This is a genomic window from Myxococcus guangdongensis (assembly GCF_024198255.1).
Lineage (GTDB): Bacteria > Myxococcota > Myxococcia > Myxococcales > Myxococcaceae > Myxococcus > Myxococcus guangdongensis.
In genome coordinates, this window is record NZ_JAJVKW010000018.1 from 1 (window position 1) to 112,107 (window position 112,107).

Genomic DNA, 112,107 nt, shown 5'->3' on the forward strand with positions numbered 1-112,107 from the left:
CGCCCAGCTTTCCTTCCGTACCCACTTCACGCGCGACGCGCGTCACCTCGGACGCGAACGAGTTGAGCTGGTCCACCATCGTGTTGATGGTGTTCTTCAGCTCCAGAATCTCGCCGCGCACGTCCACCGTGATTTTCTTCGACAGGTCACCGCGCGCCACCGCCATCGTCACCTCGGCGATGTTGCGCACCTGGGACGTGAGGTTGGAGGCCATGGAGTTCACGTTGTCCGTGAGGTCCTTCCACGTGCCACCCACGCCCTTCACCACCGCCTGACCGCCCAGCTTTCCTTCCGTACCGACTTCCTTCGCGACGCGCGTCACCTCGGACGCGAAGGACGACAGCTGGTCCACCATCGTATTGATGGTGTTCTTCAGCTCCAGCACTTCGCCGCGCGCATCGACGGTGATCTTCTTGGACAGGTCACCCTTGGCGACGGCCGTGGTCACCTCAGCGATGTTGCGCACCTGGGACGTCAGGTTCGACGCCATCGAGTTCACGTTGTCCGTGAGGTCCTTCCACGTGCCGGCCACACCCTTCACGACGGCCTGACCGCCCAGCTTTCCTTCCGTACCGACTTCGCGCGCGACGCGCGTCACCTCGGACGCGAACGAGTTGAGCTGGTCCACCATCGTGTTGATGGTGTTCTTCAGCTCCAGAATCTCGCCGCGCACGTCCACGGTGATCTTCTTCGACAGGTCACCGTTCGCGACCGCCGTCGTCACCTCGGCGATGTTGCGCACCTGGGACGTGAGGTTGGACGCCATGGAGTTCACGTTGTCCGTGAGGTCCTTCCACGTGCCGCCCACGCCCTTCACCACGGCCTGACCGCCCAGCTTTCCTTCCGTACCCACTTCACGCGCGACGCGCGTCACCTCGGACGCGAACGAGTTGAGCTGGTCCACCATCGTGTTGATGGTGTTCTTCAGCTCCAGAATCTCGCCGCGCACATCCACCGTGATTTTCTTGGACAGGTCACCGTTGGCGACGGCCGTGGTCACCTCGGCGATGTTTCGCACCTGGGACGTGAGGTTGGACGCCATGGAGTTCACGTTGTCCGTGAGGTCCTTCCACGTACCGCCCACGCCCTTCACCACGGCCTGACCGCCCAGCTTTCCTTCCGTACCCACCTCGCGCGCCACGCGCGTCACTTCCGAGGCGAAGGACGACAGCTGGTCCACCATCGTGTTGATGGTGTTCTTCAGCTCCAGAATCTCACCGCGCACGTCCACGGTGATCTTCTTCGACAGGTCGCCCTTGGCGACGGCCGTGGTCACCTCGGCGATGTTTCGCACCTGCGACGTCAGGTTCGACGCCATCGAGTTCACGTTGTCCGTGAGGTCCTTCCAAGTGCCGGCGACGCCCTTCACGCGGGCCTGTCCGCCCAGCTTTCCCTCGGTACCCACCTCGCGCGCCACGCGCGTCACCTCCGAGGCGAAGGCGCCGAGCTGCTCCACCATGCCGTTCACCAGCCGGGCGGTGCGGAAGAACTCGCCCTTCAGCGGCCGGCCATCCACCTCCACCGCCACCGTCTGGGACAAATCGCCCTTGGCCACCGCGCCGATGACGCGGCCCATCTCCGTCGTGGGCTGCACCAGGTCCGCCACCAGCGTGTTCACCGACTCCACGCAGTCGGCCCAGGACCCCACCGCGCTCACCACGTGGGCGCGCTGGGTGATGCGGCCCTCCTTGCCCACCACGTTGCCGATGCGCTCGAACTCGTGCGCCATGCGCTCGTTGAGCTCGATGATTTCGTTCAGCGAGTCGGCGACCTTGCCCGCGTTGCCCACCTTGTCCACGGGCATGCGCACGGAGAAGTCACCCTTGCGCACCGCCGTCAGCACCCGCAGCAACTGCCGCGAGTCCAACGCATCCGAGTCGTCCTCCACGGGGCGCTGCGGTGGCACCACCGCGCGAGCGCGACGCGAGACAACCTTCTTCACAGTCATGGAGAGCCCCTGCACGTCCCTGGGATGGGCGCGGCCACTGCGTTGTCCCGCGCTTCCCCGGGCCCCGACAGCCCCCTCGGGAGGCCCTGGTGCCCACCACAGGACACTCGCCCGCGACTTCGTGCGCCAGCCAACATTGACCCAGGGGGCCTTCACCACAGGGGGTGAAATCCGGAGCGCTCTCCGCGCCTGCTCGCCCGCCCGGGAGGAAGGCGGTTCGGCTCAGTGCCGCACGCGCGGCTTCGGGGCGCGCACGTGGACCTCCATGCGCGCGTCCCCCGCCACCACGCTGCTGAGCACCTCCTGCTGCTCGGGCCCCAGCCGCGCCACCGCGCGCAGCGTGGCCACCAGCAACAGCGCCTCCACCGTGGAGGGCACCCCCACGCCGCCCGCGCCCGTCTTCAGCGGCATGGGCAGCCGGGGCACCCGCCCGGCCGAGGACAGCGCCTCCACCGCGTACGCCGGCGACGTGTCCAGCGTCACCGCGATGGCGGGCAGCTCCTGCGCCGACTCCGCCTGTCCCTGCGCCTGCATGTGCATCAGCTGCTGGAGCGCGCCCGGCTGGAAGTACAGCGCCAGCCCCGCCCGGCCGTCACCGGTGTGGAACACGCAGCCCTCGAAGGTGTGCGTCAGGGGACCGGACACCGCCACCTCGAAGGGCTGGCTGTCATCCCAATGCGTCCACGGACGCGCCTCCCAGTACTCGGTGGCCGCCTGCACGAACAACAGCGCCTTGTCCGAGCCGAGCCCGGACAACCCCCGCTGTCCCCAGGCCAGGAACGTGGCGATGGCCGCGCGCGACGACAACGCCGCCTCCGTCGGCTCCTCCGCCCGCACGCCCAGGGCGGCGCCAGCCTCCGCGAGGGCCGGCTCGCACCGCGCCGACTCGCGCTCCTCCAGCCCCTCCAGGAGCACCGTCAGGCCCGCCACGTCGTCGCGCTCGAACACGGGCGCGGACGGCTCCCCGGTGTCGGAGATGCGCAGGTACACGTCCGTCGCGCCCTGGGAGAGCGGCACCGGGCCCAGCTTCAGCAGGTAGAACATGGGGAGGGCTCTTCTAGAGAGCGCGCTTGCCGTCCAGGGCCTTGCGGACCTGCTTCATCAGCGCGGGGATGTCGAAGGGCTTCTGGAGGAAGGGGACGCCCGGGTACTCCGCGCGCAGGGCGGCCACGTCCACCGCGCTCATGCCCAGCAGCGACACGCCCTTCCACTCCGGCTCCGTGCGGATGTGCTTGATGAGCGCGGGGCCGTCCATCACCGGCATCATCCAGTCGGTGAGGACCAGGTCCGGGCGCAGCTCGCTCATGCGCGCCAGCGCCTCTCGCCCATGAGAGGCGGTCAGGACCCGGTAGCCCTCCTCGCGCAAAAGGTCCGCGAGGGCCTCCAGGATGCCCTGCTCGTCATCCACCACCAGGACCGTCTCCATACGGGCGGGCTTCGCTCCTCGTGAATCAGGGATGGCCACCGCTCCGGTGGCGGGCAAGCCCCGTCAACAGGGTGTCCAGGGCGACTTCGAAGGGGGGCTGTACCTCGATTCCTTGGCGGGAGATGACGAACTCCCGGATGGAGGGGTCGTAGTCGGTGTCCCGCAGCTTGAAGATGGTCAGGAGCCGGCGCAGACGCCCCTCCAGCTCCACGTGACGCAGGAAGAAGAGGTTCTCCGCGACGGCGGAGGGCCCCGGCTCCAGCGGGACGTCGAGCACCGGCCCGAACAGGCGCGGTGTCTCCAGACTGAAGATGGTGGTCGCGCTCGAGGAGCGCAGCTCCTGCGTGAGCGCCGCGAAGAACGACGGCATGCGCGAGGGGTCCGGCGCCGCCTGGCTCATGGCGGGCAGCCCGTCCACGAAGACGCGGGACACCTTGTGCTTGCGCACCGTGCTCAGGAGCTGGTCCGCGAGCACGTCCAGGATGCACTCCGCGGGAGGCTGCCAGAGCAGGTGCATCCGGCCCTCCTTCACCGCGCCGGACATGTCCATGCCGGCGGCCGCCACCTTGTGAAGCAGCCGCTCGGGCGACTCGTAGAAGCCCATGTACAGACAGCTCTCGCCCTGCCTCAGTCCCTCGGCGAGCAGGCTGCTGCCCATCAGCGTCTTGCCGCTGCCCGGAGGCCCCAGAATCAACGACGTGGAGCCCGCCGCCAGCCCGCCGGGGAAGAGCACGTCCATGGACGGGATGCCGAAGTGGACCCGCTGCGTGCTGGGCTCGGGCGGCGGGCCACGCCGCATCCGGGCCTCCAGCCGGGGGAAGACCTCCAGCCCCGCGTTGGAGATGCGGAAGGTGTGCACCCCTCCCATCGTCGCGCCCCCGCGGAACTTGCGGACCTGCAGCTCGCGCCAGGAGCGCACGCCCAGGGTCCGCTCGCGCAGCTCCAGGATGCCATCCACCATGGTGTACTCGGGGTGGACGGTGGGGCCGTTGGAGCTGGTGAGCATCAGCGCGGTGAAGCGGGACAGGCCCGCGGACACCTGCAGCTCGTGGATGAACTTCTTGAAGTCGCGGCTGCTGCCGGCCGCCTCCTGGGCCTGCACCAGGCCGTCCAGCACCAGGATGTTGGCGTTGTGGTTGCGCACCTCGCGGCGCAGGAGCTCCAGCAGCCCTGGCAGGCCCTGCTCCTCCAGCGTGCGGAAGCCGCTGACGTAGTACACGCCATCCGGCAGCAGCGCGGGGTCGAAGAAGGCCATGTCGCGCATGTTGGCCAGCATGCGGGCGTGCGACTCGGCCAGGAGCGTCACGTAGAGGCAGCGCACCCCGGTGCGGCCCTGGTGGTAGCAGAGCTGGTTGGCGAAGAGTGTCTTGCCCGCCCCGGGCTCGCCCACGACGATGTAGACACCCGAGGTGATGAGGCCGCCGCCCAGCACGGCGTCCAGCCCGGGCACGCCCGTGGACACCCGCGCGTCCTGCCGCGGCGCTTGCTCGGAAGGAGACATGAGGCGCTCATACCGCAAAACGGAGCCCTGGCGCGCCTGGATTGCTTACAGGGATGCGATAAGGCGGCGGGTCAGTGCGCGGCGACGACCACGAAGTGCTCCTGGACGTGCCGCAGGTCCGAGGCGTGCGACACCCGGAACTCATAGCGGCCCGGCCTGTCGATGCGCACGCGCAGGGGGGTGGCGGCGGCGCCCGTCCGGGCGATGAACTCGTGGACGCAGCGCGCCTCGTCGCAGCCCACCCTCGCGAGCGCCGGGGGATGGAGCAGGAAGTCCAGGGGCGGCGAGGTCTCGAGCTGGACGGTGGCCGGCGCGCCCGAGTGGACGTCGTGGGTCCACGGCAGCTCCAGCCACCCCGCCCCATTCCCGGGCAGACGGAAGGCGACCTCCCTCGCCGGCAATCGCACGGGGCCTGGGTCGCCCCCTCGCTCCCCCGTCGCGCGCAGCACCAGCGCCCCCAGCAGCACCGCGCCCATCAACACGCCCGCGGCGAGGCCAGGGCCCCGCAGCACGGGGGCCGCGCGCGCCGGTGCGGCGATGGGGGCCCGCTCCGAGCGCTCGAGCGCGGCCTGGAGGCGCGAGCGCAGCGCGGGTGAGGGCTTCTGGGCGCGCAGCGCGCCGAGCGCCGCGCGGAGCTCCGCGGGGAGGGGCGGCGGTGTGTCCTCGTCCTCGGCGCTCATGGAGGGCCTCCTTCTCCGAGCGGCTGAGCCTGCCGGCCCGACGCCTCGGCGAACAACACCCCCAGCCGCGCGCGGCCGCGCGAGTGTCGACTCTTCACCGTGCCCATCGGCAGCCCGAGCACCCGCGCCACCTCGTCGTAGGCCAGCTCCTCCACGTCGCACAGCAGCACCACCAGGCGGAACTTCTCCGGCAGCGCGCGCAGGCAGGACATGAGCAGCTCCGCCTCCTCGCAGCCGCACAGCCGCGCCTCCGGGTCTGGCTGCTCCACGCCGCCGACGAAGAGCGAGCCCAGCACCGACGACGCGCCCTCCAGCACCGACTCCAGCAGCGAGCGTCGGCGCGCCGACGAGCGGCGGTGCTCCAGGAACTGGTTGCGCGCGATGCCGCACAGCCAGGCCAGCGAGGGTGGGCCCTCCAGCGCCCGGTGGACGTAGGCCCGCACCAGGGTGTCCTGCAGCACGTCCTCGGCCTCCTGACGGTCGCGGCACAAGGCGAGACAGAAGCGATGGAGCCTGGGCAACAGCGGCTCCACCTCGGCCTCGAAGCGCTCCCGCTGCCGCTCGACGGGGCTGGCCTGTTCCATTCTCAATCCAGACACGACACCGCCCACCGTCCCATGCCATGAGAATCCAAGACACCCAGGGCACATGCGAGCCCATTCATGGGGGACACCTCCCGCATCTGTCTTGAAGAAACAGGATGAATCAAGCGCGGGAACCCGCGCGTGTCTCGTTCCATCTCCCCGCTCGAAAGATGGGCGTGACGGAGCCGGCTGGCGCTGTCCGCCCGTGTACACGGGGGATGTGAGTCATGTCCGGGACGCAGTCCGATGTCAGTCATTCGCCTGGAACCGGGGGGCCATCCGCCTGGAGACACGATGTCGTCTCGGGCTTCCTCGTCTTCCTGCTCGCGCTGCCGTTGTGTCTGGGTATCGCCATGGCGAGCGGCTTTCCGCCGGTGGCCGGAATCCTCACGGCGGTGGTGGGCGGGCTGCTCTCCACCTGGCTGGGCAGCGCGAGGCTGACCATCAAGGGGCCCGCGGCGGGGCTCATCGCCATCGCGGTGGGCGCGGTGACGGAGCTGGGGGGCGGTGACGGGGCGCTCGGCTATCGCAGGGCGTTGGCGACGCTGGTGGTGGCGGCGCTGCTCCAGGTGCTCTTCGCGCTCTTGCGAGCGGGGCGGCTGGGGGACTTGTTCCCCTCCTCGGTGGTGCACGGGATGCTCGCGGCCATCGGCATCACCATCTGCGCCCGGCAGGCCCATGTCCTGCTCGGCGTGACACCCTCGACCCGGGGCGTGTTGGCGTTGTTGGCGGAGGTGCCGCGCAGCGTGGCGCGGCTGAATCCGGAGATTGCGCTCATCGGGGTGTTGAGCCTGGGGGTGTTGTTCGGCCACGCGGCGCTGGCCCGGCGCGGAGGGTGGGCGAAGCGTGTCCCGGCGCCACTGGTGGTGCTCGCGATGGCGGTGCCGCTGGCGTGGGTGTTCGACCTGGAGCACGCGCACACCTTCACGTTCTCCCACACCGTGTTCTCGGTGGGGCCCGAGCAGCTCGTGAACCTGCCGGGCAACCTGCTCGGCGCGGTGACGTTCCCGGACTTCGCCGGCGCGTGGTCGCTGGTGGGGCTCAAGTACGTGGTGATGTTCGCGCTGGTGGGCAGCGTGGAGTCGCTGCTCACCGTCAAGGCGGTGGACCTGCTGGCGCCACAGCAGCCGCGCTCGGACCTGGACCGGGACTTGTTGGCCACGGGCGTGGGCAACCTGGTGGCGGGGCTCATCGGTGGGTTGCCGATGATTTCAGAGGTGGTCCGCAGCTCCGCCAACCTGGCGTACGGGGCGCGCAGCCGCCTGTCGAACTTCTTCCACGGCCTGTTCCTGTTGTTGTTCGTGGCCTTCGCGCCCGGGCTCATCCATCGGATTCCGCTGGCCGCGCTCGCGGGGATGCTCATCTTCACGGGCGTCCGACTGGCCTCGCCTGGAGAGCTGGTGAAGGCGTGGCGCATCGGCGCGGAGCAGGTGCTCATCTTCTGCTTCACGGTGGGGGTGACGCTGGCCACGGACCTGTTGGTGGGCGTGGCCTCCGGCATCGTGTTGAAGGTGGGGCTGCACCTGCTCCACGGCGTCTCCGTGAGGGAGCTGTGGCGCGCCGACATCCAGGAGCACTCGGGCCCGGACGGCGTGGTGCTGCGCGTGCGTGGCGCGGCGGTGTTCACCAACTTCCTGGGGCTCAAGCGGCGACTGGAGCGCCACGCCGGGGCGGGCCGCGTCGAGGTGGACCTGACCGAGGTCCGGCTGGTGGACCACACGGTGATGCAGCGGTTGCATGAGCTGACGCAGGAGTGGTCGCGGGAAGGGCGGCGACTCCGGGTGCTCGGACTGGAGCAGCACCGGAGCGTGTCGTCGCATCCGTTGTCGGCGCGGAGGAAGCCGGCGGGTGGCGACCTGGGGCTGACGCCATGAGCCACGCGCCCGCGTCTGTCGCGACGGAGGAGGACCGAGGGCTGCGCGCCGCGCTGGCCCGCGCCAGTCAGGTCCTCCCGGTCCAGGGTCCGTTGAGCGTGTTCGTGCACCACAACCCGCTGCACACGCTCCAGCACCTCCCCTTCCATGAGGCGCTGGCCGCCGCCAGGGCGACGCTCGGCGCGGAGGGTTATCTGTCCGAGGCCCGGTTCCTCGAGCTGTATCGCCAGGGCCGCATCACCGACGAGGACCTGCGCGCGGTCCTCGCGGAGTGGGAGCACACGCTCCACGAGGCGCCCTCGGGGTCTCGGCTGGAGGTGGCCCGGCTGGCGCTGCTGCACCCGGTGGAGCACGAGACGGACGCCTCGCTTCGCTGGAAGCTGGAGGAGTGCTGCGCCTCGCGCCGGCTGCGCGCGGACCTGCCCTCCACCGCGCGCCAGGTGCTGCTGGAGCGCGCCCTGCCGGAGCTGCGCGCCGACCTGGACCGCGTGGGACGGGGCTGGACGATGACGCAGCTGGCGTGCGCGCTCCTGGGCATCGACCTGGACCCGGTCGTCCGCGCCACCTCGAGCACCCTGCCCTACCTGCTCCCTCGGAGCATCGCGCTGAGGCGCCTGGGCATTCCCGCCGCGCTCGCGAGCGCGTACGTCGACGGTGTCTCGACACGGCTGGCTGGGAGCCCGGGCGTCACGGTGGATGCATGGCTGAGCGCGGAGGCCCTCCGGGTCACCGAGGCGCTGGCCTCGGCCCTGGGAGGCGATGGGAGTCTCGGCTCGCTCCGCGCGCGTCTGGAGAAGTCCCCCGAGCCCTTCGTCGCGAGCGCGCTCTGGTCCGCGAGCCACACGCCCACGCCGCCGCGCGCCCTCCCGTCGTCGGGAGTGCTCAGTCATCGAGAGTGGCTGCGCGCGGCCACGGGCGAGGACGTGAACGACCTGCTCCATCCGCACCTCATCCGGGTCTGCGCGGCCTTCCTGGATGAAGGGCTCTCCGCCTGGCCGCTGCCGGCGCGTGAGCAGGGGCTCCACGCGGCCTGGCGCGCGCAGCTGCGCGAGGGGCTCGGCGTGGCCCCTGACTGGCTGGAGGTGGAGTGGATGGCTTCGTCACCGGGCTGTGCGCAGGACACGGTGCTCGCGGCCCTGGAGGGGCTCGGGGTCGCCGAGCCCGACTGGGAGGCCTATCTCGCCCGCGTCCTGCTCGCGCTGCCGGGCTGGGCGGGCATGGTGCATCGACTGGAGCAGCACCCCGAGGACCGGCCCGAGGGTGCGCCCCCCGCGCGGCTGATGGACTTCCTCGCCGTGCGGCTCACCCTGGAGCGGTCCGCGCTTCGGGACGTGGCGCGACGACGACTCGGCTACACGGGGCCGTTGTCGGGGCTCGAAGCGGTGGCGCGCGCGGCCATCGACCCCCTCTCGCCTCCGGAGCAGGAGGGCCGCTGGCGTCTCTTCCATCAGGCGCAGCTCCTGGGCTGGTCTCCCATGGAGGTGCGAGCGCTCCCGGTCTCCACGCGGCAGGAGTGGCTGCGCTGGTTGGACGGCTTCGACGTCACCGCGCGCCAACGGGTGTGGCAGGAGGCCTACGAGCACCACTATCGGATGGAGGTCTCACGGGCCCTGGCGCGCAACCACCTGCGCCCTTCGAGCGCGCGCACGGTGACGGCGCCGCGCTTCCAGGTGTTGCTCTGCATGGACGACCGGGAGGAGTCCCTGCGTCGCCACTTCGAGGAGCAGGACGCGCGACACGAGACCTTCGGCATCGCGGGGTTCTTCGGGGTGGCCTTCGACTACCGAGGGCTCGACGACGCGAGCCATGTCGCGCAGTGCCCGGTGGCCGTCACGCCGGCGCATGTCATCGAGGAGCACGCGAGCCCGGAGCACCACTCCCTCGCCGAGACGCGCTCACGGCGACGGACGCTGTGGGCGCGCCTCGGGCACGTCGTGCACCAGGGGACGCATGCGATGGAGACCTCGTGGTTCCTCGTGCCCTGGCTGGGGCTGCTGTCCTTGCCGAGGCTCTCCTGGAACCTCCTGTTCCCGCGCGTGCGCGCTCGACTGCGACAGGTGTTCGCGCGACGCGCCCTGCCGCATCCCCGGACCCACCTCGCGAGCCTGCGCGCCTCCGAGCCGGTCGAGGCACGGCATGCGCTGAAGCCCCGAGGCTTCACGCTCGACGAGAAGGCGGCGCGAGTCGCTGCGTCGCTGGAGAGCATGGGATTGGTGGAGTCCTTCGCGCCGTGGGTGGTGCTGCTCGGCCATGGCTCGGTGAGCGTCAACAATCCGCATCAGGCGGCCTACGACTGCGGCGCCTGTGGTGGACGACATGGAGGTCCGAACGCGCGCCTCTTCGCGGAGATGGCCAACCGTCCCGAGGTCCGGGCGAGGCTCCGTGAGCGCGGCATCCGCATCCCCGACTCCACGTGGTTCGTCGGAGGGATGCACGACACCACCACGGACCAGGTGCACCTCTACGACACGGAGGTTCTTCCCGCCACGCACCGCACGGAGCTCACCGCGCTGCGCGAGGCGCTGGACCGGGCGCGGGCCCTGTCCGCACAGGAGCGCTGTCGTCGCTTCGAGTCCGCGCCGCTCGGGCTGTCCGCCTCGGCCGCGCTGAGGCATGTCGAGGCCCGCGCGGAGGATTTGGGACAGCCGAGGCCGGAGCTGGGCCACGCCACCATCGCGGGGTGCATCGTGGGGAGGCGCGCGCTCACGCGAGGACTGTTCCTGGACCGAAGGGTCTTCCTCATCTCCTACGACCCGACGCGGGACGAGGACGGCGCCATCATCGAGCGCATCCTCCTGGCGGCGGGTCCTGTGGGCGCGGGCATCAGCCTGGAGTACTACTTCTCCCACGTCGACAACGAGCGCCACGGCTGTGGCACCAAGCTGCCGCACAACATCACGGGGCTGCTCGGCGTGATGGACGGCGCGGGGGGAGACCTCCGCACGGGACTGCCCCGGCAGATGATTGAAATCCACGAGCCGCTGCGACTGCTCCTCTTCGTGGAGGCGAGCACCGTGACGCTCTCGCGCATCCTCGCGAGACAGCCCGCCCTGCACGAGCTCATCCACCATCAATGGGTCCAGTTGGTGAGCGTGGACCCGGTGACGGGGGAGCAACGCAGATACACCCCGCGCGGCTTCGAGCCTCTCCTCTCGAAGGACGTGACGCTGCCCGAAGTGGCGTCCTCCATCGACTGGTATCGCGGCCACCGCGACCCGCTGGGCCCCGCGCTCGTCCACGGGCCAGCGCACAGGACACACGGCGCCTCCCGAGGAGCAGCCCATGTCTCCCGTTGAGCCCCTTCACAGTGGGCTCGCGACGCTCGTCCCGCTGAGTCCACTGCTGGGCTTCCTCGTCCTCGGCCTCGTGATGCTCCTGCATCGCGTGCCCGCGGAGCGGACGGTGGCGCGCTGGGTGCTGGGCTCGTTGGGGGTGTCCCTCGGCTGCGCGTCGGCGACCACGCTCCTGTGGCTGTCACGGCCCGACAAGGTCCTGAGGGTGGAGTGCTTCTCCGTCATGGGAGGGCTCGACGTCTTCCTCCGAATCGACGCCCTGTCCGCGACGATGATGCTCCTGACGAGCCTGCTCGCGTTGCTCATCGCGCGCTTCTCGGTGACGTATCTCCACCGTGAGCCGGGCTTCGGAAGGTTCTTCCTGCTGCTCACGTTGGCCACGTCGGGGATGCAGTGGATGACGCTGGGAGGCAGCCTGGAGCTGCTCTTCGTGGGCTGGGAGTGGGTGGGCCTCACGTCCGCGCTGCTCATCGGGTTCTTCCACGAGCGGACCACGCCCGTGAGCGCGGGGCTCCGCGCCTTTGGGACCTACAGGCTCTGTGACCTGGGGCTCCTGGGTGGCCTCGTGCTGATGCATCACGTCCTCGGCACCACGGCGTGGAGCGGCTCCATCCAACACCTGGGTGCTTGGCCCGCGACGGCCGTGAGCCTGTGTCTGTTGCTCGCGGCGATGGGCAAGTCCGCGCAGCTCCCCTTCAGTGGGTGGCTGCCTCGCGCCATGGAGGGACCGACTCCGTCGAGTGCACTGTTCTACGGCGCCCTCTCCATTCACGCGGGCCCGTATCTACTGCTGCGCGCGGCACCGTTGCTGGAGCGTGCACCGTGGGCCCGAGGGCTCGTGGTGGTCGTGGGATTGCTCACGGCGGTTCAAGCCACGCTGGTGTGGCGCGTCCAGACGGATGTGAAGGGCGCGCTGGCCCAGAGTGTCCTCACGCAGGTGGGGCTGATGTTCGCGGAGGTGGGGCTCGGCCTCCACACGCTGGCACTGGTTCATCTGGTGGCCCATGCCGGCCTGCGCTGCCATCAGTTCCTCAAAGCGCCCTCCGCGCTGAGGGATGCGAAGGCGCGACACGCGGCGCTGCGAGATGCACCGGTGCCCTCTGTCGCATGGGTGCAACGAGGGCTGTCGACACGAGTACATCGACTGGCGATGGAGCGCTTCGCGCTGGACGAACTGTGTGAGCGCTGGGCCATCAAACCGGTGTTGCGCCTGGGCCACTGGCTCGACGCTGGAGAGCGACGCTGGGAAGCCACTCTCGACGCGGATCCAGCACGAGCTCCCACCCGTTCCGCCGAGCCAGCACCCGACACCTCGTCCACGGGGGCGACATGACCCCCACGCTCGCCCATCCGCCAGACCGCCACGACCGGCGGATGGGCCTCCCGCCCTTCGCCAACGGGCATCGACTCGATGCGCGCCGCTCGAGCAGCCACGGCCGCTACATCCGCCCCTCGCCCTTCACCTGCGGCCATCACCTCAACACGCACCGTTCGCGCATCCACGACCGCCGCATTTGCTCCTCGCCCTTCACCTGCGGCCATCACCTCAACACGCACCGTTCGCGCATCCACGACCGCCGCATTTGCTCCTCGCCCTTCGCCTGCAGCCGTCACCTCGACGCGCACCGTTCGCGCATCCACGACCGCCGCGTGCGCTCCTCGCGCGTCACCTGCGGCCATGGCCTCGACACGCGCCGTTCGCGCATCCACGACCGCCGCGTGCGCTCCTCGCGCGTCACCTGCGGCCATGGCCTCGACGCGCACCGTTCGCGCATCCACGACCGCCGCGTGCGCTCCTCGCGCTTCACCTGCGGCCATGGCCTCGACACGCGCCGTTCGAGCCGCTGCGGCCGTAGCACCTGCCCCGCGCGCCGCCGCGCTCACGAGCCCCTGCGGAACACGTACGGGAGTTCCACACCATGAACCTCGCAATCCACTGGCCGCTCTGGATGGCTCCGCCCGCCCTCGGCGCGCTGCTCGTGTGGCTCGGTCCTCATGCTCGCGCCCGAGCCCTCGCGACGGGCACGACGACGCTCACCCTCGGCCTCGCCCTGCTCGCTCCCATGACAGGGCCCCGAGTGGACGTGTCGACCACGTCGGCGCTCACCCTCACCTCCCTGCTCGCGCTCTCCACAGTCGTCGCGAGCCCACGTCAGTCCACGCGCCGGAGCCACCTCGTCGCGCTGCTGCTCACCCAGGGCGCGACCCTGGGCCTCTTCCTCGCGACGGACCTGCGCTGGAAGCTCGGCCTCTTCATCGCCATGGGGCTCCCCTGGAGCCTCCCCTTCCTGCGCGAGGAACCCACCCCCACGAGCCCCCGCCCCTGGCGAGCCGCGCGCCTCTACTGGCTCCTCGCCACCGTGCCGCCCCTGGTCGCGATGGCCGCGGCCCTGCTCGGCGGACCCGCGGCCATGACCCCGAGCGCGCTCGCGTCCCCCCACTCGTGGCGCGCGGGGCTCTGCGCGCTCGTGCTCCTGGGCGTGTGCACACGCCTGGCCATGGTCCCCCTGCACGGCTGGCTCCCCCTGCTGATGGCCCGAGGCCCTCTCGTCATGGCGGCGCTGTGGATGAACGTGCTCGTCAGCCTCCAGCTCCTCACCCGCTTCCTGCCCTCCCTGACCACCACGCACTGGGCCTTCATCGCGCCAACGCTCGAGTGCCTGGGCGCGGGCACGGCGATGTACGGCGCGCTGCTCGCGCTCGTTCAGGTCGACCTGCGCCGCATGCTCGCCTTCCTCGTCGTGAGCCAGTCCGGGATGCTGCTCGCGGGCGCGGCGACGGGAACGCAGGCCGGCCTCGACGCAACCTGGTTGCAGGGGCTCGCGGCGAGCATCGCCTTCTGCGGTCTGGAGCTGGTGACACGCGCCCTCGAGGCACGCACCGGCACCACGGACATGCGGCGCCTCGGCGGACTCACCTCTCGCGCCCCACGGATGGCCGCGCTCTTCCTGCTGCTGTGCCTCGCCGGTCTGGGCCTGCCCGGCACCCTCGCCTTCACCAGCGAGGACCTGCTGCTGCGCGGCACACTCGGCCTCCACCCCTGGCGCACCCTGCCCCTGCTGCCCGCGCTCGCGCTCAACGCCATCACCCTCCTGCGAGCCTTCCATCGCACCTTCCTCGGCCCCCTCCCCGAGGCGCGCGGCGCCGCTCCCCTCCCCCTCCAGGACCTCCTCCCCCGCGAGCGCTGGACGCTGACCGCCCTGGTGCTCGTCCTCGCGCTGACGGGCCTGGGCCCCTCCCTGCCACGCCGACGCCCACTGCCCTCGCGAGCGGTAAGTCCGAGCACGCAGGCCACCGGATGCCATAGAACGGACCTGGAACCTTCCAGGAGCCCCCTGCCCGCGTGGACACCCTCGTCCGCATCGCCGAAGCCCTTGGCCGCTTCTCCGCGCGCTTCGTCCCCAGCGCCTTCTCCATCGCCGTCCTCCTGAGCCTGCTCACCATGGGCCTCGCCATGGGATGGGTGGGGACCAGTCCCCCCAAGGTGCTCGACGCGTGGGGTGGCGGCTTCTGGGAGCTGCTCACCTTCTCCATGCAGATGGCGCTGGTGATGTTCACCGGCTACCTGCTCGCGCTCACCACGCCCGTGCGAGCGCTGCTGGAGAGAGCCTCCGGACTCGCGCGCACGCCGCGCGGCGCGGTGGCGCTGATGGCCTTCGTGTCCATGGCCCTGGCGTACATCAACTGGGGCCTGTCCCTGGTGGCCAGCGCCATGCTGGTGCGCTTCGTCGCGCGGCGCCGGCCGGACGTGGACTACCGGCTGCTCGTCGCCTGCGCGTACTTCGGCCTGGGCGCCACGTGGCACGCGGGCCTGTCCGCCTCCGCGCCGCTGCTCGTCGCCACGCCGGGCCACTTCCTCGAGAAGAGCATCGGCCTCATCCCCATCGACCGGACGCTCTTCTCACCCTTCAACGTGTCGCTCACCGTGGGCGTCGTCGCGGGCCTCACCCTGCTCGCCTGGGCGCTGCACCCCAAGCCCCAGAACGTGGTGCGCGTGGACCCCGCGGTGCTGGAGAAGCTGGGGGACTTCGTTCCCCCCGAGCGCCCCGCCGAGAAGAGCTTCGCCATCTGGCTGGACCACGCGCGGCTGCTCAACGTCATCTTCGGCGTGCTCGGGCTGCTCTGGCTGGGCCAGTACCTGTGGCTCAACGGGGGCTGGCGGGCGCTCAACCTCAACGTGGTGAACTTCACCTTCCTGGTGCTCGCGGTGCTGCTGCACGGCACGCCCGCGCGGCTCATCAAGGCGGCGGAGGAGGCCGGCACGGTGCTGCACGGCATCGTCCTCCAGTTCCCCCTGTATGCGGGCATCTACGGCATCTTCAAGGCCACGGGGCTGACGGACCGCATCGGCCAGCTCTTCGTGTCCCTGTCCACCCCGCAGACCTTCCCGGCCATCGTCTACCTCTACAGCGGCGTGGTGAACTACTTCGTCCCCTCGGGTGGTTCCAAGTGGGCCATCGAGGCGCCCTACCTGCTCGACGCGGCCAGTCGTCTGGGGGTGGCGCCGGAGAAGGTGGTGCTCGCGTACGCCTGGGGTGACATGGCCACCGACCTCATCCAGCCCTTCTGGGCGCTCCCCCTCCTGGCCGTGGCTCGTTTGGAGTTCAAGGACATCCTGGGATTCTTGCTGGTGGCGTTCCTGGTGTACCTGCCCCTGGTGACCCTGGCGTTCCTGCTGCTCGGATGAGACGTGACGGGGTTCCGTGGTAGACCTCCGGCAGGACCCGCCGGGGAAGGCGGGTCCCAACTCATCAAACGAGGGGACCCCGAGTATGAAGAAGCTGATGACGCGGACCATGGTGTGTGCGGTGTTGGGGATGTCGTCGCTGGCGTTGGCGCAGGACGCGGCCGAGGCACCGGACAAGGAGCCCGCGAAGGTTCCGAGCGCGGACTCGGTCCGTGACACCTGGAACTTCTTCTACAACGGCAAGGGCCAGGGTCCCGTGCTGGTGGAGGCCAAGCTCTGTACGGAGGTGGCCAAGGACGGCCCCAACAAGTACGAGTGCACCGCCGAGGTCGCCGCCGAGGGCATCAAGGCGAACACCACCGTGATGCTGTGGCAGGCCTACCTGGTGCCCCAGGGCGACTCGGTCGAGGACGTCATGGTCCAGACCAAGCAGGGCAACGTGGTGCGCGAGACCAAGGACGTGAAGCTCAAGGGCGACGGCTGGCGCGCGCGTCAGTGGACGGGCGTGCGGCTCAACAAGCCGGGCACCTGGACGGTCTCCGTGATGCGCGGTGACCAGGTCCTCAAGGAGCTGCAGGTCAAGGTGAACTGATTCACCGGGCGCGCGCTCTTCGAGCGTGAGCCTGAAGCACGAGACGCCCACCACGAGGCCCTTGGCGGCCTTGGGTGGGCGTTGGTGTCAGAGGTCGGGCCGACTGGCGAACAGCTCCGTCACCCACTCGATGAAGACGCGCAGGCCGGCGGCCTGCTGGCGCGCGGGCGGGTAGACCAGGAACAGGGGCCGGGGTTCTGGCCGCCATCCCTCCAGCACCCGCACCAACTCACCCTTGGCGATGTAGGGCTCCAGCACGAAGCGGGGCGCGAACATCACGCCCAGACCCGAGAGCCCCGCGGCCAGGTACGCGTTCGTCTCGTTGAGCGTCAGCAGGCTGCGACCGTGGACCTCCAGTCGCTCGCCGTCGCGGAGCAGGACGAAGGGGCTCTCCTTGCCGCTCGGCGACGAGAAGTAGCTCACCACCGCGTGCGTGGGGCCCGCCAGCTCCTGCGGATGACGGGGCCAGCCGTGGCGCTCCACGTACGCGGGTGACGCGCACAACCCATAGGTGAGGTCCACCAGGTGCCGCGCCACCAGGGACTCGTCCTTGATGCCACCTCCGCGAATCGCGCAGTCGACGTTGTCCGAGAGCAGGTCCACGACGCGGTCGCTCACCCCCAGCTCGATGTGAATCTGCGGGTAGCGCGCGTAGAACGACGGCAGCGAGGGGACCAGGAGCAGTCGGGACAGGGTTCCGCTCGACTCGACACGCAGACGACCCCTGGGGCCGCGCTTCGACTGGGACAGCGTGGATTCGAGCTCCCGCACCTCCCCCAACAGGCGCAGGGCCTGGGGGTAGTAGCTCATGCCCTCGGGAGTGACGGTCACCCGGCGCGTGGTGCGGTGCAGGAGCTTCACCCGCAGGTGTGACTCCAGCTGCTGGATGAGCCGGGTGACAGCGGTCTTCGGGAGGCCCAGCGCGTCCGCCGCCTTGGTGAAGGTGCCGCTCTCCACCACGCGGACGAAGGCCTCCATCGCCATGAACTTGTCCAAGCGCCACCTCTCCCTATGGCATATCGCGTTCGTGCGGAGAGAGGGCGGCGGATTGTTTCTGGGGTGAAACAGAGTGTGAGAGGTGCGCCCGTTTATCCCAGACAGGTCCGGGCGCTATCTCATCGCCCATGACCAGACCTCTTCCCCGCGGTGCTTTTCACGCAGTCTCACGCGCCCTCACGATGCTGGTGATGGCCACGGCCCCCATGATTCCGGCCACCGTCCACGCGGCGGCGCCCCAGGTGCGGACACAGGCGCCTGGCTTCCACCGGATGCTGCTCGGTGACTTCGAAATCACGGCGTTGTCCGACGGCACCGTTCCCCAGACGGTCCGAGACGTGGCGACCCACACGACGCCCGAGCGGGTCAAGGAGCTGCTCTCGCGCGACCACCTGGAGGACCCCGTCGAGCTGTCCATCAACGCATTCCTCATCAACACCGGCAGGGCGCTGGTGCTGGTGGACACGGGCGTGGGGAGCCTGTTCGGTCCCGACGTGGGAGGCCGGCTCGTGCAGAGCCTCCAGGCGGCGGGTTACCAGCCCGAGCAGATTGACGTGGTGCTGCTCACGCACATCCACTCCGACCACTCCGGCGGACTGATGTCTGGGACGCGTCGGATGTTCCCCAACGCCATCCTCCAGGTCCACGGGCGCGAGGCGGACTTCTGGCTCGGGCAGGACAAGGGCAGGGGAACGGTGGACCCGAAGTACTTCGAGGAGGCGCGGGCGATGGTGGAGCCCTACCGCGCGGCCGGGAAGCTGAGGACGTTCGGCGGCGGAGACACCATCGTCCCCGGCGTCCGGGTCATGCCGACGACGGGACATACGCCGGGGCACAGCAGCTTCATCATCGAGAGCCGGCGTCAGCGACTGGTGCTGTTCGGCGACCTGATGCACTTCGGCTCGGTGCAGCTGCGCGAGCCCTCCGTGACGGTGGCCTACGACGTGGATGACCGGTCCGCCGCCGCGCAACGGGCTCGCGTGTTCGCTGATGCCGCGGGGCGTGGAGATTTGCTGGGCCTCTCGCACATGCCGTTCCCTGGGCTGGGGCGACTGAGCGCGGAGGGGCGGAGCTACCGGTGGATTCCCCTCAACTACAGCTCGGGCCAGCGGTGGCCGGAGGCGAAGCTCAGCGCGGAGTGAGACAGGCGCGGCCCACCGCGAGCCCGGATTGCGAGGGCTCGGGTGGGGCCGCGTGACTCAACGGGGCTTGCGACGCTGCTCGGTCAGCTTGGCGTTGAAGTCGCGCTCGGCGGCATCCGCGTAGGGCTTGCAGGTCATCGCCTTGGCGCCGGCGGCGTATTCCCAGCCACTGGAGCCGGGGTGCGGTGACGGGTGGGAAGACGATGTCATCGCCGAAGTGCAGGTCATCACTGCCTCCGCGCGCCAGCAGGACCGCTGATTCAGCGCTGGCGACGACTCGCGCGCCGGTGCGGCGCTTCAATGCGGCGAAGGGGCCCGCATGGTCGGCGTGTCCGTGGCTGCTCAGTATCAGGCGCAGATCTCGCGGCGCGAAGCCGCGGCGCCGCAGGTTCTACAGCAGAGGGTCGGCCATCTGGGGCATACCCCCATCAAGCAGCACGACGCCGTCCTGGGTTTCCACCAACAGGGCGGTCAGCTCCTCGGTGCCAATCTGCCAGGAGTGGTCAGCGATGCGCAGCGGCAGGATGGGCTGCAACCAGGGCGCATCCACGGTGTACGCCTGCAGCCGCGGAAGCAGCGGGAGCTTCGGCGAAGGAGGGCCAGTCCTGGCACCCAAGACTGGCTTGATGCGGTTCCACTGGGCATCGCCCAGCTCATGTCGGCGCATGGCCCGAGAACATCGACTCAAGGAAGCTCTCCAGTTCCCCCTCCAGCCGCTTCAGCTGCGTGGGTGTCATGCCTGGGGAACAGCCCACTCTCCCTCACACATTCTTGAAGTGACCAAGTCGTACCAGACGGTTACTTCCAACCGTTGCCCTCGCATGGTATCGCGTGCACGCGCAATAAGAGAGCCGCGCTCTGCGGTTTGCCATGGGCGAAGGACCTACCACCGTGCACGTGACGTCGATTGCCAGCCTGATGTTCGCGTACCGATCCGAGCGGCTCGTAGCGGCTGGTCGTGGGCACGCGGGTGTAGGTCGTCATGGGAAAGGCGTTCGCGAACGAGGACAGAGGTATCGGGACACGGCTCACCGCGGTGACGAAAGGGCCTGGCGCGTCGTAGGCGATAATCCCAGGCGGTCCAGGCCCGTCTCCGGTATGCCTCCCCAAACTCGGTCGCTGCGTCAGAATGCGCGCCATTCCGGACGCCGTAACTGCCGCATCCCTGGTGTCCACTGAAGCAGGGCATGCCCGCCCCTCTTGGCGCGGAGCCGAAGAGAGCAGCATCAACCACGAGACGACCACAGCGGGAGCAAGCCATCATGGCCTCTGATGTCTTCATGAGCGAGAAAGCACTAAGGGAGCGTCTTGGAGATTTCGAGAGCGCTCCATCGGGCACCTTCGCGGACGGAACGATCGGCCATGCCCTTCAGAATGAGGGATTCAAGGGATTGATATTCAAATCCCACGGCATTTCATTCGAAGTCTTGGGAACCAACGTCTATCGAAGACCCGGAAAGCTCTTCAGCTCTCCGCAAATTGATTGGGCGATCTTGGTCGACTACAAGTGCGACGCCCCCCTCGAGATCCCCCCCCACGACAAGGTCTATTGGGACTATTTTGAGCCGTGCCTGTTGCTTCCCCTGGCGCCAATTGAAACGGTTCAGAAGAATTTCGAAGCGGATGATATCCACTCGGATCCCAGCGCGTTCCGGTTGAGGTTTTTGCGCGCCCTGACGCCAGATGTCCGGCCCGATACTCTGCCCCATTGGCTTGAACACGATTTCCTGAAAACTGCTAAATCGCATATGGCCGTCTGGGCATCGGCAGAGGCAAACGGCTGGAAGGCGCATCTCTACTGCGACCAGATATCCCCTCGCGCGGAAAAGTTGTTTTCTTTCAGCATCAAGAGCATCCAGCGACTTGAACTTCAATTCGAGGACTCAGAGCCCGTCGTCAGAGAGCAGGAACTGTTTCTCGGAAGGTTGTATCCAGAGGCATTCCTTGCGCCTCCGCCCACCTCGAAAGAAGTAGAGAAGTTCCTGGCGGAACTCTCTCAAAAGCAATCCAAGAAGCTCCTTTCCATCGTCAAGAAGCTTGGAAAAACCGAGCCGTCTGAATGGATGCCGCATGATGTTTCGATCAAGCCCAACCCGATTGCATTATTGCAGAAGCATCTGAAGATTGAATCCGTCATGCGAAGTCAGGCCGGTCGTTGAATACTGCGCCTCTGCACGGGCTCGACGCGGTCACCAGGGGCTGTCCCTGATTAACGCAGCCAGAGAAGCATGGATGCAACGTGCAGGACGGCGAGGTAGCTGGTCGCCGTCTTGTCGTAGCGGGTGGCGACAGCCCGGAAGCGCTCGAGGTCGTGGAAGAAGCACTCCACCCGGTAGCGCAGTCGGAACAGCGTGCGGTCCAACGGCAGCGCTCGCTTGCGGCTCGGGTTCGAATGGATGACGGGCTTCATCCCGAGTTTCCGGACGTTGGCGCGGATGCGGTCGGCGTCATAGCCCGGATGCGCCTGATGACCGGCCCGCCGGCTCGATTTCCGTTCACGAGCTCAGGAACAGCCCCTGGCACGGCACTTCGCGGATGCAGGGCGCGCAAGTCGTGGTGTCTCCGGACCACGGCTCACGTCACGGGTCGTCGGACATCTCGTCGAGTTGCCCTTGGGCCACTTCGAGATGGTGCGGGACCCGCTCAACCGCGAGCACGTCCCGCAGCACACGGCCCCGGCGCTCGGGGCCTATCTGGCGGCGGTCCTGGTGCGGCGGTTGGGTGGCACGTGGGTGCCACGGCAGACGCGGGAGGAGTCCCAGGTTCGAGTGGGCAAGCGCGTCTGGCGCCCCTTCCTCCGCGCCCGTCGGTACATGCAGTCCCGCCAGTCCCTGCTGAACTACTCGCTCACCCAGTTCTTCCGTGAGGCGGAGCGACACCAGTCCTGAGTCGATATCTCCATCTCGCGACAACCATTCCCGGGCCAATGGCGCCTGCTTCAACGGGATGTGCCTCTGCTACATCGATGACTGACACCCCGTGTCGCTGGAACGACCGCGCCCACCGCGGGCCCTCTGCGCGAGGACCCGGGTGGGCGTCGGTGACATCAGCGTCCGGCGTCTCGGTTCACGGCGCCGGCAGCGGACTGAAGCTGGCATCGTTCGGAGAAGAGACGCTCCAGGTGTTCACGCGGGTGTTGATGACTCGGTACGAAAGGGAACTCTCCCACTCTCCAATGAGGATGAGGAAGGAGGGCGTGGTGAGCACCCGGCCCCGGATGGTGCGCTCGAGAGGCGTCGTCTCCTGGGTCTTCAAGCCGAGCCAGGTGTAAGCAGGCATCGTCGTGGACACAGGCGGCGTGAACGACACCCCCGTGACGGGGAGCGTGGGCGTGGCGAGCGTCGCGCCCGTGAACAGCGGCGTGAAGACGTCCCGGCTGGAGCCATCCGCCTGGAACGAATAGGCACCGAAGTCGAGCGGGCTGGGCGAGTTGGCGGAGCACGGGATGAAGCGCAGGAAGGGAGACTGCGCGCTCTCCGTGGCGAACTCGTCCTTCACGAGGGTGAGCGTGGGCGCGCCGGCAATCCGGCCACACAGCACTCCCAGATAGCGACGCCCCGCCTCCAGCGGACCGGTGGTCGCGCCCTCCAGCACCGCCTGCCCGGGCTGCCCGTTCACCGTGACCCGAAGCGGGAACCCCGTGTCGGACACCGGCAGGTCCGCCACCTTCGGCGCGGTGCCATACGCCAGGGAGGCCGCGATGTTCGACGAACCGCGGATGACCTGGAGCGACTGCTGCGTCCCACCGCCGGCCGCCGGCAGCAAGCCATGGAAGAAGTACACGAGCGGGCCACGCTGGAAGCGCGCGAACGCATCCTGCTTCGCGGTGACGATGAGCAACGCGGGAGAGGCCTCGTCCGAGAGCGTGCGACGGTCCTCACCCGTGTTGATGGCGTAGTACGCCTTGCCGTCCTCGAACGTCCCTTCCGGCAGCGAGTAGAACAACCAACCACTCTGCGCGGGCGCGAAGGTGGGCGAGGTTCCGATGATGGCCACGCGCGGCGTCTTGGAGGGGACCAGGAAGCCTTGCTCGACGGGGTCCGCCGAATACGGGTCCACGCTGTTGTCGTCATAGGGCCTGCCCGTCTCGTCCGCGAAGCGGCGCTTCGCCGTGGCGGAGACGACCCGGTCCGCGGACATGAAGCGCACTCGCACCTCTCCCTCCGGTGCGGCGGCGGCCAGGGCGTTGTCCCTCAACACCACGAGCCTCGGATGGTCCGGGCGCGCTTGCCCGACCTGGAGCAGCGAGCCAGCCCCCACCACGGTCACCCAGTCGCCATCCGCCAGGGAGATGTCCACCGGCACCACGAGGTCCGGAGCCTCCGACGTGCCCTCCGCGTCCCGAGCAACCATCCGCATGCTCTGGGTGGGCCCCGTCAGGAGGACCTCCCGGAACTCCGACACCGCCGCCGCGCCCGCCCTCATCGACCGGAAGAACTCCACGTCATCCACGCGCAAGGTGACGCGGAATGGATCCCACAGCTTGTCCACCGTGTCCGCCGGATTCCCCTTGAACCCCACGAAGGCGTTGATGAAACGCACGTGCGCTCGATAGGTGGGGGGCGGCTCACCACAACCTCCATCCGGCGAGGCAGGGCCACCGTCACACGTGTTCGTCGGAGGCCCGCCGCAGCCACCGTCCGGCAGCACGGGGCCGCCATCGCACGTGTTCGTCGGGGGCTCACCGCAACCCCCATCCGGTAGCACGGGACCGCCATCACACGTGTTCGTCGGCGGCATGCCGCAACCCCCATCCGGCAGCACGGGCCCCCCGTCGCACGGATTCGTCGGAGGCAGGCCACAGCCACCATCCGGCAGGACAGGGCCACCGTCGCACGGCTTCGGCGGAAGCGGCTCTCCACAGCCTCCATCCGCCAGGACACGCCCGCCATCGCAGCGCGCGACCGACCCAGCGTCCGACGGCCCTTCGTCATCTCCACAACCGGTGACCCCCGCCGCGAGGGCGAGCCCCACCATCAACAGCCACGAACCCAGGACGTTTCTCTTCACGTTGACGCTCCGGAGGAATCGACTCGCTGAAGGACTCACAGGGACGCCCTGCTTCATGGCTTCACCTGTCGCTCGCACTCGGTCCGCAGGGGATAGATGCCAGCTGTGCCCTTGGACAGCTCGTCGCGCAGGTAGAAGTACGCCATCACGCCCACGTTGAATTGCGCGTGCTGGAGCCACTCCCCCAGGGCCGGCTCCTGCCCCGCCCGGACCGCCGCCGTCAGCGGGTTGTCGAGCGAGCAGACCTCTTCCCACATGCGCACGCCGCCAATGGCGTTGCGGTTTCCGCTCGGAGGCTCGGCGGACGCCGTGCCGAAGTTGCCCGTGCGGATGAGGTCACAGGCCCCGCGCCCGGCCCCCAGCATGTTCGCACCCCACTTGCCCCAGTCCGACGTGCGCGGGGAGAAGTCGATGTCCACCTCTCCGTATTTGATCCACGCGCTCATGAAGTCCGGCGTGAACTGCACGGGCGTTCCACCCGAGGCCATGTACGCCAGGTAGCGCGCGCCACCATGCGGATTGATGCTGTCGAAACGGCTCAGGTGGGAGACCCCCTCCGTGACGCCGAACAGCCCCGTGATGAGGTTCGCCACCCGGCCGCCATTGAGCGACACCAACACCTTCGCCGCGCCCGTCTGCCCATCTCCCGTACGGCCGTGACAGTTGGAGCAGATGCCCTGGAAGGCCGTCGCTCCCGGCGTCGTGTAATAGAGCTCGCCCCAGGGCGCCTTGGGATTGCCCAGCGCGTTCACCATCCACTTGTCGCGCGAATCATTCCAGGGGTCGTGCCCCGCCGGAGGACTGTCGCGCGACGGGAAGCGGCAGGTGCGCTTGGGCAACCACCAGTTGGTGGGGAAGAGCTTCTTGGCGAGCTGCTCGTGCTGCTCGGTGATGGCGTACCGGGTGAGGTACTCGAACTCCCCTCGGCCGATGGCGTCCTTCCAGGCGGGATTGCGCGGCTCGTAGGGGACCTTGTCGGTGAAGTCCTCGGCAATCCATTGCACGTCCGCGGGGTCCGTACACGCGCCCGCCACGACGTTGTCCGCCTCGCGCAGACGTGCCTTCCGGGCCGCGGCCTGCTCGGCGGGGGCCAGGAGCTTGTCAGCGGGCCACTCGAGCGCCGCGATGTAGCGCGCCACCAACAGCGAGGCCCGGCAATCCTTGCCCGGCACGTTGGTGGGCATGTGGATGACGCGTGCGTCCGTGTCCCGGGCCACGCGCTGGTAGAGCGTGCTGGAGGGCGTTCGCAGCAGCAGGTCCTGCGAGAAGTTCTTCACCTCGCAGTCCACGTAGACACGCTGGCCGTTGCTCTCCTTCACGCCGCAGGGCTTCCAGCCGAAGAGGATTCCCGTGGCGGAGAAGTCCAGCGAGGCGATGGCGGGGTTGCTCTGCACCGCGAAGCCGTTGGGGTTGTGGCACTGGGCGCAATTGCCGATGAAGTAGCCCTGGAGCTCCAACGTGGCCTTGTGGGCCTCCGGTGAGGGAGCCTCCCCCTGCACGGACTCGGCGATGCGCTCGAGCCGGGGCAGGTAGTCCTCCGTCTCGCTCAACTGCCGGAAGCCAGGCACGCCGGTGATGACGCCGTAGCGCACCAGCCGGTCCATCTGGTTCAGCTCGTCCTCGTCGATGAGGGCCTTCGGGTCCACCCCGGCCTCGCCAGGGGACCGGCGATTGAGCTGCAGCGGGGTGAAGCCCAGGATGAAGTTCTGCGCCTCGGAGCCGGTGTGGCACTGGATGCACCGGTGGGCCCCGGGAATCGCGTAGTTGCGCGTGGCGCCGCTGATTTCATGCGCCTTGTAGACGAGCACGCGGTCGGAGAAGGGCTCGTTGTCGCGGTAGCGCAGGTCATGCAGCTCCGCCACCGTCTCGTCCTCGTTCCAGAGGTAGGTCCCGAAGAGGGATTGGTTCCAGGGTTCGCGGACGATGATGAGCCGCGTCTCCATCTTCCGGTAGAAGCGCTTGCCCTGTCGGTCCGACACGGACTTGAAGAACGTCTTGTAGAAGCGCGTGTTGGGCGGGATGTGGAACTTCTGCGTCGCCTCGTCGTACCGGATGGACTGTCCCTGCGGGACGTGGACCAGCCGCAGCTTCTTGGCGTTGTCGGAGAAGAGCGGGTAGGCGGGTGAGAAGGCCACGGTGCCGTGGTCGGCCAGCTTGTCCGCGTCGAACGTCATGATGTCCGTGTCGGTCTCCGACAGGAAGCGAGGCAGCTTCGTGAGCCCCGCGAAGAAGGTGTCCTTCTCCGGGTCGCTCCCCAACGGATAGCCCTTGGCGACCTGGGGGACGCAGTGGCCCAGGTCGCTCATCGAATCCCCCACCTCCCGCGCCACCGTGACGCCGCCCTCTGAGGTGGCCTCGCACACGACGGGGAACGTGCCGGTCGGCGCGCCCCGGGCGAGCCAGGCATTGAGCGCACAGGACAGCTCCACCGCATCCTTGAGCTGCAGGGGCGTGGGTCTGGGTGGCATCTCTCCTTGAGAGGCTTTCAGGGCCATCCGTGCGCCGTCGCGCTTGAGCCCCTCCAGGTCCGCCGTGTACTGGAAACCACCCTGGACGTTGGGTGGGAGGTGGCAGGAGCCACACTGCGTCCCCACCCGCGCCAGCAGGTTGTCGAAGCTCTCCGTCACCGGCTCCCGCGTGGCGGCCCGCCGCAGGGGTATCTTCTCGCCGGAGCGCACCGGATCGCAGGCCCGCTTGAAGGCAGGCACCTCCACGGGCACCTCCACCACGTCGCCCCGTTCGGACGTACATGCCAGCAGTGCCGGGAAGAACAACAGACACACCCGTAGCACGCGGTCTGGGGCAGGCCCCATCCGAGTCATCCCCATGTCGATGTCCCTCCCGCATCCACTTGGGATGCACCGTGGTCGCCCCCGGCCTCCCGAGTCATGTCAGACACGGGTGACCTGCCAGGATGGGGCGCACCCTAGCCGTGCGTTCCGACAGGGAATGACAAGTCCTTGCAACAAAATCAGACACCACCCCGCACACCCAGGACAGACTCCTCCATGCCAATGAAAAACAACGGACCATGACGCGTCGCGACTGTCTTTCCAGTCTCACGAACGCGTCACGGTCCGGCTCCCCCCATGCAACAGGTCCCGGAATCGTCACGCCCCCAGGGCGAAGGCGTGACGAGGACTTCAGGGAACGGCGATGGCCCGCAGCTTCCCGAGCTTGTGGCTGCCGCGCTCGGTGAACCAGACATGCGCATCCAGGCACCAGTTGCCGGGGGGCGCGATGACGATGCCAGACGGGCGGCTGTTGGCCGTGGGCAGGGCGAACTCGGTGATGGCGCCCGAATGGGTGATGCGGCCGATGCGATTGCCGGCGAGCTGGGTGAACCAGAGCTGGCCATCCGGCCCCAGGGCGATGGCGTTCGGCTGGCTCGCGGCGGTGGGCAGCGGGAACTCCGTCACCACGCCGTCCGGGGTGATGCGGCCAATCTGGTTGGCGGCCTGCTGGGTGAACCAGAGGTTCCCATCCAGCCCCGCGACGATGGAGGACGGTGAGGAGCGCTCGGTGGGCAGGGCGAACTCGCGGATGACGCCCTCGAAGGAGATGGAGCCGACCTTGTTCGCCGCCTGCTCGACGAACCACAGGTTCCCGTCGAAACCCTGGGTGATGGCGCGGGGCTGCGCGGCGGCCGTGGGGAGGGCGAACTCGGTGATTTCACCCGAGGGGGTGATGCGTCCGATGCGGTTGCCAGTGAGCTGGGTGAACCAGACATTGCCATCCAGGCCCGCCGCGATGCCCGCGGGGCTGGAGCCCCGGTTGGGCAGCGCGAACTCCGTCACCACGCCGGCCGGCGTGATGCGGCCCATCTGGTTGGCGGCCAGCTCCGTGAACCAGAGGTTCCCATCGAAGCTGGAGGCAATCTGCTGCACGCCCGCGCTCGCCGTGGGCAGCGCGAACTCGGAGAGGGCGCCAGCACGGGTGGCGCGGCCAATCTTCCCGGAGCCGGCCTGCGTGTACCAGAGCGCCAGGTCGGGCCCCAGGGTGATGCTGAGCGGACCCGAGCCGGCGGGCAGGGAAATCTCCCCAACGTCTCCCACGGCGCCGCGGGAATCGCGGCACACCCAGGGGGCGGCGTGCAGGTCGGACGCCAGGGCGGGAGCGCCGATGGAGAGCAGCAACAACGAGGAGCGGAACAGGACACGGAGATGGGTGCGCATGCTGGGTGGGGCTTTCGTCTGACGCAGGTGGGCGCGGAGGGTTCTCCTCCACGAGGGACGGGCCGGAGGAGCTGACGGCGCCCCTCCGGCCCAAGACATTCATTGATGACGGCTGAAGCGTGACGTCACATCACAGGCCGGAGCAGAGCCCCGCGCCGCGGCCCAGACCGTCGCCACCGCAGTCCAGCGGCGCGGCGTCGCTGCAGGCGATGAAGCCCTGCTGCTTGAGGATCTCCTCGAAGTCGCCCGTGTTGGAGACGTAGATCCACTCGTAGAGGGTGGCCTCGTCGAAGGACTGCGCGCGGTTGACGTTCTCGTTCAGGAAGATGCGGCGGGAGAGCGGATAGGCATCCGTCGAGCCGGCCTGGATGAGCTTGCGCACGTTCGCGGCGGTGGGCGCGATGAAGGTGCTGGTCGTGGGGGTGATGGGGGACACGGCCATCAGCGGAACCGCGGCATTGCCCGGCCGCTTGGCCGAGTCGCCCGCGTAGCCGATGGCGTTGTTGTCGCTCTCCGTCAGCTTGCCGATGCAGGTGGTCGCGCTGTCGGAGGCCGTGCACGGGCTGGGGTTGGTGGCCGCGCCGTCGACGATGACCGTGATGCCAGGGCAGAAGGTGCCGCCCTTGAGCAGCGACTTGAACGTGTCGGTGGTGCCGGACAGGTCATCGCGGCGGTACTTGACGATGGGGGCGGACGGCTGACCGAACGCGCTCCAGTCCGTGGGGCACGCGCCAGGGATGGCGACGTTCGAGCTGTCGGTGGCGAAGTAGATGCGACGCAGCTCCTGCGTCGTCAGGCCCTTCACGAACGCGGGGGGCGGCGTGGGGTTGGGAACGAGCGGGAACAGGCCGAACCGCGCCGTCGACACGAACGCGCTCACCGCGTCCAGGGCGATGGTGTTGCTGCGCTCGCCAGGGCAGCAGGCGCCCACCGCCGTGCCGCTCGCACAGGCCGAACCCGACGCCGTCTTCGGCGCCGCGAAGTCACGCGACATGGGCGCCAGCGTCTGCGCCGCGGAGGAGCAGAAGCCGCTGGAGCCCACGCCGTTGCGCAGGCAGGCCTCGCCCACGCCAGAGCCCTTGCCCTCGATGCTCAGGCCGGACCCCGACTGCAGGGTGGCCGCGACGAGCGCCTCCTTCAGCGTGTCCGAACCGTAGAAGTTCGGAATCGCCAGCGCCGCCTCCCGCGCCGACATCTCGGAGGCCTGCGCTCCCACTCCGGACTGACCACCGCAACCGACGACAGACATCGCCACCACCGTGGCGGACATCACCCACTTCATGCTGTTCATGGACGACTCCTCTGGTATCGCGGGGGATTGACGGCAAGACGCGGCCCTCTTCCGCGGACGCGGGAGCGGTGAGGCCTCAAGTGCCTGGAGAGGACCGTCGAACCCGGATGCCCGGGATTCGACGAGGAGCAAGGTGCCTGAATGGCCAGACAAGCGCTGACTCAACTCTGTCAAATCTTGGCCAGCGCCACGTCACACCCACCGTGCGACAGCCTTCACAATCATCCGTGGCGCGTTCGTGGCACTCCGCGGTGCAATGTCAGACTCCGGACACCTGCCGACCCCACACCACGCCACCTCGTCTGCCCCACCCTCCCCCACGCCTGCTACAGGCCTGTCTGCCTTCCTGCCGGCCGCGTCGTTTTTCCTCCCGCGTTGGCTGGTGGACAGGGATTTTTTCAGGAGACAGGACATCCACCCCGCCCTCCGGGCCCATGTTCCCGGGCCCCTCAGAGGGGAAACCCTTGCGGGGACGTCGCTGGCAACCTGCTTGCAGAAGCGTCCTCACGGTTGAAGGGCAGAGGGTCGTCGGGGGGTTGGGCGGCGGGAGAGGCTGGGGCGGGCGATGGCGGGTTGGCGGTGGTTGAGCGTGGTGTGTCTGCTGGCGCCTGCACTCGTGGCGTGCGGGGAGCAGGCGATTGCAGCACCACGTGCTCCAGGCCCGGTGGTGGGGGTGGGGACGGCTGAGCGGGGTGGCGAGGGCGAGGGGGTCATGGCGTGGTCGCGTCCGCTGGCGCACGGGGACAGCGAGGCGCCACACGCGGTGATTGCTCCCGACGGGGACGTTCTCGTCGCGGCGACATACCGGGAGCCGATGGACGTGGGGGGCGGCCCCCTGCCTTTCAACCGGAGTGCTTCAAAGCCTCATCTGTTGGTGGCGCGCTTCTCCCCGGACGGGGCCCTGCGCTGGGCCCACGGTGTCGTTCCGGAGGAGGGCACCTCGCGCGTGCGCGTGGGCGGGCTCGTCATCGACACCCAAGGACGGCCGTGGCTGGGCGGCGCCATCTCGGGCGCCACGCTCTCAGGCACGCGCCTGCCGGATGGTCCCTTCCTCGCGCGCCTGTCGCCCACCGGCACCCTCGAGGCCGTGAAGGGCTTCGACGGTGAGGGCGCGCTCACCATCCAGGCCGTCACCTCCGACGCGGGCGGCGTCGTGGTGGTGGGAGACTTCAGCGGCGAGCACGACTTCGGCGACGCCGTGCGCGCACCTCCCGACGGCGAGCGCGGCGCCTTCGTCCTGCGCCTGGACGCCCAGGGCCGCACGCGCTGGAGCCGCGTCTGGTCCGCGGGAGCGGACGGCTTCGTCACCGCGCGCGCCGCGGGCGTGGATGCGTTCGGCGGCATCTACGTGGGCGGGGCCTACGCGGGCGCGGTGTGCTTCGGCGGCGGCCAGTTCCTCACGGTCCGCCAGCGCACGCCCTTCGTCCTCAAGCTGACACCCGAGGGCGCCCACGCCTGGAGCCGCGACTTCCGAGGCTCCACCGGCGCGGTGAACGCGCTCGCGGTGGGCCCCGACCGCGTCTACGTGGCGGGCGCCTTCTCCAGCCGCTTCTACTTCCAGGGCCAGCCCCACGACGCGGGCAACCACCACGGCTTCGTCGCGGCCTTCAGCGCCGACGGCCACGAGCGCTGGGCGCGCTCCTTCGCCGCCACCGCCACCGCGCTCGCCACGGATGACGCCGGGCAGCTCACCGTCTCCGGCACCCACGACGGCGCGCTGGACCTGGCCCGCACACCCGCCCCCGCGGGCCTCTACGTCGCCCGGCTCCAGCCCGAGAAGGGAGACGCGCTCTGGGTCCGGACGCTCGAGAGCCCCCAGCAGCCCTCGGCCCGCACCGTGGCCGTGGATGTCACTGGGCATACCTTGGTGGCTGGCGCGCTGCGGCGAAAGCTCCCAGCGGGGACACCCTACCCGCAGCCGCAGGATGGTTTTCTTTTCCGCCTGAAACCCTGACACAGAAAATGGTGGGAAACACTTAGACGCGGCATCCCAATCATTTGTCTTGCGGGCAATCGAAGCCTGTCTCGGATTCGACTTCCCACGGGCGGCCATGGTATTCGCCGTCTCGCCTTCGGACGCGTGGCATTCGCGCGCCTTGAAGGGCGAGGCTGTGCTGAAGCGTCGGCGCGCGGCAACTTCGTTCGCAGACGGCCAACCCCTCGACACCACTCCCTGTCATCCCGGGGCGCGGCGTTGTGGGTCGCGCTTCCGGCCGAGTCTCTGTGAGGAGTTGCACCCCCATGACAAGCACCGTTTCACGCAAGGACGCTCCGTCCCGGAGCGTCACCGGCGTGGTCGCCAGGGCCCTGGGGCTCCTGTCGGTCCTCGCCGCCACGTCCGCTCACGCCAGTGAGGCGGACCTGGTCCTCCCCGACTTCGCCACCAAGACGTTCCTGGGCGGCGGACTCAATGGCCATCAACTGCTGCTCTCGGGCATCGCCGTCTGTGTGCTGGGGCTCGTCTTCGGCTTCCTCCAGTACGCGAGCCTCAAGAAGCTGCCCGTGCACCGGGCGATGCTGGAGATTTCCGAGCTCATCTACGAGACGTGCAAGACGTACCTGATGACGCAGGTGAAGTTCATCTGCGTGCTGTGGGCGCTCATCGCGGTGGTGATGGTGGGCTACTTCGGCTTTTTGCGTCACATGGACGCGGGCCGGGTGGGCATCATCCTCATCGCGAGCCTGGTGGGCATCGCCGGCTCGTGCGGCGTCGCCTGGTTCGGCATCCGCGTCAACACGTTCGCCAACAGCCGCACCGCCTTCGCGAGCCTGCGCGGCAAGCCCTACCCCACCTACGCCATCCCCCTGCAGGCGGGCATGTCCATCGGCATGGTGCTCATCAGCACGGAGCTGTTGCTGATGCTGGCCATCCTGCTGTTCATCCCGGCGGACTTCGCGGGCCCGTGCTTCATCGGCTTCGCCATCGGCGAGTCGCTGGGCGCCTCCGCGCTGCGCATCGCGGGCGGCATCTTCACCAAGATCGCCGACATCGGCTCGGACCTGATGAAGATTGTCTTCCGCATCAAGGAGGACGACGCGCGCAACCCGGGCGTCATCGCGGACTGCACGGGTGACAACGCGGGTGACAGCGTGGGCCCGTCCGCGGACGGCTTCGAGACCTACGGCGTGACGGGCGTGGCGCTCATCACGTTCATCCTGCTGGCGGTGGGCGAGGGCTTCCGGGTGGAGCTGCTCGTGTGGATTTTCATGATGCGCATCGTGATGGTGCTCGCGTCGCTGGCCGCCTACGCGCTCAACAACGTGTACCAGTCCGCCAAGTACAAGAACGCGGACCACATGAACTTCGAGCACCCGCTCACCGCGCTGGTGTGGGTGACGTCCATCATCTCCGTGGCGCTGACGTTCCTGGTCAGCTACCTGCTCATCCCCAACCTCAACGGCGACCCGTCGCTGTGGTGGAAGCTGTCCGCCATCATCACCTGCGGCACGCTGGCGGGCGCCATCATCCCGGAGGTCATCAAGGTCTTCACCTCCACGGAGAGCCGCCACGTGCGCGAGGTGGTGACGGCCAGCCGCGAGGGCGGCGCGTCGCTCAACGTCATCTCGGGCCTGGTCGCCGGCAACTTCTCCGCGTACTGGATGGGGCTCGTCATCGCCCTGCTGATGGGCCTGGCCTTCTGGTTCAGCGGCGCGGGCGTCGCGGGCGAGGGCGTGGGCCAGCTGATGATCGCCGCGCCGGTGTTCGCCTTCGGCCTGGTGGCCTTCGGCTTCCTGGGCATGGGCCCGGTCACCATCGCGGTGGACTCGTACGGCCCGGTGACGGACAACGCGCAGAGCGTCTACGAGCTGTCGCTCATCGAGAACGTCCCCAACGTGAAGGACGAGGTGAAGCGCGACTTCGGCTTCACGCCCGACTTCGACAAGGGCAAGGAGTACCTGGAGGAGAACGACGGCGCGGGCAACACCTTCAAGGCCACCGCCAAGCCCGTGCTCATCGGCACCGCCGTGGTGGGCGCCACCACGATGATCTTCTCCATCATCGTGCTGCTCGTCGGCATCAAGAACGGCGTGCTCGACCCGGAGAAGGCCCAGTACCTGTCATTGCTGCACGCCCCGTTCCTGTTGGGCCTCATCACCGGCGGCGCCATCATCTACTGGTTCTCCGGCGCGTCCATGCAGGCGGTGTCCACGGGCGCCTACCGCGCGGTGGAGTTCATCAAGGCCAACATCAAGCTGGAGGGCGTGGAGAAGGCCAGCGTGTCGGACTCCAAGAAGGTCGTCGAAATCTGCACGCAGTACGCGCAGAAGGGGATGATCAACATCTTCCTGGCGGTCTTCTTCAGCACGCTCGCGTTCGCCTGCCTGGAGCCGTACTTCTTCGTGGGCTACCTCATCTCCATCGCCATCTTCGGCCTGTATCAGGCCGTCTTCATGGCCAACGCGGGCGGCGCCTGGGACAACGCCAAGAAGCTGGTGGAGGTGGAGCTGAAGGCCAAGGGCACTGACTTGCACGCGGCCACCGTCGTCGGTGACACGGTGGGAGACCCGTTCAAGGACACGTCCTCCGTGGCGCTCAACCCGGTCATCAAGTTCACCACCCTCTTCGGCCTGCTCGCGGTGGAGCTGGCGGTGGAGCTGGAGGCGGCGGGCCAGGGCCAGCTCATGCGCATCCTGTCGGTGGTGTTCTTCGTGCTCTCGACGGTGTTCGTCTACCGCAGCTTCTACGGCATGCGCATCCAGAGCGTCGGCGGCGCTGCCGCGGCGGAGTCCAAGCCCCAGGCCGCGGTGAAGACGGCCTGAGCGCCGCCTTGCCTTCGTGAGTCATGCGCGGCGGGGTCCTCTGTCCCGGGGCCCCGCCGCTTCTCGTTTCAGGCGCCGATGCCCTCGGGGTCCGTCAGGTGCTCGCCGCCCAGGTGCATGCCCGTCTGGCAGCGGTAGTCCGTCACCAGCGCCACCGCCAGCGACGACAGGCCCAGCAGCACGTGCACCGCGGCGGTGAGGGGGTGTCTTCGCGCATAGCCCAGCGCGAAGGGCGCCAGCACCGCCGCCGCGCCGTGGACGTAGTCGAAGAGCTCATGCACCTCGATGGGGATGAGCTTCGAGACGCTCAGGCGCGAGTCGGTGAGCAGCGTGATGCCAACAAGCGACGCGCCCAGGGCCCAGCCCGCCCGACGCGCTGTCCCATCCTCGGACAGGTGCCCCGCCACCACCGCGGCCACCCCGGCGCGGTAGTCCAACAGCGTGTGGACCTCCGAGGGCACCCAGCGGCGCAGCGGGAAGCGCTCCAGGAGCGGCCGGGAGAGGATGCCCGCACGGGCGCTGGTATCCACCAGGTGGCGCGCCACCCGGCGGGGGGCGCTCTCCGCCCGAGGGGAGGTGGGAGGGGGAGGCAGGCTGGACAGGCTCATCGCGGAGCTCCTTTCCAGGACGGTAGGCACGCCCGCCGCCCGCGCCCCTCCCCGGGCCCGCGAGAAGTAGGAATCCCGGCCACCACTCCTCACCCCTCCCGCACGGCAAGCGGCCAAGGGGGCTTCCACTCAGCCGGCTGCCCCAGGCAGACTATGCCCGACTTACGGCCTCTACATTCTCAGAGGCCGATAACCGCGGCGCGCCGCACCACCCGAGAGAACGCGATTCATGGCAACTGGTACCGTGAAGTGGTTCAACGATGCGAAGGGCTTTGGTTTCATCGTGCAGGACGGTGGCGGTGAGGACGTGTTCGTCCACCACACGGCCATCAACATGGATGGCTTCCGGACGCTGCAGGAAGGCCAGAAGGTGGAGTTCGAGGTCGGCCGCGGCCCCAAGGGCCTCCAGGCGCAGAACGTTCGCGCGGGCTGAGCCTTCTGGAGTCCGGACGTCCCTGAAGCCCGTCTCCGCCGCGCGCGGGGTCGGGCTTCTTCCTTTCCGTCGGGGCGCCTGCTTTGCGAGGCTGGGCCACCCATGCGCCTGCCCCGCTTCCCCCGAGTCATCGGCTTCGACGATGGGCCCTTTCCCCGCCGCGCGGGCGTCTCCGTGTCCCTGGCGGGCGTGGTGTGCGCGGGCACGCGCTTCGAGGGGCTCGTCTGGGGGCGCGTGCGGCGCGATGGCTGGAACGGCACGCGCGAGGTGTGCCGGCTGCTGGAGGGCGGCAAGTTCCTGCCTCAAGTGCATCTGGTGTTGCTGGACGGCATCGCGTTCGGCGGCTTCAACGTGGTGGACCTGCCCGCGCTCGCATCCCGGCTGGGCAAGCCGTGCGTGGCGGTGATGCGCAGGCCGCCGGACCTGGACGCGGTGGAGCGCGCGCTCAGGCGGCTGCCGCGCGCGGACGAGCGCTGGGCCACGCTCCGCCGTGCGGGGCCCATCCATCAGCTTGCGGGCTTCACCTTCCAGGTGCAGGGCGCCGGACCGGATGACGTCGCGGAGGCGCTCCGGCGCGTGACGGACAAGGGCCACGTGCCGGAGGCGCTGCGGCTGGCGCACCTCATCGGCTCGGCGGTCGTCACCGGTGAGAGCAGTCAACGCGCCTGAGTCGGATGTGACTCGACTTCACGTTGGGCGCGGAGGATTGCGTTGGCGTGAGATGGGGTGCGCGCTGGTGGCAATGTTCCATCGTCCCGGGTCTGTCTCGACACAATTCCTGTCGACTATTCCAGGGCGGACAGACCGTCCGGGGGTGGTTTCGAAACAGCCGGGATGTTTGTTATTCTTTATCCTCCCCAGGAGGGAGGGCTCCATGTTCGAGGTCTCCAACGATACGAACCGCCGCACCGTCACGGTGCGGTTGAAGGGCTTTGTCCGACCCAATGAGATGAAGGATTTCGCCGCGGCCTACCGGACCGCGACGGATACGTATGCAAGAGGCCGGCACCTGGTGCTGGCGGATATGCGGGGCTTGAAGGCGCTGGAACCGGAGTCGGCCACGCTCTTCGGAGAGGTCGTCCAGTACGGGCGCGAGCGGGGGTGTCTGGTGTGCGTGCATGTGTCGGACTCGGTCATCGCCCGGCTCCAGACGGCGCGCGTGGCATCCGAGACGGTGACGGAGAACGGCGACATCACCGTGAATTGTGTCTCCATCGAGGAAGCGGACAAGCAGCTCGCCAAGGCCCGCACCCAGCACTTCCTGATGAACGAGCCCGCGGTCGCCCACGCGCGCTGACGCAAGTCTCGGCTGTCTCATCCACGCGCGGGCCCCCTCCTCGACGTCACTGTCGCGCCCGCACGTGGAGGTCTCATCCTGGCAATCCCTGTCTCGAGGACACCGGCTCACCCCGGTATGGCGGTGCCTTGTTTCGAGACACGGCCCGCGCGTGACGCGGTGGACGCGGGCGGGGCCCCGTGGGCCCGTCGTCTGCCCGCATGGGATGGACGGAGGTCAGCGGCGTGAGCGCGCGTGCTCCAGGTAGGCCCGCACCAGGGGCGAGACGGGCAGGCGCAGGGCGGTGTCCAGGTCGATGAACGCCGCCCAGGTGACCTCGCGGTCATCGATGGTGAGCGCGGGCTCGTGCTCCACGTCGAGCTCGAGGAAGCGGACGTGGTCCTCCTTGTTCTCGGTGGTGCCCACGGTCTCGAAGACGGGGCGCAGGGTCGACGCGTCCACGCGCAGGCCGACCTCTTCGTGCAGCTCGCGGGCGCCGGCCTGTGCGGGGGACTCGCCCCGGTCCATGCCTCCGCCGGGCATGCTGAGCTGGTGCTTGTAGGAGTTCTGGAGGAGCAGCACCCGGCCGGCGTGCCACACGCCGACGAAGACGCCCTCCGTCCTGGGGTGACGCACGAGCCAGTACACCCGCGCCAGCGTGTAGGCGCCCCGGTACCCCGTGCGCGCGAGCGCATCCACCCACCGCTTCACCGTGGCCTCCTTCCGGCATCAATTCGAGTCCCCGTCATAGCAGGGGCGCGGGGGCGGCCCCTACCGGGCGCGGACCTCGGGCGGCACCTGCGCGAGCCAGCCCACCTCCAGCACGCCCCACAGGCCCAACAGGATGGCCTCCGCGGCGTCATGGCGGAGCGACGTCGGCTTCGGCGCGCCAGACCACGCGATGACCCTGCGCGCCAGTCCATCCGCCGCGTCCTTCGCCTGTCCGCCGCTGCGCTGCTCACGCGCGTACAGGAGCCGCTCGCGCCAGTCCTCGGCGGAGACGCGCAGCACGGGCAGCGCGCGCCGTGACGCCTCGCGCTCCCAGACGTCCGCCACGGGCCCGCCGCCCTCCAGGACGAGCCAGGCCAGCGCCCCCGTCCCCGCGAGGACCGAGGGCACCGCGCGCTTCAGCCGGGACTGGCTGCCGAAGTTCTGCGAGCGATACGTGAGAAGGCGCCCATCCGGCCCGTACAGCGCGAGCCCCGAGCGCAGGCCCAGGTCCACCGCGAGCAGGCCTGGCGCGGTGGGCTCAGGAGACGCCATTGCGCCACGTGCAGCGGTAGGTGACGTCGGCGGGGGTGAAGTCGCGCACGGTGACGAGCGGCTGCACGGCCCCGGTGGCGCGCAGGCCCGCGCGCAGGGCGCCCTGGGTGAAGTAGCGGATGGGGCCGGCCTCGTTCATCCAGAGGTCCACCTCGGTGGAGGAGACGTCCTCGATGCGGGCCTCGGTGTAGTTGTTGCCGGAGCGGAACATCTGCTGGGCTCGGCCGACGCCGCGCCGAGGGCCCAGCAGTTGGATGACGCTGAAGAGGGCACGCCCCATCGCCGTCTCGCGGTAGCCGTCCACCATGCGCTCGCCGAGCAGCGCATAGCCCTCCTCGGGGGTCACGTCGGGGTGCAGTCCGAGGGCGGCGACGCGGACGGCGGAGCACCAGACGTCGAAGTCGTAGGCGGGCCGGAGCTTCTTCAGGTCCAGGCCGACCTCGCGCAGGCGGTCTTGCAGGACGGGCGTGACGCGCCCCGCGAGCCCCCGCACGAAGAGACCTTCGAAGGTGTGCTCGAAGACGAGCTTCTCCGGCATGTTCACCAGTGTACTCTGGTCCCATCTGTCGTTGCAGCGGGGAACGAAAGCACCATGGGTCTCCAACGAGAGCTGGCCGTGATGGCCATGAACGCGACGCCCCTGCCGGGCAAGACGAACTTCCTGGAGGAGCTGGGGTTGGTGACGCCGGTGCCGGCGGTCCGGGGCTCCATCGGCGCGGTGGCGCACGAGCCGTTCCTCGCGTTCGAGAACAAGCGGCTGTTCGACCTGCTGGTGGCCTTCACCATCGCGGACTTCCCGGATGGCGTGGGGTGCTCGGACTACTTCAATCCGCACAGCCCTTGGTACAACGTGTTCTACGGGGCCTATGGCGTGCGCTCGTACAAGCGGGACGGCACCCCCTGGGGGTTCCGGCGCGATGGACGGGTGGACGTGGAGGAGATGCTGGAGATTCCGCGGCTGGACTACAACTTCCTGACGGCGGGGGAGCTGGGGTGCCCGGCGTCACGGATGTGCTTCGAGCCGCTCGAGGTGACGACGGGGCGGCAGGGCGCGTGGCACAGCGCGGACGTGGCCTGTCTCATCCCCAGCGGGTTGCATCGCACCGAGGACGCGCAGGCGCCGGACCTGAGCTACTACGCGGTGTTCGGCGTGCCGGAGGAGGACTACCTCGCCGGTGGCCGGGAGAGCTACGAGCCGGTGAGGATGCGAGGGCGGATGTACTTCCGCCCCGTCGCCGAGCGCCTCACCCTGGTCTGGGGAGGACTGTGCCCGGACACACCGGACGGACAGGCCCTCATGCGCGCCATCCTCGACACGATGACCCCCGTGTACACGGGCGGGTGAGCCACAGCATCGCCCAGGAGCCGACAACGCCCCGCCGATGCGCGGGTGCGAACCCTCGCGCGCCAGTAACCTCCACCGGATGGAACGAAGGGCTGGCTCGGGAGTCCGGCGCTACATCCGCGTCCTCTTCGTCTGCGGACTTTTCGCGTGTGCCCATGTCGATGAGGGGAGTGGCGGCGGCTTCGGCCGCAACAGCGCGGAAGCACGCATCACCCACCTGATTTCGGAGGGTCGGTTCGCGGAAGCCGAAGCACTCGTGTCCGAGTCCGCGGCGTCCGGACTCATCGAGTCCTCCGCCGCGACCGCCTTTCACCGTCACATCGCGGACCTCTCGATGAAGCTCGGGGAGATTCCCGCCCGGCTCCAGCGAGTGCCGAACTTCCCCGCCAGGCTCAAGGACTTCACCCGTCACGATATCCAGAAGATGTACGACGCGGAGAACTTCACCCTCGCGACGAAGAAGGAGCTGCAGACGGCGCTCAAGCTCCTCAAAGATGTGGCGAAGGACCACTCCCGTCTCCTCCAGAAGCAGTGAGCCCCATGCACCCGAGCCCGAACGACCTGCGACAGCTCCTGTCCGAAGCGAAGCGCCTCGAGTTGGGGAGTCCCGAGCAACTCCGACTGCTCGAGCGCCTGCGGACGAGCTGCCCCGCCCACGTACCCGGGCTGCTCCTCTCCAGCAGGGCGCTCCTCTGGGGCAAGCCAGAGCCTACCGAGGACCCCGAGGCCTTCTTCGCCTCCGTCGAGCAAATCCTGAACGAAGCCCTGGAGTCCTCTGACCGGAGCCCCGAGGCGCTCATCGGCATGGCCCGCTTCCAGAGCGTCGTCCGGGACGCGCCCCAACAAGCAGAGGCCCTGTATCAGGAAGCGTCCACCCGAGCCTTGAGCACACTCGAGGAGTCCTGGGCCGGCCTCATCGAATCCCTCGTGGAGCAGGGAAAGAGCGAAGAGGCCGCTCGACTCGCCACCCGCGCTCGCGCCCTGTTCCCCGACTCCACCGCCATCGCCGAGGCCCACGGCTTCGACAGGCCCGATAAATGAACAGGGCCCGAGCCAACCGCCTCGGGCCCCGTGTTTTACACAGACGGTGTCACGCGGCCTGACTGGGCCCGGGCTCCACCGGCGCGACCGAGGGCGTGGCCGCCGGGGCCTTCTTGCGCCCCCAGCGCCCCACCCGCTCCATCGCCGCGAACACCACCGGCACCACCAGCAGCGTCAGGAACGTGGACGTGATGACGCCGCCAATCACCGAGATGGCCATGGGCGCCCGGAACTCCGAGCCCGTCCCCGTGCCTATCGCTGTCGGCACCATCGCGATGCCCATCGCCGCGCTCGTCATCAGAATCGGACGCAACCGACGAGGCCCCGCCTTCATCAGCGCCTCGTCCACCGAGTCGCCCTCGCGCAGGTGCTGCAACGCTCCGTCGATGAGCAGAATCGCGTTCTTCGTCACCAGGCCCATCAACAGGATGATGCCAATCATCGCGCCCATCGACAGGTGGTAGCCCGTCAGCACCAATCCCAACAACGCGCCCACCAGCGCCAGCGGCAACGACGCCATGATGGTGAACGGGTGCTTGAAGGACTCGAACTGGCTCGCCAGCACCATGTAGATGAACACGAACGCCAACATGAAGGCCGTGCCGAACGCCTCGTTCTGCTCATCCATGCTCTTCATCTGGCCGTCGTAGACAATCGCATACCCCGGCGGCAGCGGCGCCAGCGCCACCTGCTCCTTCAGCTTCTTCGCGATGTTGCCCAGCGCCGCGCCCTTGCCCAGCTGTGAGAACACCGCGATCTGCCGCTCGCGGTTCTCGTGCTCGATGACGCTCGGCCCGTCCCGCAGCTCCACGTTCGCCACGTCCGTCACCGGCCGCAGGCCCCGCGGCGTGAACACCTCCAGCTGCCGCACCCGCTCCGGCGTGCTCCGGTCCTTCTCCGCCAGCCGCACCCGGATGTCCGTCTCCGTCGTCCCCTCGCGCAGCTTCGCCACCACGTCGCCGCCAATCGCCAGCCGCAGCTGCGTGGCCAGCCCCGCCGCGTTGACGTCCGCGTCGCTCGCCCGCGCCCGGTCGATGTGAATCTGGAGCTCCGGCTTGGGCGGATTGGCCTCCACCCGCACGTCCGCCGTCCCCTCCAGCTTGCGCAGGATGTCGGCGATGCGCTCCGCCTCCTGCTGCACCCGGACCAGGTCCGGCCCCGTCACCCGCACCATGATGGGATAGAAGTCACCCCCCAGGCCCTCGAGGATGGGCGGGTCGCTCAGGTTCACCTTCGTGGACACCAGCCCCGCGAGCAACGCGCGCGCCTCCTCCTTCAGCTGGGGGATGCCCTTGTCGCGCTCGCCCTTGCCCACCGTCAGCACGCGCATGCGCGCCTTGTTCACGTCGCCGTTGGTGCCCACCACCGAGTAGACCGACGTCACCTCCGGCAGCTTGCGCAGCAGCTCCTCCGCCTCCGCCGTGCGCGACTCCGTCTCCGCGATGCTCGCCGAGTCCGGCAGCTGCAGGTCCACCATGAACTGCGAGCGGTCCTCCGCCGACAGGAACTCCAACCCCAGCCGGCTCGACGCGCCGAACGACACCACCAGCACCAGCACCGTGATGCCCGTCGTCATCCACTTGTGCGCGAGCACCCAGCGGAGGATGCGCTCATACACGCGCTCCGTGCCGTCCAGGAAGGCGCGCAGCCACGCCGCCACCGCGTTGTCCTTGTGCACCTCGCCCGGCTTGCGCTGCTTGGCGAGCCGCGCCGACAGCATCGGGTCCAGCGTGAAGGAGATGAACAGCGAGATGAGCACGGCCACCGAAATCGTGATGCCGAACTGCTTGAAGAACTGGCCCACGATGCCCGGCATGAACGCCACCGGCACGAACACCGCCACCAGCGACAGCGTGGTCGCCAGCACCGCGAGACCGACGTCCCGCGTGCCGTTGGCCGCCGCGCTCATCGGGTCCTCGCCCTTCTCCAGCCGGTGCGTAATCGCCTCGCGCACCACCACCGCGTCGTCGATGAGCAGGCCGATGGCCAAGGACAGGCCCAAGAGCGTCATCTGGTTGAGCGTGTAGTCCAGGAGGTACATCGCGAAGAACGTCCCCAGCACCGACGTGGGCAGCGCCAGCGCGGAGATGAACGTGCCGCGACCATCCAACAGGAACATCAGGATGATGAGCACCGCCATCGCGCCACCGAAGATGAGCGCCACCCACACCTCGTGCGCGTTCTCCTTGATGAGGTCCGACTGGTCGATGAGCAGCCGCGCCGTGAAGCCCTGCCCCACCTCCGGCCCCATCTCCTTGAGCACGCGCTTCACCGCGTCGCTCACCGCCATGGTGTTGGAGCCCGGCTGCTTCACCACGTCCAGGATGACGGCGTCCAGCCCGTTGAGCCGCGCCACCGTGCGCCGCTCCGCCACCCCGTCCGTCACCGTGGCAATCTCCTCCAGCCGCACCTGCGAGCCCGTGCGGCTGCGCGCCACCGGCAACCGGCGAATCTCCTCCACGTCCTTGAACTGTCCCAACGAGCGCACCGTCAGCTCGCTCGCGCCCAGCTGCAGACGGCCCGCCGGCAGGTCCAGGTTCTCCGCGCCCACCCGCTGCGCAATCTCCAGCGGGGACACCCCCGCCGCGCGCGCCTTGTCCAGGTCCAGGTCGATTTGAATCTCGCGCGTGTCGCCGCCCGTGATTCGCACCTCCGCCACGCCCTCCAGCTGCGCGAGCGCGGGCTTGATGCGGTCATCGATGAGCCGGCGCAAGTCCTGCGAGCGCAGGTCCGCGGACACCGCGTACGTGAGGATGGGCGTGGCCGACAGGTCCACCCGGCCCACCACCGGCGCGTCCGCCGTCTGCGGCAGCTTGTTGGCGATGCCCGCCACCTTGTCGCGCACCTCCTGCACCGCGCGGTCCACGTTGGTGGACAGCTTGAACTGCACCACCACCGTGCTCAGGTTCTCGCGGCTCCAGGAGTGGATCTTGTCCACCCCGCTGATGCCCGCGACGGCATCCTCGATGGGCTTGACGACCTGGGTCTCGATTTCACCCGGGCCCGCGCCCTTGTAGACGGTGTTGACGACCACGACGGGGAAGGCCACGTCCGGATACAGGTCCGTGCCCAGCCGCCCCAGGCCCATCAGGCCGAGGACGACGAGGCACAACGACAGCATCGTGGTGAAGACGGGCCGACGGATGGAGACGTCGCTCAGGAGCATGGCGGCGTCCCTCTACTTCACGGTGACGCGCGAGCCCTGCGACAGGCTCGGCGTGGGGTGGTCGATGACCGACTCGAACTCGGAGCGCGCCAGCACCACCACCTCGCGCTCGCGCCGCTCCAGCACCTGCACGTCCACCCGCTTCACCTCGCCGCCCGAGCCGACGATGAGCACGTGGTCCCCGTTGGCCGAGGACAGCGCCGAGCCCGGCACCACCCGCGCGTCCTGGTCATCTCCCAGCTGGAGCACCGCGCGCGCCAGCGTGTGCGCCACGAAGCGGCCATCCGCGTTGGGCACCGCCAGCTCCACCGGCACCCGGCGCGTGGCCGGGTCCGCGGAGGGCAGGATGGTGCGCACCACCGCGTCCTCGGTGAAGGCGCCCCCGCCGATGGACTCCACCCGCACCTTCTGGCCGGGCTTGAGCCGCGCGCGCAGCGACTCCGCCACCGTCGTCTTGAGCAGGAGCGTGTCCAGGCGCTCCAGGTTGAACAGCGGCGTGCCCGGCCCCACCGTGGCGCCCGTCTGCTCCGGCGCGTCGATGAGCGTCCCCTCGAAGGGCGCCTTCAAGTCGTGCCGGCGCCTGGCCGCCCGCGCCTGCGACAGCTGCGCCTTGGCCGCGAGCAGCTGCGCCTGGGCCTGCGCCGCCTGCGCCGCCGTGGAGCGGTTCTGCAGGTCGCTCACCCCGCCCTCCTTCTGCAGCGTCTGGTTGCGCGCGGCCACGTCCGCGGCCATGTCCGCCCCGGCCTGCGCCGCCGCCACCGCGGCCTCCGCCTGCGCCACCTGCGCGTCGGAGATCTCCACGTCGAGCTGCCCCAGCACGTCCCCCTTCTTCACCACCATCCCCTTGCCCACCTTCACCGCGGCCAGCCGCCCGCCCACCTCGAAGCCCACCTGGAGCATCTGCGCGGGGAACAGCGTGCCCGTCACCTCCTCGCGCGGCGCGGCCTTCACCGTGCGCGCGGACACCAGCTTCACGGACGGCGGCGCGGCCTCCGTCTTGGCGCCAGCGGCGGGCGTGGACGAGGCGTCCGCCCGGGAACAGGCGGACACGGACAACGTCGCGGCGACGAGCCCCGCCACGGCGAGCGCCCTCGGGGCGCGGGAGTTCCTGGAGAGGTTCACGGACGTTTCCTCGGGGTGTGGCGGGTCTTCGCGCGGGCGGGTTCCCGACGCGTGGAAGTCTGGGGTCGCTGCGCGCGCGCGGGAGGGCGGGCGACAGCGGGCGTCTCGAAGCGGGGCAGCGTGCCGCCCTCGCACAGGCGCTGGAGCGTGTGCGCCCAGGCGCTCAGGTCCGGCTTCTCCTGCAAGTGGACCATGCGCTGCGCGAGCAGCACGAACGCGCCGACGATGAACGAGGCGAACAGCCGCGCGTCCATCTCCTGGTCCACCGCGCCCGCCTCCTGCAGCCGTCGGAAGTCGCGCGCCACGCGCTCCACCTGCGCGTCCGTCATGCGCCACAAGAGCGACTCGAAGGGCGTGCCCTGGCTGCCGTTGACGAGCACCGCGACGATGTCCCGGTGGGCCCACATCAGCTCGAGCGACTCCAGGTCGAAGTCGATTTCGGTCTGGAAGAAGCACTGGTAGCGCTCGGTGCGCTCCAACCTGTCTCTCGGCCCGGGCAACCCGTGCTCGCGCAGGTGGCGCTCCATCGCCTCCATCCGTCGCGAGTTCATCGCGTTGAGCCGCGTCTCGAACGAGGTGAGCACCTCGGCGAACAGCGCCTCCTTCGACTCGAAGTGCAGGTAGAAGGCGCCCTTGGAGAGTCCGCACGCGGCGGTGATGTCCTCGATGCGCGCTCCGCGCAGCCCCTTGCGGGCGAACTCCGCCCGGGCGGCGGTCATCAGGGCTTCCCTGGCGTGGGGGTCCGCGGGTCTCGGCATGACGGACCCGTTACTAACCCGCCAGTCAGTAATGGCGCAATGTGAGTGAACGGCGGGTCAGAAACCCCGCCATCCATCCACCCCGGAGGCCGGGCTCACGTCTGGGGAGTACCCGCGCCCACACGCGACAGGGCGGTGCACAGCGGACACGCGGCAGGGCCGTGGGGCACGTCGCGGCGGTGCAGGTCCAGCACGGCGCGGGAGATTTCCGCCAGCTCGCGGCGCACCTCGCGCCGGGCGCCCTTCACGCGGGCGATGCTCATGTCGTCGTACTGGGTCGTCTGGTGGCGCATCCAGGCGATGACGGCGGCCTCGGCGCGGCGCTCCACGGGGATGCGCTCCGTGCGGGCCACGGTGCCGCTGCCCACGGGGGTGGCGTGCGCGGAGACGAGCACCGCCAGCTTCTTGGCGTGGGAGAGCCACGCGGGGGAGAAGGCGAGGAAGCGCAGCACGCTGTTGGCGAAGTCGACCTCGTACTCCTCCTGTTCGCGGGCGCGGCGCTCGCGGCCGGCGGCCAGCTTCTTGGCGTAGGCGGGAGTGGCGCGCTCGGCCTCCAGCGCGGCCTTGGCCTGGAGGATGTGCGGCGCGGGGGCCCACACGCCTCGGGAGAAGAGCTTGCGGCCCACCTTCTCCACCACGGTCCAGGTGGGGCCCGCGGCCTTCACGCGGCGGGTGAGGCCGGCGTCACCAGGAGGCAGCAGGGCCCAGCCCTCCGGCACGGAGAGCACGCGGCCATCCGGGGCGCGCACGCGGCGGGGGTCCGAGGTGGGGGCGAACGTCAGGGATTCGGGCATGGCGGTGTCTGGGGGGCGGCTCACATAGCACGGGCGGGTCCAAAGCCTGCTAAATGGCGCCTCGCGCCCTGGCGGTCCGGGCGCGGGAGACACTCTTCGCGTGGGAAGTGCCGGCATGTCCCTCCTCAGGCTCACCTTCCTCGGCACCTCCGCCGCCCAGCCCACCCTGCACCGCAACCTGTCGGGCCTCGCGGTGAAGGCGGACACGGACCTGCTGCTGTTCGACTGCGGCGAGGGCAGCCAGCGGCAGATGGTGCGCTTCGGCACGGGCTTCACGGTGGACGCGGTCTTCTTCACGCACTTCCACGCCGACCACTACCTGGGAATCATCGGCTTCTTGCGCACGCTGGGGATGATGGGGCGCGAGCACGCCATCCACCTGTATGGCCCGCCCCCGGCCCGGCGCCTGTTGCACCAGGCGGTGCACCTGGGCGTGGAGGCCATGTCCTTCCCCGTCGAAATCCACGAGGTGAAGGACGGGGACGTGGTGCAGCGCAACGGCTACGCGCTGCACGCCATCGGCGTGGACCACCGCATCAACGCGCTGGCGTACGCGCTGGTGGAGGACGAGCGGCCGGGGCGCTTCCACCTGGAGAAGGCGCGCGAGCTGGGCGTGCCGCCGGGGCCCCACTACGGAAAGCTGCAGAAGGGGGAGAGCGTCACGCTGGAGGACGGGCGCGTGGTGAAGCCCGAGGACGTGCTGGGCGCGCCGCGGCCGGGGCGCAAGCTGGTCATCTCCGGGGACACGCGGCCGTGCGCCGCGGTGGTGAAGGCGGCCCAGGACGCGGACCTGCTCATCCACGAGTCCACCTTCTCCGATGACGAGCAGGCGCGGGCGCTGGAGACGCATCACTCCACGGCGCGCGAGGCGGCGCGGGTGGCGAGGGAGGCGGGAGCACGCAGGCTGGTGCTCACCCACCTGTCCAGCCGCCACGACACGGACCCCGCGAAGCTGCTCACGCAGGCGCGCGAGGAGTACAAGGGGCCCTGTGAGGTGGCGTACGACGGCTTCACCCTGGAGCTGCCGCTGCGCGACTGACGCGCGGCGGCTCCTCGGGGCACAGCGACTTCGTTACTGAATCTTCTCCGCCTCGGCGCGCAGGGCGGTGGCCGACTCGGCGTCCACCTTCTGCAGCAGCTCCCACTCCATCTCCGGGTCGCGGTTGAAGGTGGTGCCGTCGGCGCGCGGAGCCGGGTCGTTGAACTCCGACTGCTGGCGACCGCCGCTCTGGGCGCCGCGGGTCTCGGTGGACAGCTGCTTGTGGTACTCGATGGTGCACTGGCCGGGGCCGCGCTCCACGGCCTTCACCAGGTAGCGCACCATGGTGGTGCCCAGCGACGAGGGGGCGCCGTGCATGAGCCACTCGGTGGACGCCTCGAAGCCCTCCTTGCCCGCGCGCATGGAGTAGCCCTTCTCCTTGAGGAGGGCGATGGCCTGCGGCCAGACCTCGGCGGCGGGCTTGCGGTAGGTGTGGGTGCGCGCCTTGTCGTTGAGGAAGGCCTCACGGCGGCGGCCGGCGCAGCCGGTGGCGGAGGTCAGACAGAGGGCGGCGACGACGAGCAACGACAACGCCCCGAGGCGGGACTGGGACGGGTTCATGCGCTTGACTCCAGGGAATGTGAGACGGCGCGAACATCCCTCACTGCCGCCCCGTCGCCAAGTCCCCGGAGGGAAGGTTGCGGAGGGCAACCATCTGCTTGCGTCTGTCTACGCTGGGCGTGTGGGCTGGGGCGGGTGTGTGCCCACGTGTTCGAGGATCTGCGCGGAAACCCGGGCCGGCGCCTCCAGGGGGGCGAAGTGGCCCACGCCCGGGAGGTAGCGCACCTGGGGAGGCAGCTCGAACCAGGGCTCCAGGTCCTCGGTGAGCTCGCGGCCCAGGGCGCGGTCCTCCTCGGCCCAGACCAGGCGGAAGGGGGCGCGGATGCGGGGGTAGCCCTGGAGCAGGCGGCGGGCGCCGTTGGGGGTGAGGAGGTCGCGGAAGGACTGGCGGTAGTAATCCACGGCGGCGCGGGCGGCGTCCGGGTGGGCGAGGTTCTGGGCGTACGGGGCGAGGCGCGCGTCGCTGACCTGGGAGTTCCGGGCCATGCCCGCGCGGATGAGGCCTGGGACGCGGGCGCCGTTGTTCGCGGACAGGGCGCGCTCGGGCAGCCAGGGGAGCTGGAAGAAGAACATGTACCAGGAGCGGCGCAGCTGGGCGGGTCGCCAGATGCGGCGCAGCAGGACGGCGGGGTGGGGACAGTTGACGACGGTGAGGGTGGCGACGATGTCCGGGCGGGTCGCGGCCACGTGGTAGGCGATGCCGCCGCCCCAGTCGTGGCCCACGAGGTGGATGGGGCGGTCGGGCTGGAGGTGGCGGGCGAGTTGGTAGATGTCCTCGGCGAGCGTGTCGAGGTCGTAGCCCGTTCGGGGACGGTCCGTGCCGCCGTAGCCGCGCAGGTCCGGGGCCACGGCGTGATAGCCCGCCGCGCCGAGCACGGGCAGCACGTCACGCCAGCTCTCCGACAGCTCGGGGAAGCCGTGCAGCAGGAGGATGAGCGGACCGTCCGTGGGTCCCGCTTCCAATGCCTGCATGCGCAGCGAGGCCAGGGGAATGGACAGCGAGGCGAGCGCGGGGGCGTCCATGGGGGCGCAAGCTAGCAGTCCGCCAGACGCGGGCGGACTCATGCGGAAGGCCTTGCGTCCATGACTCATCAACGTGCGAGGATTAACGACGGGAAATGGGTTTCCGTAGGTTCCTGACTTGAGGCAAGTGAGGTTGTCGGAGCGTCCGCCATGTCGACGCCACTTCGATACTTCATGGCCAGACTGGGCGTGGCCCGGCTTCGTAGACAGGTTCGTTAAGCTGCCAGCCTACTTGTTGCGGCCTCTCGCTCGAACCCTTCCGCTGAAACGAGTCCCGGGTCGACCATGAAGCTTGCCACCCGCATCCGTCAGTCCGAGGTCGCCTTCCGCAGCGGCGTCCGACTGGTCCTGTTCATGATGGCCCTGTGGCTGTGCGCGATGCTCTTCAGCGTGCCGCTGGCCGCGAGAATCACAGGGTTCCTGGCCCTCTTCTTCACAACCACGACGGCCCTCGAGGCCTGGAACGTGTGGCGCTTGCGTCGCCTTCCACCCGAGGAGCCAAAACGAAGGAGAAACCCGAAGTGAGCGGGAGGCCGCATCGGTCGGATGACCGACCTCATCCCGTTGACCGACCTCGGGCAAATGACGGACACGCGGCGTGAGACACTCGTGCGACGAGTACCTCACACATGACGACTCCCACCACGTCACATAGGAGGAACAGGGGCCCTGTTGCGACGTGAGGCGCGAGTGGGCAAGGGGTGCTGAGGAGCAGACTGGCCCGTGCGCTCCGGGTGCGCCAGAGTGTCGCGCGCCCGCCCCAGGCTCGGGGCGGCCCTCCATCCAGACAGGTGCGCGAAACGATGCTGCGACGAATCGGCGGGCTCCTCGGTGCGGTACTGCTCCTCTCCCTTCTCGGCGGCTGCACGCGGAACACTCCGCGCCCGGACACCGCGGGCACCTCCGTCTATGTGGCCGCGCGCGTGCGCACCCTCGACCCGGGCCGCCCCGTCGTCGAGGCCCTCGCCGTGCGCGAAGGCAAGGTGCTCGCCACCGGCACCCGTGACGAAGTGCTCGCCGCCGCCGGTCCCGGCGCGCGCGTCGTGGACCTGGGCACCGCCACCATCGTCCCCGGCCTCACCGACTCGCACGGCCACCTGTCCTCGCTCGGTCAGTGGGAGGCCACCGTCACCCTGCTCGGCGCCACCACCAAGGAGGAGGCCCTCGCCCGCGTCGCCAACGCGCCGAGCACCTCCTACCAAGGCGAGTGGCTCGTCGGCCAAGGCTGGGACCAGAACGACTGGCCCGAGAAGACCTTCCCCACCCGCCAGGACCTCGACGCCAAGCACCCGCGCACGCCCGTGTACCTCACGCGCATCGACGGCCACGCGGCCTGGGTGAACAGCGAGGCGCTGCGCCGCGCCGGCATCACCCGCGCCACCCAGGACCCCAACGGCGGCCGCATCCTCCGCGACGCCAGCGGCGAGCCCACCGGCATCCTCGTCGACAACGCCATCGGCCTGATTCACACCGTGCTGCCGCCCCTCACGGAGACCGAGCGCGCCGCGCAGCTCACCGCCGCCCTCACCCGCGCCGCGCGCGTGGGCCTCACCGGCGTGCACGACGCCGGCATGGACCTGGCCACCTTCCAACTGCTCCAGCGCATGGACAAGGAAGGCAAGCTGCCGCTGCGCGTCTACGCCATGGCCGACGGACAGGCCCCCGAGCGCGCCGAGTTCCTCCGCATGGGCCCCTACCACGGCGAGCGCCTCACCCTGCGCGCGGTGAAGCTCGTGCTCGACGGAGCGCTCGGCAGCCGAGGCGCCGCCCTGCACCAGGACTACAGCGACGAGCCCGGCCACCGCGGCCTGTTGCTCCTCACCCCCGAGGAGTACGAGAAGCGCGTCACCGACTTCATGCGCGCGGGCTTCCAGGTCTGCACCCACGCCATCGGCGACCGCGCCAACACGCTGGTGCTGGACACCCTCGCGCGCGCGATGCAGGCCACGTCCACGCAGGACGGCCGCCACCGCGTGGAGCACGCGCAAATCATGGGCCTGGACGACATCACCCGCCTGGGCCGCATCGGCCTCATCGCCAGCGTGCAGCCCACGCACGCCACCAGCGACATGCCCTGGGCCGAGGCGCGCGTGGGCCCCGAGCGCATCCGCGGCGCCTACGCCTGGCAGCGCCTGAAGTCCTCCGGCGCCGTGCTCGCCCTGGGCAGCGACTTCCCCGTGGAGCGCCCCGACGTGCTCGCCGGCCTCTACGCCGCGCGCACGCGCCAGGACGCGCGCGGCACGCCCGAGGGCGGCTGGTACGCCGACCAGCGCCTCAGCGGACAAGAGGCCCTGGAGGGCTTCACCGTGGGCGCCGCCTGGGCCTCCTTCGCCGAGGCGCGCCGCGGCCGCCTGCAGCCCGGCATGGACGCGGACTTCGTCGCCCTGTCCATCGACCCCGTGGACGCGCCCGTCTCCGAGCTGCCCGGCGCCCAGGTCCACCTCACCGTGGTGGGCGGCGATGAAGTCCACCGCGCCACCCCGTGAGCTGTGATTAGAGGTTCGACACCAGGCTGAGCGACTGGACGCGGCGGTGCAGCTCCTCCTGCGCCGCCTGTCGCTCCTTCGCCAGCCGCTCCAGCTCGCGGGCGATGGCCTCCAGCCGGTCCTCCTGCTCGTTGAGCTTGGCCACGAAGCGCTCGGCCAGCTCCCGCTGGGACACGCCGCTCTTGAGCGACTCGATGTTGGAGCGGATGCGCTCCTGGTCCTTGAAGAGCTGCGCGCGCTCCTGAGTCAGCTGCTGCTCGTCGCGCGTGAGCGTGGCCACGCGCTCGCGGATGGCAATCACCTCCCGCAGCGCGTCCGACATCGCCTTGTCCACATAGCGCTGCGACAGGAAGAAGGCCACGTCGTCCGGGCCCACCGAGGACAGCGCGTAGTGCCGGTGGCCCGTGGTGCGCTCGGACACCACGAACGTCTCCTGCGCGCCCGCGGCCAGCGTCCGCTTGAAGCGCCAGAAGCCGTCCGTCGTCTCCTCCGGCGCGGGCACGTCCTTGGCCAGCTCCCAGCCGATGCGCGGGTGCTCGATGAACAGCACCTGTGGCCGGGGCGCCTTGTTGCGCACCACGTACGTCGTGCGCCGCACGTTGTGGTACTCCGCCATCAAGCTGCCGTGGTTCACCACCACGCGGTAGACGGGCCCGTCCTCGGCGCCCTCCTCCACCGTGACGACGCAGCCCAGCTCCACCGCGTACGGCACGAAGCGCGTGTCCTGCGGCTTCATCGTGTCGAGCATCGCCTCGCCCACGTAGCGCTCGTCCTCCGTCACCGTCACCGGCCCGCCCTCCAGCGTCAGGCCCGTGGTGTTCTTCAGCTCGATGCACGCCATCGGGTTCTTCTCGCGCGTCGCCCGGTTGTAGAGCAGCACCCGACGCCCCTCGAACGGCTTGTGCAGGATGGGCACCAGCGCGCTCTGGTTGCGGTGCACCGTCACCGGCCGGTCCACGCCGTACTCGAACAAGTCCCCCACGTCCTTGGTCAGCGTCGTCACCTTCGCGCCCTGCTGCTCGAGCACGTCGCGCAAACGGGGACCGCCAGGGCCACCGGAGGATGGGCCGCCCTTGCTGCGCATCAGCGAGCGCGAGCGACCCGGCGCCATCGCGGGAGCAGGCGCCATCTCGGCCATCATCGGCATCGCCTCACTCTCCTTATCCATCATGATGTCCGGGGCGCTCGCGTAGCTCTCCTCGGGAATCACCGGCGCGGCGGCGGCCTCCGTCCTCACCTCCACCACGGGACGCTTCATGTAGCGGGGGTTGTAGAGGTCGTGCACGAAGGACACCGGCAGGCCCGCGACGAGCGCCAGCTCCACGTCCACCCAGTCCTCGTCCCCCGTGTTGTCCACCAGCGCCCAGCCTTGCAGGAGCGGCGACTCGCCCTCGTCCAGGAGGATGCGGTAGCTCGTCTTCCATACCGGCGCTTCCACCACGTAGCTGACGAACACCTCGCGCTCACCCTCGCCGGAGGTGAGGATGCTCATGCGCTTGCTGTCCTTCTTGTACGAGGACAGCACCGTGGACAGATAGAACTCCAAATCCTTGCGCACCGCCTCGTCGAGGAACTCCAGCTCGGTGATGTCCAGCACGTCGAACGTGCGCAGCGAGGCGCCCACCAGCAGCGACAGGAAGGGGCGCACCACGCTGGTCTCACCGGCGGCCACCGCGAGCGACTCCAGGCCGATGATGGCGCCCTCCACCTGACCGCCACCCACGCGCGCCCTCACGCGCGCACCCTTGATTTGACCGAGCAGCGCCGTGAGGCTGCCGTCCTCCGGAATCCGGATGGTGGCCTCCGCGAGCAGCTGCTCCAGCGGCTTCGTCGAGTCGTAGCTCACCGCCGACACCGAGCCGCCCGACAGGTCCAACACCGTCAGCGACTTGAGCACGTCGTTCATGTCCCGCGCCTTGAAGTCCAGGTGCAGGGTGTCGCTGCCCGTCACGCTCCCCTTACGCTCGAAGTAACCGACGCCATGCTTGTAGAGGACGACCCGGCGGATGGACAGTGGGGTGGGCATGAGCGCGGAAACTCCAGGAAGTTGGGGATGACCTGTCCCCCGGTGTATCAAGCCCCGCCTGGGGTCGCGCAATGCCGCGCAAGGCCCTTCTCGTGAGGTGACGCCCGAATGCGAAAGCCCTCCGCTTCCTTCCTGTCCCGCTCCGCGCTCTTGTGCGCGGCGCTGACGCTCGGCTCCGGCTGTGAGAGCACGAAGCCCCGCGCCGCGGGCCCTACCGATGGGGTTCCGGTGACGCAAGGCGGCACGTCCGGGAGCGCCACGGACGCGCCCACGGGCACCGCCACGCCGGAGGCTCCCGGCTCGACGAAGGGGACCTCCGCCTGGCACCGCGCCCGGGTGGGCGACCAGGTCGTCTATTCGTTCTCCGCGATTCGCACGCCGCCGCGCGACGCGCAGGGTGGCTCGGCCGCGGCGGGCAAGCTGACCTTGGAGGTCGCGGCGGTGGAGGGCTCGCGCGTGTGGCTGACCCTGACGCTCGAGAGCGACAAGGGCGGTGAGCTGACGCAGCCCCGGCTGTCGCGGCGGCTGGCGATTCCCATGCGCGTGGAGGCCTCCCGGCCGCTGGAGGTGGCGCGCGAGGGCACCGCGACGTCCGAGCAGCCCACGGCCGCGGGCCGCACCTGGGAGGCGAAGCGTTATCTGCGCGACAATCGCCCGGTGGATGGTCCGCTGGAGAACCGGCTGTACGCGGTGGACGCGGGGCCGCTGTATCTGACGAACGGGCTGCTCGACGCGAGCACCACGCTGTCGGGCTTCGGCGCCGCGGGGAGCCATCAGCTGACGTTGGTGTCGGTGCGCCAGGGCAGGGAGGGCGCGGGCATGGCGCCGGACCTGGAGTGGCCGCTGGGTCCTGGCACGTGGTTCGACCGGGAGATGGAGTCGGAGGGCACGAAGACGGTGCTGCGCACGTGCCAGTCGGCGGAGGCCGGTTACGTGCTGCGCACGGAGGCGCCGGTGAACCCCGCGACGGACGAGGCGCCGTGCCAGGACTTCTCGCAGGCGAGCGTGATGCCGTTGGAGGAGGTGCTGCTGTCGTTCATCTCGCTGGGGCTGGAGCCCAAGCAGTGGCCGCCCGTCGTCCCCAACTCGGCGCCGGCCGTGCGCGAGACGCTGGCGGTGGGCACCAAGCGGGTGCCGGTGCTCCAGGTGGACGCCAACGAGGGGCCGACGAACGCGAAGCAGGTGCGCACGCTGCTGTTCGCCGCGGACCCGTGGGAGAAGACGCTCGGCGGGCTGGCGCACGAGGCGCGGTTCGAGCCGCTGTCGGACTTCACCTATCGCGTCTCGTCCAAGGGCAAGCGTGAGTCGCAGGGTGGCGCGAAGCTGACGGGCTTCGGTGCGTGGCAGCCGTGACGACGCTGTACACCGTGGTCATCGAGGTGGAGCCGGGCGCGGAGGCCGCGTGGAATCAGTGGCACGAGGGGACACACGTCCCCGAGGTGCTGCGCGAGCCGGGATTCCTGGGGTGCCGCAAGTGGAGGGACACGGAGCGGGCCCCGGATGGCTGGGCCCGGTACGTGTGTCACTTCGAGCTGGGGAGTGAGGCGGACTTCCAACGCTACACCACGAGCGACGCGGCGAAGCACTTGCGAGCGGAGTCGCTCGCGCGCTTCGGGACGGTGACGCGGCACTCGCGGCAGGTTCTGTCCGAGGTGAAGCGGTTCTGACAGTGCACGCAGGCTCCCGGGTTCTCGTCGTGGAGCGCGGGAGCCTGGGTGCTCAGTACAGGTTCTTCTTGTAGTCGTGGTCCAGCGCCCAGCTGAGCATCGTCCTGGAGACGAGGGCGCGCAGCGTCGCGGCGGCGGCGCCCTTCTGGGGACTGCGCCGGACATGGTCGACGAACACGTCGGCCATCTTCGGCAGCTGGCTCGCGGGCACGTGACGCGCGGTGTCCCACAGCCCCGCGTCGACGATGGCCTGACTTGTGTGCAACCGCGCCGCGTGGGACTCCAGGAGCAGCGCCAGCTTCGGCACCTTGCCCTCGACGGACATCGAGGCCAGCAGCGAGGGCTCGGTGGAGAGCGAGGCGATGCCGGAGACCTCCAGGAAGCGCGCCTCACCTGGAATGAGCGCGAGCAGCGCCACGCGAGATTGTTCGAGGACGTTGTGGAAGGTGTCGGTGCGACGGTTGCCGGGGCGGTGGGTACGGCCACCCGCGCGCCGTCGAGTCGGAGGAACTCCGTGGGGTCGCCCTTGGGGCTCACGTCCGCGAAGCCCTGCGCATCCAAGGAAGCCAGCGCGACGAAGGGCAACAGCGCCACCTCCACGAGCCCTTGATGGGCTGGTGCAACGGGCTCCCAGGGAGCAGCCAGCTTGTCCTGAATCTCTGCCCGACCCACACTAGGAATCAGTACGGCGCCGAGGGTACCCCACACCCTGCATCACAGGTTCTTCGCACGACTCGATGGTTCCCATCCTGAGGGGGCGGGCGCTTCACTGTAGACCCTTGAACTCGATGCGGAACCCTCGCTGCTGAGCAAGCACGCCGAGCTTCAGAGCGATATCCGAGTGCCGCCACGTCGAGTCGGCCTCGACGCGCAGCACGTCGCCATTGATGCGGATGGAAGTCCTCACGTGCGGTGCGAGGTCGCATTGGAGCACGTCACGTGAAGCGTCCGTTTCACTGCCCAAGAAGGCGACCTCGTCGCAGAGCGCCCGCGCGAGGTCCCGGACGTCGCGGTCCGCCCGGTAGACCGCCGACTGGCGCGATGCACAAGCGCAGAAGAGACAGAGCACCAACCAAGTCAGGCGTGGATTCATGAGGTCCTGGGTTCTCGTGTCCACTCTACCCACACCAGGAATGCGCGAGGCGGGAGTCCTTCTCCCGCCAGCGCTCGCGTCACGCGCAGAGATTGCGCGCGATGACGCGTGGGAAGTACCCCGCCGACTCGGAGGGCAAATCCAGCCTGAGATAGACATAGGCGCGTGGGGTCGTGTCGCTGGACGGATGGCCGGAAACGTCCAGGCGCCGGAAGCCGAGCGACTCCAGGGTCGTGAGTGACGTGGTGTGGCCCGCGCGGACGGAGGTCTCCAGGTGTCGCAATCCATCCAGCCTGACGCCCTGCCGGATGAGCTCCGACATGGTCCAGTGCCCTGCACCATTCTGGCGATGCTGCGCCAGGATGGAGCAGCACACGCGGGCGTAGTGCTCCTCGCGGCGGATGTTGGTCAGCGCGGCGAGGCCGATGACGCCGTTGCCCCGCTCGGCCACGGCGAACAACCGGGTCCCCTCCGCCGCGCTCCAGCGACCGGGAGGACGTCCTCCCGCCTCGGGCCTCCACCAGCCGAAGAACTCCTCGACATCCGGCTCCTCCAACAACATCCGAGCAGCCACCAGGACAGCGGTCCCCGCCACATCCATCGGAATGAGCTGACGCTCATGCATGCAGGCTTCCCCCCTTCGCACCGGGGAGACTTCAAGGGACATGCCAGGAGGACCTCCCAAGGCGCGTCCCGCGAGTCCTCCGAGGGAAGGCGCCGAGGAACGACGCACGCGCGTGACTCCCGCACGCGGATGACCTCGTGGTCCTAAGGGGAACCCCCTGCGTCCTACATGGCACAGCGTGTCCCCCGCGACACGCTGCGCGCCCAGGCGGCCCGACGCGTCCACCCCTTCCCCACGGACCTAGACCGCCGCGCGCGCTCGTTCGTCGAACATTCCGCGCAGCCCATCCACGAGCGCGTTCGCCCCCGTGGCCTTGCCCACCGTGTCGAGCGAATCGCGAAGCGCGCCGAACAACACGCGCGAATGCTCCGGGTTCCGCTCGGCGCGGTCGATGACGTGGCCCACCCGTTCAATCTGGTGCGTCCACGTGGCCAGCACGTCCTCGTACCCCGCGGTGACAGGCAGGGCGCTCTCGACCAGGAAGTGCACCAGCGCGATGACGTCCGCGAAGTCATACCTCCGCGTCTTCGCGTCGTAGATGTCCTCCAGGTGCACGGAGTCGCGCGCGAACCAGAAGCGCACGAAGTTCGCGGCCGTCTTCTTCGCGTCCTCCAGGTCGACCTCGACCAACGGATGCAGCGCCTTGTCGACCTCCGTGATGAACGAGTCCTTGATGCTCACCCGCTGCAAGCCCTGGCTGTCGAAGGCCCGCTTCGGCAACGCGCGCAGAAAGGTCCCGTTGAACTCCAACACCTCCAGCTTCGGCAACCGCGTGAGCACCTCGGGGAAGTCCCGCAGCACCATCACCTGCCGCCAGCTCCCGAACGAAGCTCGCACGTACGAGTAGGGGTTGTTGATGAAGTTGATGCTGCGCAGCTCCGTGCAGCGCTCCAGGGACTCGGGGAGCCGCCAGATGCAGTTCGCCTCCAGGTCCAGATGCACGAGCTTGCCCAGCGCCCCCACCGACTCCGGCAGCTCCTGCAGCCCGTTGCCTCCCAGCCGGAGCTCTCGCAACTCCGTCAGCAACCCCAACTCCTCGGGCAGCCTCCGCAGCTTGTTCCCCGACAGGTCCAGCTTCTCCAACCGCCGGAACTGGAACAACTCCACGGGCAGCACGCTGAGGTTCTTCCGGCTCAACACGAGGCTCTTGAGCTTCTCCGGCGCCTCCAGCTTCTTCGCCATCTGCTTGCGGAACTCGGCGCGGACACTCACCGGCGCCTCCAGCAGGTTCGGCTTCCCCTCCGCCAGCCGCTTGCGCGCGAGCGACAGGTCCACCAGCCCCTCCGGCTTCTTGAGCACCCCGGCCACGAAGACGCCCGAGGCCTCATGCGGGTCGCTCGCATCCTCCACGCCCTCCACCACCCGGAAGACGCTCGCGCCCCACCCGAGGAAACGCATCGCGTTCGTCTTCCCCGCCACGCTCACCGTGCGCTCGGTCGCCACGAGGCGCGCGTCCAGGTCTCCACCCACGTCCACCAACCCGTGGTTGTAGACACCGATGAGCTCACCCGTCCGAACACTCCCATCGACTCGAAGCTGCGAGCCCCCCACGCCGATACCCCGGGCGACCAGCGCGCCTCCCACCTGCAGGAAGGGTCCCGTGTCGTCCTCGAAGTTGAGCGGGCTGCCCTCGACCGTGAGCGCGCCACGAACCCACAGCCCCACCAGCGGAGCCGACGCGTCCTTCTCCGGCGCCAGCAGCCCGAACCCCTCATCCAGGATGAGGTCGTGCGGAAGGACGAGGTCACCGTCATGCACCAGGACCCGGCCCTCGGCGCTGCCCGCGACCTTCAGCTCGGCGCGCAGCGCCTCGACAGGAACCGCGCGCAAGCCCAACCCCGAGGCGAAGTAACCCTTCTCCACCTTCGCGTGCAGGTTCTTCTCGCAGAAGGCGAGCGCCTCGGCCTCGGTCTCGAACGTCTTCTCGGTCTGCTTCGACTTCCCACCGAGTGGGCCCTCGCGCAACGTCACCACCGTGCCGGCTCGCTCGAAGGACCAGGCGCGTACCGCCCCCTTCTCACGCGCGACGAGGGACAGGGACGCGCGAGGCGCGGGAGCGGGCAGTGAGGGGTTCGACATCCCTCCCGTACCAGCTCCCACGCGACACTGAACAGCTGTTCGTTCAGGAGCGCCGCCCGGCACCCAGGCACCTACTCCGCGACGGAGAGCTTCACGTCGATGTTGCCGCGCGTGGCGCGCGAGTACGGGCACACCTCGTGCGCCGCGTGCATCAGCTTCTCCGCCTCGTCGCGGGGAATGCCCGGCAGGATGCCCTTGAGCTCCACCGCCAGCCCGAAGCCCCCGTCCGGCGTCTTCCCAATCGTCACCGCCGCGGAGATGCCCACCTCGGGCCCCAGCTTCTTGCCGCCCTTGCCCGCCACCAGGCGCAGCGCGCTCTCGAAGCACGCGGAATAACCCGCCGCGAACAGCTGCTCCGGGTTCGTCGCCGTCCCACCCGCGCCGCCCAGCTCCTTCGGCATCGCCAGCGGCAAATCGATGACCTGGTCCGAGGACTGGACCTTGCCCGACCGGCCTCCGTGGGTGGTGGCGTGGGCGGTGTACAGCGGCGAAATCGTGACGGGAGCCATGGCTTGTTCTCCTGGAAGTTCGGGGTCGCTTCTTTCCGACGCCCTTTATTTAGGGGGCAATTCAATCGCGCGCAATCAATTCGGACCGGAAAAAGGCCCCTGCCACCGCGAACCCGCGGAAGACAGGGGCCAGATATCCACCACTCAACCGTTCAGGACCCGGAGCGTGTCCGGACCCTGCTCAGGCGCTCAGCGGCCCGCGACGGTGGCGGGGGGCGTGGTCACGAACTCCGAGGCGGCCTTCACGGCGGCGGCGATGTCCAGCTTGCCGCCCGTGCTGACCTTGCCCTTGAGGTCCGGGTCGATCTCCACCGTCTGCACCAGCAGGTCGCGCACCTGCGCGGCCGTCAGGTCCGGGTTCGCGGCGAACATCAGGGCCGCGGCGCCCGCCACCGTGGGGGTGGCCATGGAGGTGCCGCTCATCTTCTCCCAGTCGCCACCGGGCACGGTGCTCAGGACGTTCTCGCCCACCGCGGCCAGCTCCACCACCTTGTCGCCGTGCGAGGAGAAGCGCGCCAGCTTGTCGTTGCGCTGGTCCATGGCCGCCACGGTGATGACGTTGGGCAGGTCGATGTTGGCCGGGAAGTCCTGCACGTTGTTCATGTTGCTGCCGTTGCCGTTGGCCGTGGCCGCGACCAGCAGGATGTCCGCGTCCGCCAGCTTCTGCACGGCGGCCTTCCAGCGCGTCTGCGAGGCCACGTCGCGGTACTCGTCACCGAAGCTCGCGTTGAGCGCGCGCACGTTGACGCCGTGGTTCTCCTTCATGTTGACGATGTAGTCCACGCCGCGCTCGAAGTTGGTGAGCAGGTCCGCGCCGTCGTACAGGCCGCCGATGCTCATGATCTTCGCCTTGCCGGCGGCGATGCCCGTGTTGCCCTCGCCGTTGTCCTCGGCCGCGATGATGCCCGCCACGTGCGTGCCGTGGTCCGTGCCCTGACCCTTCATCACGTCGCCGCTGTTGAAGCCGACGTTGTAGCCGTGGATGTCGTCCTTCACGCCGTTGCCGTCGTTGTCGATTCCGTCGCCAGCAATCTCGTTCGGGTTCGTCCACATCGCGCTGTCGAGGTCGCTGTGCTTGAAGTCCACGCCGCCGTCGAACACCGCGATGACCGGGTCACCCGTGGGGCGCGGGGGCTTGGGGTCCACCGGGTCCGTCGCCGGCGCCTTGCCCGTGGCCTCCAGGCCCCAGCTCTTCAGCGTGCCCGTGTCCGCGCGCGCCTTGTCCTCGACGGACAGCGTCCAGGTGCCCTTGGCCGACTCGCCCTTGAACGTGGTGCTCAGGTCGAACGAGCCCTTCACGTCGTCCGCGCTGCCACCCTGGCGGTTGGACACCGTCGCCGTCTTGCCGGACGGGCTGGTCACCTTCACCACCAGGTCGCCCCGGTACGAGTGCGCCAGGTCCAGGTTCAGCTTCAGCGAGTCGAGCGACACGTCCTTGTCGAAGCTGACCGTGGACGTCACCGTCGCCAGGTCCTTCACCGCCGCGTTGGGCGTGGCGGACGCCGTCAGCGTCACCGGCGTGGAGGTGTCACGGCCCGCCAGAGTGGCCTTGCTCGGACCGAAGGCGAACGCCGTGGCCGGCAGCACCGGGGCGCTCGGGTCCGGGCGGTGGCCCGTGGGACGGTCCACGAAGTTCGTGGGGCGCGCCGACTTGGCCGACTCGAAGCCGTCCGTGCCGTTCTTGCCGGGCCGGGCCACCACGCGCTCGGCGGCGGGCGTCGCGGACGCCTCCGGACGGGCGGCCTCCCCGGTACGGGTGGTGGGCGACGGGAGCGACAGGGGCTTGCGGGTGACGGTCATGTTGGAGGCTCCGGGGGGACGCGGAATCAACGACTGTCCCTGATTGTCGCACCTCGTCAGGATCAGTTTCCTGAGGGCTGCTTTTTCCACCCGTGGTGAACCCCCTGGCCGGTGGGGCCGGTGCGTGAGGCGTGGTAGAGCGCGGCCGGGCGCCTCCTTCCGGGGGTTTGGCCCGACAGGCCCCAGCCAGGACGCGGCGTGGGGCGAGGACGGGAAGGATGCCGAGGACCATCGTCGCCACGCGCTACGTGACGCCCCTGCGCGAGGGGGGCTCGCTGCCCGCCATCGTCGAGGCGGACGACGCGGGGCTGTATGTCGTGAAGTTCCGGGGGGCGGGCCAGGGGGCCAAGGCGCTCATCGCGGAGTACATCGCCGCGGAGCTGGCCCGGGCCGCGGGCCTGCGCGTGCCGGAGCTGGTGCTGGTGGAGCTGGACCCGGCGCTGGGCCGCAACGAGCCGGACAGCGAGATTCGCGAGCTGCTCAAGGCGAGCGCGGGGCTGAACCTGGCGCTGGACTACCTGCCCGGCTCGGTGACGTTCGACCCGGTGGCGGGGCCCGCGCCGAAGGTGGACGTGGCGTCGTCGCTGGTGGCGTTCGACGCGTTCATCACCAACGTGGACCGCACGCCGAAGAACCCCAACCTCCTGTGCTGGCACCGGGAGCTGTGGCTCATCGACCATGGCGCGTCGCTCTACTTCCACCACGCGTGGGAGGACTGGGAGGAGCGCAGCCAGAGCCGCTTCGCCCCCATCAAGGACCACGTGCTGCTGCCGTGGGCGAGCCAGCTGCCCCAGGCGCAGGCGCTGCTGTCCACGCACTTCACGCGGGCGCTGATGGAGACCACCGTCGCGGGGATTCCGGAGGGCTGGCTGAAGGCGGCCGAGTCCCCCTTCCCCACCGTGGAGGCGCACCGCGCCGCCTACGTGAGCTGGCTGTGCAAGCGTGTCGAGGCCCTGCCGGCCTTCATCGAGGAGGCGGCCCGTGCCCGCGCACAGCTCGTTTGACTACGCCATCATCCGCGTCGTCCCGCGCGTGGAGCGCGAGGAGTTCATCAACGTGGGCGTCGTCCTCTACTGCACCACGCAGCGCTTCCTGGGCGCGCGCGTGGAGGTGGACGAGACGCGCTTGAAGGCGCTCGCGCCCGACGTCGACCTGGAGACGGTGCGCTGCCACCTGGACAGCTTCCAGCGCGTCTGCGTGGGCGGCAAGGGCTCGGGGCCCATCGGTCAATTGCCGCAGAAGGAGCGCTGGCACTGGCTCGTGGCCCCGCGCAGCACCATGCTCCAGACGGGGCCGGTGCACTCGGGGCTGAGCCTGGAGCCCCAGGCCGCCCTGGAGCACCTGCTGAACACCGTGGTGCGCGTCAAGCGCGCGTCGTGACGCCCGAGTGGGCCCGAGGGCTGCCCTGCCCCGGGCTCACTTCACCCGGCGACCGGTGAAGCGGACCTTGTACGTGCACTCCTCCAGCTCCCTCGCGTCGATGCCCAGGCCCTCGAACGTGGTGCGCCGCACGTCGACGAAGCCCTCGATGTCGTCGTCCTCCAGCGAGTCGTTGGCGATGTAGAAGCGCAGCACGTAGACGATGTTCGACTCACCGGCCACGGTCGATGGAGTGGAGCGGATGTCCACGTATTGGAACGGCCCCTCCTCGGACCGCGTGCCCTGGAGGATGTCCGGCGCGTCGTCCTCGTCGAGCGTCGCCACGTCGCCCCGGTGCAGCGTGAAGGAGACGTCGGGCACCTCGATGCTCGTGGCGCCGTACTTCTCGGCGCGCACCGTCCAGCGCTGCTGGAGCGCCAGGCCGGAGGCTCCGCTGGTGCCCGGCACCGCCACCGGCTCCTTCGCCGTCTTGTCGGTGCAGGCATAGGGCACGGCCGCCGCCTGGGCCGCGTCCAGCTCCACGTCATACGTCTCCTGCTCGAAGCCGCCACAGCCCACCGCCAGCAGCGCCAGCGGCGCCGCCCATCTCATCGCGTTCATCGACTCTCCAGTTCCACGGGAGACCACCCTCGCCGGCCCCGGGCGTCCGCCACCCCACCGGGCAGGCGGGCGCCTTTCTCCCGGACAGGAAAGCATGGCCCCCAGGGCGGGGAAACCCACGCAACCCTCGGGCCGGCGGGAGCTTCCCGCACGGGAGGGGCGACTGTCTGTCAACCGTCCGAGGCGTGAGGAATCGGGGGCGCGCGGGCGGGCGGATGAGTAGCTTTGTGGCGTGCCCGGGACGGGCACGGACCTCGTATGCCCGACTCTTCGATTCGAATCGTCACGTACAACGTCCGCTACTTCGGCCACATGCTCCGGGGTCTGGCGAGCACCGTGGGCCCCAAGCGCCGGGTGGCCTTCGCCCTGGCCGGGCTGGACCCGCTGCCGGACGTGGTGTGCCTGCAGGAGGTGGAGACCACCTCGTTGCGCAGCACCATCGCCCATCGCCCCAAGCTGCCCGGCGAGACGCAACTCATGGCCTTCATGGGGCGCATGGAGGAGACGTTCGCCGCGCAGGGGCGCGACATGCCCTACGAGGCGTTCTACTTCCGCGCGCACCACTACAAGCTGGGCGAGGTGTCGCTCTACACCACGGGGCTGGCGGTGCTCGTCAACAAGCGCACCCTCCAGGTGGACAAGCACAACGTGGACTCGCCCATGTCCATCACCCACCACCACGTGCAGCGGCTCAAGGACCGCAAGCAGAGCCGCATCTGCGCGCACATGCGCCTGGTGCGCCGCGAGGACGGGCGGCCCTTCCACGTCTTCAACACCCACCTGAGCCTGCCCACGCCCTTCGCGCGCGAGTTCTGGTCCACCAAGGACAAGATGGGCTGCGGTGTGAACCAGCTCCACGAGGCGCGCAAGCTGGCGGACTTCGTGGGCAGCCTGCGCGCCGAGGAGCCGTTCATCGTCTGCGGGGACTTCAACTCGCCGCCGTCGTCCCCCGTGTTCCGCTACCTCACCGGGGATGTCGCCTTCACGTGCGCCCAGGCCGCCGTGGGGCAGATTGACCCGAGCGTGTCGCGGGGCTTCCCCACCGCGGGCTTCATGCACATGCGCATGCACCTGGACCACATGTTCTCCGGCGGCGGCGTGCGCTGGCTCGACACGGAGGAGACGCACCCGTTCGGCGACTTGAAGAGCCGCTTCCACGGACTGTCGGACCACATGCCCATCGTCGCGCGCTTCGCGCTGGATGCGCTCCCCGTCACGCTGCCCGTGCCCGGCGTTCCGAGCGTGGGCTGACCGCGCGGCTCGCGCCCGGGTGACGGGGTGGCCGCGGCGCGCCGCTACGACTCGAGCTCCTGCTCCACGCGCTCCCACGCCTCCAGGATTTCGCGCGTGCGGCGCTCGGCCAGCTCCCGGAACTCCGGCGCCAGGTGCGCCACCTTGTCCGGGTGATAGCCGGCGATGAGCGCGCGGAACGCCTTGCGCGCCTCGTCCCGGGACATGCCCCGCTCCAGCCCCAGCACTTCCCACGCGTCCTTGCGCACGGGTTCCTCGCTCCGCACCCGAGTGCCCCGGGGAGGCGTGGCCTCCGGGTCGTGAGCGCTACCGGCGTCCGAGGACTCCCGGGGCGCGCCGGTGCTGGCGGGACGACGCGGTGCGCGAGGCGCGGGCTCCGGGCGCTTCTTCCCCGGACGGCGCGCGGGGTCCGGCGCGGGGATGCGCGGCTCCAGCCGACTCAGCGCGTCCTCGAGGAACCACAGGTCCTCGGCGGGCAGGCCGTGCTTGCGCACCACCTGGCGCGGCTGGCCATCCACCAGCAGCAGGTAGCCCGTGGTGACGGCATACGCGTCATCCTTGCTGTCGGGGTGCAGCTTGTCGCCCAAATCCCCCAACGGGTCCCTCCACATGCCGTCCGGGGTGCCCTCGTCCGCCACCAGCACCTGCGTCAACACGCGGCCGTGGAGGAACTCCAGCGTGGCGAAGGGCTCGCGCGCCTCGGGGGAGCGCATGGCCACGCCATGACGCACGCCCGTCACCAGCAACACCCCTCGCGTCCCGTCCACATGGGCGAAGAGCTGCTCGCGCACCCGCTTGTCCGAATAGAAGAGGACGAACTGCACGGTGGACAACGTAGTCCGTCCCGCGCCGTCCAGACAGGCGTTATGTCCTGACGCGGCAAGAGGGTGCAGGGCGGAACAATGCGGCGAAACACCGGCTCGACGGTTTCGCGCGCTTGGGAAAGAGTCATCCCCGCATATGCGCTGCTGCCACCGTCACTCCTCCGAGCCCGCCCTCCCCCAGTCCCGCGCCTTCAGCCTCCCCGGCGCCACCGAGCACTACGCCGCGGAGCGCCCCCTGCGCGCCGAGCACGTGCGCATCCAACTGGAGCTCGACTTCGAGCAAGGCCGCGTCACCGGCGTCTGCACCACCCGTGTGTCCGCCGTGCGGCTGTCCTCCACCCTCACCTTCGACGCGGTGGACCTGGACGTCTCGCGCGTCCTCGTCGACGAGCGCCCCGTGCGCTTCGTCAACTCCGGCTCCCACGTGCGCGTGGAGCTGTCCGCGCCGCTGCCGCCCGGCCAGGCCGCGGAGGTGGCCATCCACTACACCGCCCGCCCGCGCCGGGGCCTCTACTTCTGGGGCCCGGAGGCCGCCTACCCGGACCGGCCCCGCCAGGCCTGGACCCAGAACCAGGACACCGACGCGCGCCACTGGTTCCCCTGTCTGGACACGCCCGCGCAGAAGGCCACCTCGGAGCTCATCGCCACCTTCCCCGAGGGCCTCACCGCGCTCTCCAACGGCGTGCTCGTCTCCGACACCGTGCAGGACCAGCGGCGCACCCAGCACTACCGCATGGAGCAGCCGCACGCGCCCTACCTCGTCACCCTCGCGGTGGGCGACTTCGAGGAGCTCACCGACACCGCGGGCACCGTCCCGCTGCGCTACCTCTTCCCGCGCGGACGCCGCGAGGACGCGCTGCGGTGCGTGCGGCGCACCCCGGAGATGGTGCGCGTGTTCCAGGAGGCCACCGGCGAGCCCTACCCGTGGAGCGGCTACGCGCAGGTGTTCCTCACCGAGTTCATCTTCGGCGGCATGGAGAACACCACCGCCACCAGCCTCACCGACTCCGTCCTCCACGACGCGCGCGCGCACGCGGACTACAACGCGGAGCCGCTCATCTCCCACGAGCTGGCGCACCAGTGGTTCGGTGACTTGCTCACCTGCCGCGACTGGCCCCACGGCTGGCTCAACGAGGGCTTCGCCACCTGGTTCGAGGTGCTGTGGAAGGAGCGCGCGGACGGCCAGGACGAGGCCGACCAGCACCGGCTCGCGGACCTGGAGGCCTACCTGGGCGAGGTGAAGGAGCGCTACGCGCGGCCCATCGTCTCGCGCCGCTTCCACGCCCCGCTGGACGTCTTCGACCGGCACCTTTATGAGAAGGGCGGCCTGGTCCTCCACGAGCTGCGCCGCCGCCTGGGCGACGAGCTGTTCTTCCGCGGCCTGCGCCACTACGTCTCGCGTCACCGGCACGGCTCGGTGGAGACGGTGGACCTGTCGCGCGCCTTCGAGCAGGCCACCGGCCACAACCTGGACGCCTTCTTCGACCAGTACGTCTTCGCCCCCGGCCACCCGGAGCTCAAGGTGGAGGTGCGCCACGAGGCCGAGGAGGGCCGGCTGCGCCTCAAGGTGCGCCAGACGCAGCGCACCGACGCGGGCACGCCCCTGTTCCGCCTGCCGCTGGACGTCGTCATCACCGTCGAGGGCAAGGACACCCGCCACCGGCTGGAGGTGACGGACGCGGAGCACTTCTTCCACCTGCCCTGCCCCACCGCGCCCTCGCAGGTGCGCGTGGACCCGCGCCGCGACGTGCTGGGCACGCTGGACGTGGACAAGGCCGTGGGCCTCTGGCTGGAGGAGCTGCGCGCCGCGCCCGAGTCCCGCGCGCGCACCGAGGCCGCCCACGCGCTGGGCCGCGACGGAGGCCACCGCGCCGTGGAGACGCTGGGCACCGCGCTCGCGGACTCACGCCTGTTCTGGGGCACCCGCGCCGCGTGCGCCAGGGCCCTGGGCCGCATCCGAACTCCGGAGGCCCGCGCCCGACTGCTCGCGAGCCTGCGCGCCGAGCACCCGCGCGTGCGCCGCGCCGTCGTCGCCGCGCTGGGGGAGTTCCGCCGCGACGCGGAGGTCATCGCGCTGCTGCGCTCGCTCCTGCAATCCGGAGACACCAGCTACTTCGTGGAGGCGGAGGCCGCGCGCAGCTACGGCAAGCTGCGCGCCGCCGATGCGCTGACGGTGCTGGAGACCACCTCCACGCGCCCGTCCTTCCAGAACGCCATCGCCGTGGGCGCCATGGACGGGCTCGCCGAGTCGCAGGACCCGGCCGCCTTCGCCCTGGTGGAGGCGCGCACCGCGTACGGCCAGCCCGCGTTCCTGCGCCGCGCGGCCACGCAGGCCGTGGCCCGACTGGCGGAGGTGGCGGGCCGTCAGCGCGAGGCGGTGGACCTGCTGACGGAGCTCTTGCGAGACCCGATGTTCCGCGTGCAGATGGGCGTCTTCGAGGCCGCGAGGACCTTGGGGGACCGGCGCATCATCCCCGCGCTGGAGGGCACGCCGCTCAGCGACGCCCGCGCCCGTCGCGCCGCGCGCGAGACCGTGCGAGCGCTGCGCGAGGGCGAGCCCCAGGCGCGTGAGCTGGCGTCGTTGCGCGAGGAGGTGGACGCGCTGAAGGAGGCCACGCGCGCGATGCGCGAGAAGCTGGAGGGGCTCTCCCTGGCGAAGCCTCTCCCGACGCCCACGTCGAAGGTCTCCGCCCCGAAGTCCGCGCGAGGCAAGCAGTCCTCCACACGCGAGAAGGCGAGCAAGCGTCCCGCCGGCAAGCGTCGACGCTGAGCGTCCAGGCGCGCCGGGCTCACGCGACGGCGCGCCCGAGGCCCTTCGTGGCTACCTGTAAGGCACCACGGGACGAGCCCCTCCGCGGGGCCACGCCCATGGCGCGCGTTGGCGGCCCGCGTCTCTGCGTCCGACGACGGGCGCAGGGGACGACATGGCCGGAGCCAACGAGGAGCTCAGTGCCTGGCTGGACGCCGCGGTCGACCCGTGGGTCGCTTGCGATGCCCACGAGCGCGTATACCTCATCAATCGCGCCGCGGAGCGCCTGCTCGGCTGGACGCGCGAGGAGCTCCGGGGCCGCCCCGTGGCCGAGCTCTTCCCGAAGCGCCTGCGGCACCACGGCGACCAGAGCCTGGTGCGCTACCTGCTCTCGCGCAGGCAGGCGCTCGGAGGGCGGCCCACGAAGGTGCTCGCGCGACGGCGCGACGGCGTGGAGGTGCTGGTGGAGCTCACGGTGGGGACCTCGGGCGAGGGCGAGGATGAGCGCATCGTCCTCAGCCTCCGGCGCATGCACGAGGTCATCGACACCCTCCACGAACCCCTGGAGCACCCTCGTGATGACGGCGAGGTGAGGCGGACCAGCGGGGACGACCTCTATCGCCTCGTCGTGGAGAACGCGCCGCTGGGCATCTTCCACTACGACACCACGCCCGTCATCACCGCCTGCAACGAGCGGCTGGCCGCCATCGTCGGTACGCCCAAGCGCGTGGTGGTGGGGCTCAACCTCATGTCCCTGCGCGACGAGCAGCTCATGGCATGCGTGCGCGAGACGCTCGCGGGCCACAGCGCGGACTACGTGGGGGACTACGCCTCCGTCACCAGCCACAAGGTGACGCCCGTCCATATCCGCTTCGCCCCTTGCTACAATGACGCGGGCCACGTGGAGGGCGGCGTGGGCCTGGTCGAGGACGTCTCCGAGCGCCGCCGCGCCGAGCGCCAGCGCGACGAGAACCTGGCCCTGCTCATCACCCTGTTCGAGACCGCGCCCGTGGCCCTGGGGTTCCTCGACGCGCAGCTGCGCTACGTGCGCGTCAACAGCCGGCTGGCGCGCATCAACGCCCTCCCCCCCGAGGCCCACCTGGGGCGCACGCCCTACGAAGTGCTGGGTGAGGGCGGCCGCGTCGCGGAGGCCATGCTCCGGCACGTGCTGGACACCGGCGAGCCCGTGGTGGACCAGGAGGTGGACACCCAGGCCGTGGGCTATCCCGGCCCCCGGCGGCTGCTCACGGGGAGCTGCTACCCGGTGCGCGCGCCGGACGGACACCTGTTGGGCGTGGGCGTGCTGGTGGAGGACATCACCCAGCGGAGGCTCGCCGAGGAGGAGCGCGAGCGGCTGTACCGCGAGGCGCGTGAAGCCATCCGCGTGCGCGACGACTTCCTGTCCATCGCCTCGCACGAGCTGAAGACGCCGCTGACACCGCTCAGCCTCCGGCTGGCCACGCTGGAGCGCAGGCTCGAGCGCGGCGAGAGCGTGGACCCCACCACGCTGCGCCACGCGCGCCAGCACCTCTTGCGCATGACAGGGCTCATCAACGACTTGCTGGACGCGTCCCGCATCGAGGCGGGCCGGCTGGCGCTGCATCCCCAGGCCACGCGCCTGGACAGCCTGGTGGAGCACGTGCTGCAGGCGATGGAGGCGCAGCGCGGTGGACACGAGCTGCGCTACGAGCGGCCCGAGCGCGACGTGCAGGTGTTCGCGGACCCGTACCGGCTGGAGCAGGTGGTCACCAACCTGGTGGAGAACGCCCTCAAGTACAGCCCCGACGGCGGCATCATCCACATCAAGCTGGAGACGCGTGGGGAGCTGGCGCTGCTGTCGGTGAAGGACCCGGGCATCGGCATCCCCGAGGACCAGCAGAAGCTCCTCTTCGAGCGCTACTTCCGCGCGCGCAACGTGTCCTCGCGCTCGTACGGCGGGCTGGGCCTGGGCCTGTACATCAGCCGCGACATCGTCGAGCGCCACGGCGGCCGCATCTGGGTCGAGAGTCAGGTGGGAGAAGGGGCCACCTTCCACGTCGCCCTCCCGTTGTTGACGGGCGCCGCCGCTCACCCGCCCGCTTCCCAGCCGGAGCGCCACGTCCACTGAAGCTCCGCCACCCCCGCTCCCGAAAGAACTACAGCCCCCGGTGTCCACCACTTCGCATCCGGTGGGCGCCAGCACCTGGATTCAGGTGTTTCAGACGCTGGCACGAGGGCTGCTTTTCATCCCGGCAGAGAAGTCGAACCCGAGAGGAGCAGGCACATGACGACGGAAACTCCGGCTTGGACTCGCGACAATGACGGTTGGTTGGTTCGCGTGAAGGTGGCGGGGCGCATCCAGGAGGTCCGCTGCACCACGGAGGGACAGGCGCGCTACATGGCGGGCGTGCTGGCCCTCAATCCGCCTCCTCCTTCGAAGCTGCGTCACTGAATGGGGGCGACGCCCGGCACGGACGGGCTGATGAGGTAGTGGTCGAGCTGCGCAAAGTTGTTGTACGCGACCTTCCACGCGCCCTCGGCCACACCCGGCCGGGGGATGAGCGGGCCTCCGACCTGGCCGCTGGTGCCCCAGGTGAAGCCCATGTCGATGCCGGAGGACGTCTCCAGCACGGTGATGTCGGTGGCGAGCTGGCTGTTGAGGCGGCGCAGCTCCGGCTTCGCGCCGGACACCCAGAAGATGAGCCGCTGGGCGCGCACGTCGAAGCCGAAGGCGTAGAAGGCGTTGGCGTCGTTCGGGTCCGTGACGATGACGGTGTACGCGCTGAGCAGCGAGGTGCTGTTGGGGAACATCGGCGTGCCGCTGGGGATGCTGGACAGCGCCGTGGGCGCGGTGGGGACGCCCCACGGCGTGCCGGGGATGGTGGTGCCCGGGCAGTAGTTGGGAATCGGCGGAGGCGGCAGCACGGCCTGCTGCGAGACGGAGCCCAAGGACTCCAGCGTCTCGGGCGGGGCCTGGTCGATGGGGTCGACGCCGCACGCGGCGAAGGTGGACAGCGTGACGAGGCACAGCAGCGCGGAACGGAGCGTCTTCATGGGCGTGGTTTCCTCGGTGTGAAGTGACACGTGGAGCGTGCTCGGCCCGAAGGAGCCGAGGTGAGGGACGGACGGCGGTGACGGGGGCTACTCGAAGACGACGACTGTCTTCACCCAGCTGTCGGGCTGCGTGGACAACACGCGCAGCCTTTCGTCTCGGAGCGCGAGGGCTGCGGTGGAACCGGCGCGGATGCGCTCCATCACCCGCGCGAAGAAGGGCCCGGCCTCTGCGTCCGGGATGTCGATGGGCGAGGCGATGACGGCGCGCGCGCCCGCCTCGGCGAAGGCCACGGGGAGGCTCCACGGCGCGTGGAGGTACGGGGCCGTCCGGGCCGCCTGACACGCGCCGAGCAGCACCACCGGCGCGCCCTGCAGCGTCTGCTGACGCACCTGGCCCGCGGTGAGCGCGTAGCGGCCGCCGGCCTCGGGCGCCATCACCAGCAGCGACGCGTCCGACACGCCCAGGTTCACCAGGCCGTGCGCGTGAATCTCCACCTCGGTGGCCTGCGCCAGCTCCGCCAACAATCGCGACGGCGTGGCGGCCGCGCCGGTCAACTCCACGCGGCGCGGAGACGGCCCGCCGGACAGCTCCCAGCTACGCAGCCGGGGCAGGTTCAGCGACGCGGGCGCATCCACGTCGTAGACCACCAGCGGGCGCGGCGCGGAGACCTTGGGCGCCTGGGCCTGGGTGCCCGTGTGGTAGCTCCACGCGATGTCCGGCGGCAGCAGGCCCGCCTGTCCGTGCACGGGGTAGCGCGCGAAGACGCTCACGTGCTCGCACGGCTTCAGCGCGGCGATGACGGAGGCGGGCACCAGCGAGGCCACGTCGAAGTCGGGCGAGCGGCGGCTCGCGTCCTGGTGGCCCAGCAGCTCTCCGGCGGGTCCGCGCGCGGCCGTCAGCGTGCGCTCGTCGTGCACCTCCACGCCCAGGGCGCAGCGCTCGGGGGCGGGCACGCGGGCCTCCTGGGCGAACAGGGCCAGCGCCCGCGCCCAGTCTCCGGTCGAGCCCGCGTCCAGGATGAGCGACGAGTAGCTGTACGCGCGCGCCTTGGCGGCGACGGGGTCCGCCGCGCCCAGCAGCTCACCGGTGACGATGGCCTGCCCCAACAGCCGCTGGCCCTCCGCGCGGTCCGAGCCGATGACGGCGCGGCCCTGGATGTGCGTCGCCATGACCTTCTCACCCGGGCGCAGCCAGCCCGCGGCGTCCAGCTTCGCCAGGCCCTCGCGCACCTTCTCCACGTCACCCGGCTTCGGGTCCAACCGCGCCAGGTCCGCCAGCACGAAGGCGCCGTTGAGGAAGAAGGGCACGTCGCACACCGGGGCCTTCTCCAGCTCCTCGCGCGCGGCCTGGGGACGCAGCGCGAAGACGTGCAGCGACGCCAGGCTCTCGTGCACGTGCCGGTGGGCCGCGCAGCCCCTGTCCCTCAAGGCCTGCTCGCCCAGGTACGCGCGCGTCAGGGCGAAGGCGTTGCGGAAGCGGGCCATGTCGCCCAGCACCAGCAGCAGGTCCGCCTGAAGCGTCCACTCCTGCGTCTGCCGCGCCCAGCCCAGGCCCGCCAGCGCGTGCTCGCGCGCCTCCACCAGCCGGTGCTCGTCCTTGTAGATGTGCGCCAGCAGGTGCTCCAGCTGGCCGCAGCGGTAGTCCGCCTTCGCGACCTCGCACGCCGCCACCGCGCGCAGGAGCCGCGCCTCCGCGCCGGCCAGGTCTCCCCTGCCGTACTCGGCCAGCGCGCGCTCGCGCTCCGCGTTGAGCGTCAGCCACGAGTCCCCGAGCGAGCGCGCCACCTTCTCGTACACGTCGATGTGCGCCGGCAGCCCGCCCGCCAGCGGCAGCACGCCCAGCAGGATGTCCTGGTGCTGCGAGCCGGACAGCTCCTTCACCAGCGGCTCGAGCGAGGCGGTGTCGAAGGTGCCTTCCAGCACTTCACGGAAGCGGGCCGCGAAGGGCTCGCGGCGCGCGAAGTCCAGCTGCACCACGCGCTCCACGGAGGCCGTCACCGTGTCGCCGCCGTAGTGCGCGTCCAGCACGCGCGCCAGCGGCAGCAGCGCGCGCACCCGCTCGGCGGAGGGCGCGGTCCACAGCGCGATGTTGAGCCAGTTGCGCGCCGTGCCCGGCACCGCCCGCGCCACGTCCTCCGGGAACACGGCGCCTTGCAGCGCGAGCGTACGGCCAGCCTGCTGCGCGGAGTCCCACACCCCGCGACGCCCCTCCAGCTGACGGCGCAGCACCGCGGCGCGCTCCCGCGCCTCCTCCGCCCAGCCGGGCTCACCCAGTGAGACGACGGCGTCGAACGCCTCGGCCGCGAGCGCGTCCAGCCCCAGCTCGCGCAGCACGAGCGCGCGGTTCCACAAGGCCTGCGGGTGCCGCGGGTGCTTCTCCAGCACACCGTCCAGCAGGACGAGCGCGGACTCGAGCTCGCCCTTCGCGAGCGCCACCACCGCCTTGTCGCTGTCCACGTCCGGCGACGCGGGCGCGCGCTGGAGGTAGTCGGCCGCCTGCTCGCGCTCGCCGCGCAAGAGGTGCCCCACCGCGAGGCCCTGCAAATCCCCCTGCTCCTCCAGCTTCGCCAGCACCTGCAGCGGCACCAGCTCACGCGGGCGCTCGTCGCCGGAGCGCAGCACACCGTAGGGACGGTGCGCGCTGGCGCCGGACCAGCTCAGCCGCGCCTCCATGGAGCGCGTGGGCGCCAGGGCCAACAGCCGCGAATCATCGCGGACACCCGACGTCCCCGGGCGCACGGCCACCAGCACCAGGATGGCGGCCAGCGAGCCGGACAGCGCGACGGCGGCCACCCACTTGCGGCGGCTCCACGCGGGACGAAAGGCGCGCGCGGGCGCGGACACCCCGGGCTGCGGCTGCACGGGCGCGGCGATGTCGCTCGGAGCCTCGCGAGCCTCCTCGGCCCCGAGCCGGGTGCCCAGCGCCTGGAGCTGGAGGATGTCGTCGAGCTCCTCCTGGCACGCCTCGCACGTGGCCAGGTGCTCGCGGAACAGCTCCGCCTCCTCCTGGGACAGCTCGCCATCCGCGAAGGCGTGCACCAGGTCGTGCGGGTCCATGGGCTCCGGAGCGCTCATGACGCCTCCGCCTTGCCGGTGGCGCCGGGCATCAACAGCTCCTTCAGCTTGCGGCGCGCGCGGATGAGGCGCGTGCCCACCGTCGCCTTGGGAATCCCCAGACGCTCGGCGATGTCCTGATAGGGCATCCCCTCCAGGGCGTGGAGCCGGTACACCGTCGCGAACTCCTCCGGAATCCGCGTCAGGGCCTCGCGCAGCGCTTCCGTGCTGATGGAGGCCCACGCGGGGGCGGCCTCCGGCTCCGGCGCGGCGATGCGCTCCTCCAGCTCCTCCGCCGACACGTCCGAGCGACGCTCACGCGTCTTCGCCCTGCATTTGTCGATGAAGAGGTGGTGGAGGATGGTGAGCAGCCACGCGCGCCCGTCCGTGCCGGGGCGGTAGCGCGACAGGTTGCGAAACCCGCGCTCGTAGGTGTCCTGCAGCAGGTCCCCGGCCTCCGCCGCGTTTCCACACAACCGGAGCGCGGTGGCGCGCAACGCCGCCTCGTGCGTCCGGACGAAGGCGGAGAACCAGCGACTGTCGAGGTTCGGCGTTGAGGGAGGCCCGCTATCCACGCGGAGTGCAGGCTGGACCGGCGCGTCCTGGGCCGTCAAGCCCCGGGACCGGGGGCGACGGGCGCGTACGGCAGGTGGTTGCAGGGCGAAAGCATCCATGGCGGGTCGCCCTTCTCAACGACGCCCCGCCGCCATCTTCCCGGCCGGATTTCCCGCGGATTTTCCGCCAGGCTCGTCGGCCTGGCGCCTCAGTGTCCGGAAGAGGGATTGCGCCGGACGATTTCGCCATTGAGGACGTTGGCGAAGCCCACCCAGGCCAGGTAGGGCGCGACCAGCCACGCGGCGGGCCGGTCCACCTCGCGCGTCGCGGCGATGTAAGCCCCGATACTGCCCAGCAGCGCCAGGTTGTCGGCCAGGGCCTTCCTGGGCTGGTGCCTGCCGAAGAAGAGCCAGGACCACGCGGCGTTGAGGCCCAGCTGCACGCCCCACCACCCGAGCGCCCGGGAGCGAGAGGGCCCCGCCGGCGCCGTCCACACGCGCCAGCCGGAGACGGCGATGAGCGCGTAGAGCGCGGTCCACACCGGCCCGAAGGCGGAGGGCGGCGGTTGGAAGGGAGGCTTGCGCAGGTGGCGGTACCAGCGCGTGTCCGCGGTGCTGTGGCGGGCCCCCAGCGCGGCGGCGCCCAAGGTGAGCGCGCCGAACGCGCCCAACGCGATGACGGACTCGGTGCGCAGCGTGGGGTTGAGGGCGGTGCGCTTCACCGGCCCGGGCACGGTGCGCGTCGAGGTCTCCCACGAAGTGTGCATGGTCTGTCTCCTTGCGCGCGGTGTGCGGGCACAGTGTTCGCTGCAAGGTGGTAACGACCTGCCCTCAGGTCCACCCCCGTTGACTGTTGACGGGTGGGCGCTCTATCGAGCCTTTGGGGAGGAACGTCATGGTGAGTGCGGAGGAAGTCCTCGACTTCTGGTTCGGTCAGCCGGCGGACCCGGTTCGCAATCCAGCGTGCATCCGACCTCGGGCCGTCTGGTTCCAGCGCGACGCGGCCTTCGATGCGGAGTGCAGGGAGCGGTTCCTGGCAGCCCACGAGCGCGCGGCGGCGGGCGAGCTGGACTCCTGGCGCAACGAAGCCCGCACGTGCCTGGCGCTGTTGCTGCTGCTGGACCAGGTGCCCCGCAACCTCTTCCGGGGCACGCCGCGCGCGTTCGCCACGGATGCGAAGGCCCGCTCGGTGGCCCGGCACGCGTTGGCCCGGGGGCTGGACGTGACGCTGCCCTCGGTGTGGCGCTGGTTCATGTACCTGCCGTTCGAGCACAGCGAGGAGCTGTACGACCAGCGGCTCTCGGTGGACCTCTTCGAGCTCCTGACGATGCACCACTCCGGCAGCGTGGAGACGCTCGACTACGCGCGGAGGCACCGGGACGTCATCGAGCGCTTCGGGCGCTTCCCGCACCGCAACGACGCGCTGGGACGGGCCTCGACTCCCGAGGAGGCACGCTTCCTCCAGGAGCCGGGCTCGTCCTTCTGAGTCGACGTCAGACCGGACTGGCCCGCGAGGCCTGGGCCTCCGGGCTGAAGCTCTCACGGCGCGCGCGCTGTGCGCCGGCATCCGGCGCCCGGTCTCCACATCGAGCGTGAGCTGAGCGCGGGTCGCCGGCCCGTCCAGGCCCGGGCCACGCATCAGCTCGGCGCCCTGTTCCCACCCGCGTCGTCCGCGACGTCCCTCGCGCGGTAACGTCACGCTCGGAGACGAGGCCCGGGTGGGCGCGATGCACTCCAGGCCCTCACGGGTGAGACCTCACGCCCACGTGGGCATGGCAACAGCTCGCCTGCCCTGTCGCTGCCCATGTCGCCTCCCGCCACCTCGGGGTGCGACCCACGCCCCCTTCGTGGGATGACCCATGAAGCGCCCGGCGCTCCGTGAGCCGCCCGAGAATACGGAGGGGCGTGCCCCGTCTGGAGGGCGGACGAAGGAGCACGCCCGAGCCATGCGTCGTGGCTCAGCCGGGATTTTTTGTTTTCACGCTCGTCTGCCGCGAGGACGCGAAGGCTTGGGCTAGTGTGACACGCGATACACCCCACACAGGGCAAGAGGGGGCCGTGGCAGGCGAGACCGGGAGAATCATCCGTCAGCGTTGGCGTGACCACTGGCGGTTGATGTTGGGCATCGCGGCGCTGTCCACGGTGCTGTCCGCCGTGGCGTGGTGGGGCGGCTGGCTGGACGACCTGGAGCGCGGCGCGTACGACCAAGCGCTGACGGCGTTCACGGGCGAAAGAGGACTGTCGCCCACCGTGTCGGTGGTGGTCATCGACCAGGGCACGCTGGACGGCATCCGCGCCAACGAGCGCTACACGCTCAACTTCGGCACGTGGCCCTACAGCCGCAACCTCTGGGCCCGCGTGGTGGAGCAGCTGGAGGCGGAGGGCGCGCGCGCCATCGTCTTCGACGCGGTGATGGACGAGCGCTCCTCGGACGCGTCCACGGACCTGGCCTTCGCCCAGGTGCTGCGCGACACGCGCATCCCGTTCTTCCTCGGCGTCTCCACCAACGTCAACGCGCAGCCCCTGCCCCGCGCGGACTTCGACGCGGCGCCTGCGTCCCCGCTCGCCCCTGAGCCCGTGCCCTCCGTGCCCGTGGCGACCCCCGAGAGCGCGCCCTCGGGAGGCGAGGAGACCTTCCCGGAGGAAGAAGGCGAGTCCTTCACCGACACGCCGGACGAGCGCGTGCTGCCCGCCGTCACGCCCGAGGAGATGGCGCGGGCGCTCGCCTTCCCCGTGAGGGTCGCGGGCCACGCGCCACCGCTGCTGGAGGGACGCGAGGCGGCGGGTGAGCACCCTGTCCCCGGCGACACGGGCGGGACACACGCCGTGCGCCACCCGGTGCCGCCCATCCCGGTGCTGGTGGGCGCGGTGGATGGCTTCGGCCTGGTGGACACGGAGACGGACCCGGATGGGTTCATGCGCCGCACGCGCTTCGCGTACTCGGACGGCGTCAACACGTACCCGACGCTGCCGGTGCGCGTGGCCGCGGGGCTCTTCCGCGCCAGGCAGGTGGAGCTCTCCGGCGGGATGCTGAAGGTGGGTGGCCGCCAGTATCGCGTCGACGCGGACGGCGGCGCGGCGATGGATTACGGCGGAGGCCCGCTGCACGAGCGCTTCCACACGGTGCCGCTGCTGGACGTGCTGGACGGCTGGGTGCGACGGGAGAGCGGGCAGCCCTCGGGGCTGTCGCGAGAGGTGTTCCGCGGCAAGGTGGTGGTCATCGGCGGCACGGCGCTGGGGCTGGGCGACATCAAGGCCACCTCGTTCCTGGCGGAGGTGCCCGGCGTGATGAAGCAGGCGTCGGTGCTGGACACGCTCCTGGGGGACGGCCAGTTCATCACGCGCACGCCGCTGGCGGTGGACCTGGCGCTCACGCTGCTGGTGGCGCTGGCGTCGGTCGTGCTGCTGATGACGACGCGCTGGACGCCGCTGGAGATCGCGTGGCCGGTGGTGCTGCCGGTGGGCATGTACCTGGTGGCGGGGCTGGTGTTGTCGAAGGGTTCGCACCTGCTGACGGCGCTGCCCTCCATGGCGGGGCTGCTCGCGGGCGTCGCCGCGGTGGCCTTCAACCACCTGGTGGCCAACCGCGAGACGGAGTTCGTGCGCGCCGCGTTCAGTCGCTTCATGGAGCCCAAGCTCGTGGAGCAGATGATTGCCGAGCGCAAGCTGCCGAAGCTCGACGGGGAGAACGTCGAAATCAGCGCCTTCTTCAGCGACATCCGCGGCTTCTCCACCTTCAGCGAGCGCTTCAAGGAGGACCCTCGCAGCCTGGTGCGCATCCTCAACACGTACCTGACGCGGGTGAGCGGCGTGTTGCTGAAGGAGGGCGCGTGCCTGGACAAGTACATCGGGGACGCGGTGGTGTGTCTGTTCGGCGCGCCCATGCGCCAGGACGACCACGCGGTGCGAGCGTGCCGGGGCGCGCTGGCGGCCAAGGCGGAGGTGGACGCGATGCGCGAGGAGTTCCGCGCCAAGGGGCTGCCGGACGTCTACACGCGCATCGGGGTGAACTCCGCGGTGAACTTCGTGGGCAACTTCGGCAGCGAGCAGCTCTTCAGCTACACGGCCATCGGCGACGGGATGAACCTGGCGGCGCGGCTGGAGGGCGCGAACAAGGCGTACGGCTCGGTCATCATGATTGGCCCGCGCACGTACGAGCTGGCGCGCGAGCACATCGAGGTGCGCGAGCTGGACCGGGTGCGGGTGGCGGGCAAGACGGAGGCCGTCACCGTGTACGAACTGCTCGCGCTCAAGGGTGGGCTGGACGCGCGCAAGCGGGTGACGGTGGAGCGCTACCACGTGGCGCTGGCGCTCTATCGGCAGGCGCGCTTCGAGGAGGCCGCGTCGGAGCTGGAGTGGCTCGCGGCCGAGGACGTGGACGACGGGCCGACGAAAGCGCTGCTGGAGCGTTGTCGGAAGTATGCCGAGTCGCCGCCGCCGGGCTTCGATGGCGTGGCGAGCCTGGACAAGTGAAAGGAGTCTGAAGTCATGGGGATGAGAACGAGAGCGGCGTGGGTGGCCGCGTTGCTGATGGTGGGCCTGCCGGGCCTGTCCTCGGCGGTGGCGGTGGGGGGCTCGCTGTACGTGAAGGCGAAGAACACGCGGGTGATGGAGAGCCCCTCGCCCACGGCGAACGCGGTGGTCATCCTCCAGCCGGGCGAGCAGGTGAAGTGGGAGGGCGCGGACACGAAGAACAAGCAGTGGCACAAGGTGAAGACGTCCGCCGGCAAGCGCGGCTTCGTGTTCCAGTCCAACCTGTCCACCACCGCGCCCAACCTGGAGCTCGTCGTCGGGGACCAGGGCAAGCGCAAGGTCAACCCGGAGGGCTTCGTCTCCAGCGGCGCCGCGGTGAAGGCGCTCAGCCCCGGCGCCGTCGCGTACGGCAACAAGAAGGGCGGCGGGCACAAGCAGGCGGTGGCGCAGCTGCAGAGCCTGGAGAAGGCGGCCAAGGACGTGTCCACCCAGGACATCGCGAAGCACGCCGCGGCGGCGGGGCTGCACCCGGTGGTGGGCGCGGAGACGACGGCCCGCTCGGGCGGGGCGAAGAACAAGCCGAAGGGGGGCTCGTGATGAAGGCGCTCGGGAAGACGGCGGCGCTGCTGGGCCTGGGGCTGCTGACGGTGTCGTGCAAGGGCGTCACGCTCGCGCAGGTGGCGAACGTGGCCGGCAGGACGGTCAACAACTCGGCGGCGTCACAGAAGCAGCGCGACGAGTGCGAGAAGCTCGACGTGGAGCCCACGGTGCAAGAGGAGTACGCCATCGGCAGCGCCATGGCGGTCCACTGGGTGGAGGGTGGCGGCGGGCTGATGGGCGCCACTGGCGGCGCGAAGGACACCCGCGTGCACGCGGTGCACGACTACCTCAACACGGTGGGGAAGAACCTGGGCGCGCAGTCGCCGAGGCCCACGCTGGACTGGACCTTCGGCGTCCTCAACGACGACCAGAACTTCAACGCGGTGTCCACGCCGGGGGCCTACGTCTTCGTCACCCGGAAGCTCTTGTCGGAGCTGGACAACGAGAGCCAGCTCGCGGGCGTGCTCGCGCATGAAATCGCGCACGTGGTGCTCAAGCACTCCATCCAGCAGTACAATGCCGCGAAGGTGAGCCTCTGCAAGGTGGCGGTGACGATGGAGGCCAACGTCCGGGGCTCCGGTCAGCTCATCGCCGCGGGTGGCAGTGGCGGCAACCTGGACCTGGACAGCGACACGGCGCTGCTCGGTGACCTGACGGAGAAGGTCATCGGCCTGGCGGAGAGCGGCAACGACAAGGAGCAGGAGTACGCGGCGGACCAGCTCGCCGCGCGGCTGATGATTTCGGCCGGCTACGACCCCAAGGAGTACATCACGGTCCTGGGCAAGACGAAGGACGGCTCACGCCTGGGCTCGCGGCACCCGAAGAAGGCGGACCGGGAGGAGAAGCTCAAGACCTTCCTGGAGAGCCTGAAGCCGCGCGAGGGTGAGTTCGCGGAGCTGTCCCTGGAGGGGTTGCGCAGCCCACCACTGCAGCCGGAGCTCGTCGCCGCCGTGAAGAAGGGCGCGGGCCGCAGCAGCGTGGCGAACGACGGGAAGTAGGCGCGGGCGCCCCACGCCCGGGGCGCCCCTTCCCACCGAAGCCGCGCCTCGCGACCTCAGCGGATGCCTCAGCGTGCGGTGCAGGGGCTCGGCCCGCGCGCATCCGAACAGGCGACGTGCTCGGTGAGCCCAGCACGCCCGCCTCAGTGCGAGGCCCGCCTCGGCGCGCGGCTCCAGCTCGCGCGCATCCAGACAGAATGCTCGGCGAGCCGAGCACGCACCGCTTCAGCGCGCCGCGGCCTGGCTCAGCGCGCGGTGCACGGCCTCGAGCGCCTTGCGAGCCTCGAGCAGCTCGGCGCGCTCGGCGGTGAGCGAGGCCACCTGCTGGGCGAGCACGTCCCGCTCTCCCTGCAGCGCCTCCACCGCGCGGCGCAGCGACATCGACTCGTCCTTCGCGGACTCGAGCTCCGTGGCGAGACGCTCCTCCTCGGCGAGGCTGTCCACCAGGGCCTGCTTGCCCCGGACGACCTCCTCCTCGAGCTTCTCGTGCTCCTTCGCGGAGGCCTGGAGCGCCTGGCGGTTCTCCTGGAGGGACAACAGCGCCTCGTCGCGCTCACCCTCCAGCGCCGCGAGCTCCCGCTCCAGGTCCGCGAGCAGCTTCACGCGGCCTTCCATCTCCGACGACAGCCGGCGCGCCTCGTCCATGCGCAGCCGAGCCTCTTCGGTGGCCTTCTCCGCCTGACGGCGCGCCACCTCCAGCTCCTGCGTGAGGGACAGGTTCGCCGCCTTCACCTTCACCAGCTCCGCCTGCAGGTGGGTGATGCGCTCGACCGCGCGCTGGCCCGCCTCCGCGACGGTGGCCGGCAGGGGCTCCGGGCGCGGATTCTCGCGCACCGCCTTGAGCCGGGCCTTGAGCCGCTCACGACGCGCGTCCGAATCCATGGCCTCCTCGCGCGGCGGCGCGGGCGTCTGCACCTCCACCTCCTGCGGCGGCGCCTCGACGCGCGCCACGGGCTCCGCGACGGTGGCGGTGACGTGGGGAAGCGAAGCGTGGGGAGAGCCCTGCGTCATGGGGTGCGCCTCCGACGACTGCCCGGCCTCGAGGCCGTCCAGGTGGAACGCCACGGTGGGTGGAGCAGCGTAGGTGACGGGCGCCTCGCTCACCTCGTCGTCGTAGACGGCGGCCTCCGGCTCCGGAGACGCATACGTCACCGGCTCGGCGACCTGCTGGGTGAACACCGGCTCCCGCGCGCGCGGCCCCTCGGGCTGCGACAGCGCCACCTCCATCGCCTCCGCGGCGGTGGGACGCGGGGCGCGGGCACGCTCGATGCGGGCGCGGACCTCCGAGGACAGGTCGGCGCTCGGCGGCTCGGGGGGAGCGACGTCGGCGGCCTGCTCGGGAGGCTCGGTGGGCTCGGTCTGGTCGACGGCGCCGGTGAACGCCCCCAGGCGGAGGCGCGGCTTGGCGCGGGACACGTTCTGTTCGAAGGCTTTCTTCATGGCGAATCTCAGCCAGCCTGCTGGGTGCCCTTCTTCGGGGCGGCGGCGGCCGCGGCGACGAGGCGCGGCAGGACGTTGTCAATCATGGCCTGGATGTCGTTGGCGCCCTTCGACGTGGGGTCCGCGACGAAGACCGGGCGCCCCTCGCTCGAGGCCTGGGCGAACTTGGTGCACTGCCGGATGATGGTCGGCAGCAGGAACTCCGGGTAGTGCGTCTGGAGCGCCTCCAGCGCCTCCTTCGCCAGCTTGAAGGTGGCGTTGAAGGAGTTCACCACGATGAACACGTGGTCCAGCACGTGGTTGAGGTCCTCCTCCAGGCTCTGCACCGTCTCGAACAGCAGCTTCAGGCCGTGGAACGACAGGAAGTCCGCCAGCACGGGGACGAACAAGTCGTTGGCCGCCATCAGCGCGTTGAGGTTGAGCAGGCCGAAGGACGGCGGCGCGTCGAAGACGATGACGTCGTACTGGGCCTCCACGTCCTTGAGCGCGTTGCGCAGCTTGAACTCGCGGCCGGCCATGGGCATCAGCGAGAGGTCCATGGTGGACATGCTGAGGTTGGACGGGACGAAGTCCAGGTTGGGCAGCGGGGACTTCTGGATGACCTTGACCAGGGGCGTCTTGCGCACCAGCACGTCGAGCAGCGTCTTCTCGAACTCCTCGCCCTCGTAGCCCAGGCACTTGGTGGCGTGGCCCTGGCTGTCCAGGTCGATGAGCAGCACCGAGTAGCCCAGCTCCGCCACGCGCCACGCGTAGGACGTGGACAGGGAGGTCTTGCCGGTGCCGCCCTTGAAGTTCAGGAACAGCTGGCGGCGGTGGCCCACCTTGTCCGGGAAGCGGTTGAGCGTCGTGCGCAGGTCCCAGACGTCGTCCGGGGTGTACACGTCCTTCCTCGCGTCCTCCGGAATCGCTTTCGGAGACACGCCGAGCATCTCGGCCACCTGCTTCGAGCTGTATGTCGGCGCTTCCATGAACGACCCTTCAAAAGACGTACGGGACGGCTACCTTGCCTCAAGCGGCGAAGTATTTGTGTCCCCTTCGGACCACGGCCCCTCGGGCTGAGAGCAGGGTGATTGCTTCCTGAGCGAGCTCGACGGGCACCCCCAGGGCGGCCGTCAGCTCGGCGAGCGAGCGACCACGGACTGCCACGCGGACCTCGTGGAGCATGGGGGAACAGAGGGTCTCGACGGGAGAGGCGCTCGGGCGCGCGGCGACGGGCCGGGGCTCCTCGGGGCGCGTCGCGGGCTGCGGCGCCGGAGCCCCCATGGCGACCAGGGCCGCCTGCACGGGCGAGAGCCGCGGCGCCGGAGCGGCGGGACGGGAAGGCGCAGGCGCGGCGCGCTGCGGGGCAACCGCGGTCGGCGGGGCCACCACGGGCTGGGGCGCCGCGCGGGCCACGGGCTGCGCGGGCTGGGGCGGAGCCGGGGCGCGGGCCTGCGGCGCCTGAACTGCGTGGGTCGATGAAGGCACCGAGGCGCGGGCCTGCGGCGCCTGAACGGCATGCGTCGAGGAAGGCACCGAGGCACGGGCCTGCGGCGCCTGGGCCCCGTGCGTCGGCGGCGCGACGGGACGAGCTCCCATCGCCGGAGTCGACATGGCGCCCTGGCGAGCGCCCACCACGGCCATCACGGGCTGGGCCACCACGACCGCGGGAGCCACGGTCGCGACCACCGGGGCCGGTGCCGAGGCCATGACCACCACCCGCGCCGGCGCATCGAGCCGCGCGCGCACGGGCTTGACCGGCAACGTCGCCAGTCGACGAATCTCCCGGCGACGGTGCGTGTCGTCCAGCGCGACGACGCCGGACACATCCTGCCCCAGGATGCGCGACAGGCTCTGCGCCGCCGCCTTGCGCACGCGCAGCTCGCGGTCCCCGAGCGCCTCCAGCAACAAGGCGCGCGCGTTCTCACCACTCCCCGCGCCCAGCGCCAGCGCCGCCAGCGAACGGACCTCCGCGTCCGCGTCGTGGATGGCCTCCTCGCCCAGCCGGCGCGCCGTCTCGCCCTCCAGCCCCAGCGCCAGCAGCGACGCGCGCCGACGCACCGAGCGGTCCGGGTCCTTCATCGCCTGCGCCAGGTGCGGCGCCGCGTCCCGGGGCGCCAGCGTCAACAGCGCCTTGAGCGCCGCGATGCGCACCTCCGGAACCGGCGAGGACAACAGCGGCGACACCACCTGCGCGCCCTCTTCCCGGCACAGCGCCGCGAACGCCTGGAGCAGCGCCACCTGCGCCGCCGAGTCCGTCTCCGCGTGCAGCGCGCTCGCCAGCGCCGGAGCCGCCGCGGGCTGCGACAGCGCCTTGAGCCGCTCCGCCGCGCGAATGCGCGCCGCGGGGTCCTGCGCCGAAAGCTCCCGCACCGAGAACCCGAACAGCGTCTCGTCCGTCGGAGCCCCCAGCCCCCCCTGCCCGGACAGCTCCGCGAGCTGCGCCGCGCTCACGCCCAACCGCCCCGCCTGCAGGAAGCGCTGCGCCTCGCGCGCCACCGGCGACAAGCCCTCCAGCAGCGGCTCCAACAGCGCGGTCGACGCCACCGCGGGAGGCGGAGGCTTCGCCACCGGCTCGGCCAGCGGCACCGCGGGCGCCCGCACGGGGACCTTCATCGACATCACCGTCGCCGCCGCGCCCTTGCCCGTCTCGCCCCGCAGCAACGCCTCGCTGCGAAGCTGCGAGATGAACGACGCCAGGTCGAACCCCAGGTCATCGTCCTCGTCGTCGCGCGCCTGCGTGGAGGCGCGCAGCCGGCTCGCCGACAGCAACCGGTCCATCAGCTGGTCGCGCTCGCCGCGCAAAGCCTGCGTCAGCCGCGCCGACTCCTCGCGCTCGGCCTGGGCGCGACCGGAGCGCACCTCCAGCTCCGCCACCTCACGCCGCAGCTCCAGCTCCCGCTGATGTGTCTCCGCGAGCTCGCGCTTGAGGTGCTCCATCTCCTCACGCGTCGAGCCCAGCTCGCTGAGCAACTGCTCCGCACGGGCCTCGAAGTAGACAATTTTCTCGAGTGCGCTCTTGAGCAGCGCGTCCGGACGCTCGTCGCTCACGACCTCAACGGCCCTCCCCGCGAGGCACGCGGTGCACCCCCGACCCACCAGGGGGCGCCCACCCTACGTCAGACGTCCCGCCTTCGTAAACCACGGAAACACCAGGGCTTTTCCGTGAAGTCCCCGCCCGTCCATTGACAACGCCGCGCAGGCCGAATTTTCGGCCTCGGACGTGAGCCCCGGCTTCCCGCCGCTCGCCGACGGCCCGGACTCCACCCCCACGCCCCAGCACCGCGAGTGCGGCCGTCCGGCCAGTGACGTCCAGCACCGGACGAACGCGCCGACAGACGCCCGCGGTGAGCTTCGCCCACGCGCGCAGCCACGTGCCCGAGGCCTGTCCCGGTCCGCGCGTGGCAACCACCCCACGCGCCGCGTGGAAATCGCCCCCGCGCCGAGTTTTCGGGCCCCAGCGGTGTCGACCACGCGACACCACCCGCCTCCGCGAGGCACCCCCGGAGCGCGCCGGAGCCCACGTCCGGAGCCTCGCCGGAAGGGCCTTCCGCGGGCCTCCCGCGAGGCTCCCCGGCGACGCTTTTTTCAAGCGCTTTCGCACGCCATTCCGGAAGCACCTGAATGTCAGACCCCACCCGTAGTCTGTGTTCCACGAGGCACCGAACCCGCAGTCACTTCTCCCCGGAACCTCTCCGCCTGAGCGCGGGGGGCGAAGCCCTCTTTTCGACAGGTTTCCGCACGCCATGGAACAACGATTGGCCACCATCATTGGAAATGCAGTTCGCGCGGCGCGGCAGCGGCTGGAGCTCACCCAGGCCGATGTGGCCGAGCGCGTGGGCATCGCCACCGAGGTGTACGGGCGGCTGGAGCGCGGTCACATGCTCCCCAGCGTCCGCACGCTGAGGAAGCTGTGTCTGGTTCTCAACTGCTCCTCGGACGTGCTGCTGGGCATGACGGCCGGCGTCGAAGGCGCGCCCACGCTCGCCGAGGACCCGCCGGAGTACCGCGAGCGTCCCGAGGTCCGCCGGCTGCTGCGCACGGTGCGCAAGCTGGACGCGCCCCGGCTGCGCTTGCTGGGTCAGGTCGCCAACGCGCTGGAGTCGTGAGCGCGGAGGTGCCGCTCGCGCTCGCCCATTCCTGTCACGCGGAAGACGGCGAGCGCGGGCGGAATCAGCACCGGGGCGGGGTGGACCCGGGTTGAAAGCGATGCCAGCGGAGGACGCTCGAGGTTGCGCGTTTTCGCAATCGCTTGGCGCATGGAATGAAGCGGCGAGACAGGGGCGGGCCTAGCTTCGTGCCCCATGACTCGCCCCCTCCCCGCCCCCGCTCTCGACCTGCCGCAGCTCGCGGTGCACGCGCTGTGGTGGGCCTGGTTGCCTTCCTTCCTCTGGAGCTGGGACCACCTGGGCGCCTGGGGCCGCGTGGGCATGTGCGCGGTGGGCTGGGCGGTGATGTTCTGGAACTACGCCGTCCTGCACAATCACATGCACGTGAGCATCGCCAAGTCGCGCGTGCCGCACTGGCTGGTGTCCCGGACGCTGGGCATGGCGTGTGGGTTTCCCTATCGCGGCTACTACATCCACCACTTCAACCACCACCGGTACAACGACGGCCCGGGCGACTGGGGCCGGCGCAAGCCCGGTGAAGGCGTGGTGCGTTATTGCCTGCGCTCGGCGCTGACGCCCTGGTTCTGGCCCTTCGAGGCCGTGGCCAATGTCTGGCGCTGGGCCAAGAAGCGCAACCAGCGCCTGGAGCTGGCGCTGGACTTCCTCATCGTGGACGGGGCCCTGCTGGCGGTCATCATCTGGCGGCCCGCCCTGGGCCTGGCGTGGTTCGGGGTGCTGCTGGTGGGCCAGTTCTGCATCCACTGGCTCAACCTGGCCGCCCACTTCGAGACGGACTCCACGCAGCGCGGCGCGTTGGGCACCACGTCCACGTCCCGTCTGTACAACCTGTTCTTTTTCAATGCGGGTTACCACCAGGCCCACCACGTGAAGCCCCAGGTGCCCTGGAGGGACCTGCCGGCCACCACCCGGGAGCTGGAGGGCGTGGCCCTGGTGAGGCCGGAGCTGGTGACGGGACTGTCGCCCATCAATCCCCGCTGGGTGCTCCACGTGGCGAAGCGCTATTCTGCCGAGCCGTGCGATCGGCAGACGGCGTCGACGATTACTTCCGGGACCCCCACGGCCGTTACCTAGTCGGGGAAGGGTTCCTGCACTGGTACGCCTCGGCGGACCTGTGCGGCTTCATCCTGTGGGGACGCCCCGCGGAGGCGCACGTGCGCAGGCTGGTGCACGTGCTCGACGTGGAGCTGGCTCCCGCGGCGCCCCATGCCTCGCTGGTGGACGCGCGCCGGTTGGAGGCGGCGGACCCCGCGGCCTTCGCGGTGCTCGTGAAGTACATGCAGGCGCGAGAGAAGTCCTTCGGCACGTCCGTGCAGCGCCAGGCGCTGGTGCGTCCGGAGGGCGTGGCGGGCGCGGTGGTGGGCGGCTTCTACACGCTCCTGACGGGCGCGTACCCGAGCAAGGTCTTCACCGAGCCGGCCGCCGCGCTGGCGTGGCTGGGACAGCCCGAGGCGCGCGCCGCGCCCCTGCTCTCCAAGCTGAATGACTTGGTGGCCGAGGCCACCGGCCAGTCGCCGCTCTTGCGCGAGCTGCACCAGGCGATGAAGGGCAAGCTGCCGGACATCAACCTGTCGGACGTGGCCCGGGAGATGGGCATGTCCGAGCGCACGTTGCAGCGCCGCCTCAAGGAGGCCGGCACGTCCTTCCAGGCGGAGCTCAACGCCGTGCAGGTGCGCATGGCCCAGGGGCTGCTCCTGGAAACAGACATGAAGCTCACCGCCGTCGCGGTGGAGGTGGGCTGCGCGTCGCTGCAGCACTTCAGCAGCCTGTTCAGGAAGCTGGTGGGCGAGTCCCCCAGCGCGTGGCGCGAGCGGCAGCTGGGCAAAGCCGCGACGGAGTCGGAGCCGGACAAGACCCCCGAGGAGCCCATCGCGCCCACCGGCACCGGCCCCTCGAAGTCGTAGCCGCCCGCGGCCTCAGGCCGGGTTCTTCTTCTCGGGGTGGGCCGGCAGGTGCAGCGAGAAGCACGCGCCGCCGTCGGGACAGTTGGCCACCGTCAGCGTGCCGCCGACACGGGCCAGGTACTCGCGACACAGGGCCAGGCCCAGGCCGGTGCCCTTGCCCGGGGCCTTGGTGGTGAAGAACGGCTCGAACAGGCGCGGAAGGACGGACTCCGGGACACCCGGCCCGTTGTCCTCCACCTCCAGGCGCACGCCGCCCTCCACCCGCGTGGCCCGGATGACGATGCGCGCGGCGCGTGAGGGCTGCACCCCATCCAACGCATCCGCCGCGTTGAGCAGCAGGTTCAGCACCACCTGCACCAGCTGACGCTGGCCCAACCGCACGCGGACCAGGTGCGGCTCCACCTCGCGCACCACCTGTCCCAGGCTGCGCAGCCGCACCGACGCGAGCCGCTCCGCCTCGTCGAGCGCCTCCGCCACGCTGCCCGCCTCCTCCGCGTCCGACGAGTCGCGCGAGAAGCGGCGCAGGTCCGTGACAATCTGCTCGATGCGCAGCACGCCCTGCTGCGTCTCCCACAGCACCCGGCGCATGTCCTCCAGGTCCTGCACGGCCTCGACCGTCACCTCCTCGAGGTAGCCCAGGTTGGACTTCACGTACGCCAGCGGGTTGTTCACCTCGTGCGCCACGCCCGCGGCCAGCCGCCCCACCAGGGCCAGCCGCTCCATCTCCGCCTGGCTGCGCACCGCGTCCGCCCGCAGGTGCTCGCTCTGCGCCAGCTGCTCCAGCGCCGCCAGCCGCGCGTGCACGGCCTCTCGCTCGGTGTCGCGCATCCGCCGGAACTGCTTGCAGCTGAAGACGGCCACCCAGGCCAGGAAGAAGAAGAGCGTCACCTGCCCGATGAGCCGCTGCTCGGATACCTCCGAGTGCCAGGACGCCACCACCACGCCCACCAGCGTCAACAGGACGGAGGTCCACACCGTCACCACGTCCCCCGGCGTGAAGACGGCGATGATGAGCGGCATCGCGAAGAGCAGCGGGAACAGCGTGCTCGACAGGCCCCCGGTGAAGTGGATGTCCAGCACCAGCGCCACCATGCTGGCCACCCCGGTGACGATGCTGGCGCGCTGCACCGTCAGCCACCGCGTGCCCATGCTCGCGGCCGTCCCCACGAGTATCGCCGCCCACAACACGTGGACCACGATGACCGCCGGGATGAAGCCCCCGAAGAGCAGCGGGTGCGTGCCGAGCGACAACAGCAGCACGCACGCCGAGACGACGAAGCTGCGTCGCCGCAACCCCACGTGGGCCGCGAGCTCCGAGGGCGAGGGACTGGGTACGACGGGTTGATGCACGGGGCCGCCTACTCCAGGGCTCGCCGCGCCGCGGGACGCGCCAGGTGCCGCTCCACATAGGCGCGCAGCGCGGGGAAGTCCTCCAGCAGCCCCATGCTCCCGCCCCACTCGAGGATGGACGTCATCACCACGTCCGCCGCGGTGAAGCGCTCGCCCACCAGGAACGTCCGCCCCTGCAGCCGCGACTCCAACATGCGCGCGATGTCCGTGAAGCGCCGGCGCCCGCGCTCCGCCTCGCCCACCACCTGCTCCTGCTCCGGCAGGAAGCGGCTGTGCGCGGAGTACGCGGACAGGGGCGGCTCCATGGTGGACATGCAGAAGAACATCCACTGGTAGTACTCGGCGCGCTGGGGAGAGCCGAGCGGCGGGGCGAAGCCCTGCTCCGGATACTTGTCCGCGACGTGCAGCAGGATGGCCGCCGACTCGAAGATGGGCTGCCCCTCATCCTCCAGCGCGGGCATGGAGCCCATGGGGTGGATGCGCAGGTACTCGGGGCTCTTGTGCTCGCGCTGGAGCACGTCCACCGGCACCAGCTCGTAGGGGACGCCCAGCTCCTCCAGCAGCCACCGGGGCCGGGTGGCCCGGGTGTTCCTCGCGAAGTAGAGCTTCATCATCGTCGTGACGACTCCGAGGTGGCGCGCCTCAACCGACGGGACTTGCCGAGCCGAGGAGCGCCGCGCGAGCTTCGCACCTCCTCCCGCCCCAGGGGTGCGGGGATTATGGGGTCCGGACAAACGTGACGCAGCTTGCATCCCCGGCACTCGGCCCCGCTCCACACCGCCTCGTAGAGCGCCGTCACCCGGTCGATGATGTCGAAGTCCTCCGTCACGAACCCCAGCTCGAAATTACGCACCGCGTCGCCCTTGGCCCCCAGGCCCGCCCCCGTGAGATTGGCGCTACCGAGATAGGTCCACGCCCCATCCACCACCACTGCCTTGAAGTGCACGCGAGGGCAGACCTTCAGATTCAAGCCCCCCTTCACCAGCCGCGCCCGGGCGTCGAAGGCCGCGCGGAACGGGCGGCTCGGCAGCTCCGCGTGCAGCAGGCGCAGGGACACGCCCCGGGCCGCCAGCCCGTCCAGCACGTCCACCAGCGGCACGAACTTCCCCTTCGACTCCACGTACATCGCCTTCACGTTCGCCGTGGCCAGCCACACCGACTCGCGGGCGTGGAGCAGCTTCTCCAGCACCACCTCCCGGTACAGCTCGCTTCCGGACAGCAGCTCCGTCTGGATGGGACGCATGGCGGACACTGTCTCACACTCACCCACCACACTCCAGGTGCCGCCCGAAACAAATGACCTTCAGTCACTTGACGACTGACCTCAGGTCACCTACCACTAGGAGCATGGTGAGTGATTCCGGGGAGCAGGCGGGGCGGGTGGTGCCCAAGCGCGCGCGCAAGGACGAGGACAAGGAGGCGCGCCGGCGGGTGCTGCTGGACGAGGCGCTCGCACTGTATCAGGCGACCTCGTACGCGGAGGTGAAGATGGCGGACGTGGCCGAGCGGGCCCGGCTGGCCAAGGGGACGGTGTTCCTCTACTTCCCGACCAAGGAGGCGCTGTTCCTCGCGCTCCTGGAGGACCTGCTCTTCGCGTGGTTCGCCCGGCTGGAGTCGGCGCTGAGCACGGTGGAGGGCACGTGGACGGGGCCGTGGCTGGCGCGCGCGGTGGCCGAGTCACTGGAGCCGGAGCTGTCGCTGACGCGGCTGCTGGCGATGCTGCAGACGGTGCTCGAGCAGAACGTGTCCGTGGAGCAGGCCCGCCGCTTCAAGGAGCGGCTGTTGGAGGCGATGGCGCGCACGGGCGCGCTGCTCGAGTCGCGGCTGTCCTTCCTGCATCCGGGCGAGGGCGCCCGCGTGCTGGTGCACCTGCACGCGCTGGTGACGGGCCTGCGACAGATGGCGGACGTGGCGCCCGTGGCGCGCGAGGTGCTCGCCCTGCCGCACATGGCCCCGCTGCGCATCGACTTCACCGCCGAGCTGACGACGGCGCTCACCACCCTCTTGCGCGGGCTCGAGTCCCGCTGAAGCCCCCACCCCAAGTTCCCCCCAGGTTCATCGAGGAGCCAACCATGCTGGAGCTCGTCCCCGTCTCATCCGAGTCCAAACCCCAGGCCGACGTCGCGCGCATCCAGGCCGCGTTCGACGCGCTGCGCGCCAACCGCTGGACCCTGTCGCGCACCACCGCCACGGAGCGCGTCGCGAAGCTCAAGCGGCTGCGCGAGGCCATCATCGCCCGCCGCGACGAGCTGGCCGAGGCCATCCACCAGGACTTCCGCAAGCCCGCGCTGGAGGTGGAGCTGACCGAAATCCATCCCACGCTGGAGGAGCTGAACCACACGGTGAAGCACCTGTCGTCGTGGATGAAGCCCACGCGGGTGGGCACGCCCATGCTGCTCGCGGGCTCGTCCGCGCACGTGCGCTACGAGGCGCGCGGCGTGGTGCTGGTGCTCTCGCCCTGGAACTATCCCTTCCAGCTCCTGATGGCGCCGCTCATCGCCGCCATCGCCGCGGGCAACGCCGTGTTGTGCAAGCCCAGCGAGAAGACGCCGCACACCGCGCGCTTCCTGGCGCGGCTGGTGCGCGACGTGTTCCCCGAGAACGAGGTGGCGCTGTTCGAGGGCGGCGCGGAGACGGCGGAGGCGCTGCTCAGGCTTCCGTTCGACCACTTCTTCTTCACGGGCAACCCGCGCATCGGCCGCAAGGTGATGGAGGCCGCCGCGCAGCACCTGGCCAGCGTGACGCTGGAGCTGGGCGGCAAGTCGCCCGCCATCATCGACGAGTCCGCGGACGTGCAGGCCGCGGCGGAGCGGCTGACGTGGGGCAAGTTCCTCAACAGCGGCCAGACGTGCGTGGCCCCCGACTACATCTTCGTGCACGAGTCCAAGAAGCAGCAGTTCGTGGACGCGGTGAAGGCGGTCATCACGCGCTTCTACGGTGAGACGGAGGAGGCCCGGCAGGCGAGCCCCGACTTCGCCCGGCTGGTGGAGCCGGCGGCGTGGCGGCGGGTGAAGGATTTGGTGGACCGCACCGTGGCGGCGGGCGCGAAGGTGGAGATGGGCGGGGTGGCGGACGGGCCCTCGCGCTACATCTCGCCCACCGTGCTGACGGGCGTGACGCCGGACATGCCCATCATGGAGGGGGAAATCTTCGGGCCGGTGATGCCGGTGATGACGTTCCGCTCGCGTGACGAGGTGTACGCGCACATCCAGCGGGGGGAGAAGCCGCTCGCGCTCTATGTCTTCAGCCAGGACAAGCGGGCCATCGAGGACGTGTTCCGCAACACGACGTCCGGTGGCGCGGTGGTGAACAACGTCCTCATCCACGTGGCGAACCCCAACCTGCCGTTTGGCGGGGTGGGCATGAGTGGCCTGGGGCACTACCACGGCGTCTACGGCTTCCGGACCTTCAGCCATGAGCGGGCCGTGTCGGTTCAATGGATGAAGTCGCTCGCGTCGGTGTTCTTCCCGCCGTATCGCGGAAAGGCGCAGGACTGGGCCTCCCGCGCGACGCGGTTGTTGGAATAGGGCAGCCAGCCTCGAGGAGCCGGGATGCGCGTGGTGAAACAGGAGGAGGAGCTGGTGCCCCAGGGCCTGCGGGAGGCGTTCGAGCGCCTGCGGGCCCGCCGCTGGGAGGTGGCCAGGCGCGGCCCTGGGGAGCGGCTCGCCCGCCTGGAGAAGCTCAAGGCCCTCATCCTGGAGCGGCGCGAGGCGCTGGCCCAGGCGCTCCACGCGGACTTCCGCAAGCCGGCCGCGGAGGTGGAGGCGAGCGAGGTGCTGCCCGTGCTCATGGAGCTGGAGCACGTGCGCAAGCACCTCAAGGGGTGGATGAAGCCGCGCAAGGTGACGACGCCGCTGGTGCTCACTGGCACCTCCAGCCACGTGCGCTCCGAGCCGCGCGGCGTGGTGCTGGTGATGGCGCCGTGGAACTACCCGTTCAACCTGCTGGTGGCGCCGCTGGTGGACGCGGTGGCGGCGGGCAACACGGTGATGTGCAAGCCCAGCGAGAAGACGCCGCACACCTCGCGCTTTTTGGCACAGCTCGTGCGCGACACGTTCCCCGAGGACGAGGTCCACGTGGTGGAGGGCGGCACCGAGGTGGGCGAGGCGCTCTTGCGGCTGCCGTTCGACCACTTCTTCTTCACCGGTGGGCCCCGGGTGGGGCGGCGGGTGATGGAGGCGGCGGCGCGGCACCTGGCGAGCGTGACGTTGGAGCTGGGCGGCAAGTCACCGGCCATCATCGACACGTCCGCGGACCTGGAGGCGGCGGCCGAGCGGGTGGCGTGGGGCAAGTTCCTCAACGGTGGCCAGACGTGCATCGCCCCGGACTATGTCTGGGTGCATGCGTCGCAGGAGGAGGCGTTCCTGGTCGCGCTGAAGGCGGCGGTGGAGCGCTTCTACGGGCGCACCGAGGAGGCGCGCCGGGCGAGCGCGGACTTCTGCCGGATGGTGGATGACGGCGCGTTCGCGCGGGTGCGAGGGCTGATGGACCGCACGGTGGCGCAGGGCGCGCGGGTGGTGGTGGGCGGGAGCGTGGACGCGCAGACGCGCTTCATCGCGCCGACGGTGGTGGCGGACGTGCCGCCGGATGCGCCGCTGATGGAGGAGGAGATCTTCGGGCCGGTGTTGCCGGTGCTCCGGTACGACACGCTCGACGAGGTGGTGACGCACGTGCGCGCGGGTGGCAAGCCGCTGGCGCTCTACGTGTTCAGCCAGGACGACGCGGCGGTGGAGCGGCTCATCCAGGAGACGAGCGCGGGCGGCACCTGCGTCAACACGGTGGTGTTGCACAACGTGAACCCGCACCTGCCCTTCGGGGGCGTGGGCCACAGCGGGCTGGGCGCGTACCACGGCGAGGCGGGCTTCAAGGCCTTCAGCCACGAGCGCGCGGTGCTGCGTCAGGGGCGCACGTCGCTGGCGCACCTGTTCTTCCCGCCGTACACGGGCAAGGCGCGCAAGCTGGCGCGACTGGCGAGCCGACTGTTCGAGTAGCCGGCCCGCCGTCTCACGGGTGCATCAGGCGCGCAGGCCGGGGGCCTCGTGGCCGGTGCGCGCGACGTACTCGGTGTAGCCGCCGCCGTACTGGTGGATGCCGTCGGGCGTCAGCTCCAGGACGCGGTTGGACAGCGCGCCGAGGAAGTGACGGTCGTGCGAGACGAAGAGCATGGTGCCCTCGTACTGGGACAGGGCCGTGATGAGCATCTCCTTCGTCGCCATGTCCAGGTGGTTCGTGGGCTCGTCGAGCACCAGGAAGTTGGGCGGGTCGAAGAGCATCTTCGCCATGACCAGTCGCGCCTTCTCGCCACCGGAGAGCACGCGGCACTTCTTCTCCACCTCGTCGCCGGAGAAGCCGAAGCAGCCGGCCAGCGCGCGCAGCGAGCCCTGTCCCGCGCGGGGGAACGCATCCTCCAGGGACTGGAACACGGTGCGCTCGCCGTCGAGCAGGTCCATGGCGTGCTGGGCGAAGTAGCCGAGCTTCACGCTGCCGCCCACCGCCACGGAGCCCGTGTCCGGCGTCGTGGAGCCCACCACCAGCTTGAGCAGGGTGGACTTGCCCGCGCCGTTGACGCCCATGACGCACCAGCGCTCGCCGCGGCGCACGAGGAAGTCCATGCCGTCGTAGATGCGCTTGGAGCCGTAGGCCTTGTGCACGGCCTTGAGGCTCACCACGTCGTCACCGGAGCGGGGCGCGGGCTGGAACTCGAAGAGGACCGTCTGGCGGCGCTTGGGGGGCTCCACCTTTTCAATCTTCTCCAGCTTCTTCACGCGGCTCTGCACCTGGGCGGCGTGCGAGGCGCGGGCCTTGAAGCGCTCGATGAACTTCAGCTCCTTGGCGAGCATGGCCTGCTGGCGCTCGTACTGGGCCTGCTGCTGCTTCTCGTTCTGCGCGCGCTGCTGCTCGTAGAAGTCGTAGTTGCCCGAGTAGGTGGTGAGCGTGCCGCCGTCGATCTCCACCATCTTGGTGACGATGCGGTTCATGAACTCGCGGTCGTGCGAGGTCATCAGGAGGCCGCCCTCGTAGCCCTTGAGGAAGCCCTCCAGCCAGATGAGGCTCTCCAGGTCCAGGTGGTTGCTCGGCTCGTCGAGGAGCATCGCGTCCGGGCGCATGAGGAGGATGCGGGCGAGCGCCACGCGCATCTTCCAACCGCCGGACAGGGCGCCGACGTCGCCGTCCATCATCTCCTCGCTGAAGCCCAGGCCCGCGAGAATCTCGCGCGCGCGGCCCTCGAGGGCGTAGCCGCCCAGCTCCTCGAAGCGGCCCTGGACCAGGCCATAGCGCTCGACGAGCTTCTCCATCTCGTCGGCCTTGTCGGGGTCTGCGAGGTCGGCCTCGAGCTGCTTGAGCTCGGCGGACACGGTGCTCACGGGGCCCGCGCCATCCATGACCTCGGAGACGGCGCTGCGGCCCGACATCTCACCGACGTCCTGGCTGAAGTAGCCGATGGTGACGCCACGGTCGACGGCCACCTGGCCCTCGTCGGGGTGTTCCTGGTCGGTGATCATCCGGAACAGCGTGGACTTGCCCGCGCCGTTGGGTCCGACGAGGCCGACCTTCTCCCCCTTGTGGAGAGCGGCCGAGGCCTCGATGAAGAGAATCTGCTGGCCGTGCTGCTTGCTGATGTTGTCGAGACGAATCATGTGCGTAGGGGGTGCCCGGAGAAAGCGGGCGCGGCGCCCTTATGCCATGGGGGACGCCAGAGGAGGACTGTTCCGAACCTCCGGCAATCGGTTCTCATGCCCGGGGGCAGCCGGCCAGGGTGGCGCACGCCCCTGGGCCGGGAGGGAGACCTACATGGAACGGGGTCCCCGTTCCGCCGTGAGCGGATTCGGGGCCCGCCTCCTGGGTTCGCGGCGTGGGGCCGGGTCCATTAACCTCGGACGCCTTCAGGGAGGGAGCCGATGCGCGACACGCGACGGTGGCGGACACGCCCCGCCACGCCGGAAGAGGTGCTGGCGCTGCTGCGCTCGAAGCTCGTGCACGACGCCGCGCTGGATGGCTTCGTGGACGAGGACCTCTCCTTCGACCTCGAGACGCCGCTGTCCCATTGGGAGGCGGCCCTGGATGCCGACTTCAGGGACTTCTGGTTCGGATGGACGCCGCTCGCGGCCTGGCTCCAGATGCGGCTTCACGTCGAGGTTCCACCGCGTGAGCTGAACGCGGCCCTGCGCGCGCATCGGAAGCCGACGATGCGGCACTTGTGTGAGTTCCTCGCCCCCCGGCTGAGCTTGCCCCTCCTCGAGCCCCTGCGCGTCGCGGGCACGTCCTGTCTGACGGCAGGCGCCTTCATCACCTTGCGGACCGCGATGGTGGGCGCGGGGCTCCCGTTCCAGCGGGCGCGCCCCTCCACGCCGCTCGCCTTCCAGAGCTGGCAACACCTGTCGACGTTCCAGGACGTCGTGGGGCTGCTGTCGCCCAGCGCGCTCCCGCGGGTCCAAGTCCCTTCATCGCCCTCCCACTGGGCGAGCGGTGCGCTGTTCATCCTGGGCATCGTGGGCACGGTCGTGGGTCATCGGCTCGACTCGATGCCCGTGTGCCTCGGCGGAGTCCTGTTGACCGCCGGAGTCTTCGTCGCGGCTTTGCTGCGGCCGGCCCCGTCCCCCAGCACGGCGCGCTTCCCTGGAGTCACGACGCTCGGGGATGTGGCGCGCCTTCTCGCCGCGTCCCCGAGCACACGCTGACCTCATCAGGTCACGGCGTGATGACGAGCCGGATGGGGTTGCCCTCCTTGCTCACCAGCCGCTCCACGCCCTTGGCCACGTCCTCGAGCGGCAGCGTCGCCGTCACCGAGCGCGACACGTCCAGGCGCTTGCCGCCCACCAGCGTCACCAGCTGGTCCAGGTGCTTCTTCTCGTAGCCCAGGTGGCCGAGCAGCGTCTGTGAGCGCACGCCGAAGTTCACGCCCGCGCCCAGTTGGATGGGCTCCGGTGACAGGCCCACCATCACCGCGCGCCCGTGCCGTCCGAGGCTCATCGACGCCTGCGCGAGCACCGCGTTCGCGCCCACCAGGTCCACCGCCACGTCCAGCCCCATGCCGTTCGTGTGCTGCAGAATCTGTTTGCGCACGTCCGGCGCGCGCGGGTCCAACGCCACGTCCGCGCCGAACTCCAGCGCCCGCTTCCGCGCCGCCTCGTTCGTGTCGAACGCGATGATGGGCGTGGCCCCCATCATCCGCGCGATCTGCACCGCGTGGACGCCCAGCCCACCGATGCCCCACAGGCCCACCGACTGCGCGGGACGCAGCTGCGCGGTCTCCACCAACCCCGCATACGGCGTCGCCACCGCGTCCGCGAGAATCGCCGCCTGCTCGAACGGCAAGTGGTCCGGAATCGCAGACAGCACGAAGTACGGCACCACCACGTACTCCGCCCACGCGCCGTCGTAGTGGAAGCCCATGATGTGGAAGTCCAGGCACTCCGCCGGCTGCCCGTTGGAGCACTTCGCGCAACGTCCACAGGGCTTGCCACCCGCCATGGCCACACGCTGCCCCGCCGTCCAGCGCGGCACACCCACGCCCACCACGTCGATGACCCCCGAGGACTCGTGTCCCGGCGTCACCACCGGCAACGGCGACTGCAACGAGCCGTCCAGCAGGTGCGCGTCCGATAGACAAATACCGCACGCCTTCACCTGGACTCGAACCTCGCCGGGACCGGGCTGCGGCACCGGGACGGTGGTCACCGTCAACGTCTTCGTCGCCGTATCGAAGCGCGCCGCCCGCATCGTCCGCTGGTTCGCGTCTGCCATCGATTCTGCTCCTCTGCGTCCCGCGTCGGACATACCCGTGCGGGCGCTCAAGCTCGGAAGGCGCCGAACCTAGCACGCGAGATTCACGCGCTTCGCCCTGTGCGGGCCAATGGAGTGTGAGCACACAATTCCACGCTCACGCCGCAATGGAGTGACTCACGAGAGACCCTCTCCCCTCGTCGTGCGTTCCGAAGTAGAGCGAGGACGTCATGAACCTGAGCGCGACGAAGCAGGTCATCGAACACCTGGAGCAGCAGGGCGGACGCGGCAAGGGCTGGTTCCACCAGCACCAGGACCCGCGCCCCCTCGACGTACAAGCCATCACCGCGCTCACGCTCCCGGACGCGCGTCCGCTCCCACCCAGCCTCCGTGAGTGGCTCGCCTTCGACGCGAGCTGGTTCCGCCTGGCGAAAGGCACACCCCCGGAACTGGAAGTCCGACCGCTGCGGGACATCCTCACCGGTTGGTCCCGAGGCATGGCGAAGAACACGCCAGCGGCGGAGTCCTTCACGGAGGAGCAGCTGGTCCAGGCCTGGGTGGACCTGCTGCCCGACCCCACCATGGAGAACGCGCTCGCCCTCGAGCTCTTGCCCTCGGGGAGCCAGGAGCACCTGCTGCTCTTCCACAAAGCCAATCGTCGGGGCGAGTACCCCGTCCTCGGCTGCCACAACCGCTTCGAGTTCTGGCTCAAGTACAAGAGCTTCGGCGACTACCTGTCCCACTACTTCGGCCTGTCCGAACCCGACTGAGCAGCCCGGGAGCCGCGCCCCTTCGACGATACGGGCGCGGCTCGGAGCACCGGGTCAGAAGCAGCTGTTGCCCGGATACGGCGGGCCGAAGCCATCGACCACGCTCTCGACGATGTAGTAGCTCACCGGGCCGTAATAGCTCGCGTCGCCGTAGCAGGTCTTGATGTCGACGCGAGAGAAGGGACTGCCCGAGCGATACAGCACGCCGTCGAGGTAGACGGCGAGCCCGGGGCTGTACGTCCCGTACGTGCCTTCCACGGACGAGTAGCCGTCGAAGATGTTGTTGCAGAAGGACTTGATGCCGGAGCCGTCATGGCAATCGAAGTACTCCTTGACGAAGGCCGGCCCGAAGCCCGAGCGCTGGTACACGCGCTTGCCATTGACGTAGATCTGCGTCAGCGAGCTTTGGGTGTTCTGCGCCGTCCAATAGCTCACCAGCGCGGCCGTGTCGGCGAACGGCCCCTCGTGCTGCGCCATGGCAGGGGTCGCGACGGCCATCGAAAGCACAAACGCTGCGAGGAACTGCTTCATGAAGACTCTCCTTGAGAAGAACCGAGCGTCAGTCGCTGTCGGTCTGAGGCAGGTATAGGGAATGGGCGGAAGGGGGGCTCGGCCGCCGGCGCACGGGAATTCGGCCGTGGGTGCTGGAGGGTGTCGGATGTGGGAGGGAGGATGTGCGCCTCGACATCTGGGGGCGGCACTTGCGCACAGTCTTCTCGACGGACGTGGTCTCCGCGCAGCAGCGGCATGAGTACTGGCAGGAGTTGGCGAGCAAGGTGCTCCTGGGACTGAGGACGGAGCACAAGGCCTCCAGTCCCTTCTTCGGGCGGCTGGACCATCACGAGGCCGGACCGTTGGGCGTGACGTCTCTGCACTCCTCGGCCCAGCGCGTCTACCGGGGGGAGCCGGAGATCGCCCGTGCTCCCCGGGAGTGCTACTACCTCTGCATGCAGGTGGAGGGCGTCTGCCGGCTGCGCCAGGGACGCGAGGAGCGCTACTCCCACCCGGGTGAGGTGGAGCTCTTCGATGGGACCCGGCCGGGAGAGCTCTCGTTCGACGCCGACTACCGCCGCATCGTCATCGTGGCGCCCTACTCCACGCTGCGGCCACGACTCTCACGTCCGGATGACGTGGTGGGCAGTGTGCTCCACACGCAGGAGGGCGTCGGAGCCCTGGTGGCCGCCTACCTGCGCGCCTTCGCGGTGAACCAGGTCGCCGAGCCCGTCGCGGGCTCCGTCTCGGACAACCTGCTCGAGCTCCTCGCCCTGGCCTTCAACACCCAGGGCCGGAGAATCCAGACCAACGCCGCGAGCGTGAGAGAGGCTCGGCGGCATGCGCTCCGCGTCTACGTCGAGCGGCACCTCGCGGAGCCCTCGCTGAGCCCGGCGACGGCCGCCGCCCATTTCCGCATGTCCACGCGCTACCTGCATGGGCTGTTCAGGGAAGAAGGCGAGAGCTTCATGCGCTGGGTCCTCTCGCGGCGCCTGGCGCGCTGCCGCAAGGCGCTCGAGGACCCCGCCATGGACGCGCGCGGCATCGCGGACATCGCCTTCGGCTGGGGCTTCGTGGATCTCACCCACTTCGGACGCGCCTTCAAGAAGGCATACGGCATGACTCCCCGGGACTGGCGCCACCAACAGGCCCGACAGCGGGCATGACGCCCGTCGAGGTTCTGCCAACAACGGGGGCACGCTGAACACCCGGCGGTGCACGGGGGCTCCGCGAGCAGCCAGCGCGCCCCCCGCGCACCGACGCCCAGCACGGACGCGCTGGGTGGCGTAGAGTGGCGCGCTGTGCTGACCGTCGACCCGCATCCGTCCCTGGACACGCTGAGCTTCACCACCGTCTTCCCCGCGTCGCTGGGCGCGTTGCCCTCGCCGGAGTGGCTGGTGGCGTTGCTGAAGCCGGATGCGTCCGCGCCGCTCTCCAGTGACGACACCGTGCGCGGCGCCGTGCGCGACATGCTCCGTCACGGTGGCTACAAGCCCACGGGGCGGGGCAAGCCCGCCTCCGAGTACCTGGTGCGCGCCGCGGGCGACGGTTCGCTCGGCGGCATCAACACGGCCGTGGACGCGTGCAACGCGGTGTCGCTGCACAGCGGACTGCCCATCAGCGTCGTGGACCTGGACCGCGCCACCGCGCCGTTCCGCGTCGGCATCGCGCCCGAGGGCGCCCAGTATGTCTTCAATGCCTCCGGCCAGAGCATCGACCTGGCGGGCCTGCTGTGCCTCTTCGACGCCGAGGGCCCGTGCGCCAACGCCGTGAAGGACGCGCAGCGCACCAAGACGAACGCGGACACCCGACGCACGCTCACCGTCCTCTGGGGCGCCAAGGCCCTGGGAGACCGCACCGCGCGCGCCTTCGCATGGTACCGCGAGCTGCTGGAGAGAGCCGGCGCCACCGTGGAGCGACTCCCCTGAGCACCCTGGACCTGGCGCGGCTGCTCGCCGATGGCGCGCGCTCGCTCTCCGCGGCCTGGGGGCGACCCGTGCTGCTGACCGAGCCCCAGGTCCTGCGGACCCAGTCCCGCTGCCACGTGGTGCGCGCCCGCGTGCGCGGCGGAGACGTCACCAGCGTCGTGCTCAAGCACTTCCACGAGGACCTGGTGCTCGGGCTGGACGAGTGGGCGGGGCTGGAGTTGCTCGGCCGGCACAACCTCACCATCGCTCCAGGACTCATCGCGGGCAGCATCGACTCACGGCTGCTCGTCCTCCAGGATTTGGGGCTGGGGCCCACGCTGGAGGACCTACTCCAGGGTGACGACCCGGAGGCCGCCATCGGCGGACTGCTCGCCGTGGCCCGACTCACCGGACAGCTCCATGCCCGGACCTGGGGCCTGCATGGTGACTTCGACATGCTCCGCCACGCGCTGAGCCCTCGGCCCGGGCGCGTGCGCATCGAGAACGCGCGCTATCTGCTGGAGCACGTGGACCGGCTGCGACGTTGGACGGACGCCGTCGACACGGAGCTGGAGCCGGGGACACAGGAGGACCTGGAGCACGTGGCACGCGAGCTGGCCGAGCCCGGCCCGTTCCTCGCGCTCACACATGGGGACATGGCCCCGGGCAATACGCTGTTCACGGCCAGCGGTCCGCGACTGCTCGACTTCGAGTACTGCGGCATGCGCCACGCGCTGTACGACGCGCTGATGTGGCTGTTGGTGGTGCCGCTGCCCGATGAGCTCATCTCGCGCGCGGACGTCACGTACCGCATCACCCTGGCGCCCTCGTGCGAGGCGGCGCGCATCGACTCGACGTGGTTGCGTGCCCGCGCCCTGCTCGCCACCGCGCGCACGGTGAACATGTTCCAGTGGATGTCGCCTCGCGTCCTGGAGCGGGACAGGGAGTGGGCGCCCGGGTTCTCCGAGCGCGCCGCCCTCTTGCGTCACCTCGCGCGCGCCCGCGCGCTGCGTGAGCCCGTGGACCCGATTCCCGCCCTGTCACGCACCCTGGATGCGCTCGAGGAGCGCCTCGTGGAGCGTTGGGCCGGCACCGAGTCCTTCACCTGGCCCGCGTTCCGGTAGGCGCGCGCCGCGCTCGCGGACAAATCCAAGCCCAATGCTGACGGCACTTCCGTCGACGCGACTTCGACACGCCTCAGAGGTACGGCGGGCAGTCCCAGAGAGATGGGTACAACCCCTCGCAGTAACACCAGTGATGCCCTGTCGCATTCGAACAACGAACAGGCAGCGTGAGGCGACTTGGACATCTCGAGCCATCCAGTTCCTGGCAGGCTGGAGAAGCGGCGGCAACGACGGAAGACTCGTCATCACGGGTTACCAAGGTCGGCTCACAGAGTTCGTTGATACATGACATCCCCATGGGGCAAAGATCCTCGCCACTGTGCGGATTGACGATGCAGCGGCTGGACTGTTGCTCGACTTCAGCAGGGACTTCGGAGCGACGCTCCGCGTCCACGACGGTTCCTCCACACCCCAGCAACAAGCACACGGAGAAAACCCCTCCGACGATTCTTCGCATCGAGCCCCCTGGTTGGAAGATTCATCCAGGATAGGGCGCTGCGAATCGGCACGCTTCGCGCAGCGCCCCATGGAGTGTCCTGGGCTGCACTGCCGTACTTCAAAGCAGCAGCGGGCACCGGGTGCGGGGTATCGTCCTCACTCGCGGACGCGGATGACCAGCTTGCCGAACGGCCCCCGGTCCAGGTGCTCCAGGGCCTTGGGGAAGTCGCGCAGCGGGTACGTCGCGTCAATCACGGGCGCCACTCGCAGCGTGTCCACCGCGCGGACCAGGTCCTCCAGTCCACGGCGGTGTCCCACGAGCACACCTTGGATGATGCCGTGGCTGCGGAGCAGCGGGAGCGCGGGGAAGCGCATGTCGAAGCCCTCCAGCACGCCGATGAGCGAGATGCGCCCGCCGGACGCGAGGGCGCTGGCCGAGCGTCCCAGGTTGTCGCCGCCCACCAGCTCCAGCACCTGGTCCGCGCCACGTCCGCTCGTCAGCTCCAGCACCTCCTTCTCCCAGTCGGGGGTGCGGCGACGCTGGATGCCGTGGGCCGCGCCCAGCGTCTTCGCACGGGCGAGCTTCTCGTCCTCTCCCGAGGTGACGATGACGCGCGCGCCGAGCGCCGAGGCGAGCTGCACGGCGAACAGCGACACGCCGCCCGTCCCCTGCGTCACCACGGTCTGCCCGGGCCTGAGCGCACCTTGTTCCACGAGGGCCGTCCACGCGGTGAGCCCCGCGCAGGGCAGCGTGCTGGCCTGCGCGTCATCAAGCGTCCTGGGCGCGGCGACGAGCCAGCGCTCGGGCAGCACGACGTACTCGGACAACACGCCGGGCGCGCTTCCTCCCAGGGCTCGCGGTGCGCGAGGAGGCGGGCCGTCCACCCAGTCCGTGTTGAAGGCCGCGAGCACCCGCTCCCCCACCTGGACACGCGAGACGCTCGCGCCGGTGGCCACCACTTCGCCCGCCATGTCGGAGGTGGGCACGAAGGGCCACGACACGTCGGAGTATCCGCCTGCGTCCAGGAAGAGCTTCTCGCGGTAGTTGAGGGACACCGCCGACACGCGCACCAGGGCCTCGCCCGCGCCGGGCTTGGGAATGGGCACGCTCGCCAGCTCCAGGTTCACCCGGCCCGGCTTGCGCAGCTCCCACCGCTTCATCACGCCATCCATCGTTGCTGTCTCCAGGGTCATGCCATTCGAGGGCCTGGGGGATATAGGGAGGAGGACCGGTCCCCAGTGGAGAGCTTTGGGGGCTTCACTGGAGACAGGAATTCGCCAATGGGAGTCATGCCGTGACGGACCGCCTGAGTGGAGTGCTGACCTTCGTGCAGGCCGCGGAGGCGGGGAGCTTCGCGCTCGCGGCGAAGCGGCTGGGGTTGTCCCGGTCGGCGGTGGGCAAGAGCATCGCGAGGCTGGAGGAGCGGTTGGGGGCGCGGCTGTTCCTGCGCACCACGCGCAAGCAGGGGCTCACCGAGGATGGTCAGGTCTTCTACGAGCGGTGCGTGCGCGCGTTGGCGGAGCTGGAGGCCGCGGAGGCGGAGCTGGACTCCGGGCATCGCGCGCCCACGGGGCGGCTCCGGGTGACGGCCTCGGTGTTGTTCGGTCGGCACTGCGTGGCGCCGTTGCTCGGGGAGCTGGCGCGACAGCATCCGGAGCTCGAGGTGGAGTTGTCCGTGAGCGACCGGGTGGTGGACCTCATCGAGGAGGGATTCGACCTGGCGATTCGGGTCGCGCCCTTGTCGGACCATGCGGGACTGACGGCGCGGAGGCTCGGTGTTCAGAACATGGTGGTCTGCGCGTCACCGGCGTATCTGGCGCGACGTGGCCGACCCAAGTCACTCGAGGACCTGGGGAAGCACGAGGCCGTCCTCTACGGGCGGCAGGGGACGGCGAAGCCCTGGCGGTTCCCGGACCCACGGGGAGGTGAGCGGCTGGTGCCGATGCGAGGGCGGCTGCGCTTCGATGACCTGGAGGCCATCGCCGACGAGGCGGTGAGGGGCGCGGGCCTCGCGTGGCTGCCCTGCTGGCTCGTCGCAGCTCGGCTGAGCAAGGGCGAGCTGACGCTGCTCCTGCAGGAAGAGGGGCGACACGGGAATGAAGTCTTCGCCGTGTGGCCGCAGAACAAACACCTGCCCTCGAAGGTGCGCGCGGCCATCGACCTGCTCGCCGCGCGCATCCCCGAGATTCTGTCCGCGGGAGAGGCGCGTGGGAAACGACGCTCGCGCACGACTCGCGCGGCGTCCCCTTCACGACATTGGAACAATGGCAGATAGGCCGTCCGCCTCCCCTTGGACAGCCCCAGGCTTGCCGCTGCTCGACTACTACTTCAATCCGACTCCAGCCCTCGTGGATTGACTCAGCCCAGGGAACGCCTTGTCCCGAAGCTGAGGCTCAGGGGTGTCTTTGTACCGCTCGAAGACCTGCACGGATTGCCGCGCAATGTTCCCCAGGCGGCCTGCGCCCGCATGCGCCTTGAAGTTGCCAATCCGCATCTTCATGCTTCCCAGTTTGATTCCCCGCTGCTCGGCGATGGCGGGCATCTCGCACGGAAGCAGGGCTGTACCAAATCGATAGAGATAGAAGGCGACGATATCGTCAGCCTCGCTCCACTGATGATTGCTCATTTCAGTGCTCCAGTCGGGTTACGACAACGCAGGGTGAGATGGGCGGATCCATCGCTCCCATGCACTCGGTCAGAAGTCCGCTGCCCTGCGGGCCTGCTCCACCCGCCTCTGCTCCGCCGCTTCCTTCCAGAGAATGGAACTGCGGTACCTCACGAGCACATCAGCCCCCGCGCCGCGCTCCTGCGTCAGTGCGAGTGTCACCACCGTTTCACCAGTAGCCCACGCAGCCCTGGCTTCGAACGGCGACTTCAGCAAACGGTCCCTCTCCATCGCGGCACGCATGGATGTCCCTTCACTGCGGATGGCAGCACCAGTGCTGTCCTGAGTGGAGTGAACTCCCGAAGCCAGTCGTGCGGACTGATTGAGTGAGTCGCCGATTTGCCGCAGGACATAAAGGGACTCGAGGTCATCGATGACAGTATCTGTCGTCCTCTCCCTAGCCGGTCTTCCATACTTGGTCGAGAGGAGCCCCTTGATGTCGGCGTATGAGCTTCGTGCCGAAGCGAGTGACGGGAGCCACAGAGAAATATCTGAGAGACGTCCGCCCGCGAACGAGCAGTACACTTTGGCCTCATAACCAGCCACCACGATGGCCGCGACCACCTTGCCGTCTTCGACAATTGCCGTCGGCCCCAGTGCAGCAACAACCTCCGAGCGCGGCATCCCCCATCTTGTCGCCTGGAATCCTTCGGAACTTCGCCATGCGGCACCTTGAGCATTCAGGGCGCGAATCGCCGTAAGTCGCTGCGCTCGTCTTTCCCGCTCAGGAGATGCACACCCCATCACGAGTGGAAGGCAGATGCAGACGGCGATGGCCAAGCGCATGCCTCGATTTCATGTGCCCTCGCGAAATCGGTCAAGCGCTCCCCGGCACCCAGTCAGCGGCATGAGATGAAGACGAGGTTCAGTCACATCAGACCACCGCTGGCCAGCGCCGGCCTTCAGTGAACTTCCAGCGGTACCAGGAGCCCGCACCTCGGGAGGGACCGGGACAGCCCCCGACCAGAGCGGGTCTACCTTGCCCCAGGTGCAACTCACCGCAGCGCGAACCGTCGCCGGTACGCATCCGGCGTCAATCCCGTGCGCGCCTTGAACCGTCGCCGGAACGACGTGGTGTCCGCATAGCCCACGGCCTGCGAGATGTCCTCCACGGTGCGCGGACTCGTCTCCAGCATCCTCCGGGCCGCCTCGACGCGCAGTCGTTGGACGTAGTCCAGCGGCGTATCCCCCGTCGCCTTCTGGAAGCGCCTCAGCAACGTCCTCGCCCCCAGGCTCGCGGCCTCCGCCGCCTCCGCCAAGGTCACCGGCCCCTGGTAGTGCGCCTCCAGCCACTCCTGCGCGCGCAGCACCGCCGCATCCCCGTGGTCCCTCGGCGCCGAGTGCACCGCGTACGGCCCCTGCAACCTGCGCCCGGGCTCCACCAACAACATCTTCGCGCACAGCGCCGCCAATTCCGGTGACGCCTTCTTCGCCACCAGATGCAGACACAGGTCCAGATACGCCGTGATTCCTCCCGCCGTGAGCACGTCGTCCTGGTCCACCAACAACAGCTCCGGCTTGAGCCTCACCCCCGGATAACGCGCCGCGAAGCGCTGCGCCAAACCCCAGTGCGTCGTCGCCTCACGCCCCTCCAACAACCCCGTCTCCGCCAACACGAACGCCCCCGCGCACACCGCCGCCAGCTTCGCGCCTCGCGCGTGCTGCGCCTTCAACCACCGCGTCAGCACCCGCTCCCCCAACACCGCCTCCAACCCTCCCACCATCGCCGGAACCAACACCACGTCGAAGCGCTCCGCGGGCTTCGGCACCCTCGCCGCCATCAGCTCCAACCCATGGAAGCTCCTCGCGGGCTCCCCACGCGGCGACACCAACTCCACCACGAAGGGCTCGGACATCCCCACGTCCCGGCTCAGCAGGTTCGCCATCGCGAACACGTCCAGCGGCCCCATCACGCTGGAGGCCACACACCCCTCCAGGGACAACACCGCGATGCGCGTGGGACTCGCCGCCTTGACCATGGCCGCTTGTCGTTTTCCGCCCGGATTTTGTCAATCCAGGCACTCGTCGCGTGCATCCCGTCTGGTTATTGCATCCCATGAAGCCCCACCCCACGGAGCCCCCCTTGGACCCCACCACCGCCCTGCTGCTCATCGACATCCAGAACGACTACTTCCCCGGCGGCCGCGCCGAGCTGGACCGCGCCGAGGCCGCCGCCACCCAGGCCCGCGCGGCCCTCGACCACTTCCGCCAACACCACCTGCCCGTCATCCACGTCCGCCACATCTCCGTGCAGCCCGGCGCCACCTTCTTCCTCCCCAACACCCCGGGCTCGGAGACCCACACACTCGTCGCGCCCCGCCCCGATGAGCGCGTCATCCTCAAGCACTACCCCAACAGCTTCCGGGAGACGGACCTCCAGAAGCAGCTGGGCGCGCTCGGCATCAAGCACCTCGTGGTGACCGGCATGATGACCCTCATGTGCGTGGACGCCACCGTGCGCGCCGCCGCGGACCTCGGCTACGCCGTCACCGTGCTCCAAGACGCCTGCGCCGCCCGCGCCCTCGAGCTCAACGGCGTGAGCGTGCCCGCGCCCCAGGTCCACGCCGCGTTCCTCGCCGCGCTCGGCATGGCCTACGCGAAGCTGGAGAGCACGTCCGACTTCCTCGCCCGCGCGGGGCGCTGACCTCAGAGCTTCAGGCCCGCGCGGATGCTCGCCACGATTTGCTCCGGCGGCGGCGAGACATCCACCGACAGCGCCTGCTCGGGCACCTCCAGCGCCGCCAGCTGACTGTCCAGCAACGACGGCGGCATGAAGTGCCCATGCCGCTGTGCCAGCCTGCGCGACAACACCTCGCGCGGCGCGTTCAGATACACCCACCGCGTCCGGGCCGGGTCCACCTCCAGCCGTTCGCGGTAGGAGCGCTTGAGCGCGGACGAGGCCAGCACCACGTCCTCACCGCGCGACAGGGAGCGCTCGAGCTCCCCTCGGACGTCCGCCAACCACGGCCAACGGTCCTCGTCCGTCAGCGGCACCCCCGCCGCCATCTTCGCCACGTTGGCGGCCGAGTGCAGGTCGTCCGTGTCGAGGAAACGCCAGCCCAGGCTCTGGGCCAGCGCGCGCCCCACCGTCGACTTGCCGGCGCCCGAGACGCCCATGACGACGACCACCATCTCGTGACGCCTCCTCGATGAAACGGGGACCTCCGGACATGGTGCGACGCCTGTCGCCTGTTCGCCACTGCCTCGCGCGTCGAATGACCACCTCTCCACGTCCCACGGGCCCCTCGCGTGCGACGCCGGGCCGGCCGCCTGCCCCCGTAGCATCCCGTCGAACTCCGGATACCCGTCCAACGTCGCGGGTCCAGCGCGAGGAACACGGCTCCGCACCCCCACCATGCTTGGGAAACGTCAGACCCCAGGGGTACGATTCTCCTCACGGTCGCCGCGATGACACGCGGCACGGAGGGGATATCAGTGGCGGACCTCGCGGACGGTGAGCAGACGGAGATGAAGGGCTCGGGCGCCAAGCCCTACATCCTCAAGAACACCGGAGGCGTCTACTCGTGCTCCTGTCCCGCGTGGCGCAACCAGTCCATCGGCATCGAGCGGCGCACCTGCAAGCACCTGCGCAAGCTGCGCGGTGAGGACGCCGAGGCCGCCCGCGTCGGCGGCGCCGCGGCCCTCCCCAAGGCCACCCGCGTCAAGACGGCGAAGGAGACCGAGTCCTCCGAGGACGCCACCGAGAAGGCCCCGCCGCTCCTGCTCGCCCATCCGTGGGAGAACGACGTGGACCTCACGGACTGGTGGATGAGCGAGAAGCTCGACGGCGTGCGCGCGTACTGGGACGGCAAGCGCTTCTGGTCGCGCCTGGGCAACGAGTTCTTCGCGCCGGACTGGTTCACGGCGGCCCTGCCGGACTTCCCGCTGGACGGAGAGCTGTTCGGTGGACGCAAGCGCTTCCAGCGCACGGTGAGCGTGGTGCGCCGGCAGGACAAGAGCCAGGACTGGAAGGAGCTGCTCTTCGTGGTGTTCGACGCCCCGAGCGTGGACGCGGCCTTCGAGCAGCGGCTGGAGCACTGTCGCAAGTGGGTAGATGACACGAAGCCCGAGTACGCGCGGTGGCATCCGCACGAGCGCTGCCAGGGCACGGTGCACCTGCGCACGGAGCTGGAGCGGGTGGAGGGCCTGGGCGGCGAGGGACTGATGCTGCGTCAGCCGGGCTCGCGCTACGAGGTGGGCCGCTCGCACACGCTGTTGAAGGTGAAGAGCTTCAAGGATGACGAGGCCGTGGTGATTGGCCATGTCGCGGGCGCGGGTCGGCACAAGGGGCGGTTGGGTGCGCTCGAGGTGGAGCTGCGCAACGGCAAGCGCTTCAGCGTGGGCACGGGCTTCTCCGACGCGGAGCGGGCCGCGCCGCCGGCCATCGGCACGCTCATCACGTTCCGCTACCAGGAGCTGTCCAACGACGGCGTGCCGCGCTTCCCGTCGTACATCGGCGTGCGCATCGACGCGGCGCCGTTCAAGGCGAAGGGCTGAGCCCCGCCCGCACCCACAGGAGGCTTTCCACGGGGTGACAGGGCACACGTGGGCCCTGTCGGCTCGCGGATAGGTGGGACTGCCCTCGGGGACGAGCCTCCCAGGATGGACCGGTGAGGGTGGGCTCCGATTCCTAGGGTGGCGGCGCCCGAGGGCGCGCGAGCGGCTTGGGCTGTCCCCTAGCCACGAGCCGTCCCATGTCGTCCACCCTCTCCGATGTCGCGCCAGCGTGCGCCGTGCATCCGCACCTCGACGCCGTCTTCGCCTGCAGCCGCTGTGGCAGCTTCGGCTGTGCCGAATGCCGCGGCCATGATGAGGCCACCCACTGCGCGCCTTGCATGCGGCGGATGAGCGAGGACCCCGCGGCCCTGTCGCCGACGCGGCTCATCTGGGACACGCTGGCGCTCGTGCAGCAGCAGTGGCGGTGGGTGCTGGGACTCAGTCTGGCGGTGGCGCTCATCCGACTGGGGACCGCTGCCTTCCTGTTGCTGCCCAACCCAACGCTGGGCATCGCCCTCTCGGTCCTCACCAACATGGGAGCCCAGACGGGGCTGAGCATCTACCTGATGCAGCGGGTGGCCACGGAGCTCCGCGTTCCTGGACAGGCGCCGCTGGGACTCGCTGAGTCCCTTGGGACGGTGATACCGCGCATCATCCTCATGGGACTCATGGCCGCGCTCTCCGCGGTGGTCGTCAGCACGGGCCTGGTCCTGTTGCTCATCCCCGGGCTGTACCTCGCGTTGAGCACCAGCCTGGCCCCCGCCATCGTCGCCGTGGAGGGGAGAGGTCCGCTCGCCTCGCTCCGGCTGTCCCACGAGCTGGTCAAGGGGTATCGGCTACGGCTGCTCGGGACACTGTTGCCCCTGGGGGGCTCGGTCATCCTCGCGGTGCTCGTCCTCAGCAACCTCCTCGACGGGGTCATCTCGAACGTACCCTCTCCCATCTCGGTCGTGTTCGGAATCACCGTGACGACGGCGACCATGAGCGCTGTGTCCGTGTACGAGTTGGGACTGGTGCTCGCGTATCAGCGACTGATGGAGCGACAGCCAGCTCGCGGCCGTCATCGGGGCTGACCTGGACATCGGCACGCGTCAGGACGCGTGTCGCTCCGCCTCCTTGAAGAACTGGGTGAGCGAGGCGTCCAGCAGGGACTGGCGCGACTGCAGGTACCTGCGAGCACGGAGGAAGGGGAGCCAGACGCGCGTGCCGACACGCACCTGCGACTCCTCCCTCCTCTCTCGCGGAACCCACGTCCCTCCCAGCCGCCGCACCAGCACGTCGCCCAGATAGGCACCGAGCGCCGGTGCGGTGTGCCCATCGACGAGGTCCCGCACATACCGCTCCGGGAAGTTCTCCCGCCAGAAGTAGAAGTCCAGGTCGGTGAGGGACTGGGCCGTCTCGTCCATGATGGACGGCACCTTCGTGTGCAGCGCGGCCACGAGTCCTTCGGACAGGGCTCCGTAGGAAGCGAGGACGCGCTCGGGATGCTCCACGTCCGAGGGCAGGGCGACGGGGAGCCACTCCTCGGGCTCGGGGGGATGGAAGGCGTTGAGCTCGGAGATCTTCCGCTGACGCTCGCTAACGGCGAACTCGTCCGGTAGCCGCGAGAGGAACGGCGCCACGTCCGGATGGAAGCGAGGCTCCACCGGAGCCAGCGCGGCGCTGCGCTCCCTCAAGGTCCGCAGCACGGTGTCGAAGTCGAGGTCCGGCCGCAGGTGGACATGCGCGCGGGCCTGCGCGACACGCGCATCCTCGCTGGCGAAGTCGGCGGCGGTGGGCCGCAGCACCACGAGGACGGAGCCATTGGGGAGCGCCTCCACGAGGTGCGCGGGCGTCGAGAGCACCCGTTCTCTGCCCACGCGCTCCACGAGCTGGGGACCGAAGACGTTCAGCCAGCAGACTTCGTAGACCTTGTCGAAGCCATCTCTGCGCGAAACCTCGACGTCCCGGCCGAAGTGGGGGAAGCCCGCCAGCTCGCGGTCCGCCATGCTGTGGGCCGAAGCATACGGCGTCAGGTAGTGAGTGGCCCACGTACGGGCCGCGTCGATGAACCCTCCACACACCTCTCTTCCAGAGAAGAGTGAGAGGGGCTTCACGTCGACCCAGATTCGGAGCTTCGGGACGAGCGGAGGCAACCGCAAGCTGAGCATCACATCCAGCTCGGGTGCGTGCGACCGATAGAGGCCCATGGACGTACTGTTCTCGTCGCGGCGCTCCTTCAGGGCTTCCCAGAAATTCTCACGGGAGAATCTGCGCCTGCGCCGTCCCTTGACGACGTCTGGCATCCAGGGGCCAGCATGGTCGACGAGGGCCTGGAGGAAGGGAGCAACGTCCTGCTCGAGCTCGGCCGTCGGCTCGAAGGCACCTTCGAACGAAAACAGGAAGTTGTCGTCGACGCCCGAGCCGTGCGCATCCAGCACGTTCATTGAACCATCACCTCCACCCCTCTGACCTTGTCCTGGACTTCGCCCAGGGTGGCATCCAGCGCTTCTGCCATCT

100 protein-coding genes and 2 pseudogenes (1 of these 102 only partly in view) are annotated in these 112,107 nt (G+C 69.9%); 48 read left to right on the forward strand and 54 right to left on the reverse strand.

Annotated elements, in window-relative coordinates:
* The 6 genes from LXT21_RS38250 to LXT21_RS38275 form a co-directional block, all read right to left on the reverse strand.
* Positions 1-1,948: HAMP domain-containing protein (locus tag LXT21_RS38250; RefSeq protein ID WP_254043178.1), on the reverse strand; the 1,948-nt coding region annotated here is incomplete at its 3' end.
* Between the two features lie 222 nt (positions 1,949-2,170).
* On the reverse strand, positions 2,171-2,992 hold the full coding sequence (locus tag LXT21_RS38255; RefSeq protein ID WP_254043179.1) for a hypothetical protein: 822 nt from the start codon (positions 2,990-2,992) through the stop codon (positions 2,171-2,173).
* Positions 2,993-3,005: 13 nt separating this feature from the next.
* Positions 3,006-3,374: a response regulator gene (locus LXT21_RS38260; protein ID WP_254043180.1), complete on the reverse strand. Its 369-nt coding sequence runs from the start codon at positions 3,372-3,374 to the stop codon at positions 3,006-3,008.
* Between the two features lie 25 nt (positions 3,375-3,399).
* The gene (locus tag LXT21_RS38265; RefSeq protein WP_254043181.1) at positions 3,400-4,875 is read right to left on the reverse strand and encodes an ATPase domain-containing protein; all 1,476 of its coding nucleotides are present in this window, start codon (positions 4,873-4,875) and stop codon (positions 3,400-3,402) included.
* Positions 4,876-4,946: 71 nt separating this feature from the next.
* Entirely contained in the window at positions 4,947-5,555 is a 609-nt protein-coding gene (locus tag LXT21_RS38270) for a hypothetical protein (RefSeq protein ID WP_254043182.1), read from the reverse strand.
* Positions 5,552-6,139 carry an RNA polymerase sigma factor gene (locus LXT21_RS38275; RefSeq protein ID WP_254043183.1) on the reverse strand — a complete coding sequence of 196 codons (588 nt, stop codon included), beginning with the start codon at positions 6,137-6,139 and terminating at the stop codon, positions 5,552-5,554. Before LXT21_RS38275 ends, LXT21_RS38270 begins: the two co-directional genes overlap by 4 nt.
* 227 nt (positions 6,140-6,366) lie before the next feature.
* Between LXT21_RS38275 and LXT21_RS38280 the strand changes: the two genes are divergently transcribed.
* The 7 genes from LXT21_RS38280 (at position 6,367) to LXT21_RS38310 (ending at position 16,585) form a co-directional block, all read left to right on the forward strand.
* A complete protein-coding gene (locus LXT21_RS38280) occupies positions 6,367-8,013 on the forward strand; it encodes a SulP family inorganic anion transporter (protein WP_254043184.1) in 1,647 nt (548 codons plus the stop codon).
* Complete coding sequence (locus LXT21_RS38285; RefSeq protein WP_254043185.1) at positions 8,010-11,309, forward strand: DUF2309 domain-containing protein; 3,300 nt, start codon at positions 8,010-8,012, stop codon at positions 11,307-11,309. Before LXT21_RS38280 ends, LXT21_RS38285 begins: the two co-directional genes overlap by 4 nt.
* Positions 11,296-12,639, forward strand: a complete 1,344-nt coding sequence (locus LXT21_RS38290) for a proton-conducting transporter transmembrane domain-containing protein (protein ID WP_254043186.1) — start codon at positions 11,296-11,298, stop codon at positions 12,637-12,639. The genes LXT21_RS38285 and LXT21_RS38290 overlap by 14 nt, the downstream gene beginning before the upstream one ends.
* Entirely contained in the window at positions 12,636-13,229 is a 594-nt protein-coding gene (locus LXT21_RS38295; RefSeq protein ID WP_254043187.1) for a hypothetical protein, read from the forward strand. Before LXT21_RS38290 ends, LXT21_RS38295 begins: the two co-directional genes overlap by 4 nt.
* The gene (locus tag LXT21_RS38300; protein ID WP_254043188.1) at positions 13,226-14,737 is read left to right on the forward strand and encodes a proton-conducting transporter transmembrane domain-containing protein; all 1,512 of its coding nucleotides are present in this window, start codon (positions 13,226-13,228) and stop codon (positions 14,735-14,737) included. Before LXT21_RS38295 ends, LXT21_RS38300 begins: the two co-directional genes overlap by 4 nt.
* Entirely contained in the window at positions 14,650-15,993 is a 1,344-nt protein-coding gene (locus LXT21_RS38305) for a short-chain fatty acid transporter (RefSeq protein ID WP_254043189.1), read from the forward strand. Before LXT21_RS38300 ends, LXT21_RS38305 begins: the two co-directional genes overlap by 88 nt.
* An 85-nt stretch (positions 15,994-16,078) precedes the next feature.
* Positions 16,079-16,585 carry a hypothetical protein gene (locus LXT21_RS38310; RefSeq protein WP_254043190.1) on the forward strand — a complete coding sequence of 169 codons (507 nt, stop codon included), beginning with the start codon at positions 16,079-16,081 and terminating at the stop codon, positions 16,583-16,585.
* A gap of 87 nt (positions 16,586-16,672) precedes the next feature.
* On the opposite strand, the gene LXT21_RS38315 is transcribed toward LXT21_RS38310, so the two are convergent.
* Positions 16,673-17,581, reverse strand: coding sequence for a LysR family transcriptional regulator (locus LXT21_RS38315; RefSeq protein WP_254043191.1), 909 nt, complete (start codon positions 17,579-17,581; stop codon positions 16,673-16,675).
* Positions 17,582-17,772: 191 nt separating this feature from the next.
* On the opposite strand from LXT21_RS38315, the gene LXT21_RS38320 reads away from it, so the two are divergent.
* Complete coding sequence (locus LXT21_RS38320; RefSeq protein ID WP_254043192.1) at positions 17,773-18,723, forward strand: MBL fold metallo-hydrolase; 951 nt, start codon at positions 17,773-17,775, stop codon at positions 18,721-18,723.
* Positions 18,724-18,780: 57 nt separating this feature from the next.
* Here the strand turns inward: LXT21_RS38320 and LXT21_RS38325 are convergent, their stop codons facing one another.
* Positions 18,781-18,933, reverse strand: coding sequence for a hypothetical protein (locus LXT21_RS38325; protein ID WP_254043193.1), 153 nt, complete (start codon positions 18,931-18,933; stop codon positions 18,781-18,783).
* A pseudogene (locus tag LXT21_RS45715) lies at positions 18,896-19,297 on the reverse strand (MBL fold metallo-hydrolase); the annotation flags it as partial. The pseudogene LXT21_RS45715 and the gene LXT21_RS38325, both read right to left, overlap by 38 nt.
* Positions 19,298-19,985: 688 nt before the next feature.
* Between LXT21_RS45715 and LXT21_RS38335 the strand changes: the two are divergent.
* Positions 19,986-20,882, forward strand: coding sequence for a hypothetical protein (locus LXT21_RS38335; RefSeq protein ID WP_254043195.1), 897 nt, complete (start codon positions 19,986-19,988; stop codon positions 20,880-20,882).
* A 50-nt stretch (positions 20,883-20,932) separates the two neighbouring features.
* On the opposite strand, the gene LXT21_RS38340 is transcribed toward LXT21_RS38335, so the two are convergent.
* Positions 20,933-21,133, reverse strand: a complete 201-nt coding sequence (locus LXT21_RS38340; protein ID WP_254043196.1) for a hypothetical protein — start codon at positions 21,131-21,133, stop codon at positions 20,933-20,935.
* A 169-nt stretch (positions 21,134-21,302) separates the two neighbouring features.
* The gene (locus LXT21_RS45720; protein WP_407667086.1) at positions 21,303-21,392 is read right to left on the reverse strand and encodes a DUF2379 family protein; all 90 of its coding nucleotides are present in this window, start codon (positions 21,390-21,392) and stop codon (positions 21,303-21,305) included.
* Between LXT21_RS45720 and LXT21_RS38345 the strand changes: the two are divergent.
* A pseudogene (locus tag LXT21_RS38345) lies at positions 21,372-21,611 on the forward strand (hypothetical protein); the annotation flags it as partial. The gene LXT21_RS45720 and the pseudogene LXT21_RS38345 overlap by 21 nt on opposite strands.
* 178 nt (positions 21,612-21,789) lie before the next feature.
* On the opposite strand, the gene LXT21_RS38350 reads toward LXT21_RS38345, so the two are convergent.
* The 4 genes from LXT21_RS38350 to LXT21_RS38365 form a co-directional block, all read right to left on the reverse strand.
* The gene (locus LXT21_RS38350) at positions 21,790-23,733 is read right to left on the reverse strand and encodes a DUF4397 domain-containing protein (RefSeq protein WP_254043197.1); all 1,944 of its coding nucleotides are present in this window, start codon (positions 23,731-23,733) and stop codon (positions 21,790-21,792) included.
* A gap of 53 nt (positions 23,734-23,786) precedes the next feature.
* The gene (locus LXT21_RS38355; protein ID WP_254043198.1) at positions 23,787-26,546 is read right to left on the reverse strand and encodes a hypothetical protein; all 2,760 of its coding nucleotides are present in this window, start codon (positions 26,544-26,546) and stop codon (positions 23,787-23,789) included.
* Between the two features lie 330 nt (positions 26,547-26,876).
* On the reverse strand, positions 26,877-27,908 hold the full coding sequence (locus LXT21_RS38360; RefSeq protein ID WP_254043199.1) for a Vgb family protein: 1,032 nt from the start codon (positions 27,906-27,908) through the stop codon (positions 26,877-26,879).
* 130 nt (positions 27,909-28,038) lie between these two features.
* Positions 28,039-29,199 (reverse strand): PstS family phosphate ABC transporter substrate-binding protein, encoded by a 1,161-nt coding sequence (locus LXT21_RS38365; RefSeq protein WP_254043200.1) that lies wholly within the window; start codon positions 29,197-29,199, stop codon positions 28,039-28,041.
* Positions 29,200-29,911: 712 nt separating this feature from the next.
* Between LXT21_RS38365 and LXT21_RS38370 the strand changes: the two genes are divergently transcribed.
* Both LXT21_RS38370 and LXT21_RS38375 read left to right on the forward strand, forming a co-directional pair.
* Positions 29,912-31,153 carry a hypothetical protein gene (locus tag LXT21_RS38370; protein ID WP_254043201.1) on the forward strand — a complete coding sequence of 414 codons (1,242 nt, stop codon included), beginning with the start codon at positions 29,912-29,914 and terminating at the stop codon, positions 31,151-31,153.
* 287 nt (positions 31,154-31,440) lie between these two features.
* The gene (locus tag LXT21_RS38375) at positions 31,441-33,960 is read left to right on the forward strand and encodes a sodium-translocating pyrophosphatase (protein WP_254043202.1); all 2,520 of its coding nucleotides are present in this window, start codon (positions 31,441-31,443) and stop codon (positions 33,958-33,960) included.
* A 68-nt stretch (positions 33,961-34,028) separates the two neighbouring features.
* Here LXT21_RS38375 and LXT21_RS38380 read toward each other — a convergent pair whose 3' ends face one another.
* Positions 34,029-34,568, reverse strand: a complete 540-nt coding sequence (locus tag LXT21_RS38380) for a hypothetical protein (RefSeq protein WP_254043203.1) — start codon at positions 34,566-34,568, stop codon at positions 34,029-34,031.
* 229 nt (positions 34,569-34,797) lie between these two features.
* On the opposite strand from LXT21_RS38380, the gene LXT21_RS38385 reads away from it, so the two are divergent.
* The 3 genes from LXT21_RS38385 (at position 34,798) to LXT21_RS38395 (ending at position 36,298) form a co-directional block, all read left to right on the forward strand.
* Positions 34,798-35,001, forward strand: a complete 204-nt coding sequence (locus tag LXT21_RS38385) for a cold-shock protein (RefSeq protein WP_046710823.1) — start codon at positions 34,798-34,800, stop codon at positions 34,999-35,001.
* Between the two features lie 102 nt (positions 35,002-35,103).
* On the forward strand, positions 35,104-35,670 hold the full coding sequence (locus tag LXT21_RS38390) for an endonuclease dU (RefSeq protein ID WP_254043204.1): 567 nt from the start codon (positions 35,104-35,106) through the stop codon (positions 35,668-35,670).
* A 205-nt stretch (positions 35,671-35,875) separates the two neighbouring features.
* Positions 35,876-36,298, forward strand: a complete 423-nt coding sequence (locus LXT21_RS38395) for a hypothetical protein (RefSeq protein WP_254043205.1) — start codon at positions 35,876-35,878, stop codon at positions 36,296-36,298.
* A gap of 216 nt (positions 36,299-36,514) precedes the next feature.
* Here the strand turns inward: LXT21_RS38395 and LXT21_RS38400 are convergent, their stop codons facing one another.
* The 3 genes from LXT21_RS38400 to LXT21_RS38410 are packed head-to-tail and all read right to left on the reverse strand — an operon-like array spanning position 36,515 to position 38,078.
* Positions 36,515-36,988, reverse strand: coding sequence for an NUDIX hydrolase (locus LXT21_RS38400; protein WP_254043206.1), 474 nt, complete (start codon positions 36,986-36,988; stop codon positions 36,515-36,517).
* Positions 36,989-37,048: 60 nt separating this feature from the next.
* The gene (locus LXT21_RS38405; protein ID WP_254043207.1) at positions 37,049-37,540 is read right to left on the reverse strand and encodes a hypothetical protein; all 492 of its coding nucleotides are present in this window, start codon (positions 37,538-37,540) and stop codon (positions 37,049-37,051) included.
* Positions 37,527-38,078, reverse strand: coding sequence for a DUF2378 family protein (locus LXT21_RS38410; protein ID WP_254043208.1), 552 nt, complete (start codon positions 38,076-38,078; stop codon positions 37,527-37,529). Before LXT21_RS38410 ends, LXT21_RS38405 begins: the two co-directional genes overlap by 14 nt.
* Positions 38,079-38,132: 54 nt before the next feature.
* Between LXT21_RS38410 and LXT21_RS38415 the strand changes: the two genes are divergently transcribed.
* The 3 genes from LXT21_RS38415 (at position 38,133) to LXT21_RS38425 (ending at position 39,926) form a co-directional block, all read left to right on the forward strand.
* Positions 38,133-38,885: a hypothetical protein gene (locus LXT21_RS38415; RefSeq protein ID WP_254043209.1), complete on the forward strand. Its 753-nt coding sequence runs from the start codon at positions 38,133-38,135 to the stop codon at positions 38,883-38,885.
* A gap of 79 nt (positions 38,886-38,964) precedes the next feature.
* Entirely contained in the window at positions 38,965-39,420 is a 456-nt protein-coding gene (locus tag LXT21_RS38420; protein WP_254043210.1) for a hypothetical protein, read from the forward strand.
* Positions 39,421-39,425: 5 nt separating this feature from the next.
* Positions 39,426-39,926 carry a hypothetical protein gene (locus LXT21_RS38425; protein WP_254043211.1) on the forward strand — a complete coding sequence of 167 codons (501 nt, stop codon included), beginning with the start codon at positions 39,426-39,428 and terminating at the stop codon, positions 39,924-39,926.
* Between the two features lie 49 nt (positions 39,927-39,975).
* Here LXT21_RS38425 and LXT21_RS38430 read toward each other — a convergent pair whose 3' ends face one another.
* From LXT21_RS38430 to LXT21_RS38445, 4 genes are all read right to left on the reverse strand, one after another.
* Entirely contained in the window at positions 39,976-43,092 is a 3,117-nt protein-coding gene (locus tag LXT21_RS38430; protein ID WP_254043212.1) for an efflux RND transporter permease subunit, read from the reverse strand.
* A gap of 12 nt (positions 43,093-43,104) precedes the next feature.
* The gene (locus tag LXT21_RS38435; RefSeq protein ID WP_254043213.1) at positions 43,105-44,214 is read right to left on the reverse strand and encodes an efflux RND transporter periplasmic adaptor subunit; all 1,110 of its coding nucleotides are present in this window, start codon (positions 44,212-44,214) and stop codon (positions 43,105-43,107) included.
* Positions 44,211-44,933: a TetR/AcrR family transcriptional regulator gene (locus LXT21_RS38440; protein WP_254043214.1), complete on the reverse strand. Its 723-nt coding sequence runs from the start codon at positions 44,931-44,933 to the stop codon at positions 44,211-44,213. Before LXT21_RS38440 ends, LXT21_RS38435 begins: the two co-directional genes overlap by 4 nt.
* A gap of 134 nt (positions 44,934-45,067) precedes the next feature.
* Complete coding sequence (locus LXT21_RS38445; RefSeq protein ID WP_254043215.1) at positions 45,068-45,766, reverse strand: DUF2293 domain-containing protein; 699 nt, start codon at positions 45,764-45,766, stop codon at positions 45,068-45,070.
* Between the two features lie 115 nt (positions 45,767-45,881).
* Between LXT21_RS38445 and rnz the strand changes: the two genes are divergently transcribed.
* Positions 45,882-46,805, forward strand: a complete 924-nt coding sequence (gene rnz / locus LXT21_RS38450) for a ribonuclease Z (protein WP_254043216.1) — start codon at positions 45,882-45,884, stop codon at positions 46,803-46,805.
* Between the two features lie 33 nt (positions 46,806-46,838).
* On the opposite strand, the gene LXT21_RS38455 is transcribed toward rnz, so the two are convergent.
* Both LXT21_RS38455 and LXT21_RS38460 read right to left on the reverse strand, forming a co-directional pair.
* A complete protein-coding gene (locus LXT21_RS38455; protein ID WP_254043217.1) occupies positions 46,839-47,366 on the reverse strand; it encodes a hypothetical protein in 528 nt (175 codons plus the stop codon).
* 108 nt (positions 47,367-47,474) lie between these two features.
* Positions 47,475-48,389, reverse strand: coding sequence for an alpha/beta fold hydrolase (locus LXT21_RS38460; RefSeq protein ID WP_254043218.1), 915 nt, complete (start codon positions 48,387-48,389; stop codon positions 47,475-47,477).
* 285 nt (positions 48,390-48,674) lie between these two features.
* Here LXT21_RS38460 and LXT21_RS38465 point away from each other — a divergent pair, with 285 nt between their 5' ends.
* Positions 48,675-48,914 carry a hypothetical protein gene (locus tag LXT21_RS38465; RefSeq protein ID WP_254043219.1) on the forward strand — a complete coding sequence of 80 codons (240 nt, stop codon included), beginning with the start codon at positions 48,675-48,677 and terminating at the stop codon, positions 48,912-48,914.
* Between the two features lie 278 nt (positions 48,915-49,192).
* The gene (locus LXT21_RS38470; protein WP_254043220.1) at positions 49,193-50,875 is read left to right on the forward strand and encodes an amidohydrolase; all 1,683 of its coding nucleotides are present in this window, start codon (positions 49,193-49,195) and stop codon (positions 50,873-50,875) included.
* 7 nt (positions 50,876-50,882) lie between these two features.
* Here LXT21_RS38470 and LXT21_RS38475 read toward each other — a convergent pair whose 3' ends face one another.
* Positions 50,883-52,901, reverse strand: coding sequence for a hypothetical protein (locus tag LXT21_RS38475; protein ID WP_254043221.1), 2,019 nt, complete (start codon positions 52,899-52,901; stop codon positions 50,883-50,885).
* A gap of 108 nt (positions 52,902-53,009) precedes the next feature.
* On the opposite strand from LXT21_RS38475, the gene LXT21_RS38480 reads away from it, so the two are divergent.
* Positions 53,010-54,254, forward strand: a complete 1,245-nt coding sequence (locus LXT21_RS38480; RefSeq protein WP_254043222.1) for a DUF6068 family protein — start codon at positions 53,010-53,012, stop codon at positions 54,252-54,254.
* Positions 54,251-54,568, forward strand: coding sequence for a DUF4286 family protein (locus LXT21_RS38485; protein ID WP_254043223.1), 318 nt, complete (start codon positions 54,251-54,253; stop codon positions 54,566-54,568). Before LXT21_RS38480 ends, LXT21_RS38485 begins: the two co-directional genes overlap by 4 nt.
* Positions 54,569-54,620: 52 nt before the next feature.
* Here LXT21_RS38485 and LXT21_RS45775 read toward each other — a convergent pair whose 3' ends face one another.
* From LXT21_RS45775 to LXT21_RS38515, 6 genes are all read right to left on the reverse strand, one after another.
* Positions 54,621-54,986, reverse strand: a complete 366-nt coding sequence (locus LXT21_RS45775; RefSeq protein ID WP_456094093.1) for a hypothetical protein — start codon at positions 54,984-54,986, stop codon at positions 54,621-54,623.
* 348 nt (positions 54,987-55,334) lie between these two features.
* Positions 55,335-55,661 (reverse strand): hypothetical protein, encoded by a 327-nt coding sequence (locus LXT21_RS38495; protein WP_254043224.1) that lies wholly within the window; start codon positions 55,659-55,661, stop codon positions 55,335-55,337.
* A 79-nt stretch (positions 55,662-55,740) separates the two neighbouring features.
* Positions 55,741-56,286, reverse strand: coding sequence for a GNAT family N-acetyltransferase (locus LXT21_RS38500; protein WP_254043225.1), 546 nt, complete (start codon positions 56,284-56,286; stop codon positions 55,741-55,743).
* A gap of 240 nt (positions 56,287-56,526) precedes the next feature.
* Positions 56,527-58,365, reverse strand: a complete 1,839-nt coding sequence (locus LXT21_RS38505; RefSeq protein WP_254043226.1) for a leucine-rich repeat domain-containing protein — start codon at positions 58,363-58,365, stop codon at positions 56,527-56,529.
* A gap of 71 nt (positions 58,366-58,436) precedes the next feature.
* Positions 58,437-58,874, reverse strand: a complete 438-nt coding sequence (locus LXT21_RS38510; protein WP_254043227.1) for an organic hydroperoxide resistance protein — start codon at positions 58,872-58,874, stop codon at positions 58,437-58,439.
* A gap of 189 nt (positions 58,875-59,063) precedes the next feature.
* On the reverse strand, positions 59,064-60,674 hold the full coding sequence (locus LXT21_RS38515) for a S8 family serine peptidase (RefSeq protein WP_254043228.1): 1,611 nt from the start codon (positions 60,672-60,674) through the stop codon (positions 59,064-59,066).
* Positions 60,675-60,892: 218 nt separating this feature from the next.
* Between LXT21_RS38515 and LXT21_RS38520 the strand changes: the two genes are divergently transcribed.
* The gene (locus LXT21_RS38520; RefSeq protein WP_254043229.1) at positions 60,893-61,678 is read left to right on the forward strand and encodes a HipA family kinase; all 786 of its coding nucleotides are present in this window, start codon (positions 60,893-60,895) and stop codon (positions 61,676-61,678) included.
* Positions 61,656-62,054 carry a DUF3037 domain-containing protein gene (locus LXT21_RS38525; RefSeq protein WP_254043230.1) on the forward strand — a complete coding sequence of 133 codons (399 nt, stop codon included), beginning with the start codon at positions 61,656-61,658 and terminating at the stop codon, positions 62,052-62,054. The genes LXT21_RS38520 and LXT21_RS38525 overlap by 23 nt, the downstream gene beginning before the upstream one ends.
* 36 nt (positions 62,055-62,090) lie before the next feature.
* On the opposite strand, the gene LXT21_RS38530 is transcribed toward LXT21_RS38525, so the two are convergent.
* Positions 62,091-62,654, reverse strand: coding sequence for a hypothetical protein (locus LXT21_RS38530; protein WP_254043231.1), 564 nt, complete (start codon positions 62,652-62,654; stop codon positions 62,091-62,093).
* A 258-nt stretch (positions 62,655-62,912) separates the two neighbouring features.
* Between LXT21_RS38530 and LXT21_RS38535 the strand changes: the two genes are divergently transcribed.
* A complete protein-coding gene (locus LXT21_RS38535; RefSeq protein WP_254043232.1) occupies positions 62,913-63,905 on the forward strand; it encodes an endonuclease/exonuclease/phosphatase family protein in 993 nt (330 codons plus the stop codon).
* Between the two features lie 44 nt (positions 63,906-63,949).
* Here LXT21_RS38535 and LXT21_RS38540 read toward each other — a convergent pair whose 3' ends face one another.
* A complete protein-coding gene (locus tag LXT21_RS38540) occupies positions 63,950-64,729 on the reverse strand; it encodes a J domain-containing protein (RefSeq protein WP_254043325.1) in 780 nt (259 codons plus the stop codon).
* Positions 64,730-64,865: 136 nt separating this feature from the next.
* On the opposite strand from LXT21_RS38540, the gene LXT21_RS38545 reads away from it, so the two are divergent.
* The 3 genes from LXT21_RS38545 to LXT21_RS38555 all read left to right on the forward strand — a co-directional run bounded on the left by LXT21_RS38545 (position 64,866) and on the right by LXT21_RS38555 (position 69,909).
* On the forward strand, positions 64,866-67,499 hold the full coding sequence (locus tag LXT21_RS38545) for a M1 family aminopeptidase (RefSeq protein WP_254043233.1): 2,634 nt from the start codon (positions 64,866-64,868) through the stop codon (positions 67,497-67,499).
* A gap of 154 nt (positions 67,500-67,653) precedes the next feature.
* Entirely contained in the window at positions 67,654-69,585 is a 1,932-nt protein-coding gene (locus LXT21_RS38550) for a PAS domain-containing sensor histidine kinase (RefSeq protein WP_254043234.1), read from the forward strand.
* Between the two features lie 156 nt (positions 69,586-69,741).
* Positions 69,742-69,909, forward strand: coding sequence for a hypothetical protein (locus tag LXT21_RS38555; protein ID WP_170300435.1), 168 nt, complete (start codon positions 69,742-69,744; stop codon positions 69,907-69,909).
* Here LXT21_RS38555 and LXT21_RS38560 read toward each other — a convergent pair.
* From LXT21_RS38560 to LXT21_RS38575, 4 genes are all read right to left on the reverse strand, one after another.
* Positions 69,903-70,511 carry a hypothetical protein gene (locus LXT21_RS38560; protein WP_254043235.1) on the reverse strand — a complete coding sequence of 203 codons (609 nt, stop codon included), beginning with the start codon at positions 70,509-70,511 and terminating at the stop codon, positions 69,903-69,905. The two genes, LXT21_RS38555 and LXT21_RS38560, sit on opposite strands and share 7 nt — an antisense overlap.
* An 87-nt stretch (positions 70,512-70,598) precedes the next feature.
* Positions 70,599-73,586, reverse strand: a complete 2,988-nt coding sequence (locus LXT21_RS38565; protein ID WP_254043236.1) for a CHAT domain-containing protein — start codon at positions 73,584-73,586, stop codon at positions 70,599-70,601.
* Positions 73,583-74,140, reverse strand: a complete 558-nt coding sequence (locus LXT21_RS38570; RefSeq protein ID WP_323395548.1) for an RNA polymerase sigma factor — start codon at positions 74,138-74,140, stop codon at positions 73,583-73,585. Before LXT21_RS38570 ends, LXT21_RS38565 begins: the two co-directional genes overlap by 4 nt.
* A gap of 188 nt (positions 74,141-74,328) precedes the next feature.
* Positions 74,329-74,886 (reverse strand): TspO/MBR family protein, encoded by a 558-nt coding sequence (locus tag LXT21_RS38575; RefSeq protein ID WP_254043238.1) that lies wholly within the window; start codon positions 74,884-74,886, stop codon positions 74,329-74,331.
* Positions 74,887-75,014: 128 nt separating this feature from the next.
* Here LXT21_RS38575 and LXT21_RS38580 point away from each other — a divergent pair, with 128 nt between their 5' ends.
* From LXT21_RS38580 to LXT21_RS38595, 4 genes are all read left to right on the forward strand, one after another.
* A complete protein-coding gene (locus LXT21_RS38580) occupies positions 75,015-75,605 on the forward strand; it encodes a DUF924 family protein (protein ID WP_254043239.1) in 591 nt (196 codons plus the stop codon).
* A gap of 572 nt (positions 75,606-76,177) precedes the next feature.
* Positions 76,178-78,592 (forward strand): CHASE2 domain-containing protein, encoded by a 2,415-nt coding sequence (locus tag LXT21_RS38585; RefSeq protein WP_254043240.1) that lies wholly within the window; start codon positions 76,178-76,180, stop codon positions 78,590-78,592.
* A 21-nt stretch (positions 78,593-78,613) separates the two neighbouring features.
* Positions 78,614-79,189 (forward strand): SH3 domain-containing protein, encoded by a 576-nt coding sequence (locus LXT21_RS38590; protein WP_323395551.1) that lies wholly within the window; start codon positions 78,614-78,616, stop codon positions 79,187-79,189.
* Positions 79,189-80,190, forward strand: coding sequence for a M48 family metalloprotease (locus LXT21_RS38595; protein WP_254043326.1), 1,002 nt, complete (start codon positions 79,189-79,191; stop codon positions 80,188-80,190). The genes LXT21_RS38590 and LXT21_RS38595 overlap by 1 nt, the downstream gene beginning before the upstream one ends.
* Before the next feature lie 225 nt (positions 80,191-80,415).
* Here LXT21_RS38595 and LXT21_RS38600 read toward each other — a convergent pair whose 3' ends face one another.
* From LXT21_RS38600 to LXT21_RS38610, 3 genes are read right to left on the reverse strand one after another with little or no spacing between them, the layout of a single operon-like run.
* A complete protein-coding gene (locus tag LXT21_RS38600) occupies positions 80,416-81,630 on the reverse strand; it encodes an extensin-like protein (RefSeq protein ID WP_254043242.1) in 1,215 nt (404 codons plus the stop codon).
* Positions 81,631-81,638: 8 nt separating this feature from the next.
* On the reverse strand, positions 81,639-82,598 hold the full coding sequence (locus tag LXT21_RS38605) for a ParA family protein (protein ID WP_254043243.1): 960 nt from the start codon (positions 82,596-82,598) through the stop codon (positions 81,639-81,641).
* Positions 82,599-82,638: 40 nt separating this feature from the next.
* Complete coding sequence (locus LXT21_RS38610; protein ID WP_254043244.1) at positions 82,639-84,660, reverse strand: HEAT repeat domain-containing protein; 2,022 nt, start codon at positions 84,658-84,660, stop codon at positions 82,639-82,641.
* A 695-nt stretch (positions 84,661-85,355) separates the two neighbouring features.
* Here LXT21_RS38610 and LXT21_RS38615 point away from each other — a divergent pair.
* From LXT21_RS38615 to LXT21_RS38625, 3 genes are all read left to right on the forward strand, one after another.
* Complete coding sequence (locus LXT21_RS38615; RefSeq protein WP_046710788.1) at positions 85,356-85,718, forward strand: helix-turn-helix transcriptional regulator; 363 nt, start codon at positions 85,356-85,358, stop codon at positions 85,716-85,718.
* 195 nt (positions 85,719-85,913) lie between these two features.
* Positions 85,914-86,810 carry a fatty acid desaturase family protein gene (locus LXT21_RS38620; RefSeq protein WP_254043245.1) on the forward strand — a complete coding sequence of 299 codons (897 nt, stop codon included), beginning with the start codon at positions 85,914-85,916 and terminating at the stop codon, positions 86,808-86,810.
* An 80-nt stretch (positions 86,811-86,890) separates the two neighbouring features.
* A complete protein-coding gene (locus LXT21_RS38625) occupies positions 86,891-87,640 on the forward strand; it encodes a helix-turn-helix transcriptional regulator (RefSeq protein WP_254043327.1) in 750 nt (249 codons plus the stop codon).
* A gap of 12 nt (positions 87,641-87,652) precedes the next feature.
* Here LXT21_RS38625 and LXT21_RS38630 read toward each other — a convergent pair whose 3' ends face one another.
* The 3 genes from LXT21_RS38630 to LXT21_RS38640 are packed head-to-tail and all read right to left on the reverse strand — an operon-like array spanning position 87,653 to position 90,233.
* Positions 87,653-88,990: a sensor histidine kinase gene (locus LXT21_RS38630; RefSeq protein WP_254043246.1), complete on the reverse strand. Its 1,338-nt coding sequence runs from the start codon at positions 88,988-88,990 to the stop codon at positions 87,653-87,655.
* Between the two features lie 8 nt (positions 88,991-88,998).
* Entirely contained in the window at positions 88,999-89,604 is a 606-nt protein-coding gene (locus LXT21_RS38635) for a glutathione S-transferase family protein (protein ID WP_254043247.1), read from the reverse strand.
* Positions 89,601-90,233, reverse strand: coding sequence for a phospholipase D-like domain-containing protein (locus tag LXT21_RS38640; RefSeq protein ID WP_254043248.1), 633 nt, complete (start codon positions 90,231-90,233; stop codon positions 89,601-89,603). The genes LXT21_RS38635 and LXT21_RS38640 overlap by 4 nt, the downstream gene beginning before the upstream one ends.
* Before the next feature lie 104 nt (positions 90,234-90,337).
* On the opposite strand from LXT21_RS38640, the gene LXT21_RS38645 reads away from it, so the two are divergent.
* From LXT21_RS38645 to LXT21_RS38655, 3 genes are read left to right on the forward strand one after another with little or no spacing between them, the layout of a single operon-like run.
* Positions 90,338-91,018, forward strand: coding sequence for a TetR family transcriptional regulator (locus tag LXT21_RS38645; protein ID WP_254043249.1), 681 nt, complete (start codon positions 90,338-90,340; stop codon positions 91,016-91,018).
* A 44-nt stretch (positions 91,019-91,062) separates the two neighbouring features.
* The gene (locus tag LXT21_RS38650; protein WP_254043250.1) at positions 91,063-92,517 is read left to right on the forward strand and encodes an aldehyde dehydrogenase family protein; all 1,455 of its coding nucleotides are present in this window, start codon (positions 91,063-91,065) and stop codon (positions 92,515-92,517) included.
* Positions 92,518-92,541: 24 nt separating this feature from the next.
* Positions 92,542-93,981, forward strand: a complete 1,440-nt coding sequence (locus LXT21_RS38655) for an aldehyde dehydrogenase family protein (RefSeq protein WP_254043251.1) — start codon at positions 92,542-92,544, stop codon at positions 93,979-93,981.
* A 24-nt stretch (positions 93,982-94,005) separates the two neighbouring features.
* Here the strand turns inward: LXT21_RS38655 and LXT21_RS38660 are convergent, their stop codons facing one another.
* Positions 94,006-95,628 (reverse strand): ABC-F family ATP-binding cassette domain-containing protein, encoded by a 1,623-nt coding sequence (locus tag LXT21_RS38660; RefSeq protein ID WP_254043252.1) that lies wholly within the window; start codon positions 95,626-95,628, stop codon positions 94,006-94,008.
* 261 nt (positions 95,629-95,889) lie between these two features.
* Between LXT21_RS38660 and LXT21_RS38665 the strand changes: the two genes are divergently transcribed.
* Positions 95,890-96,669, forward strand: coding sequence for a hypothetical protein (locus tag LXT21_RS38665; protein WP_254043253.1), 780 nt, complete (start codon positions 95,890-95,892; stop codon positions 96,667-96,669).
* Positions 96,670-96,679: 10 nt separating this feature from the next.
* On the opposite strand, the gene LXT21_RS38670 is transcribed toward LXT21_RS38665, so the two are convergent.
* Entirely contained in the window at positions 96,680-97,735 is a 1,056-nt protein-coding gene (locus LXT21_RS38670) for a zinc-binding dehydrogenase (RefSeq protein ID WP_254043254.1), read from the reverse strand.
* 209 nt (positions 97,736-97,944) lie between these two features.
* Here LXT21_RS38670 and LXT21_RS38675 point away from each other — a divergent pair, with 209 nt between their 5' ends.
* A complete protein-coding gene (locus LXT21_RS38675; RefSeq protein WP_254043255.1) occupies positions 97,945-98,484 on the forward strand; it encodes a hypothetical protein in 540 nt (179 codons plus the stop codon).
* A 54-nt stretch (positions 98,485-98,538) separates the two neighbouring features.
* Here the strand turns inward: LXT21_RS38675 and LXT21_RS38680 are convergent, their stop codons facing one another.
* Positions 98,539-99,015: a hypothetical protein gene (locus LXT21_RS38680; protein ID WP_254043256.1), complete on the reverse strand. Its 477-nt coding sequence runs from the start codon at positions 99,013-99,015 to the stop codon at positions 98,539-98,541.
* Between the two features lie 170 nt (positions 99,016-99,185).
* On the opposite strand from LXT21_RS38680, the gene LXT21_RS38685 reads away from it, so the two are divergent.
* From LXT21_RS38685 to LXT21_RS38695, 3 genes are all read left to right on the forward strand, one after another.
* Positions 99,186-100,142, forward strand: a complete 957-nt coding sequence (locus LXT21_RS38685) for a helix-turn-helix domain-containing protein (protein ID WP_254043257.1) — start codon at positions 99,186-99,188, stop codon at positions 100,140-100,142.
* A gap of 135 nt (positions 100,143-100,277) precedes the next feature.
* On the forward strand, positions 100,278-100,904 hold the full coding sequence (locus tag LXT21_RS38690; RefSeq protein ID WP_254043258.1) for a phenylalanine--tRNA ligase beta subunit-related protein: 627 nt from the start codon (positions 100,278-100,280) through the stop codon (positions 100,902-100,904).
* On the forward strand, positions 100,850-102,007 hold the full coding sequence (locus LXT21_RS38695; RefSeq protein WP_254043259.1) for a phosphotransferase: 1,158 nt from the start codon (positions 100,850-100,852) through the stop codon (positions 102,005-102,007). The genes LXT21_RS38690 and LXT21_RS38695 overlap by 55 nt, the downstream gene beginning before the upstream one ends.
* Before the next feature lie 594 nt (positions 102,008-102,601).
* Here LXT21_RS38695 and LXT21_RS38700 read toward each other — a convergent pair.
* Positions 102,602-103,606, reverse strand: coding sequence for a zinc-dependent alcohol dehydrogenase family protein (locus tag LXT21_RS38700; RefSeq protein WP_254043260.1), 1,005 nt, complete (start codon positions 103,604-103,606; stop codon positions 102,602-102,604).
* Positions 103,607-103,740: 134 nt separating this feature from the next.
* Here LXT21_RS38700 and LXT21_RS38705 point away from each other — a divergent pair, with 134 nt between their 5' ends.
* A complete protein-coding gene (locus LXT21_RS38705) occupies positions 103,741-104,721 on the forward strand; it encodes a LysR substrate-binding domain-containing protein (protein ID WP_254043261.1) in 981 nt (326 codons plus the stop codon).
* 48 nt (positions 104,722-104,769) lie between these two features.
* Here the strand turns inward: LXT21_RS38705 and LXT21_RS38710 are convergent, their stop codons facing one another.
* The 3 genes from LXT21_RS38710 to LXT21_RS38720 form a co-directional block, all read right to left on the reverse strand.
* Positions 104,770-105,072, reverse strand: coding sequence for a hypothetical protein (locus LXT21_RS38710; RefSeq protein WP_254043262.1), 303 nt, complete (start codon positions 105,070-105,072; stop codon positions 104,770-104,772).
* Positions 105,073-105,141: 69 nt separating this feature from the next.
* Positions 105,142-105,735 carry a hypothetical protein gene (locus LXT21_RS38715; RefSeq protein ID WP_254043263.1) on the reverse strand — a complete coding sequence of 198 codons (594 nt, stop codon included), beginning with the start codon at positions 105,733-105,735 and terminating at the stop codon, positions 105,142-105,144.
* Between the two features lie 371 nt (positions 105,736-106,106).
* Positions 106,107-107,090 carry a GlxA family transcriptional regulator gene (locus LXT21_RS38720; protein ID WP_254043264.1) on the reverse strand — a complete coding sequence of 328 codons (984 nt, stop codon included), beginning with the start codon at positions 107,088-107,090 and terminating at the stop codon, positions 106,107-106,109.
* Between the two features lie 77 nt (positions 107,091-107,167).
* Between LXT21_RS38720 and LXT21_RS38725 the strand changes: the two genes are divergently transcribed.
* Positions 107,168-107,755, forward strand: coding sequence for a cysteine hydrolase family protein (locus LXT21_RS38725; protein WP_254043265.1), 588 nt, complete (start codon positions 107,168-107,170; stop codon positions 107,753-107,755).
* Between the two features lie 2 nt (positions 107,756-107,757).
* Here the strand turns inward: LXT21_RS38725 and LXT21_RS38730 are convergent, their stop codons facing one another.
* On the reverse strand, positions 107,758-108,243 hold the full coding sequence (locus LXT21_RS38730) for a gluconokinase (RefSeq protein ID WP_254043266.1): 486 nt from the start codon (positions 108,241-108,243) through the stop codon (positions 107,758-107,760).
* A 303-nt stretch (positions 108,244-108,546) separates the two neighbouring features.
* Here LXT21_RS38730 and LXT21_RS38735 point away from each other — a divergent pair, with 303 nt between their 5' ends.
* Positions 108,547-109,608 (forward strand): DNA ligase, encoded by a 1,062-nt coding sequence (locus tag LXT21_RS38735; RefSeq protein WP_254043267.1) that lies wholly within the window; start codon positions 108,547-108,549, stop codon positions 109,606-109,608.
* A gap of 347 nt (positions 109,609-109,955) precedes the next feature.
* Positions 109,956-110,681 carry a hypothetical protein gene (locus LXT21_RS38740; RefSeq protein ID WP_254043268.1) on the forward strand — a complete coding sequence of 242 codons (726 nt, stop codon included), beginning with the start codon at positions 109,956-109,958 and terminating at the stop codon, positions 110,679-110,681.
* Positions 110,682-110,699: 18 nt separating this feature from the next.
* Here the strand turns inward: LXT21_RS38740 and LXT21_RS38745 are convergent, their stop codons facing one another.
* Both LXT21_RS38745 and LXT21_RS38750 read right to left on the reverse strand, forming a co-directional pair.
* Positions 110,700-112,034 carry a hypothetical protein gene (locus LXT21_RS38745; RefSeq protein ID WP_254043269.1) on the reverse strand — a complete coding sequence of 445 codons (1,335 nt, stop codon included), beginning with the start codon at positions 112,032-112,034 and terminating at the stop codon, positions 110,700-110,702.
* Positions 112,031-112,107: the 3' portion of a hypothetical protein gene (locus LXT21_RS38750; protein ID WP_254043270.1), read on the reverse strand. Its footprint extends 2,092 nt past the window's final position; the window shows 77 of its 2,169 coding nt (coding positions 2,093-2,169); its start codon lies beyond the right edge, outside the window; it ends in the stop codon at positions 112,031-112,033. Before LXT21_RS38750 ends, LXT21_RS38745 begins: the two co-directional genes overlap by 4 nt.

What these genes read in the sequence shown, in the direction of transcription:
- LXT21_RS38425 (WP_254043211.1), top strand. Translation starts at nt 39,426, where the DNA reads ATGCACCCGAGCCCGAACGACCTGCGACAGCTCCTGTCCGAAGCGAAG.
- LXT21_RS38300 (WP_254043188.1), top strand. Translation starts at nt 13,226, where the DNA reads ATGAACCTCGCAATCCACTGGCCGCTCTGGATGGCTCCGCCCGCCCTC.
- LXT21_RS38270 (WP_254043182.1), bottom strand. Translation starts at nt 5,555, where the DNA reads ATGAGCGCCGAGGACGAGGACACACCGCCGCCCCTCCCCGCGGAGCTC.
- LXT21_RS38715 (WP_254043263.1), bottom strand. Translation starts at nt 105,735, where the DNA reads ATGCCGCGCTCGGAGGTTGTTGCTGCACTGGGGCCGACGGCAATTGTC.
- LXT21_RS38560 (WP_254043235.1), bottom strand. Translation starts at nt 70,511, where the DNA reads ATGAAGACGCTCCGTTCCGCGCTGCTGTGCCTCGTCACGCTGTCCACC.
- LXT21_RS38555 (WP_170300435.1), top strand. Translation starts at nt 69,742, where the DNA reads ATGACGACGGAAACTCCGGCTTGGACTCGCGACAATGACGGTTGGTTG.
- LXT21_RS38325 (WP_254043193.1), bottom strand. Translation starts at nt 18,933, where the DNA reads ATGACATCGTCTTCCCACCCGTCACCGCACCCCGGCTCCAGTGGCTGG.
- LXT21_RS38440 (WP_254043214.1), bottom strand. Translation starts at nt 44,933, where the DNA reads ATGACCGCCGCCCGGGCGGAGTTCGCCCGCAAGGGGCTGCGCGGAGCG.
- LXT21_RS38455 (WP_254043217.1), bottom strand. Translation starts at nt 47,366, where the DNA reads ATGAACCCGTCCCAGTCCCGCCTCGGGGCGTTGTCGTTGCTCGTCGTC.
- LXT21_RS38520 (WP_254043229.1), top strand. Translation starts at nt 60,893, where the DNA reads ATGCCGAGGACCATCGTCGCCACGCGCTACGTGACGCCCCTGCGCGAG.
- LXT21_RS38620 (WP_254043245.1), top strand. Translation starts at nt 85,914, where the DNA reads ATGACTCGCCCCCTCCCCGCCCCCGCTCTCGACCTGCCGCAGCTCGCG.
- rnz (WP_254043216.1), top strand. Translation starts at nt 45,882, where the DNA reads ATGTCCCTCCTCAGGCTCACCTTCCTCGGCACCTCCGCCGCCCAGCCC.
- LXT21_RS38255 (WP_254043179.1), bottom strand. Translation starts at nt 2,992, where the DNA reads ATGTTCTACCTGCTGAAGCTGGGCCCGGTGCCGCTCTCCCAGGGCGCG.
- LXT21_RS38375 (WP_254043202.1), top strand. Translation starts at nt 31,441, where the DNA reads ATGACAAGCACCGTTTCACGCAAGGACGCTCCGTCCCGGAGCGTCACC.
- LXT21_RS38695 (WP_254043259.1), top strand. Translation starts at nt 100,850, where the DNA reads ATGGTACCGCGAGCTGCTGGAGAGAGCCGGCGCCACCGTGGAGCGACT.
- LXT21_RS38395 (WP_254043205.1), top strand. Translation starts at nt 35,876, where the DNA reads ATGTTCGAGGTCTCCAACGATACGAACCGCCGCACCGTCACGGTGCGG.
- LXT21_RS38730 (WP_254043266.1), bottom strand. Translation starts at nt 108,243, where the DNA reads ATGGTGGTCGTCGTCATGGGCGTCTCGGGCGCCGGCAAGTCGACGGTG.
- LXT21_RS38495 (WP_254043224.1), bottom strand. Translation starts at nt 55,661, where the DNA reads ATGAATCCACGCCTGACTTGGTTGGTGCTCTGTCTCTTCTGCGCTTGT.
- LXT21_RS38640 (WP_254043248.1), bottom strand. Translation starts at nt 90,233, where the DNA reads ATGCGTCCCATCCAGACGGAGCTGCTGTCCGGAAGCGAGCTGTACCGG.
- LXT21_RS38710 (WP_254043262.1), bottom strand. Translation starts at nt 105,072, where the DNA reads ATGAGCAATCATCAGTGGAGCGAGGCTGACGATATCGTCGCCTTCTAT.
- LXT21_RS38675 (WP_254043255.1), top strand. Translation starts at nt 97,945, where the DNA reads ATGAACCTGAGCGCGACGAAGCAGGTCATCGAACACCTGGAGCAGCAG.
- LXT21_RS38465 (WP_254043219.1), top strand. Translation starts at nt 48,675, where the DNA reads ATGAAGCTTGCCACCCGCATCCGTCAGTCCGAGGTCGCCTTCCGCAGC.
- LXT21_RS38500 (WP_254043225.1), bottom strand. Translation starts at nt 56,286, where the DNA reads ATGCATGAGCGTCAGCTCATTCCGATGGATGTGGCGGGGACCGCTGTC.
- LXT21_RS38290 (WP_254043186.1), top strand. Translation starts at nt 11,296, where the DNA reads ATGTCTCCCGTTGAGCCCCTTCACAGTGGGCTCGCGACGCTCGTCCCG.
- LXT21_RS38310 (WP_254043190.1), top strand. Translation starts at nt 16,079, where the DNA reads ATGAAGAAGCTGATGACGCGGACCATGGTGTGTGCGGTGTTGGGGATG.
- LXT21_RS38295 (WP_254043187.1), top strand. Translation starts at nt 12,636, where the DNA reads ATGACCCCCACGCTCGCCCATCCGCCAGACCGCCACGACCGGCGGATG.
- LXT21_RS38595 (WP_254043326.1), top strand. Translation starts at nt 79,189, where the DNA reads ATGAAGGCGCTCGGGAAGACGGCGGCGCTGCTGGGCCTGGGGCTGCTG.
- LXT21_RS38615 (WP_046710788.1), top strand. Translation starts at nt 85,356, where the DNA reads ATGGAACAACGATTGGCCACCATCATTGGAAATGCAGTTCGCGCGGCG.
- LXT21_RS38285 (WP_254043185.1), top strand. Translation starts at nt 8,010, where the DNA reads ATGAGCCACGCGCCCGCGTCTGTCGCGACGGAGGAGGACCGAGGGCTG.
- LXT21_RS38680 (WP_254043256.1), bottom strand. Translation starts at nt 99,015, where the DNA reads ATGAAGCAGTTCCTCGCAGCGTTTGTGCTTTCGATGGCCGTCGCGACC.
- LXT21_RS38655 (WP_254043251.1), top strand. Translation starts at nt 92,542, where the DNA reads ATGCGCGTGGTGAAACAGGAGGAGGAGCTGGTGCCCCAGGGCCTGCGG.
- LXT21_RS38460 (WP_254043218.1), bottom strand. Translation starts at nt 48,389, where the DNA reads ATGGACGCCCCCGCGCTCGCCTCGCTGTCCATTCCCCTGGCCTCGCTG.
- LXT21_RS38745 (WP_254043269.1), bottom strand. Translation starts at nt 112,034, where the DNA reads ATGAACGTGCTGGATGCGCACGGCTCGGGCGTCGACGACAACTTCCTG.
- LXT21_RS38740 (WP_254043268.1), top strand. Translation starts at nt 109,956, where the DNA reads ATGAGCGAGGACCCCGCGGCCCTGTCGCCGACGCGGCTCATCTGGGAC.
- LXT21_RS38280 (WP_254043184.1), top strand. Translation starts at nt 6,367, where the DNA reads ATGTCCGGGACGCAGTCCGATGTCAGTCATTCGCCTGGAACCGGGGGG.
- LXT21_RS38415 (WP_254043209.1), top strand. Translation starts at nt 38,133, where the DNA reads ATGGGTCTCCAACGAGAGCTGGCCGTGATGGCCATGAACGCGACGCCC.
- LXT21_RS38445 (WP_254043215.1), bottom strand. Translation starts at nt 45,766, where the DNA reads ATGCCCGAATCCCTGACGTTCGCCCCCACCTCGGACCCCCGCCGCGTG.
- LXT21_RS38390 (WP_254043204.1), top strand. Translation starts at nt 35,104, where the DNA reads ATGCGCCTGCCCCGCTTCCCCCGAGTCATCGGCTTCGACGATGGGCCC.
- LXT21_RS38370 (WP_254043201.1), top strand. Translation starts at nt 29,912, where the DNA reads ATGGCGTGGTCGCGTCCGCTGGCGCACGGGGACAGCGAGGCGCCACAC.
- LXT21_RS38530 (WP_254043231.1), bottom strand. Translation starts at nt 62,654, where the DNA reads ATGAACGCGATGAGATGGGCGGCGCCGCTGGCGCTGCTGGCGGTGGGC.
- LXT21_RS38420 (WP_254043210.1), top strand. Translation starts at nt 38,965, where the DNA reads ATGGAACGAAGGGCTGGCTCGGGAGTCCGGCGCTACATCCGCGTCCTC.
- LXT21_RS38665 (WP_254043253.1), top strand. Translation starts at nt 95,890, where the DNA reads ATGCGCGACACGCGACGGTGGCGGACACGCCCCGCCACGCCGGAAGAG.
- LXT21_RS38535 (WP_254043232.1), top strand. Translation starts at nt 62,913, where the DNA reads ATGCCCGACTCTTCGATTCGAATCGTCACGTACAACGTCCGCTACTTC.
- LXT21_RS38410 (WP_254043208.1), bottom strand. Translation starts at nt 38,078, where the DNA reads ATGCCGGAGAAGCTCGTCTTCGAGCACACCTTCGAAGGTCTCTTCGTG.
- LXT21_RS38700 (WP_254043260.1), bottom strand. Translation starts at nt 103,606, where the DNA reads ATGAAGCGGTGGGAGCTGCGCAAGCCGGGCCGGGTGAACCTGGAGCTG.
- LXT21_RS38720 (WP_254043264.1), bottom strand. Translation starts at nt 107,090, where the DNA reads ATGGTCAAGGCGGCGAGTCCCACGCGCATCGCGGTGTTGTCCCTGGAG.
- LXT21_RS38385 (WP_046710823.1), top strand. Translation starts at nt 34,798, where the DNA reads ATGGCAACTGGTACCGTGAAGTGGTTCAACGATGCGAAGGGCTTTGGT.
- LXT21_RS38545 (WP_254043233.1), top strand. Translation starts at nt 64,866, where the DNA reads ATGCGCTGCTGCCACCGTCACTCCTCCGAGCCCGCCCTCCCCCAGTCC.
- LXT21_RS38380 (WP_254043203.1), bottom strand. Translation starts at nt 34,568, where the DNA reads ATGAGCCTGTCCAGCCTGCCTCCCCCTCCCACCTCCCCTCGGGCGGAG.
- LXT21_RS38480 (WP_254043222.1), top strand. Translation starts at nt 53,010, where the DNA reads ATGCGAAAGCCCTCCGCTTCCTTCCTGTCCCGCTCCGCGCTCTTGTGC.
- LXT21_RS38355 (WP_254043198.1), bottom strand. Translation starts at nt 26,546, where the DNA reads ATGGGGCCTGCCCCAGACCGCGTGCTACGGGTGTGTCTGTTGTTCTTC.
- LXT21_RS38365 (WP_254043200.1), bottom strand. Translation starts at nt 29,199, where the DNA reads ATGAACAGCATGAAGTGGGTGATGTCCGCCACGGTGGTGGCGATGTCT.
- LXT21_RS38360 (WP_254043199.1), bottom strand. Translation starts at nt 27,908, where the DNA reads ATGCGCACCCATCTCCGTGTCCTGTTCCGCTCCTCGTTGTTGCTGCTC.
- LXT21_RS38340 (WP_254043196.1), bottom strand. Translation starts at nt 21,133, where the DNA reads ATGAAGCCCGTCATCCATTCGAACCCGAGCCGCAAGCGAGCGCTGCCG.
- LXT21_RS38650 (WP_254043250.1), top strand. Translation starts at nt 91,063, where the DNA reads ATGCTGGAGCTCGTCCCCGTCTCATCCGAGTCCAAACCCCAGGCCGAC.
- LXT21_RS38335 (WP_254043195.1), top strand. Translation starts at nt 19,986, where the DNA reads ATGGCCTCTGATGTCTTCATGAGCGAGAAAGCACTAAGGGAGCGTCTT.
- LXT21_RS38670 (WP_254043254.1), bottom strand. Translation starts at nt 97,735, where the DNA reads ATGGCAGACGCGAACCAGCGGACGATGCGGGCGGCGCGCTTCGATACG.
- LXT21_RS38260 (WP_254043180.1), bottom strand. Translation starts at nt 3,374, where the DNA reads ATGGAGACGGTCCTGGTGGTGGATGACGAGCAGGGCATCCTGGAGGCC.
- LXT21_RS38320 (WP_254043192.1), top strand. Translation starts at nt 17,773, where the DNA reads ATGGCCACGGCCCCCATGATTCCGGCCACCGTCCACGCGGCGGCGCCC.
- LXT21_RS38635 (WP_254043247.1), bottom strand. Translation starts at nt 89,604, where the DNA reads ATGATGAAGCTCTACTTCGCGAGGAACACCCGGGCCACCCGGCCCCGG.
- LXT21_RS38565 (WP_254043236.1), bottom strand. Translation starts at nt 73,586, where the DNA reads ATGAGCGCTCCGGAGCCCATGGACCCGCACGACCTGGTGCACGCCTTC.
- LXT21_RS38605 (WP_254043243.1), bottom strand. Translation starts at nt 82,598, where the DNA reads ATGGAAGCGCCGACATACAGCTCGAAGCAGGTGGCCGAGATGCTCGGC.
- LXT21_RS38515 (WP_254043228.1), bottom strand. Translation starts at nt 60,674, where the DNA reads ATGACCGTCACCCGCAAGCCCCTGTCGCTCCCGTCGCCCACCACCCGT.
- LXT21_RS38575 (WP_254043238.1), bottom strand. Translation starts at nt 74,886, where the DNA reads ATGCACACTTCGTGGGAGACCTCGACGCGCACCGTGCCCGGGCCGGTG.
- LXT21_RS38600 (WP_254043242.1), bottom strand. Translation starts at nt 81,630, where the DNA reads ATGAAGAAAGCCTTCGAACAGAACGTGTCCCGCGCCAAGCCGCGCCTC.
- LXT21_RS38475 (WP_254043221.1), bottom strand. Translation starts at nt 52,901, where the DNA reads ATGCCCACCCCACTGTCCATCCGCCGGGTCGTCCTCTACAAGCATGGC.
- LXT21_RS38580 (WP_254043239.1), top strand. Translation starts at nt 75,015, where the DNA reads ATGGTGAGTGCGGAGGAAGTCCTCGACTTCTGGTTCGGTCAGCCGGCG.
- LXT21_RS38430 (WP_254043212.1), bottom strand. Translation starts at nt 43,092, where the DNA reads ATGCTCCTGAGCGACGTCTCCATCCGTCGGCCCGTCTTCACCACGATG.
- LXT21_RS38405 (WP_254043207.1), bottom strand. Translation starts at nt 37,540, where the DNA reads ATGGCGTCTCCTGAGCCCACCGCGCCAGGCCTGCTCGCGGTGGACCTG.
- LXT21_RS38645 (WP_254043249.1), top strand. Translation starts at nt 90,338, where the DNA reads ATGGTGAGTGATTCCGGGGAGCAGGCGGGGCGGGTGGTGCCCAAGCGC.
- LXT21_RS38660 (WP_254043252.1), bottom strand. Translation starts at nt 95,628, where the DNA reads ATGATTCGTCTCGACAACATCAGCAAGCAGCACGGCCAGCAGATTCTC.
- LXT21_RS38265 (WP_254043181.1), bottom strand. Translation starts at nt 4,875, where the DNA reads ATGTCTCCTTCCGAGCAAGCGCCGCGGCAGGACGCGCGGGTGTCCACG.
- LXT21_RS38550 (WP_254043234.1), top strand. Translation starts at nt 67,654, where the DNA reads ATGGCCGGAGCCAACGAGGAGCTCAGTGCCTGGCTGGACGCCGCGGTC.
- LXT21_RS38510 (WP_254043227.1), bottom strand. Translation starts at nt 58,874, where the DNA reads ATGGCTCCCGTCACGATTTCGCCGCTGTACACCGCCCACGCCACCACC.
- LXT21_RS38590 (WP_323395551.1), top strand. Translation starts at nt 78,614, where the DNA reads ATGAGAACGAGAGCGGCGTGGGTGGCCGCGTTGCTGATGGTGGGCCTG.
- LXT21_RS38470 (WP_254043220.1), top strand. Translation starts at nt 49,193, where the DNA reads ATGCTGCGACGAATCGGCGGGCTCCTCGGTGCGGTACTGCTCCTCTCC.
- LXT21_RS38505 (WP_254043226.1), bottom strand. Translation starts at nt 58,365, where the DNA reads ATGTCGAACCCCTCACTGCCCGCTCCCGCGCCTCGCGCGTCCCTGTCC.
- LXT21_RS38725 (WP_254043265.1), top strand. Translation starts at nt 107,168, where the DNA reads ATGAAGCCCCACCCCACGGAGCCCCCCTTGGACCCCACCACCGCCCTG.
- LXT21_RS38275 (WP_254043183.1), bottom strand. Translation starts at nt 6,139, where the DNA reads ATGGAACAGGCCAGCCCCGTCGAGCGGCAGCGGGAGCGCTTCGAGGCC.